Origin of the sequence: Pseudomonas sp. IT-P12 (assembly GCF_949767465.1) — a bacterium.
In the GTDB taxonomy this organism is placed as follows: domain Bacteria; phylum Pseudomonadota; class Gammaproteobacteria; order Pseudomonadales; family Pseudomonadaceae; genus Aquipseudomonas.
Genome location: NZ_CATKPY010000003.1, coordinates 1 through 113,621 on the forward strand (window position 1 = coordinate 1; position 113,621 = coordinate 113,621).

General features: G+C 61.1%; 101 protein-coding genes and 4 tRNA genes (1 of these 105 running past the window's edge). 57 read left to right on the top strand and 48 right to left on the bottom strand.

The window, feature by feature from the left end; genetic code table 11:
• From ACM6IM_RS01710 to ACM6IM_RS01750, 9 genes are all read left to right on the top strand, one after another.
• Positions 1-262 (top strand): FAD-binding protein (locus ACM6IM_RS01710; protein ID WP_414864003.1); only part of this gene is annotated, 262 nt, incomplete at its 5' end.
• Between the two features lie 99 nt (positions 263-361).
• Positions 362-1,189, top strand: coding sequence for a substrate-binding periplasmic protein (locus ACM6IM_RS01715; RefSeq protein WP_414864004.1), 828 nt, complete (start codon positions 362-364; stop codon positions 1,187-1,189).
• Between the two features lie 9 nt (positions 1,190-1,198).
• Positions 1,199-1,555, top strand: coding sequence for a DUF4398 domain-containing protein (locus ACM6IM_RS01720; protein WP_192306091.1), 357 nt, complete (start codon positions 1,199-1,201; stop codon positions 1,553-1,555).
• Positions 1,552-2,364, top strand: coding sequence for an OmpA family protein (locus ACM6IM_RS01725; RefSeq protein WP_414864005.1), 813 nt, complete (start codon positions 1,552-1,554; stop codon positions 2,362-2,364). Before ACM6IM_RS01720 ends, ACM6IM_RS01725 begins: the two co-directional genes overlap by 4 nt.
• 211 nt (positions 2,365-2,575) lie before the next feature.
• Positions 2,576-4,015, top strand: a complete 1,440-nt coding sequence (locus tag ACM6IM_RS01730; RefSeq protein WP_192306095.1) for a PLP-dependent aminotransferase family protein — start codon at positions 2,576-2,578, stop codon at positions 4,013-4,015.
• A 91-nt stretch (positions 4,016-4,106) separates the two neighbouring features.
• The gene (locus ACM6IM_RS01735) at positions 4,107-4,631 is read left to right on the top strand and encodes a translation initiation factor 2 (protein WP_201193083.1); all 525 of its coding nucleotides are present in this window, start codon (positions 4,107-4,109) and stop codon (positions 4,629-4,631) included.
• A 164-nt stretch (positions 4,632-4,795) separates the two neighbouring features.
• Positions 4,796-5,050 (top strand): YkgJ family cysteine cluster protein, encoded by a 255-nt coding sequence (locus tag ACM6IM_RS01740; protein ID WP_192306099.1) that lies wholly within the window; start codon positions 4,796-4,798, stop codon positions 5,048-5,050.
• A gap of 40 nt (positions 5,051-5,090) precedes the next feature.
• The gene (locus ACM6IM_RS01745) at positions 5,091-5,696 is read left to right on the top strand and encodes an START domain-containing protein (RefSeq protein WP_414864006.1); all 606 of its coding nucleotides are present in this window, start codon (positions 5,091-5,093) and stop codon (positions 5,694-5,696) included.
• Positions 5,697-6,020: 324 nt separating this feature from the next.
• Complete coding sequence (locus ACM6IM_RS01750) at positions 6,021-8,114, top strand: LTA synthase family protein (RefSeq protein ID WP_414864007.1); 2,094 nt, start codon at positions 6,021-6,023, stop codon at positions 8,112-8,114.
• Positions 8,115-8,171: 57 nt separating this feature from the next.
• Here the strand turns inward: ACM6IM_RS01750 and ACM6IM_RS01755 are convergent, their stop codons facing one another.
• A complete protein-coding gene (locus ACM6IM_RS01755) occupies positions 8,172-8,330 on the bottom strand; it encodes a DUF3309 family protein (protein ID WP_174602692.1) in 159 nt (52 codons plus the stop codon).
• 278 nt (positions 8,331-8,608) lie between these two features.
• Here ACM6IM_RS01755 and ACM6IM_RS01760 point away from each other — a divergent pair, with 278 nt between their 5' ends.
• The 3 genes from ACM6IM_RS01760 (at position 8,609) to csrA (ending at position 10,154) form a co-directional block, all read left to right on the top strand.
• The gene (locus tag ACM6IM_RS01760) at positions 8,609-9,424 is read left to right on the top strand and encodes an SDR family oxidoreductase (protein ID WP_414864008.1); all 816 of its coding nucleotides are present in this window, start codon (positions 8,609-8,611) and stop codon (positions 9,422-9,424) included.
• Between the two features lie 69 nt (positions 9,425-9,493).
• Positions 9,494-9,826, top strand: a complete 333-nt coding sequence (locus ACM6IM_RS01765; protein ID WP_059406827.1) for a YnfA family protein — start codon at positions 9,494-9,496, stop codon at positions 9,824-9,826.
• A 142-nt stretch (positions 9,827-9,968) separates the two neighbouring features.
• Positions 9,969-10,154 (top strand): carbon storage regulator CsrA, encoded by a 186-nt coding sequence (csrA, locus tag ACM6IM_RS01770; protein ID WP_201193073.1) that lies wholly within the window; start codon positions 9,969-9,971, stop codon positions 10,152-10,154.
• A 5-nt stretch (positions 10,155-10,159) separates the two neighbouring features.
• On the opposite strand, the gene ACM6IM_RS01775 is transcribed toward csrA, so the two are convergent.
• The 4 genes from ACM6IM_RS01775 to ACM6IM_RS01790 form a co-directional block, all read right to left on the bottom strand.
• Positions 10,160-10,387 (bottom strand): YheU family protein, encoded by a 228-nt coding sequence (locus tag ACM6IM_RS01775; protein ID WP_003199186.1) that lies wholly within the window; start codon positions 10,385-10,387, stop codon positions 10,160-10,162.
• A 195-nt stretch (positions 10,388-10,582) separates the two neighbouring features.
• Entirely contained in the window at positions 10,583-11,773 is a 1,191-nt protein-coding gene (locus tag ACM6IM_RS01780; protein WP_192306110.1) for an osmoprotectant NAGGN system M42 family peptidase, read from the bottom strand.
• Between the two features lie 146 nt (positions 11,774-11,919).
• Complete coding sequence (ngg, locus tag ACM6IM_RS01785) at positions 11,920-13,668, bottom strand: N-acetylglutaminylglutamine synthetase (protein WP_414864009.1); 1,749 nt, start codon at positions 13,666-13,668, stop codon at positions 11,920-11,922.
• Positions 13,669-13,671: 3 nt separating this feature from the next.
• A complete protein-coding gene (locus tag ACM6IM_RS01790) occupies positions 13,672-15,444 on the bottom strand; it encodes an N-acetylglutaminylglutamine amidotransferase (RefSeq protein ID WP_414864010.1) in 1,773 nt (590 codons plus the stop codon).
• A 297-nt stretch (positions 15,445-15,741) separates the two neighbouring features.
• On the opposite strand from ACM6IM_RS01790, the gene ACM6IM_RS01795 reads away from it, so the two are divergent.
• On the top strand, positions 15,742-20,562 hold the full coding sequence (locus ACM6IM_RS01795) for an NEL-type E3 ubiquitin ligase domain-containing protein (RefSeq protein WP_414864011.1): 4,821 nt from the start codon (positions 15,742-15,744) through the stop codon (positions 20,560-20,562).
• Between the two features lie 5 nt (positions 20,563-20,567).
• Here the strand turns inward: ACM6IM_RS01795 and mnmC are convergent, their stop codons facing one another.
• Positions 20,568-22,550, bottom strand: a complete 1,983-nt coding sequence (gene mnmC, locus ACM6IM_RS01800; RefSeq protein ID WP_414864012.1) for a bifunctional tRNA (5-methylaminomethyl-2-thiouridine)(34)-methyltransferase MnmD/FAD-dependent 5-carboxymethylaminomethyl-2-thiouridine(34) oxidoreductase MnmC — start codon at positions 22,548-22,550, stop codon at positions 20,568-20,570.
• A gap of 168 nt (positions 22,551-22,718) precedes the next feature.
• On the opposite strand from mnmC, the gene pap reads away from it, so the two are divergent.
• Positions 22,719-24,230 (top strand): polyphosphate:AMP phosphotransferase, encoded by a 1,512-nt coding sequence (gene pap / locus ACM6IM_RS01805; RefSeq protein WP_414864013.1) that lies wholly within the window; start codon positions 22,719-22,721, stop codon positions 24,228-24,230.
• A 113-nt stretch (positions 24,231-24,343) separates the two neighbouring features.
• On the top strand, positions 24,344-25,528 hold the full coding sequence (locus ACM6IM_RS01810; RefSeq protein ID WP_192306122.1) for a thiolase family protein: 1,185 nt from the start codon (positions 24,344-24,346) through the stop codon (positions 25,526-25,528).
• A gap of 126 nt (positions 25,529-25,654) precedes the next feature.
• On the opposite strand, the gene ACM6IM_RS01815 is transcribed toward ACM6IM_RS01810, so the two are convergent.
• A complete protein-coding gene (locus ACM6IM_RS01815; RefSeq protein WP_201193057.1) occupies positions 25,655-25,849 on the bottom strand; it encodes a DUF6316 family protein in 195 nt (64 codons plus the stop codon).
• A gap of 200 nt (positions 25,850-26,049) precedes the next feature.
• Here ACM6IM_RS01815 and ACM6IM_RS01820 point away from each other — a divergent pair, with 200 nt between their 5' ends.
• Positions 26,050-27,009: a DMT family transporter gene (locus ACM6IM_RS01820; protein ID WP_414864014.1), complete on the top strand. Its 960-nt coding sequence runs from the start codon at positions 26,050-26,052 to the stop codon at positions 27,007-27,009.
• Positions 27,010-27,111: 102 nt separating this feature from the next.
• Here the strand turns inward: ACM6IM_RS01820 and ACM6IM_RS01825 are convergent, their stop codons facing one another.
• Positions 27,112-28,506, bottom strand: a complete 1,395-nt coding sequence (locus ACM6IM_RS01825) for a class II fumarate hydratase (RefSeq protein ID WP_192306127.1) — start codon at positions 28,504-28,506, stop codon at positions 27,112-27,114.
• 192 nt (positions 28,507-28,698) lie between these two features.
• Between ACM6IM_RS01825 and ACM6IM_RS01830 the strand changes: the two genes are divergently transcribed.
• From ACM6IM_RS01830 to ACM6IM_RS01850, 5 genes are all read left to right on the top strand, one after another.
• On the top strand, positions 28,699-29,220 hold the full coding sequence (locus tag ACM6IM_RS01830; RefSeq protein WP_192306129.1) for a DUF2059 domain-containing protein: 522 nt from the start codon (positions 28,699-28,701) through the stop codon (positions 29,218-29,220).
• Between the two features lie 13 nt (positions 29,221-29,233).
• Complete coding sequence (locus ACM6IM_RS01835; protein ID WP_192306131.1) at positions 29,234-29,533, top strand: BolA family protein; 300 nt, start codon at positions 29,234-29,236, stop codon at positions 29,531-29,533.
• A gap of 102 nt (positions 29,534-29,635) precedes the next feature.
• Positions 29,636-30,577 (top strand): rhodanese-related sulfurtransferase, encoded by a 942-nt coding sequence (locus ACM6IM_RS01840; protein WP_192306133.1) that lies wholly within the window; start codon positions 29,636-29,638, stop codon positions 30,575-30,577.
• A gap of 3 nt (positions 30,578-30,580) precedes the next feature.
• Positions 30,581-31,219 carry a DsbA family protein gene (locus ACM6IM_RS01845; RefSeq protein WP_192306135.1) on the top strand — a complete coding sequence of 213 codons (639 nt, stop codon included), beginning with the start codon at positions 30,581-30,583 and terminating at the stop codon, positions 31,217-31,219.
• Positions 31,212-33,029 carry an ABC transporter ATP-binding protein gene (locus ACM6IM_RS01850; RefSeq protein ID WP_414864015.1) on the top strand — a complete coding sequence of 606 codons (1,818 nt, stop codon included), beginning with the start codon at positions 31,212-31,214 and terminating at the stop codon, positions 33,027-33,029. Before ACM6IM_RS01845 ends, ACM6IM_RS01850 begins: the two co-directional genes overlap by 8 nt.
• A gap of 1 nt (position 33,030) precedes the next feature.
• Here ACM6IM_RS01850 and ACM6IM_RS01855 read toward each other — a convergent pair whose 3' ends face one another.
• A complete protein-coding gene (locus ACM6IM_RS01855) occupies positions 33,031-37,170 on the bottom strand; it encodes a hypothetical protein (protein ID WP_414864016.1) in 4,140 nt (1,379 codons plus the stop codon).
• A 217-nt stretch (positions 37,171-37,387) separates the two neighbouring features.
• Between ACM6IM_RS01855 and ACM6IM_RS01860 the strand changes: the two genes are divergently transcribed.
• The gene (locus tag ACM6IM_RS01860) at positions 37,388-39,847 is read left to right on the top strand and encodes an EAL domain-containing protein (RefSeq protein WP_192306141.1); all 2,460 of its coding nucleotides are present in this window, start codon (positions 37,388-37,390) and stop codon (positions 39,845-39,847) included.
• A gap of 78 nt (positions 39,848-39,925) precedes the next feature.
• A complete protein-coding gene (locus ACM6IM_RS01865) occupies positions 39,926-40,687 on the top strand; it encodes a TenA family transcriptional regulator (protein ID WP_207195496.1) in 762 nt (253 codons plus the stop codon).
• Between the two features lie 75 nt (positions 40,688-40,762).
• On the opposite strand, the gene sugE is transcribed toward ACM6IM_RS01865, so the two are convergent.
• From sugE to rdgC, 3 genes are all read right to left on the bottom strand, one after another.
• Positions 40,763-41,077, bottom strand: coding sequence for a quaternary ammonium compound efflux SMR transporter SugE (gene sugE, locus ACM6IM_RS01870; protein ID WP_192306145.1), 315 nt, complete (start codon positions 41,075-41,077; stop codon positions 40,763-40,765).
• Between the two features lie 117 nt (positions 41,078-41,194).
• The gene (locus tag ACM6IM_RS01875; protein ID WP_192306147.1) at positions 41,195-42,160 is read right to left on the bottom strand and encodes a bile acid:sodium symporter family protein; all 966 of its coding nucleotides are present in this window, start codon (positions 42,158-42,160) and stop codon (positions 41,195-41,197) included.
• 68 nt (positions 42,161-42,228) lie between these two features.
• On the bottom strand, positions 42,229-43,149 hold the full coding sequence (rdgC, locus tag ACM6IM_RS01880; protein WP_192306149.1) for a recombination-associated protein RdgC: 921 nt from the start codon (positions 43,147-43,149) through the stop codon (positions 42,229-42,231).
• A gap of 160 nt (positions 43,150-43,309) precedes the next feature.
• Between rdgC and ACM6IM_RS01885 the strand changes: the two genes are divergently transcribed.
• The 4 genes from ACM6IM_RS01885 (at position 43,310) to ACM6IM_RS01900 (ending at position 43,841) form a co-directional block, all read left to right on the top strand.
• Positions 43,310-43,385 (top strand) — tRNA-Val (locus tag ACM6IM_RS01885).
• Positions 43,386-43,404: 19 nt separating this feature from the next.
• Positions 43,405-43,481, top strand: a tRNA-Asp gene (locus ACM6IM_RS01890).
• A 188-nt stretch (positions 43,482-43,669) separates the two neighbouring features.
• Positions 43,670-43,745 (top strand) — tRNA-Val (locus ACM6IM_RS01895).
• A gap of 19 nt (positions 43,746-43,764) precedes the next feature.
• Positions 43,765-43,841 (top strand) — tRNA-Asp (locus ACM6IM_RS01900).
• A 112-nt stretch (positions 43,842-43,953) separates the two neighbouring features.
• Here the strand turns inward: ACM6IM_RS01900 and ACM6IM_RS01905 are convergent.
• Positions 43,954-44,358, bottom strand: a complete 405-nt coding sequence (locus tag ACM6IM_RS01905; RefSeq protein ID WP_414864017.1) for a hypothetical protein — start codon at positions 44,356-44,358, stop codon at positions 43,954-43,956.
• A gap of 409 nt (positions 44,359-44,767) precedes the next feature.
• On the opposite strand from ACM6IM_RS01905, the gene ACM6IM_RS01910 reads away from it, so the two are divergent.
• The 6 genes from ACM6IM_RS01910 (at position 44,768) to ACM6IM_RS01935 (ending at position 50,625) form a co-directional block, all read left to right on the top strand.
• Positions 44,768-45,436 carry a GntR family transcriptional regulator gene (locus tag ACM6IM_RS01910; RefSeq protein ID WP_192306153.1) on the top strand — a complete coding sequence of 223 codons (669 nt, stop codon included), beginning with the start codon at positions 44,768-44,770 and terminating at the stop codon, positions 45,434-45,436.
• Positions 45,437-45,516: 80 nt separating this feature from the next.
• A complete protein-coding gene (locus ACM6IM_RS01915; RefSeq protein WP_414864018.1) occupies positions 45,517-46,323 on the top strand; it encodes an ABC transporter substrate-binding protein in 807 nt (268 codons plus the stop codon).
• A 12-nt stretch (positions 46,324-46,335) separates the two neighbouring features.
• Entirely contained in the window at positions 46,336-47,109 is a 774-nt protein-coding gene (locus ACM6IM_RS01920; protein WP_192306158.1) for an amino acid ABC transporter permease, read from the top strand.
• A gap of 2 nt (positions 47,110-47,111) precedes the next feature.
• The gene (locus ACM6IM_RS01925; protein ID WP_192306160.1) at positions 47,112-47,885 is read left to right on the top strand and encodes an amino acid ABC transporter ATP-binding protein; all 774 of its coding nucleotides are present in this window, start codon (positions 47,112-47,114) and stop codon (positions 47,883-47,885) included.
• Between the two features lie 20 nt (positions 47,886-47,905).
• Positions 47,906-48,997, top strand: coding sequence for a polyamine ABC transporter substrate-binding protein (locus tag ACM6IM_RS01930; protein WP_414864019.1), 1,092 nt, complete (start codon positions 47,906-47,908; stop codon positions 48,995-48,997).
• Positions 48,998-49,014: 17 nt separating this feature from the next.
• Positions 49,015-50,625, top strand: coding sequence for a gamma-glutamyltransferase family protein (locus ACM6IM_RS01935; protein WP_192306164.1), 1,611 nt, complete (start codon positions 49,015-49,017; stop codon positions 50,623-50,625).
• A gap of 118 nt (positions 50,626-50,743) precedes the next feature.
• On the opposite strand, the gene ACM6IM_RS01940 is transcribed toward ACM6IM_RS01935, so the two are convergent.
• Positions 50,744-51,910 carry a catalase family protein gene (locus ACM6IM_RS01940; RefSeq protein WP_414864020.1) on the bottom strand — a complete coding sequence of 389 codons (1,167 nt, stop codon included), beginning with the start codon at positions 51,908-51,910 and terminating at the stop codon, positions 50,744-50,746.
• Entirely contained in the window at positions 51,907-53,715 is a 1,809-nt protein-coding gene (locus ACM6IM_RS01945) for a di-heme-cytochrome C peroxidase (RefSeq protein ID WP_414864021.1), read from the bottom strand. Before ACM6IM_RS01945 ends, ACM6IM_RS01940 begins: the two co-directional genes overlap by 4 nt.
• A 267-nt stretch (positions 53,716-53,982) precedes the next feature.
• Between ACM6IM_RS01945 and ACM6IM_RS01950 the strand changes: the two genes are divergently transcribed.
• The 7 genes from ACM6IM_RS01950 to ACM6IM_RS01980 all read left to right on the top strand — a co-directional run bounded on the left by ACM6IM_RS01950 (position 53,983) and on the right by ACM6IM_RS01980 (position 62,127).
• Entirely contained in the window at positions 53,983-54,699 is a 717-nt protein-coding gene (locus tag ACM6IM_RS01950) for an FKBP-type peptidyl-prolyl cis-trans isomerase (RefSeq protein ID WP_017337365.1), read from the top strand.
• A 293-nt stretch (positions 54,700-54,992) separates the two neighbouring features.
• Positions 54,993-55,448, top strand: coding sequence for a YkvA family protein (locus tag ACM6IM_RS01955; RefSeq protein ID WP_192306172.1), 456 nt, complete (start codon positions 54,993-54,995; stop codon positions 55,446-55,448).
• A gap of 112 nt (positions 55,449-55,560) precedes the next feature.
• A complete protein-coding gene (locus ACM6IM_RS01960; RefSeq protein WP_192306174.1) occupies positions 55,561-55,902 on the top strand; it encodes a helix-turn-helix domain-containing protein in 342 nt (113 codons plus the stop codon).
• Positions 55,899-56,270: a hypothetical protein gene (locus ACM6IM_RS01965; RefSeq protein ID WP_003223109.1), complete on the top strand. Its 372-nt coding sequence runs from the start codon at positions 55,899-55,901 to the stop codon at positions 56,268-56,270. Before ACM6IM_RS01960 ends, ACM6IM_RS01965 begins: the two co-directional genes overlap by 4 nt.
• On the top strand, positions 56,271-56,678 hold the full coding sequence (locus tag ACM6IM_RS01970) for a sel1 repeat family protein (protein ID WP_414864022.1): 408 nt from the start codon (positions 56,271-56,273) through the stop codon (positions 56,676-56,678).
• Between the two features lie 233 nt (positions 56,679-56,911).
• Positions 56,912-61,711 carry an RHS repeat-associated core domain-containing protein gene (locus ACM6IM_RS01975; RefSeq protein ID WP_414864023.1) on the top strand — a complete coding sequence of 1,600 codons (4,800 nt, stop codon included), beginning with the start codon at positions 56,912-56,914 and terminating at the stop codon, positions 61,709-61,711.
• Positions 61,711-62,127: a hypothetical protein gene (locus tag ACM6IM_RS01980; RefSeq protein ID WP_414864024.1), complete on the top strand. Its 417-nt coding sequence runs from the start codon at positions 61,711-61,713 to the stop codon at positions 62,125-62,127. Before ACM6IM_RS01975 ends, ACM6IM_RS01980 begins: the two co-directional genes overlap by 1 nt.
• 91 nt (positions 62,128-62,218) lie before the next feature.
• Here the strand turns inward: ACM6IM_RS01980 and ACM6IM_RS01985 are convergent, their stop codons facing one another.
• Together ACM6IM_RS01985 and ACM6IM_RS01990 are read right to left on the bottom strand one after the other, a co-directional pair.
• Positions 62,219-63,994, bottom strand: a complete 1,776-nt coding sequence (locus ACM6IM_RS01985) for a bifunctional diguanylate cyclase/phosphodiesterase (RefSeq protein WP_414864025.1) — start codon at positions 63,992-63,994, stop codon at positions 62,219-62,221.
• A gap of 129 nt (positions 63,995-64,123) precedes the next feature.
• On the bottom strand, positions 64,124-66,205 hold the full coding sequence (locus ACM6IM_RS01990) for a carboxy terminal-processing peptidase (protein ID WP_192306413.1): 2,082 nt from the start codon (positions 66,203-66,205) through the stop codon (positions 64,124-64,126).
• 138 nt (positions 66,206-66,343) lie between these two features.
• Here ACM6IM_RS01990 and ACM6IM_RS01995 point away from each other — a divergent pair, with 138 nt between their 5' ends.
• Positions 66,344-67,306, top strand: coding sequence for a zinc-binding dehydrogenase (locus ACM6IM_RS01995; protein ID WP_414864026.1), 963 nt, complete (start codon positions 66,344-66,346; stop codon positions 67,304-67,306).
• Between the two features lie 43 nt (positions 67,307-67,349).
• On the opposite strand, the gene ACM6IM_RS02000 is transcribed toward ACM6IM_RS01995, so the two are convergent.
• The 6 genes from ACM6IM_RS02000 to ACM6IM_RS02025 form a co-directional block, all read right to left on the bottom strand.
• Positions 67,350-68,003 carry an HAD family hydrolase gene (locus ACM6IM_RS02000; protein ID WP_192306186.1) on the bottom strand — a complete coding sequence of 218 codons (654 nt, stop codon included), beginning with the start codon at positions 68,001-68,003 and terminating at the stop codon, positions 67,350-67,352.
• Between the two features lie 34 nt (positions 68,004-68,037).
• Positions 68,038-69,027: an ABC transporter ATP-binding protein gene (locus tag ACM6IM_RS02005; RefSeq protein ID WP_201193017.1), complete on the bottom strand. Its 990-nt coding sequence runs from the start codon at positions 69,025-69,027 to the stop codon at positions 68,038-68,040.
• Entirely contained in the window at positions 69,024-69,824 is an 801-nt protein-coding gene (locus ACM6IM_RS02010) for an ABC transporter permease (protein WP_201193015.1), read from the bottom strand. The genes ACM6IM_RS02005 and ACM6IM_RS02010 overlap by 4 nt, the downstream gene beginning before the upstream one ends.
• Positions 69,811-70,647, bottom strand: coding sequence for an ABC transporter permease (locus ACM6IM_RS02015; protein WP_192306415.1), 837 nt, complete (start codon positions 70,645-70,647; stop codon positions 69,811-69,813). Before ACM6IM_RS02015 ends, ACM6IM_RS02010 begins: the two co-directional genes overlap by 14 nt.
• A 5-nt stretch (positions 70,648-70,652) precedes the next feature.
• Entirely contained in the window at positions 70,653-71,459 is an 807-nt protein-coding gene (locus ACM6IM_RS02020) for an alkaline phosphatase family protein (RefSeq protein WP_414864027.1), read from the bottom strand.
• Between the two features lie 177 nt (positions 71,460-71,636).
• Positions 71,637-72,701 (bottom strand): ABC transporter substrate-binding protein, encoded by a 1,065-nt coding sequence (locus ACM6IM_RS02025; RefSeq protein ID WP_414864028.1) that lies wholly within the window; start codon positions 72,699-72,701, stop codon positions 71,637-71,639.
• Between the two features lie 350 nt (positions 72,702-73,051).
• Between ACM6IM_RS02025 and ACM6IM_RS02030 the strand changes: the two genes are divergently transcribed.
• A complete protein-coding gene (locus ACM6IM_RS02030) occupies positions 73,052-73,765 on the top strand; it encodes a UTRA domain-containing protein (protein ID WP_192306196.1) in 714 nt (237 codons plus the stop codon).
• A gap of 17 nt (positions 73,766-73,782) precedes the next feature.
• On the opposite strand, the gene ACM6IM_RS02035 is transcribed toward ACM6IM_RS02030, so the two are convergent.
• Positions 73,783-74,550 (bottom strand): DODA-type extradiol aromatic ring-opening family dioxygenase, encoded by a 768-nt coding sequence (locus ACM6IM_RS02035; protein WP_192306198.1) that lies wholly within the window; start codon positions 74,548-74,550, stop codon positions 73,783-73,785.
• Positions 74,551-74,652: 102 nt separating this feature from the next.
• Between ACM6IM_RS02035 and ACM6IM_RS02040 the strand changes: the two genes are divergently transcribed.
• Positions 74,653-75,309, top strand: a complete 657-nt coding sequence (locus tag ACM6IM_RS02040) for a thiopurine S-methyltransferase (RefSeq protein WP_414864029.1) — start codon at positions 74,653-74,655, stop codon at positions 75,307-75,309.
• 155 nt (positions 75,310-75,464) lie between these two features.
• Here ACM6IM_RS02040 and htpX read toward each other — a convergent pair whose 3' ends face one another.
• Complete coding sequence (gene htpX / locus ACM6IM_RS02045) at positions 75,465-76,352, bottom strand: protease HtpX (protein ID WP_192306202.1); 888 nt, start codon at positions 76,350-76,352, stop codon at positions 75,465-75,467.
• Positions 76,353-76,670: 318 nt separating this feature from the next.
• Positions 76,671-77,882 carry a pyridoxal phosphate-dependent aminotransferase gene (locus tag ACM6IM_RS02050; RefSeq protein WP_056856383.1) on the bottom strand — a complete coding sequence of 404 codons (1,212 nt, stop codon included), beginning with the start codon at positions 77,880-77,882 and terminating at the stop codon, positions 76,671-76,673.
• Positions 77,883-78,108: 226 nt separating this feature from the next.
• Between ACM6IM_RS02050 and msrB the strand changes: the two genes are divergently transcribed.
• From msrB to ACM6IM_RS02065, 3 genes are all read left to right on the top strand, one after another.
• Positions 78,109-78,504: a peptide-methionine (R)-S-oxide reductase MsrB gene (gene msrB / locus ACM6IM_RS02055; protein ID WP_192306204.1), complete on the top strand. Its 396-nt coding sequence runs from the start codon at positions 78,109-78,111 to the stop codon at positions 78,502-78,504.
• 104 nt (positions 78,505-78,608) lie between these two features.
• Entirely contained in the window at positions 78,609-79,094 is a 486-nt protein-coding gene (locus ACM6IM_RS02060; protein ID WP_414864030.1) for a glutathione peroxidase, read from the top strand.
• Positions 79,091-79,552 carry a MarR family winged helix-turn-helix transcriptional regulator gene (locus ACM6IM_RS02065; protein ID WP_414864031.1) on the top strand — a complete coding sequence of 154 codons (462 nt, stop codon included), beginning with the start codon at positions 79,091-79,093 and terminating at the stop codon, positions 79,550-79,552. The genes ACM6IM_RS02060 and ACM6IM_RS02065 overlap by 4 nt, the downstream gene beginning before the upstream one ends.
• Here the strand turns inward: ACM6IM_RS02065 and ACM6IM_RS02070 are convergent.
• Positions 79,536-81,857 carry a response regulator gene (locus ACM6IM_RS02070; protein ID WP_414864032.1) on the bottom strand — a complete coding sequence of 774 codons (2,322 nt, stop codon included), beginning with the start codon at positions 81,855-81,857 and terminating at the stop codon, positions 79,536-79,538. The genes ACM6IM_RS02065 and ACM6IM_RS02070 overlap by 17 nt on opposite strands.
• A gap of 166 nt (positions 81,858-82,023) precedes the next feature.
• On the opposite strand from ACM6IM_RS02070, the gene ACM6IM_RS02075 reads away from it, so the two are divergent.
• Entirely contained in the window at positions 82,024-82,914 is an 891-nt protein-coding gene (locus tag ACM6IM_RS02075) for an ATP-binding protein (protein ID WP_192306212.1), read from the top strand.
• Positions 82,911-83,393 carry a GAF domain-containing protein gene (locus ACM6IM_RS02080; protein WP_192306214.1) on the top strand — a complete coding sequence of 161 codons (483 nt, stop codon included), beginning with the start codon at positions 82,911-82,913 and terminating at the stop codon, positions 83,391-83,393. The genes ACM6IM_RS02075 and ACM6IM_RS02080 overlap by 4 nt, the downstream gene beginning before the upstream one ends.
• Here ACM6IM_RS02080 and ACM6IM_RS02085 read toward each other — a convergent pair whose 3' ends face one another.
• The 9 genes from ACM6IM_RS02085 to ACM6IM_RS02125 form a co-directional block, all read right to left on the bottom strand.
• Positions 83,394-86,336, bottom strand: a complete 2,943-nt coding sequence (locus ACM6IM_RS02085) for an HD domain-containing phosphohydrolase (RefSeq protein WP_414864033.1) — start codon at positions 86,334-86,336, stop codon at positions 83,394-83,396. It abuts the gene before it with no gap.
• A gap of 49 nt (positions 86,337-86,385) precedes the next feature.
• Positions 86,386-89,691 (bottom strand): transporter substrate-binding domain-containing protein, encoded by a 3,306-nt coding sequence (locus ACM6IM_RS02090; RefSeq protein WP_414864034.1) that lies wholly within the window; start codon positions 89,689-89,691, stop codon positions 86,386-86,388.
• Between the two features lie 8 nt (positions 89,692-89,699).
• Positions 89,700-90,326 (bottom strand): response regulator transcription factor, encoded by a 627-nt coding sequence (locus ACM6IM_RS02095; protein WP_192306221.1) that lies wholly within the window; start codon positions 90,324-90,326, stop codon positions 89,700-89,702.
• Positions 90,327-90,566: 240 nt separating this feature from the next.
• Complete coding sequence (locus ACM6IM_RS02100) at positions 90,567-90,905, bottom strand: response regulator (protein ID WP_242525509.1); 339 nt, start codon at positions 90,903-90,905, stop codon at positions 90,567-90,569.
• Positions 90,906-91,141: 236 nt separating this feature from the next.
• On the bottom strand, positions 91,142-92,470 hold the full coding sequence (locus ACM6IM_RS02105) for a deoxyguanosinetriphosphate triphosphohydrolase (protein WP_201192993.1): 1,329 nt from the start codon (positions 92,468-92,470) through the stop codon (positions 91,142-91,144).
• Between the two features lie 68 nt (positions 92,471-92,538).
• On the bottom strand, positions 92,539-93,702 hold the full coding sequence (locus tag ACM6IM_RS02110) for an EAL domain-containing protein (RefSeq protein WP_414864035.1): 1,164 nt from the start codon (positions 93,700-93,702) through the stop codon (positions 92,539-92,541).
• A gap of 123 nt (positions 93,703-93,825) precedes the next feature.
• Positions 93,826-94,164, bottom strand: coding sequence for a hypothetical protein (locus ACM6IM_RS02115; protein WP_192306229.1), 339 nt, complete (start codon positions 94,162-94,164; stop codon positions 93,826-93,828).
• Positions 94,161-94,550 (bottom strand): phage holin family protein, encoded by a 390-nt coding sequence (locus ACM6IM_RS02120; protein ID WP_192306248.1) that lies wholly within the window; start codon positions 94,548-94,550, stop codon positions 94,161-94,163. Before ACM6IM_RS02120 ends, ACM6IM_RS02115 begins: the two co-directional genes overlap by 4 nt.
• 2 nt (positions 94,551-94,552) lie before the next feature.
• Positions 94,553-94,867, bottom strand: coding sequence for a DUF883 family protein (locus ACM6IM_RS02125; protein ID WP_192306250.1), 315 nt, complete (start codon positions 94,865-94,867; stop codon positions 94,553-94,555).
• Between the two features lie 304 nt (positions 94,868-95,171).
• Between ACM6IM_RS02125 and ACM6IM_RS02130 the strand changes: the two genes are divergently transcribed.
• Complete coding sequence (locus ACM6IM_RS02130) at positions 95,172-96,380, top strand: ammonium transporter (RefSeq protein ID WP_414864036.1); 1,209 nt, start codon at positions 95,172-95,174, stop codon at positions 96,378-96,380.
• A gap of 1 nt (position 96,381) precedes the next feature.
• On the opposite strand, the gene ACM6IM_RS02135 is transcribed toward ACM6IM_RS02130, so the two are convergent.
• Positions 96,382-98,094: a cation:proton antiporter gene (locus ACM6IM_RS02135; RefSeq protein WP_414864037.1), complete on the bottom strand. Its 1,713-nt coding sequence runs from the start codon at positions 98,092-98,094 to the stop codon at positions 96,382-96,384.
• A gap of 208 nt (positions 98,095-98,302) precedes the next feature.
• Here ACM6IM_RS02135 and ACM6IM_RS02140 point away from each other — a divergent pair, with 208 nt between their 5' ends.
• From ACM6IM_RS02140 to ACM6IM_RS02150, 3 genes are all read left to right on the top strand, one after another.
• A complete protein-coding gene (locus ACM6IM_RS02140) occupies positions 98,303-98,539 on the top strand; it encodes a glutaredoxin family protein (RefSeq protein WP_192306256.1) in 237 nt (78 codons plus the stop codon).
• 144 nt (positions 98,540-98,683) lie between these two features.
• Positions 98,684-98,989 (top strand): transcriptional regulator, encoded by a 306-nt coding sequence (locus tag ACM6IM_RS02145; RefSeq protein ID WP_414864038.1) that lies wholly within the window; start codon positions 98,684-98,686, stop codon positions 98,987-98,989.
• 86 nt (positions 98,990-99,075) lie between these two features.
• Positions 99,076-99,966, top strand: a complete 891-nt coding sequence (locus ACM6IM_RS02150) for a pseudouridine synthase (RefSeq protein ID WP_414864039.1) — start codon at positions 99,076-99,078, stop codon at positions 99,964-99,966.
• 57 nt (positions 99,967-100,023) lie between these two features.
• Here the strand turns inward: ACM6IM_RS02150 and ACM6IM_RS02155 are convergent, their stop codons facing one another.
• Entirely contained in the window at positions 100,024-100,245 is a 222-nt protein-coding gene (locus tag ACM6IM_RS02155) for a YgdI/YgdR family lipoprotein (protein WP_192306261.1), read from the bottom strand.
• A gap of 77 nt (positions 100,246-100,322) precedes the next feature.
• Positions 100,323-100,925 (bottom strand): molybdenum cofactor guanylyltransferase MobA, encoded by a 603-nt coding sequence (gene mobA / locus ACM6IM_RS02160; RefSeq protein WP_414864040.1) that lies wholly within the window; start codon positions 100,923-100,925, stop codon positions 100,323-100,325.
• An 81-nt stretch (positions 100,926-101,006) separates the two neighbouring features.
• Between mobA and moaB the strand changes: the two genes are divergently transcribed.
• A complete protein-coding gene (gene moaB / locus ACM6IM_RS02165; protein WP_157711526.1) occupies positions 101,007-101,546 on the top strand; it encodes a molybdenum cofactor biosynthesis protein B in 540 nt (179 codons plus the stop codon).
• Positions 101,530-102,756 (top strand): gephyrin-like molybdotransferase Glp, encoded by a 1,227-nt coding sequence (gene glp / locus ACM6IM_RS02170; protein ID WP_414864041.1) that lies wholly within the window; start codon positions 101,530-101,532, stop codon positions 102,754-102,756. Before moaB ends, glp begins: the two co-directional genes overlap by 17 nt.
• A 57-nt stretch (positions 102,757-102,813) precedes the next feature.
• Here the strand turns inward: glp and ACM6IM_RS02175 are convergent, their stop codons facing one another.
• Complete coding sequence (locus ACM6IM_RS02175; protein WP_414864042.1) at positions 102,814-103,122, bottom strand: hypothetical protein; 309 nt, start codon at positions 103,120-103,122, stop codon at positions 102,814-102,816.
• Positions 103,123-103,346: 224 nt separating this feature from the next.
• Here ACM6IM_RS02175 and yegS point away from each other — a divergent pair, with 224 nt between their 5' ends.
• Positions 103,347-104,264, top strand: a complete 918-nt coding sequence (gene yegS, locus ACM6IM_RS02180; protein WP_414864043.1) for a lipid kinase YegS — start codon at positions 103,347-103,349, stop codon at positions 104,262-104,264.
• Here the strand turns inward: yegS and ACM6IM_RS02185 are convergent.
• From ACM6IM_RS02185 to ACM6IM_RS02195, 3 genes are all read right to left on the bottom strand, one after another.
• The gene (locus ACM6IM_RS02185; RefSeq protein WP_414864044.1) at positions 104,248-104,907 is read right to left on the bottom strand and encodes a response regulator; all 660 of its coding nucleotides are present in this window, start codon (positions 104,905-104,907) and stop codon (positions 104,248-104,250) included. The genes yegS and ACM6IM_RS02185 overlap by 17 nt on opposite strands.
• The gene (locus ACM6IM_RS02190) at positions 104,904-105,797 is read right to left on the bottom strand and encodes a sensor histidine kinase (protein WP_414864079.1); all 894 of its coding nucleotides are present in this window, start codon (positions 105,795-105,797) and stop codon (positions 104,904-104,906) included. Before ACM6IM_RS02190 ends, ACM6IM_RS02185 begins: the two co-directional genes overlap by 4 nt.
• Before the next feature lie 346 nt (positions 105,798-106,143).
• Positions 106,144-106,602, bottom strand: coding sequence for a hypothetical protein (locus ACM6IM_RS02195; RefSeq protein ID WP_192306273.1), 459 nt, complete (start codon positions 106,600-106,602; stop codon positions 106,144-106,146).
• A gap of 423 nt (positions 106,603-107,025) precedes the next feature.
• Here ACM6IM_RS02195 and ACM6IM_RS02200 point away from each other — a divergent pair, with 423 nt between their 5' ends.
• Positions 107,026-107,961 carry a chemotaxis protein CheV gene (locus tag ACM6IM_RS02200; RefSeq protein WP_192306275.1) on the top strand — a complete coding sequence of 312 codons (936 nt, stop codon included), beginning with the start codon at positions 107,026-107,028 and terminating at the stop codon, positions 107,959-107,961.
• A 149-nt stretch (positions 107,962-108,110) separates the two neighbouring features.
• Positions 108,111-108,917, top strand: a complete 807-nt coding sequence (locus ACM6IM_RS02205; RefSeq protein WP_414864045.1) for an MOSC domain-containing protein — start codon at positions 108,111-108,113, stop codon at positions 108,915-108,917.
• 67 nt (positions 108,918-108,984) lie between these two features.
• Here the strand turns inward: ACM6IM_RS02205 and ACM6IM_RS02210 are convergent, their stop codons facing one another.
• The 5 genes from ACM6IM_RS02210 to atuD all read right to left on the bottom strand — a co-directional run.
• Positions 108,985-109,269, bottom strand: a complete 285-nt coding sequence (locus ACM6IM_RS02210; RefSeq protein WP_192306278.1) for a pyrimidine/purine nucleoside phosphorylase — start codon at positions 109,267-109,269, stop codon at positions 108,985-108,987.
• Positions 109,270-109,338: 69 nt separating this feature from the next.
• Positions 109,339-109,881, bottom strand: coding sequence for an exonuclease domain-containing protein (locus ACM6IM_RS02215; protein WP_192306280.1), 543 nt, complete (start codon positions 109,879-109,881; stop codon positions 109,339-109,341).
• A 70-nt stretch (positions 109,882-109,951) separates the two neighbouring features.
• On the bottom strand, positions 109,952-111,913 hold the full coding sequence (locus ACM6IM_RS02220) for an acetyl/propionyl/methylcrotonyl-CoA carboxylase subunit alpha (RefSeq protein ID WP_414864046.1): 1,962 nt from the start codon (positions 111,911-111,913) through the stop codon (positions 109,952-109,954).
• A gap of 111 nt (positions 111,914-112,024) precedes the next feature.
• Complete coding sequence (locus tag ACM6IM_RS02225; RefSeq protein ID WP_414864047.1) at positions 112,025-112,822, bottom strand: enoyl-CoA hydratase/isomerase family protein; 798 nt, start codon at positions 112,820-112,822, stop codon at positions 112,025-112,027.
• On the bottom strand, positions 112,819-113,621 hold the 3' portion of the coding sequence (atuD, locus tag ACM6IM_RS02230) for a citronellyl-CoA dehydrogenase (RefSeq protein ID WP_192306286.1). The gene runs 355 nt beyond the window's last position; 803 of the gene's 1,158 nt are visible here — the last part of the coding sequence; its start codon lies off the right edge, out of view; the stop codon is at positions 112,819-112,821. Before atuD ends, ACM6IM_RS02225 begins: the two co-directional genes overlap by 4 nt.

Consider the following 113,621-nt stretch of genomic DNA (forward strand, 5'->3'; position numbering starts at 1 on the left):
TGTCGGTGCTTCCCGCGCCGCGGTCGACGCAGGTTTCGTGCCCAACGACATGCAGGTCGGTCAGACCGGCAAGATCGTTGCTCCACAGCTGTACATCGCGGTCGGTATCTCCGGCGCGATCCAGCACCTGGCCGGCATGAAAGACTCCAAGGTGATCGTGGCGATCAACAAGGACGAAGAAGCGCCGATCTTCCAGGTGGCCGATTACGGCCTGGTGGCTGACCTGTTCGAAGCCATCCCGGAGCTCGAGAAGCTGGTCTAATCCAGTCGCTTGACCTATAAGAGAGCCCGACCTTCCGGTCGGGCTTTTTTTTGCTGTTGATTTTGCGTTTGCTTCTGCAGGACCGAACGGGGGATGACCATGGATCTGCGTTTGATATTGAGCGTGCTGGGATTGACGCTGTTACCGGGCCTGTCCGTTGCGGCAGGCAAGTGCGAGCGCCTGGTGGTTACCGGCAGCCCGGATGCGCCGCCGTACCTGTGGCAGGATCCGCAGGACCCCAAGCACCTGATCGGCGCCAGTGCCGACCTGCTGCAGCAGGTGGCAGGGGAGTTGGGGATCAAGGTCGAGTTGCTGTATGCCGGTAAACGCGCCCAGGCCCTGGAAGAGGTGCGCAGCGGGCGCATGGACATGCTGGCGGATGCGCCGTTGACGATCAACGAGTTGCAGAGCCTGGACTACATCCATCCGCCGCTGCTGGAAAACGATTACCTCGTCTGGACCCGAAAGGACTCACCGTTGGTTTACAACGAAGTACAGGACCTTCACGGACATCCCGGTGCACTGTCGGAAAAGTCCCGGATAACCCCGGAATTTGCACTGTTCGCAGAACAGCACCTGGCCCTTGTCCGCACGGCGAACCTGACCCAGGCGTTTCAAAAGCTGCTGCTGGGGGAGGTGGAATACGTGGTTGCCGGACGCTACTCGGGTATGGCGGTTGCGCAGACTTTGAGCATGGCCAATGACCTGGTGGCGCATCCGCAGCCGGTCGACAAACCCGGCCTGTTCCTGGCGGTTTCCCATAACTCGGCCTGCAACGATCCGTGGTTGCGCGGACAGCTGGCCAAAAAGATGACAGAATTGCCCGCGTCCGGACTGACGCAAGCCGCGCTGTTGCGCAACATCGAGCGCTGGAAAACCCAGCTCTCCCAACCGCCGCAGGCCCCCGTCAGTGCCCCAAAACAGTAGGGATTTTTAGTGAGTATTCGACCTCTTTTCGCTGCCCTGGCCGTTCTGGCCCTGGCGGGTTGTGCAGCCGATCCAGCCCCCAATGAACAGTTCCGCCTGACCGAGCAGGCTCTGGCACAGGCCAAGGCCGTGGGCGCCACTGCCGACGACGTGCCGGAAATGAAACTGGCGGAAGACAAGTTCAGTCGCGCCCAGGGCGATATGGCCGATCAATCCTACAAGCATGCGCGGATGCGTTCTGAACAAGCCGAACTGGACGCTCGCCTGGCCGAAGCCAGGGTGCTGACCCTCAAGAGTGAGGAGCAGCTGAAGATGCTCAATGCCCGCATCACTCGACTGCGCAAGCAAGTGGGGGATGCCCAATGAACCTCAACTCCAAGGTTGTAGGGGCCCTGGTCCTCGCCGGTTGCGTCAGTCTCTGCGGCTGCGCCGGTCAGCGCAGTGAAGCCGCATTGCAGGATGCGAGCAACGATTTCCAGAAGGTCAAGGAAGATGCCAACGTGCTGCGCATCGCGCCAAAGGACGTGATCCGTGCCGGCGAGTCCCTGGCGCGCGCCGATCGTTTATCCAGTTACTGGGGCAGCGGTTCGGACGTGGTGCACTATGCCTACCTGAGCAGCCGCTACAGTGAAATCGCCCGGGAGCACACCAACCTGGTGCTCAACGAAGAGCGCGCGGCAAAGCTCGAGCTCGAGCGCCAACGCCTGCAACTGGCGTTGCGTGAGTCCAAGCTGTTCAGCGTACAGCAGCAGGGCAAGTGGCTCGAAGAACAGATTGTCGCGCTCGCCACCACCCAGACCGACCGTGGCCTGGTGATGACCCTGGGCGATGTGCTGTTCGATACCGGCGAAGCGGAACTGAAGAACTCGGCCAACCGTGTGGTGTTGAAAATCGTCCAGTTTCTGCAGCTCAACCCCAAGCGCGTCGTACGCATCGAGGGTTATACCGACAGTACCGGCGGCAAGCAGGAAAACCTCAAGCTGTCCCGTGACCGTGCGCAATCGGTGGCGGATGTGCTGATGGACCTGGGCATCGACGACAAGCGTATTAAGGTCGAAGGTTACGGCGACGAATACCCGGTGGACGTGAACGCATCCGAACGGGGCCGTGCGCAGAACCGTCGGGTGGAAATCGTGTTCTCCGACGAAAAAGGCCAGCTCGGCGCCGCCCGCTGAGGACGGCGTCACTGGAAAACCCGGCCTGCCCGTCAGTGCCGGGTTTTTTTGCGCTTGCCAACCGCCTCACAGGCTTGATGGAAGCAGTACAGATTTTGCTGACACTGCACTGTACTGTCGACTATTGTGGTAACTGTCCCCGTACACTTTTAAACTGTTCCGGTATTGTTTCACACAAGAATAAAATGCCCGTGAAATCGAGTGCTGCGTCATGACCAACCTCTTGCTCTACCAACGTATTGCTCAACAACTGGCCGAAGATATCCGCCGCGGTGTCTATCAACCGGGGGAGCGCGTGCCTTCGGTGCGCAAGATGAGCTCGCAGCTCAACGTCAGCCATGCCACGGTGTTGCAGGCCTATGCCAACCTCGAGGATCAGGGGCTGATCCGTGCCCGGCCGCAGTCGGGTTACTACGTGCATCAGACCCCGGCCCTGACGGCACCGACGCCGGATATCGCGCGGGTCGAGCGCCCGGGGCTGGTCACCCGCAGCAGCATCATCCAGCAGGTCCTGGTCGAGTCGCGCCGCGAAGGGGTGTTCCCGCTGGGCGCGGCGGTGCCCAGCGTTGACTACCTGCCGGTGCGCGCGTTGCACCAGCAACTGGCCAAGGTCACCCGCTTCCACAGCCCGCGGGCGTTCAGCTACATGTTCAGCCCCGGTTTCGAGCCGTTGCGCCGCCAGGTGGCGATTCGCATGCGCGATGCCGGCGTGGTGGTCGATCCGTCCGAAGTGGTGATCACCCACGGTTGCGTCGATGCGCTGCAAATGTCACTGCGCGTGCTGACCCGGCCGGGCGATCTGATCGCCGCCGAGTCGCCGACCTACTACGGGTTGCTGCAACTGGCTGACCTGCTGGGCCTGAAAGTCATCGAGATCCCCAGCGATCCGGCCACCGGCATGAGCCTGGAGGCGTTGCAACTGGCGGCCAACCAATGGTCGATCAAGGCGCTGGTACTGACGACCCGCCTGGGCAATCCGCTGGGGGGCACCATGCCCGAAGAGCGGCAGAAACAATTGCTGCGCCTGGCGTCGGATTTCGATATCCAGGTCGTCGAGGACGACATCTATGGCGAATTGATGTTCGAACAGGGCCGGACCAAGGCGCTGAAGGCCTACGACCGGCTGGATCGGGTGATCTATTGCTCGAGCTTTTCCAAGACTCTGTCTCCGGGTGTACGGATCGGCTGGATGATCGCCGGCAAGTACCAGCAGGAAATCCAGCGTCTGCAGACATTCAGTACGCATTCGGCCTGCAGCGTCACGCAGATGGGGATCGCCGCCTACCTGGAAAACGGCGGTTATGACCGGCATCTACGCTTCATTCGCCAGGAATACCGCAAGAATCTCAGCGCCTTCCAGCTCGCGGTGCAGCAGTATTTCCCGGAAGGCACGCAGATGACCCGGCCGACCGGAGGGTTCATTCTGTGGGTGAGCCTGCCGGGCAGGGTCAACACCCAGGAGCTGCATGTGCGTGCCCTGCAACAAGGCATCAGCATTGCACCGGGGCTGATTTTCAGTAACACCGAGCAATTCAATCACTGCATTCGGCTTAACTGCGGTACGCCGTGGAACCGCGAGGCCGAGCGGGCCTTGATGACCCTTGGCATGCTTGCCACACAACTGTGTCAGGAGACGGCCGGCAACTTTTGAAAAAAAGCCGCGCCCGACCGAGCTTGTCTTGTTGCCTCCAACAAGCGAGCATATGGCCCTCTGCCGATGCGCCGTGAACTCCGTAGGGTCCATGAAACCGATTCTTTTCTCTGTGTGCCTGGCGATCTTTCTGTCACTGACTGTCCAGGCGCAACGCGTGATGGCGGCTGCCGTCCAGGAAAAACCTGCGGCGAGCGCCCCCTCGAAAAAAGTGGCGCCGACCAAGGTCGCCCCGGTCAAGAAGGCCTCTGCAGTGAAGCAAGCGGCGCCGGCCAAACAGGTCACGCCCGCCAAAAAGAGCGCCGCCAAGGTGAAAAAGCGCCCGCCGATTGCCGCCAAGTCCAAACCCGCCAGTGAGATCGTGAAAACCCCGCTGCCTTCGGCGAAACTGGATTTGAGCCTGCCCGAGGACATGGCCGAGGAACTGAAACCGGTGGGTACCGTGCCCTTGCCCAGGCACGATGGCGTGCTGCCGCAGATGTTCGGTGACAAGACCGGCAGCTCGCCATTTCAGCTCAACGGGCGGCTGATCAGCAACGAAATGCAACTGCAACTGCGTAACGAAGAGCGCCGTGAAGTCGAAGGCGCCGCGCTGGAGTTCGAATTCAAGCGCTGATGTCCCGCCTTCTGTGACCCGTGCGCCAGACGCTTTGTCGGAGACTGGTCAGTCACGTTCGATTGAGCGTAAAAACCCGGCGTCAGGTAATTTAAAACGCCTGTTTTAGCCGCTATTCTGTGCCCGTCCATTAATCCATCACCCGTCGCGAGGAGCCCGTCGTCATGAAATGCCGTGAAGGCTGTGGCGCCTGCTGCATTGCCCCATCCATCAGCTCCGCGATTCCCGGCATGCCCAATGGCAAGGCCGCTGGAGAACGTTGCGCGCAGCTGTCTGTCGAAAACCTGTGCAATATCTTCGGCCAACCGGAGCGACCTGCGGTGTGCTCGGGCTTCAAGGCCGATGTCGAGGTCTGCGGCGCCAGCAGCGAAGAAGCGATCAGGCTGCTGGGCTGGTGGGAGCAAATGACGGCGGCATGATGTGTCCAACGACGGAACTTCAACAATAAGGAATAAGACTATGGGTTCGCTGCATCGAATGGCTGTGCTGTGCGGGTTGACGGTGGCGCTGGCAGCCAGCGCCGCCCAGGCGCAAGACTGGAAGGAGGCCCGGAACGAGGATGGTATCAAGGTGTCCTTGAGCGAAGTGGCCGGTTCCGACTACAAGGCGTACCAGGGCGTCACCCTGATGAAAACCACCGTGGCCAAATTGCGCGCCCTGCAGGATGACGTGGCGGGAGCCTGCACCTGGATCTACGAGTGCAAACAGCAGAAATTGCTCAAGCACGAAGGCGACCAGAGCTGGACCTACAGCCAGTTCAACACCCCATGGCCGGTGACACCGCGTGATTCGGTACTGCACGTCACCACCAGCGAAGGCGCCGATGGCAGCTTGACCCGCAAGCTTGAAGGCGTGCCCAAATACATCCCTGAAGAAAAGGGCTTCGTACGGGTCGCCAAGGTCGAGGGTTTCTGGAAATTCGTGCCCAAGGGCGACCAGGTCGAAGTGACCTACCAGGTGCACACCGAACCGGGCGGCAGCGTGCCGTCGATGGTTGCCAACAAGTTTGTGGTGGATGCGCCATTCAATACCTTGAAAGCGCTGAAGGCGAAAGCCGAGAAGTAACACCACCACGGTGGGAGCGAGCCTGCTCGCGATAGCGGTGTATCAGTCGACGCCTCGGTTGCCTGTTCGACCGCTATCGCGAGCAGGCTCGCTCCCACTGTCGTGACTTTATTTTGTTTCCACATATGCGTTGAACGAAATTTTCACAAAGTCTCCAAGACAATTCGCCCGCGTCAACTGTGCCGCTCAGTTATCAATGGCAATGCCACCACTGATCGTGCAACATTTGCGCACCGCGCAAACCCCGGGGCCTGGTACGGGCCAACAGAGGGCAGGGCGCAGCCGCCTTTTTGCAACTTCAACTTCCAAGGGTCCTAAAACGACATGGCAATCCCGGACGCCCTGAGTCAGCAGCGAGCCTCTAGTCGCCTGCTGCAACCGACCGTCAAATCGCATCTGGCCTACACGCTGCTGTGCGCACTGGTCATGATGGTGATGTTCAGCCTGCTGCGCCTGGCGCTGCTGGTCTACAACCGCGAGATGATCCTCGACACCCCGGCCTCGACCTTTGTCGAAGCTTTCGTCAACGGCCTGCGTTTCGACCTGCGCCTGGTGGTTTACCTCAGCATTCCATTGGTGTTGGCCCTGTTCAGTGCCCGGGCCATGGCTGCGCGCGGGTTCTTCCGCCTCTGGCTGACCGTTGCGTCGAGCATCGCGCTGTTCCTCGGCCTGATGGAGATGGACTTCTATCGCGAGTTCCACCAGCGCCTCAACGGCCTGGTTTTCCAGTATGTAAAGGAAGACCCGAAAACCGTGATGAGCATGCTCTGGTACGGTTTCCCGGTGGTTCGCTACGTGCTCGCCTGGGCCGTGGGGACGGTGATTCTGACCCTGGCGTTCAAGGGCGCCGACCGTGCGACCCGTCCTCGCGGGCCGTTCAGTGGTGGCAGCATCGGCGCGCGCCAGGTCGCTCCGTGGTACGCGCGCCTGGCGGTGTTCGTGGTCTGCCTGCTGATCTGCGTGGTCGCGGCTCGCGGTACCCTGCGTCAAGGTCCGCCGCTGCGTTGGGGTGACGTCTACACCACCGATTCGAACTTCGCCAACCAGTTGGGCCTCAACGGTACGCTGTCGCTGATCGCGGCGGCCAAGAGCCGGATGTCCGAGGATCGCGACAACATCTGGAAAGCCACGATTGAACAGCCGGTGGCCCAGCAAACCGTGCGTGACCTGCTGCTGACGCCGAGCGACAAGCTGGTGGATGCCGAGACCGCCGCCGTTCGCCGTACCTACACGCCGAATGCCGACAAGACCCTGCCGATCAAGAACGTTGTGGTGATCCTGATGGAGAGCTTCGCCGGTCACTCGGTCGGTGCGCTGGGGCGTCCGGGCAACGTCACGCCGTACTTCGACAAGCTGTCGAAGGAAGGCCTGTTGTTCGACCGTTTCTTCTCCAATGGCACGCACACCCATCAGGGCATGTTCGCCACCATGGCTTGCTTCCCCAACCTGCCTGGTTTCGAATACCTGATGCAGACCCCGGAAGGCAGTCACAAGCTGTCTGGCCTGCCGCAACTGCTGAGCGCCCGTGACTACGACGACGTGTATGTCTACAACGGCGACTTCGCCTGGGACAATCAGTCGGGCTTCTTCAGCAACCAGGGCATGACCAACTTCATCGGGCGTAACGACTTCGTCAACCCGGTGTTCTCCGATCCGACCTGGGGCGTGTCCGACCAGGACATGTTCAATCGCGGTCTGGAAGAGTTGAAGGCCCGCGACGGCAAGGACAAGAAGCCGTTCTATGCCTTGCTGCAGACCCTGTCCAACCACACGCCGTACGCCTTGCCGACACCGTTGCCAGTGGAGCGTGTGACCGATCGTGGCAGCCTCAACGAGCATTTGACCGCCATGCGTTACTCCGACTGGGCGCTGGGTCAGTTCTTCGAGAAGGCGCGCAAGGAGCCGTACTTCAAGGAAACGCTGTTCGTGATCGTCGGCGACCATGGTTTCGGCAACGAGCAGCAGATCACCGAAATGGACCTGGGCCGCTTCAACGTTCCAATGCTGCTGATCGGGCCGGGCGTCCAGGACAAGTTCGGCCAGGTTGACCACACCGTAGGCACCCAGATCGACATCGTGCCGACCATCATGGGGCGTATCGGTGGGGATGTGCTTCACCAGTGCTGGGGCCGTGACCTGCTGAACCTGCCGGAAGGCGACAAGGGCTTTGGCGTGATCAAGCCGTCGGGCAGTGACCAGACGGTTGCGTTGCTCACCGCCGACCGCGTGTTGGTGCTGCCGAAGGAAATGGAACCCAAGCTGTATCAGTACCAGTTGGGCGCCAATCCCAAAGGTGAGCTGATCCCGGCGTCGGCCGATGAAGCGGTGCTCAGGAAGAAGCTTGAGTCGTTTATCCAGACGGCGACCAAGAGTCTGATCGATAACACCGCCGGTGTGGTTGACGGCAAGCCGGACTAAGTTCCCGGCGCAATAAAAAAGAGGCCCTTCACAGGGCCTCTTTTTTTATCGGTCGTTTTATATCTTGCCGAGCAACAGCAGGATCAACAGCACCACCAATACCACGCCGATGATACCCGATGGGCCGTAACCCCAACTTCTGGAGTGAGGGAAGACCGGCAGGCCGCCTACCAGCAGGAGGATCAGAATAATAATTAGGATTGTGCCCATGTCTATTTCCTTGTTGGAAGTCTTCTGGAGTTACCTGGCGTTTAACACTCAGCTGGAATGCGAAAACCCAAGCTGCTTACAAAGTCCGACTCTCGCGAGTGAAAGAAAATTCCAAGTTTTTTTAATGTTTTTCGAAGACAGGCTTATTTCGTTTTAACAAGACAAGTTATCGCGCACCTGTGTTTGGTTTGTTCGGGCTATTCAGCAATCTGATGGAGCGTGGGTTGGCCAGGGACCTTCGCTACACTCGACGTATCTTCCCCGGAACAACAAGGCTGTTTGCTATGCAAAATCGCATGATGATCACTGGCGCGGGCTCGGGCCTGGGTCGCGAAATCGCACTGCGCTGGGCGCGTGAAGGCTGGCGGCTGGCCTTGTCGGATGTCAGCGAGCCCGGTTTGCAGGAAACCCTGAAACTCGTTCGTGAAGCCGGTGGCGACGGTTTCATTCAGCGTTGCGATGTGCGCGATTACAGTCAACTGACCGCTTTTGCCCAGGCCTGCGAAGTGAAGTTCGGTGGCATCGATGTCATCGTCAACAACGCAGGTGTCGCCTCGGGCGGGTTCTTCAGCGAACTGTCCCTGGAAGACTGGGATTGGCAGATCGCGATCAACCTGATGGGCGTGGTCAAAGGCTGCAAGGCCTTCCTGCCGCTGCTGGAAAAGAGCAAGGGCAAGATCATCAATATCGCGTCGATGGCTGCATTGATGCAGGGCCCGGCCATGAGCAACTACAACGTGGCCAAGGCCGGTGTGGTGGCGCTGTCGGAAAGCCTGCTGGTCGAACTGGCCCAGCATGAAGTCGGCGTGCACGTGGTGTGCCCTTCCTTCTTCCAGACCAACCTGCTGGACTCGTTTCGGGGGCCGACACCGGCGATGAAAGCCCAGGTGGGCAAACTGCTGGAAAGTTCGCCGATCACCGCTGGCGATATCGCCGATTACATCTACCGGCAAGTGGCGGCCGGCGAGTTCATGATTTTGCCCCACGAACAGGGGCGCATGGCGTGGGCGCTCAAGCAGAAGAACCCGCAGTTGCTCTACGATGAAATGACCGCCATGGCCGACAAAATGCGCGCCAAGGCCAAACAGACCGCAGGTTGAGCTTGCCCCCTGCCAGCGTCCTCGTTAGGGTGGCCGCCATCGATCGGTCAACCCTACGAGACGCCAGGCATGCTCAATTACCTGTGGTTCTTTCTCGCCGCGCTGTTTGAAATCGCCGGCTGCTTTGCCTTCTGGATGTGGTTGCGCCAGGGCAAAAGCGTCTGGTGGGTGGTGCCGGCGCTGCTCAGCCTGACCTTGTTCGCCCTGTTGCTGACCCGTGTCGAGGCAACCTACGCCGGGCGCGCCTACGCGGCCTACGGTGGCATCTACATCATTGCCTCGATTGGCTGGCTGGCGGTGGTCGAGCGGATTCGTCCGCTGGGCTCCGACTGGATTGGCGTGGCACTGTGCGTGATCGGTGCAAGCGTCATCCTGTTCGGCCCGCGCTTTTCCGCCTCTTGAAGTTTCGCTCAGCTTTGTCGGACGTTTCCTAGGGAGGTGTCCGTTTAGCGTTGTAGGGCGAGACTGTTTTGCTCCCGTTGCATTGAAGGCCCGCTACACACCGGGCATCTTCAGGGCTCGATAACCCTGGAGGACGAATGCCATGCTTGTACTCAGCCGCGTTGTGGGTGAAATGATTTCCATCGGTGACAACATTTCCCTGCGCATTATGGCCGTCAACGGAAACAATGTGCGCTTCGGCATCGAAGCGCCACAAAGCGTCGCGGTGCACCGGGCCGAGGTTCACCAGCGGATCCAGGCCAAACGGGAGAAAGCCAAGGAGACCTGAAGGCGTCAGTCAAACAGGTGCTTGGGTACGTCGTGCTTGAGCATCAGCTGGCATTGCTCGCTTTCCGGATCGAACACGATCAGCGCCTGGCCCTTGGTCAACGCCTGGCGAACCCGCAGCACACGGGTCTCCAACGGGGTGTCGTCGCCGTTGTCCGTGCCGTCACGGGTCACGAAGTCTTCGATCAGACGGGTCAGGGTGTCGACTTCAAGTTGGTCGTGGGGGATCAGCATAGGCACCTCGGCTAAACAATGACGCGATGCTACGGCGAATGAAGGTCGTCGGCTAGCCTGGGTTCATGTGCAGTCCGGACCACCGCCATCGCGAGCAGGCTCGCTCCCACAGGTTCGACGCTGTGTCTGTGGGAGCGGGCTTGCTCCGGGCGGCGTTCCGACGAAAGTGGCGGATCAGCCAGTAAAAATACTGGATCAGCTCTCTGACCGCTGCCCCACGAGGCTGTCCACCGACGGCACCCGCGTATCGCTTTCCATCTGCGTCTCATGTTCGATCTGATGACTGAACCGGTCCAGCGACCCCTTGGCCGGTTGTGCATCGCTGGCGAACACGGGTGGGCTGAGGATGTAGGCGCCGAGCAGGCGACTGAGGGCGGCCAGGCTGTCGATGTGGGTGCGTTCGTAGCCGTGGGTCGCGTCGCAGCCAAAGGCGAGCAGGGCAGTGCGGATGTCGTGGCCGGCGGTGACTGCCGAGTGCGCGTCGCTGAAGTAGTAGCGGAACAGGTCGCGGCGCACGGGTAACTCGTTATCGCTGGCCAGGCGCAGCAGGTGGCGGGACAGGTGGTAGTCGTAAGGCCCGCCGGAATCCTGCATCGCCACGCTGACGGCATGCTCGCTCGAATGCTGGCCCTGGGCGACCGGCGCGATGTCGATACCGACGAATTCGCTGACGTCCCACGGCAGTGCAGCCGCGGCACCGCTGCCGGTCTCTTCGGTGATGGTGAACAGCGGATGACAGTCGATCATCGGTTCTTCGCCGCTGTCGACTATCGCCTTGAGCGCCGCCAGCAACGCCGCAACGCCGGCCTTGTCGTCCAGGTGACGGGCGCTGATGTGGCCGCTTTCGGTGAACTCCGGCAGCGGATCGAACGCCACGAAGTCGCCGACGCTGATCCCCAGGGAATCGCAATCGGCACGGGTCGCGCAATAGGCGTCCAGGCGCAGTTCGATGTGGTCCCAACTGATCGGCATCTCGTCGATGGCGGTGTTGAAGGCGTGCCCGGAAGCCATCAGCGGCAGCACGCTGCCGCGTATCACGCCGTTGTCGGTGAACAGGCTGACGCGGCTGCCCTCGGCGAAGCGGCTCGACCAGCAGCCGACCGGGGCCAGGGTCAGGCGACCGTTGTCTTTCACGGCGCGCACGGCGGCACCGATGGTGTCGAGGTGAGCGGAGACGGCGCGGTCAGGGCTGTTTTTCTTGCCCTTGACCGTGGCGCGAATGGTGCCGCGACGGGTCATTTCGAAAGGAATGCCCAGTTCTTCAAGACGCTCGGCCACGTAGCGCACGATGGTGTCGGTGAAGCCGGTCGGGCTCGGTATGGCGAGCATTTCCAGCAGGACTTTTTGCAGGTAGTTGAGATCGGGTTCGGGCAGTTTGCTGGTCATGGAAACTCCTGATGAGTGAAGAGCATCGACGGTTTCGATGATGAAGTGGGCGGTGCCTGGCTTGGCGCCTTCGCCCGCCCGCTCCCACAGGGGAAATGCACGGGTGGGAGCGGGCTTGCGAAGACGTCAGTGCCGACATCGCATCATTAACAGGTCACGGGCTGACTGTGCGGAAACAGTAAATCGACGAACCGTTCCGCCGTGGGCTGCGGTTCGTGGTTGGCCAGTCCGGCACGTTCGTTGGCTTCGATGAACACATAGTCGGGCTGATCTGCCGCCGGCACCATCAGGTCGAGGCCGACCATGGGAATGTCCAGCGCCCGCGCGGCGCGTACTGCGGCATCGACCAGGGTGGGGTGCAGAATGGCGGTGACGTCCTCAAGCACCCCACCGGTGTGAAGGTTCGCCGTGCGCCGCACGAACAGATGCTCGCCTGCCGGCAGAACGCTGTCGTAGTCGTAGCCCGCCGCTTGCAGGGTGCGTTCGGTTTCGTGATCCAGCGGGATCCGGCTTTCGCCGCTGGTCGCCGCCTGGCGGCGTCGGCTCTGGGCTTCGATCAGGGCGCGGATGGAATGCTGGCCATCGCCGACCACTTCCGCCGGCCGGCGAATGGCGGCGGCGACCACCTCGAAACCGATGACCAGAATCCGCAGGTCGAGGCCCTGGTGGAAGCTTTCCAGCAACACGCGGCTGTCGAACTGGCGGGCTGATTCGATGGCCTGTTGCACGTCTTCGATGGTGCGCAAATCAACGGCCACGCCCTGGCCTTGTTCGCCGTCCAGCGGCTTGACCACCACACGCTCGTGCTCGTCGAGGAACGCCAGGTTGTCATCGGCATTGGCCGCGAGCTGTTGGGCGGGCAGATTCAGCCCGGCGTTTTTCAGCACTTTGTGGGTCAGGCTCTTGTCCTGGCACAAGCTCATGCTGATGGCGCTGGTCAAGTCGCTCAGGGATTCGCGGCAACGCACGCGCCGGCCGCCATGGACCAGGGTGAACAGACCTGCCTCGGCATCATCCACCTGCACTTCGATGCCACGCCTGTGCGCTTCGTCGACGATGATCCGCGCATAGGGGTTGAATGCCGCTTCAGGCCCGGGACCGAGGAACAGCGACTGATTGATCCCGTTCTTGCGCTTGATGGCAAAGGTCGGGAGGTTGCGGAAACCGAGTTTGGCGTACAGGTTCTTCGCCAGGCGATTGTCATGCAGCACCGACAGGTCGAGGTAGCTCAGCCCCCGGCTCATGAAATGCTCGATCAGGTGGCGTACCAGCACTTCACCGACACCGGGCCGCGAACAGTGAGGGTCGACGGCCAGGCACCAGAGGCTGCTGCCGTGTTCCGGGTCGTTGTACGCCTTGTGGTGATTGAGGCCCATGACGCTGCCGATGACCGCGCCGCTGTCTTCGTCCTCGGCCAGCCAGTACACCGGGCCGCCCTGATGATGCGGCGTCAGCAGGGTGGGGTCGATTGGCAGCATGCCGCGTGCCTGGTACAGCTGGTTGATCGCCTGCCAGTCCGCCTCGCTTTGGGCGCGGCGAATACGGAAGCCGCGAAAGACGCGGGTGGCCTGGCGGTAGTCGCTGAACCACAGGCGCAGGGTGTCGGACGGGTCGAGGAACAACTGCGCAGGCTCAAGCCCCAGTACTTGTTGGGGCGCGGCCACGTACAGCGCTATGTCGCGCTCGCCGGTCTGCTCATTGAGCAATTCCCCGGCGAGGCTCGCCGGGTCGGGGAAGGTGTGGCCAATCAGCAGCCGGCCCCAACCGCAATGCACGGCAATCGGGGTGGCGGCCAACTCGCTGCCGTCTTCGGCCAGGCGCGCCTGCAAACGTTCGTAGGAAGGCGCCTGACCGCGCAACAGGCGTTGGCTGTACGCCGTGGCGTGAGGTTTCATCAGTCAGATTCCTTGTTCGCTGAGCCACAGGTTCAGGGCCGCCAGTTGCCACAGCTTGGAGCCGCGCAATGGGGTCAACTGGCCTTGCGGATCGGTCAGCAGGCGGTCGAGCATCGCCGGGTTGAACAGGCCACGGTCCTGGCTCGGGTCCAGCAGCAGGTCGCGCACCCAGTTCAACGTGTCGCCCTGCAGATGCTTGAGGCCCGGTACCGGGAAGTAACCCTTCTTGCGATCGATCACTTCATTTGGAATCACCAGGCGCGCCGCTTCTTTCAACACTTGCTTGCCGCCGTCGGGCAGCTTGAACTTGCCCGGCACCCGCGCCGACAGTTCCACCAGGCGATAGTCGAGGAACGGCGTGCGCGCCTCCAGGCCCCAGGCCATGGTCATGTTGTCGACACGTTTGACCGGGTCGTCCACCAGCATCACGGTGCTGTCCAGGCGCAAGGCCTTGTCCACCGCCGCGTCGGCGCCGGGTTGTGCGAAATGCTCCTTGACGAAGTCGCCGGCGGCGTCATTCGCCGTCAACCATTTCGGCTGCACGGTGGCGGCGTAATCTTCGTAGCTGCGGTCGAAAAACGCCTCGCGATAGGCCGTGTAAGGATCGGCTGCGCCATCGACCTGCGGATACCAGTGATAACCGGCGAACAACTCGTCCGCACCCTGGCCGCTCTGTACCACCTTGCAATGCTTGGCCACTTCCCGGGACAGCAGGTAGAAGGCGATGCAGTCATGGCTGACCATCGGCTCGCTCATGGCGCGGAATGCCGCGGGCAGTTGCTCGATGATCTCTTTCTCGTCGATGCGCAATTGATGATGCTGCGTGCCGTAGTGTCTGGCGATCAGGTCCGAGTACTGGAACTCGTCACCGCGCTCGCCACCGGCATCCTGGAAACCGATCGAGAAGGTCGAGAGGTTTTCCACGCCGACTTCACGCAACAGCCCGACCAGCAGGCTCGAATCGACGCCGCCGGACAGCAGCACACCGACGTCGACTGCTGCCCGCTGCCGGATGGCCACCGCCTCGCGGGTGCTGTCGAGTACCCGGTCGCGCCAGTCTTCCAGGGTCAGGTGCATCTCATCGGCGCGAGGGCCGTAAGGCAGGGTCCACCAGGTTTTCTGTTCGGTACGGCCATCGGCCTCGATGCGCATCCAGGTCGCTGGTGGCAGTTTTTCGATGCCCGCCAGCAAGGTGCGTGGCGCCGGGACCACGGCGTGGAAGTTCAAGTAATGATTCAGCGCCACCGGATCGAGGATCGGGTTGATGTCGCCGCCCTTGAGCAGGGCCGGCAGGGCTGAAGCAAAGCGCAGGCGCTGGCCGGTGCGCGACAGGTACAACGGCTTCACGCCGAGACGGTCGCGGGCGATGAACAGGCGCTTGGCGTCACGTTCCCAGATGGCGAAGGCGAACATGCCGTTGAGCTTGGGCAGCAGCGCTTCGCCCCAGGCGTGGAAGCCCTTGAGCAGCACTTCGGTGTCGCCGCCGGAATAAAAGGCATAGCCGAGGCTTTCCAGCTCGGCGCGCAGTTCGGGGAAGTTATAGATCGCGCCGTTGAAGGCCAGGGACAGGCCCAGTTGATTGTCGATCATCGGCTGCGCCGAGCCGTCCGACAGGTCCATGATTTTCAGGCGACGATGGCCCAGGGCAATCGGTCCCTGGCTGTGAAAACCCCACGCGTCGGGGCCGCGAGGGGCCAGGTGATGGGTGATTCGTTCAACGGCTGCAAGGTCCGCAGGTTGATGATCAAAGCGTAACTCGCCAGCTAATCCGCACATAAAGTCCTTACCGGTTTTTCCGTTGGGGAGGGTCAATCGGCACCCGGCCAAAACGGCGGGTACTCAGAAACTGACCTGTGTGGATTTCAGGAGTTTTAGATCGATAAGTAATAAGACGTACTGGCCGGACGAATGGTTTACCTGCCATGCAGGCGTTTTTCCATGGCGGTAAATACTGCTGCGATGCATGCGAGTAGTTGTTTCAACCGCCGGCTGTTTGACGCGATATTCGAATTATCATTTGCCGCACAAGGTCCCGTAGGCTGATAGAACCTGAACGCAATAAGGATATTGCTCATGCTGTCACCCACCGAAGCGACGCCTGCCGTTGCCCGTTTTACCGCTGCCCATCGCCTGGAAGCGTTGCTCGAACACACCGCCGATCTGGACAAGGCGCAGACCCTGCACAAGACCATTCCAACATGGCTGGCCGACGCCGAGCTTTCGGTAGTGCAGGCGCTCAAGGCTGCTTTCGAACAGAGCGCCCGGGTTCATCCCAAGGCCGAAAAGGTGCTGTGCACGCTCAAACCGCTGGACCTGTTCTGCAAGGAGCAGCTGACGTGTTTTCTCAAGGATAAATGGAAGCTCGATCTTAATGTCGAGCGCGATACCCTGGAGATCGTCCGAAGGTCGTTGCCGATGACAACGGTACCGCCCGTCATAGGCGTCAATGGTTTTGTCACCACCCTCTCGCGTAGTCTGCTTCATGCCGCCATGGAGAATTTCACCGAGAGCGAGGCGCAAAGTGGAGGCATCCCGGCAAACTCCTCGATAAAAATCAATTCAGAAGCTCAAAAGGGGCCAGAGATCACCCCCACCCAATTCGCCGCACTCTGTCGCGAGCTCGACCTGGGCGGACGCTATCAGCGGCACATCGATGAGGTATTTGCCCTACCCGCAAAACCTGGGACCGCAACTGGCGATGATCGCGCCAGCGCCGCCGATATCCGGCGCCTGAAGTTGCTCGACATGGAAGTGGCCGTTCATGTTGCCTACCTGAAGAAAGACATCAGCGAAGCCGCGTACCGGATGTTGCTGAACGTGATTGCGCAGGACCTGCCTGCCGCTCAAACCAGGAACGCGGCCTTTGATGGGGGAGCGCTGACCTGGCAAGGCTTGATGATCCATGATGCGTGCATCTGTGGGGCGCTGGTGTTCAGCAAGGTGTCCATCGAAACCGAGCCGAAGGCCAGGTGTGTGGTCTACCTGCCGAACGAGCCTCGGCGACCGCTGTATGAATACGCCTCGCTGGATGAATTCAAGGTCTACCTGACGCTCAAGCTGCAGAGCAAAAGCTACCGGGCGTTCTTCGCCGGGCAATACCTGCATGGCCACGACAAGACCGGTTTTTTCGCCGAGTTCGACAAGGACAGGGTCCTGGGGACGCTGGGCGCTGCCCCGGCCACCTGCCTGTCCGATTTCTTATTCAGCGCCCTGGTCAGCAAGGCCCAGGAAGATGCCCGCATCCTGGCGATCCCGACACGCGAGGTCGATGAAGCGCAGCGGGAGAAAACCCTTCAGCAAGTGCTCGATGGCACACTGCTGCTGTTGAACGTGGCGTCTTTTTTCGTGCCGGCGCTGGGGTTGGTCATGACCGCCGCCGCCGTGGTCGAGATGGCCGGTGAGGTCTACGAGGGCGTGGAAGACTGGAGCCATGGTGAGCGAACCAAGGCGCTGTCCCATCTGTTGAATGTCGTTGAAAACGTGGCGCAGATGGCGGCCTTCGCGGTCGGCGGCAAGGTCGTATCGAGCGCGTTGCGCCGTGGCATGCAGGAGCAGGCCGGTTTTTTTGACGGCTTCGAGGCGGTGACCCGTGCCGATGGCGAGCCGCGCCTGTGGAAGCCCGAACTTCGTCATTACCAGCAGGCAACGCCGCTGCCGAAGGGGTCAAAGGCCGATACCAATGGCCTGCACAAGCAGGGCGAACGTACTTCGATTGTCATGGCGGGCGCGGTTTATCAGGTGGCTCGTGACGAGGCGAATCAGGCGTGGCGGCTGAAACACCCGTCACGTCCGGACGCCTATCAGCCGGTGATTGAGCGCAACGTCGAGGGCGGCTGGCGACAGGTCCATGAGTACGGGCATGAATGGCCCGACAGCGCCTATGCACTGAAGCGCGCGGCACCGCGTCTCGGTAGTTTTTCACACAGTGAACTGACACAAATCGCCGACATCACCGGCCTGTCGCCGGCGCAGCTTTACCTCATGCATGAAAGCAATCTCCCCTTGCCGCCACGGGTGAATGACTGTATCGAACGCTTCAGGCTGAACCGCAACATCAGCGCGCTGATCGCGGCCTTCGCCCGAGATGACATCGCCAACAGTGCTTTTTCAGCGGAACAACTGCACACCCTGCCCAGGCTGGCCGGTTGGCCGAAAAAGCGCTTCATTGAAGTGCGCGATGCTCGGGGGCGGGTGATCAACCGCTTCCCGGAGACGGCGCCGCACAATGATGACATCAACAGTGTGCACGTTTCGCAGGCGCAACTGAGCGCCGGCAAACTGCTCGAAACGGTGATCAGTGGGCTTTATCCGCATGAAGTGGAAAACATCATTGGCCCGGTGACGACGCAGTCGAAACCACGCCTGTTGGCGAAGAAGATCGCCGCATCGCTGCAGACCGATCGTCGGCCGCTGCTCGACTTGCTTCATGCAGCCTACGACGGCCGCGCCAGCGCCGAGGTGGCCACGTTGCGCGAGCATGCCCGCGAGCTTCCGGTCAGGGTCGGCCAGGCGTTGCTGGACGGTGCATCCGCCAGGGATCGGACTTTGCTGCGCGAAAGCAGGATGCTTGGCCTGGACCTCGCGCGGGAGGTCGGTGAGGCACGGTTCGCGATCCGCCAGGATCGCGCGCTCACGGGGCTGTATTTGCCGGAACTGGGCAATGCCGACACCGAGACCCTGTTGTTCGGTTTGATGGATCGCGTGCAGGGCTGGGACGACGGCTATCGACTGGAGTTACGCCAGGGATCCGCTACCGGCAGCCTGCTGCAAAGCGTCGGTAAATCCACGGCGCCGGCGTGCGGGGTGATCGTCAAAACGTCTTCCGGTTACGCGTTCAGCCAAACCCGTGGCAACGTCTCCTCGACGCTGGTGAGTGAGACGTTGCTGGGCTCGATAATCGATGCAATGCCCGCCACGCAGCGCAGCCGCATGGGCTTCTCCGACATCGATGCGCTGGATGCCGCAACCTTGCGCTCACGCCTGGCGCGCGCCGGTACGGCTGACCTGGCGCGTACCGCGCAGGTGCTTCGTGGGGAGCGCAGCGAGCTGCCGGAGCACCTTTCCGCCTGTGTCCAGGCCGATCCTCCCGTGACCAGGCCCTATGCCAAAAGCTTGATCCGTCAAGTCAGGAAACTCTATCCGCTGTTCAGCGATGCCCAGGTTTCGACGTTTCTCGACGAAGCCGGCAGTACCCCGATGATGCGGGTGAACCGGCTCAAGGAACTGGGGCAGCAGTTGAAGAAACTGCAAGCGGTGTTGCTGGCCTGGCGTGAGGACGAGGCGGCGATGAAGAAGCTGCCGGGGCAGTTCAACGATATTCGTGTCAGTCGTCGCCAGGTCGCTGCCGTCATCGAGAACTGCTGGCGCCGGGTGACACCACCGCGCTGGCCGCACGACCAGCCTTTCACCACGCTCAAGCTGGAGCGTAACCCGGTGGGGCCGCTGCCGACGCTGACCGAGCAGGACGTCGCCCACGTGCGCAACCTGTCGATCAAGGACATGCAGGCCGGCGATGAGCTGGCGTATTTTCTCAAGCCGTTCAAAGGTCTGGTCACCCTGGAGCTGGACCGCAACCACCTGACCCGCTTGCCCGAAGTGCTGTCGCACATGCCCAACCTTCAGCACCTGAGCCTCAACGACAATCGACTGGTCCTGACCGAGCACACGTTGCGCACGCTCGCGGACCTGCGCGGATTGCGCACGTTGGGACTGAGCGGTAATCGTCTCGGCGCGACGCCGGATGTCAGCAGGATGTTGCATCTGCAATCGCTGTTCCTGGCCAATACCCACGCGACGGAGTTGCCCACCGGGCTGTCACGCCTGGGCTACCTGGACATGGTGGATCTGCGCGGCAACGAGATACGCGATCTGCCGGCCTGGCTGTTCGACCTGCCGCGACGGTTCGCCAGTACGATCAACCTGCGCCATAACCCGTTGTCGGTCTCGAGCCAGGTGTCGCTGGGAAACTATCGCGGGCGCACGGGGGCCGGAATGGGCTACCTGGAAAACGATGACCGGGTGATCAACGAACAGGTGGCGCGTGAACTGTGGATGGGCAAACCGGCTGAAACCACCTATGCCGCGCGCAACCGCACCTGGCTCGCGCTGAAAAACGAACCCGACGCCAGCGGTTTTCTTCAGTTGCTCGCGGAAGTCGGAAGTTCGGCGGACAGTCATTACGTGCGTGAGGACATGACGCGCCGGGTGTGGAGCGTGATCGAGGCGGTTCAATCCGATGCGCGCTTGCGTGATCAAGTGCTTTCGATGGCGGTGAAGGCCAATTGCGCGGATTCGGCGGCGACGATCTTCAGCAACCTGGAAGTGGCGGTGAAGATCGATGCTGTCAGTCGCCAGTCCGGCAATGCCCACGATCATGCGGCGCGCCTGCTGAGCCTCGGACGCCGTCTGTTTCGCCAGGATTATCTGGCAAGGATCGCCCGGGAACGGGTGGCCGCCGATGCCAAGCTGGATCCGGTGGAAGTGGAACTGGCCTACCGTGTCGGTCTGGCGGACAGGCTCGATCTGATCGGGCAACCCCGGCACATGCGTTATTCCTCGGCCAGCGGCGTGACGGCCAGTGACCTGGACGTGGCGTACAACCGGGTAGTCAGCGCCGAAATGTCCACTGAATTGCTCAAATACCTGAGTGAACGCAGCTTTTGGGTCGATTTTTTACGCCAGCATCACGCTAAACGGTTCCTCGATCTCGCCGCACCGTTTCACCAGCGCATGGAGCAGGCGTTCGCCAGCCAGGACACCCTGGGGGACCTGTATCGCGGGCAAGTCGACGGCATTGCCGCTGAGCTGCAACAAGGGGAAACCCGGCTGTTGCAGCGCCTGACCGAAGACGCCATGAAGGCCGAGGAACTCAAGACCTGCTTTGTACTGGATTGAGCGCCTCAGGCCTTGCCGCGAATCAACCGACGCAAGGCAAAACGGTTTGGATGGCACGCCTGCGCCACCGCTGTGGGCAGTGGCAGCGGTTCGTTATCGAGCCAGGCGGCGAGCAACTCGCCGGACAACGGTGCGGTCACCAACCCTCGGGAGCCATGGCCGCTGTTGACGTACAGACCTTCCAGCCACGGGCAAGGGGTGTCCGGTATTTGCCGGGCATCCTTGCTCAAGACGCTGTAGGCGTCGGCAAAGGCCTCGGCATCGGCCAGCGGGCCAACGATCGGCAGGTAATCCGGGCTGGTGCAGCGAAATGCTGCACGGCCTTCGAGCGTCTCCGGCGACAAGGCATCGGCCTTGAGACGGTTCACCAGGTCCGCCGAAATCTCTTCCAGCATCTGCAAATTGCCGGCGTGCTCGGCCGCCGTCGGTTTCAGGTCCTGGCTGTTGAAGTCAAAACTGGCGCCCAGGGTGTGTTCACCCAGGCGTACCGGCGCGACATAACCTTCGGCACAGACCACGGTACTCAGTACCTGGCTTTCAGGCGTCTGCGGAAGGCGGGTGATCTGGCCGCGAATGCGCTTGAGCGGCAGGTGGCGGGTGTACGGGAAACGCTGGATCTCGGCAGCGCCGGCCAGTACCACCACCGGGGCATCGGCCAGCAATTGTTCGCCAGACCAGGCCTGCCAGTGGCCTTGCGAGCGACGCAGTTGCAGCACATCGTGGTGGGTCAACACCTGGATATTCGGATGCGTCGCCTGCCAGCGGCATAACGCAGGCGGATGCGCCCAGCCGCCCTCGGGGAAAAACAGTCCGCCCGAGGCCAGACCGATACCGGCACACGCCTCGGCCTGTTGCTTGTCCAGCGTGTGCAGCAAATCCTGGGGAAACGCTTGCGCCAGCTGCGCCTGGCGCTCGGCTTCCTTGGCGTTGAACGCCAGTTGCAACACGCCGCAACCGTCCCAGTCCAGACCACGATGCAAGTGTTCCAACGTCCGCCGGGTGTAGCCGAAACCGCTGAGGATCAACTGCGACAGCGTGGTGCCGTGGGCCGACAACTTGAGGTACAGCACGCCTTGGGGGTTGCCCGAGGCTTCCTGCGCCAGGCCATCGCGGCGCTCCAGCAGGCTGACCTGCCAACCCCGTGCCGCGAGGCTGGCAGCCGTCGCACAACCGGCCATGCCCCCACCGATCACCAGCGCGCGGCGTTCGCCGGCCGGCGGTTGCAGGCGGGCAAACCAGGGTTTGTCCGCGGCGGGAGGCGGGACGTCCTCTGGCCAGCCAAGGAATGCACCGCGCAGGATTTCCCATTTGTGGCCGATGCCGGGGGTGCGCTTCATCTTGAAACCCGCCGCATTCAGCAGGCGCCGTACCCAGCCGGTGCTGGTGAAGGTGCTGATGGTCGAGCCAGGCGCTGCCAGCCGGGCCAGTTCGACAAACAGTTCGGCGGTCCACATGTCCGGGTTTTTCGCCGGGGCAAAACCGTCGAGAAACCAGGCGTCGATCTGTGCGTCCAGTTGCGCCAGCTGATCCAGCGCATCGCCGATCAACAGGGTCAGGGTCACCCGACCCTCGGCCAGCACCAGGCGCTGGAAGCCCGGATGGATGGCCACGTATTGGGCGAGCAACTGATCGGCGAACGGCTTGAGCTCCGGCCATAGCCTCAGTGCCCGCTGCAGGTCGGCGGCACTCAACGGGTACTTTTCGACGCTGACGAAGTGCAGTCGCGCACCGGCCACCGCCTGTTGTTCGAACAGTTGCCAGGCACAGAGGAAATTCAGGCCGGTGCCGAAACCGGTCTCGCCAATCACCAGTCTTCCGCCTGCCGGCAACGCAGCAAAACGCTCGCGCAAGGCGTTCTGTTCAAGGAACACGTAGCGGGTTTCATCCAGCCCGGACAGGTCGGAAAAATACACATCGTCGAACACCCGCGAACGCGGGAGCCCTTGGTCATCCCAGTCGAGCTGGGCGTGGGGCAGGACAGGTTTCATGGCAGGCTCGGTAACGGCAAGGGCGCCATTCTAGCCGATCGCCGGGGTTGATCCATGACCCAGCGCATGCCCGCCCTTCTTCGTGGGAGCGAGCCCCGACATTGACGGAGGTCCTGATAGGCGTGTGTTTTTCCGCTAGGCTTGTGCAATCTTGAAAGGGAGCGGTCCATGTTCGAATCTGCCGAAATCGGTCACGTCATCGACAAAGACACCTACGACGCTGAAGTCCCCGCGCTACGCGAAGCTTTGCTCGACGCGCAGTTCGAACTGCAACAGCAAAAGCGCTTTCCGGTGATCATCCTGATCAACGGCATCGAAGGCGCGGGCAAGGGCGAGACGGTAAAGCTGCTCAACGAATGGATGGACCCGCGACTGATCGAGGTCCGCACGTTCGACCAGCAGACCGACGAGGAACTGGCCAGACCGCCGGCCTGGCGTTACTGGCGGATGCTGCCGGCCCAGGGGCGCATGGGCATTTTCTTCGGCAACTGGTACAGCCAGATGTTGCAGGGCCGGGTCCACGGCGTGTTCAAGGACCCGCGACTCGACCAGGCCATCAACGGCGCGGAGCGTCTGGAGAAAATGCTTTGCGACGAAGGCGCGCTGATCTTCAAGTTCTGGTTCCACCTGTCCAAGAAGCAGATGAAGGCGCGGCTCAAATCCCTGGCCGACGACCCGCTGCACAGCTGGCGCATCAGCCCGCTGGACTGGCAGCAATCCCGGACCTACGACAAGTTCGTCAAATACGGCGAGCGCATTCTGCGCCGCACCAGCCGCGACTATGCCCCTTGGCACGTGATTGCCGGCATGGACCCGCGTTATCGCAGCCTGGCGGTCGGCAAGATCCTGCTCGAAGGCCTGCAGAGCGCCTTGAAAAGACCTGACATCCACCCGGATAAAGTCAGTGCCGCGCCGTTGGCCAGCAGCGTCGACCGGGTCAGCCTGCTCGACAGCCTGGACCTCACCCAGCGTCTGGAAAAGGAGGATTACGAAGAGCAGTTGATCACCGAACAGGCGCGGCTCTCCGGGCTGATGCGCGACAAACGCATGCGCCGCCATGCCCTGGTTGCGGTGTTCGAAGGCAATGACGCGGCGGGCAAGGGCGGGGCGATCCGTCGGGTGGCGGCGGCGCTCGATCCGCGGCAATACAGCATTGTGCCCATCGCTGCGCCGACCGAGGAGGAGCGGGCGCATCCCTATCTGTGGCGGTTCTGGCGGCATATTCCGGCACGGTCCAAGTTCACCGTGTTCGACCGTTCGTGGTATGGCCGGGTGCTGGTCGAACGTGTCGAAGGCTTTTGCAGTCCTGCCGACTGGCTGCGAGCCTACGGCGAGATCAACGACTTCGAAGAGCAGCTCGCCGATGCCGGCGTGGTGGTGGTCAAGTTCTGGCTGGCCATCGACAAGGACACGCAGATGGAGCGCTTCGAAGAACGCGAACAGACCCCGTTCAAACGCTTCAAGATCACGGAAGACGACTGGCGAAACCGCGAAAAGTGGGACGCCTACCGGGCGGCGGTCGGCGACATGGTCGATCGCACCAGCACCGAGATTTCCACCTGGACGCTGGTGGAAGCCAACGACAAGCGCTGGGCCCGGATCAAGGTGTTGCGCACCCTCAACGAAGCCCTGGAAGCGGCCTTCGAAAAGTCCGACAGGCACGGGAAAAAACACAAGTAGTTCAAGGGGCGGGCCGATGGTGACGCATACGCCGGGTGAATGATTGTCGCGGGCGGTGAGGGCTGGACTTATGCTCGGTCCACTCTCAACCGACAACAACAATGAGGTATGCCATGCGTGAAGTGGTGATCGTCGACAGCGTGCGGACCGGCCTGGCCAAGTCCTTTCGCGGCAAGTTCAACCAGACCCGCCCGGACGACATGGCGGCCCATTGCGTCAATGCACTGCTGGCACGCAGCGGCATCGACCCGGCGAGCGTCGAGGATTGCATCGTCGGCGCCGGCTCCAACGAAGGCGCCCAGGGCTACAACATCGGACGCAACGTCGCGGTGCTGTCGCGCCTGGGCACCGGCACCGCCGGCATGACCCTCAACCGGTTCTGCTCCTCGGGCCTGCAGGCGATTGCCATCGCCGCCAACCAGATCGCCTCGGGGTGCAGCGACATCATCGTCGCCGGTGGGGTCGAGTCCATCAGCCTGACGATGAAAAGCGTCAACACCGACAACCTGATCAACCCGTTGCTGAAGGAACAGGTGCCGGGTATCTACTTCCCCATGGGCCAGACCGCCGAAGTGGTCGCCCGCCGTTATCACGTCAGCCGTGAAGCGCAGGACCTGTACGCCCTGCAAAGTCAGCAGCGCACCGCCCAGGCGCAGGCGGCCGGGTTGTTCGATGACGAAATCGTGCCGATGGCGGTGAAATACCGTGTCGAGGACAAGGCCACCGGCCAGGTGCAGATCCTCGACGGCGTCGTCGATCGCGATGACTGCAACCGCCCGGACACCACCCTGGAAAGCCTGGCCGGGTTGAAACCGGTGTTTGCCGAAGACGGTTCGGTCACGGCGGGCAACTCGTCGCAGCTGTCCGACGGTGCGTCGATGACGCTGGTGATGAGCCTGGACAAAGCGCTGGAGCTGGGCTTGAAACCGAAAGCGTTTTTCCGTGGATTCACCGTCGCCGGTTGTGAACCGGACGAGATGGGCATCGGCCCGGTATTCTCGGTGCCGAAACTGCTCAAGGCCAGGGGATTGCAGGTCGCCGACATCGACCTGTGGGAACTCAACGAGGCGTTCGCCTCGCAATGCCTGTATGCCCGTGATCGGTTGGGCATCGATAACGAGAAGTACAACGTCAACGGCGGTTCGATTTCCATCGGCCACCCCTTCGGCATGACCGGTTCGCGTCAAGTCGGGCATCTGGTTCGCGAGTTGCAGCGACGCCAGTTGCGTTATGGCATCGTCACCATGTGCGTGGGCGGTGGGATGGGGGCTACCGGGTTGTTTGAAGCGGTGCGCTAGTCATTCACCTGTGTAGCGAGCCTTCGAGCACCTCGCGAGCAGGCTCGCTCCCACAAGGATTCGGCAAATGCTGATCCACTGTGGGGGCGGGACCGCTTTGCCGGTGGCGGTCATCGACGTCCGGGTCTAGCGCCCGGCACTCAGACGCTGCATCCGTCCGATGTACGCCTCGATCTCGCGCTCGGCCTGCTCCATGCTGTCAAAAGGCCCCTCCAGGGTGTTCTCCCGGGTGCTGAAGTACAACTCCCCGTTGACTCGACACACCCGGTCACTGCGAAAGTGCGTGGCGGGAGCGTTGTCCTGGGCGCGCATGCCGTACATGGCGGTCTCCTGAAGGTAAATGGCTGCCATCAGCTTATGCATGAACCGCTTGCAGTGCCTGGCGACCCGATCGACGGCAATCGCCAATTTATCGTTGCGACCCGCACAGTTTCATTCGCGTCGGCTCGCCAACTGTCCCTGTGTGCCATCGGCCGCTGCGCCTAGAATGGTGGTTTCTGCCATCTGGCCCTGAGGTACGCATGCACATTTCATCCGGTCGCTGGGTGTACGGACTGTTCCTGGCCCTGTTGACCGCGCTGTTGTGGGGAATCCTGCCGATCAAGCTCAAGCAAGTGCTGCTGGTGATGGACCCGGTGACGGTCACCTGGTTTCGACTGATGGTATCCGGCAGTTGCCTGTTCATTTACCTGGCGGCGACCCGACGCTTGCCCAGCCGCAAAGTGCTCGGGCCGCGCGGTGGCTGGTTGGTGGCGATGGCGGTGTGCGGGCTGGTCGGCAACTACGTGCTGTACCTGATGGGCTTGAACCTGCTCAGCCCCGGCACCGCGCAACTGGTGGTGCAGATGGGGCCGATCATGTTGCTGATCGCCAGTGTGTTCGTGTTCAAGGAGCGGTTCAGCCTGGGGCAGGGCATTGGACTGTTGGTGCTGTTGATCGGCTTCGGACTGTTTTTCAACCAGCGCCTGACCGAGCTGCTCACTTCGCTGAGCGACTACACCGCCGGCGTGCTGCTGGTGTTGCTGGCGTCCACGGTCTGGACGTTCTACGCCCTGGGACAGAAGCAATTACTGACGGTGTGGAATTCGTTGCAGGTGATGATGGTGATCTATCTGTTCTGTGGGCTGCTGTTGACGCCGTGGGTCCATCCGCTCGAAGCACTGCAACTCAACCCTCTGCAAGGCTGGCTGCTGTTGGCGTGCTGCATGAACACGCTGATTGCCTATGGCGCGTTCGCCGAGGCTTTGGCGCATTGGGAAGCCTCACGGGTGAGCGCGACGCTGGCAATCACACCGCTGGTGACCTTCGGGGCAGTGGCCGTTGCCGCCTGGGTATGGCCCGATTTCGTGCAGGCCGAGACGATCAATGGCCTGGGGTATGGCGGGGCGGTGCTGGTGGTGTTGGGGTCGGCGCTGGTGGCCTTGGGCCCGTCGCTGATCACCGGGCTGCGGGCGCGGCGTGCGCGGATGGCGGCCGGCTAGACCGCGTTGCTGCCATCGCGAGCAGGCTCGCTCCCACAGGTGACTTCCCCCACCTGTAGGAGCGGGCTTGCCCGCGATGGCAGTGTGTCAGACGCTGAACAATCAGCCCTTGGCCCCAGCCTCCAGCATATTTTCCGGTCTGACCCAGGCATCGAACTCTTCATCGGTCAGATACCCCAGCTGCAACGCCGCCTCGCGCAAGGTCAGCCCCTCGGCATAGGCCTTCTTGGCGATTTCCGCCGACTTGTCGTAGCCGATATGCGGGTTCAGCGCGGTGACCAGCATCAGCCCGCGTTCCAGGTGTTCAGCCATTTTCCCGGCATCCGGCTCCAGCCCGGCAATGCAATGCTGCTGGAAGTTGCTGCAGCCATCGCCCAGCAGGCGGATCGATTGCAGCAGGTTGTGGATGATCACCGGTTTGAACACGTTCAGTTGCAGGTGCCCCTGACTCGCCGCGAAACCGACGGCGACATCGTTGCCCAAGACCTGGCAGGCCAGCATCGACAGCGCTTCGCACTGGGTCGGGTTGACCTTGCCAGGCATGATCGAACTGCCGGGTTCGTTGGCCGGCAACTTCACCTCGGCGAAACCGGCACGTGGGCCGGAACCCAGCAGGCGCAGGTCGTTGGCGATTTTCATCAGGGTCACGGCGAGGGTTTTCAGCGCGCCCGACAGGGTGGTCAGCGGTTCATGGCCGGCCAGCGCGGCGAACTTGTTCGGGGCGGTGACAAACGGCAGGCCGGAGAGCGCCGCCAGTTCGGCGGCGATGGCTTCGGCGAAACCGTGTGGCGAGTTCAATCCGGTGCCGACCGCCGTGCCGCCCTGGGCCAGTTCACAGACGGCCGGCAGTGCGCTGCGGATCGCCCGTTCGCTGTAATCCAGCTGTGCGATGAACCCCGAGAGTTCCTGGCCGAAGGTGATCGGCGTTGCATCCATCATGTGGGTGCGACCGGTCTTGACCAGCTTCATGTGGCGCGCGGCCAACTCCGCCAGCCCGCCGGAAAGTTCGCTGATCGCCGGCAGCAAATGCTGCTGCACCGCCTGGACGGCCGCAATGTGCATGGCGGTGGGGAAACAGTCGTTGGAGCTCTGGGAGCGGTTGACGTGATCGTTGGGGTGCACCGGCGACTTGCCGCCACGCGGGTTGCCGGCAAGTTCGTTGGCACGCCCGGCGATCACCTCGTTGACGTTCATGTTGCTCTGGGTGCCACTGCCGGTCTGCCAGACCACCAGCGGGAACTGGTCGTCGTGCTGGCCGTCGAGCACTTCGTCGGCGGCCTGTTCGATCAGGCGGGCGATATCGGCAGGCAGGTCGCCGTTGCGATCGTTGACTCGCGCCGCGGCTTTCTTGATCAGCGCCAATGCGTGCAGCACCGCCAGCGGCATGCGTTCGTTGCCGATGGCGAAGTTGATCAGCGAGCGTTGCGTCTGAGCGCCCCAGTAGGCTTCTTCCGGGACTTCAACCTGGCCCAGGCTGTCGGTTTCGATACGGCTCATCGTGCTCACTCCTGAAGGTCCAATTGCGCAGTTTAGGCCGTGCATGCCGGCCGTGGTTCCATCGGTCTGGTTTTCGACCATTCAACCCTTCTAAATCAGGCGCGGCAAGGCTTGGGGTTGAGTGACACACTTTTTTAGGCGCAGAATGGTCGCCCTTGGGGTTTTACCTCGCCTGCTAGAAAAGGAAACTCGATGACTCGTCTTCGTGCCATCTGTACCGCGGTTGCACTGGTTTGCGCCAGCGGCCCTGTTTTTGCCGATACCGCCAGCCACAATGCCAGTGCCGAGGCTTTCCTGACCCTGGCGCACGCTGACAAGCTCGGCACTCCGGTGTACATGCAAGTGCAGCAGATGTTCGCTCAACGCTTTGCCCAGACCAAAGCGCCCGAGTCGAAAAAAGCCTTGCTGGAAACCTACCAGGCCAAGGCCAACGCCGCGCTGGACCAGGCCATTGGCTGGAACAAGCTCAAGCCGGACATGGTCAAGCTCTACACCACCAACTTCAGCGAATCCGAGCTGAAAGACCTGGTCGCGTTCTACCAGTCGCCACTGGGCAAGAAAGTCCTGGAAAAAATGCCACAGCTGACCCAGCAATCGGCCCAGATGACCCAGGCCAAGCTGGAAAGCGCGGTGCCGGTGGTGAACAAGCTGCTGGCCGACATGACGGCCGAGCTGGAGCCGAAGGCTGCCGCTCCTGCCAAGAAAAAGCCTTGAGCGGAGCCCGGGCATGACCATGCAACAACGCATCGAATCGACGTTGGGCCTGCTACAGCCCGACTACCTGCAAGTGCTGGATGAAAGCCACATGCACAGCCGTGGGGTGCAAACCCATTACAAGGCGGTGGTGGTCAGCCAGCAGTTCGAAGGACTCAATCGCGTCAAGCGCCACCAGAAGGTCTACGGCACGCTCGGCGAGCTGATGGGCGAGTTCCATGCGTTGGCGCTGCATACCTATACCCCGCAGGAATGGGCACAGATCGACACGGCTCCGGCCTCGCCGACCTGCGCTGGCGGCAGCAAGCATTGACCCCTGGTTTTTTGCTAGAATCCGCAACGCGCCGCTGACCCGGCGCGTTTTTTTTTGAATCCGGTTCACCCCTTACGAGGGTAGCCACCTGGAGAATCACCCATGACACAACAGATTGTCGTGGCGGCACTGTATAAGTTCGTCACCCTGGAAAACTACGTCGAGCTGCGCGAGCCCTTGCTGCAAGCCATGGTCGACAACGGCATCAAGGGCACGCTGCTGATCGCCGAGGAAGGCATCAACGGCACCGTCTCCGGCAGCCGCGAAGGCATCGATGGCCTGCTGGCCTGGCTCAAGAACGACCCGCGCATGATCGACATCGATCACAAGGAGTCGTACTGCGACGAGCAGCCGTTCTACCGCACCAAGGTCAAGCTGAAAAAAGAAATCGTGACCCTGGGTGTCGACGGTGTAGACCCGAACAAAAAGGTCGGCACCTATGTCGAGCCGCAGGACTGGAACGCGCTGATCAGCGATCCCGAAGTGCTGTTGATCGATACCCGCAACGACTACGAAGTGTCGATTGGCACCTTCGAAGGCGCCATCGATCCGAAGACCACCAGTTTTCGTGAATTTCCCGACTACATCAAAGCCAACTTCGACCCGGCCGTGCACAAGAAGGTCGCGATGTTCTGCACGGGCGGCATTCGCTGCGAGAAGGCTTCCAGCTACATGCTCAGCGAAGGCTTCGACGAGGTCTATCACCTCAAGGGCGGCATTCTGAAGTACCTCGAAGAGGTGCCACAGGAAGAAACCAAATGGCAGGGCGACTGCTTCGTCTTCGACAACCGCGTGACCGTGCGTCATGACCTCAGCGAAGGTGACTACGATCAATGTCACGCCTGCCGCACGCCGGTTAGTGTGCAAGACCGCGCATCCGAGCACTATGTGGCCGGTATCAGTTGCCCGCATTGCTGGGATAACCTGAGCGAGAAGACCCGGCGCAGCGCGATTGACCGGCAGAAGCAGATCGAATTGGCCAAGGCTCGCAACATGCCTCACCCGATCGGCTACAACTACAAGCAAACCCCTTCCGAGGCCTGAACCATGTCTGCACGCCGCCTGCTCTATGTGATGGACCCGATGTGTTCCTGGTGCTGGGGCTTTGCGCCAGTGGCCAAAGCGCTGGTCGAGCAGGCACAGGCGGCCGGTGTGGAAGTACACCTGGTAGTGGGCGGCTTGCGCACCGGTAGCGGCTCGGCGCTGGAACCAACCACCCGTCGCTATATTCTCGAGCATTGGCAAGCGGTCACCGAGGCCACGGGCCAACCGTTCAAGACCGAAGGTGCGTTGCCCGAAGGTTTTGTCTACGACACCGAGCCGGCCTGCCGTGCGCTGGTCACCGCACGCAGCCTGGCACCGGATTGCGCATGGACACTGCTCGGCCTGATCCAGCAGGCGTTCTACGTCGAGGGTCGCGACGTCACCCACGCCAGCGTGCTGGTGGAACTGGCGGAACAGGCGGGCGTGCCGCGCATCGAGTTCGCGGCCGCGTTCGACCGGGCCGACATGCACACGGCGACGGCCGCCGACTTCACCTGGGTCCAGGACCTGGGCATCGCCGGCTTTCCGACCCTGCTGGCCGAACGTGACGGCCAACTGGCCTTGCTGACCAATGGTTACCAGCCCCTGAGCGTCCTGTCACCGTTGCTCGGCCGCTGGCTGGAGCGCGCCGCCTGTGCATGACCGGCACGATGAAACAGCCGCCACCAGGCGTGTCGATCGACTGAGCTGGGCGGAAATACGCCGCCTGGCCCTGCAACACAAGAAAGCCCTGTGGATCGCCAATGGCGTCGCCTTGCTGGCGACGCTGTGCAGTGTGCCCATCCCCTTGCTGCTGCCGTTGCTGGTGGACGAAGTGCTGCTGGGGCACGGCGACTCTGCGCTGAAGGTCATGAACCACCTGCTGCCGCAGGGCTGGCAGAAAGCGGCGGGGTACATCGGCCTGATGCTGCTGGTGACCTTGTTGCTGCGCTGCGCGGCCCTGTTGTTCAACGTGGTGCAGGCCAGGTTGTTCGCGGCCCTGGCCAAGGACATCGTGTACCGCATCCGCACCCGGTTGATCGAGCGGCTCAAACGCATCTCACTGGGCGAATACGAAAGCCTGGGCAGCGGCACCGTGACCACGCACTTGGTGACCGATCTGGATACCCTGGACAAATTCGTCGGCGAAACCCTCAGCCGTTTCCTCGTGGCCATGCTGACCCTGGTCGGCACCGCGAGCATCCTGATCTGGATGCACTGGAAACTGGCGCTGCTGATCATGCTGTTCAACCCGCTGGTGATCTACGCCACGGTGTTGCTGGGCAAGCGGGTCAAACATCTGAAGAAGCTCGAGAACGACAGTACCTCGCGATTCACCCAGGCGCTGACCGAAACCCTCGATGCCATCCAGGAAGTCCGCGCCGGCAACCGCCAGGGCTTCTTCCTCGGACGCCTCGGCCAGCGTGCACGGGAAGTGCGGGACTACGCCGTGACGTCGCAATGGAAAACCGATGCCTCGAACCGGGCCAGCGGTTTGCTGTTCCAGTTCGGCATCGATATCTTCCGTGCCGCCGCCATGCTCACGGTGTTGTTCTCCGACCTGTCCATCGGCCAGATGCTCGCGGTATTCAGCTACCTGTGGTTCATGATCGGTCCGGTGGAGCAATTGCTGAACCTGCAATACGCCTACTACGCGGCCGGTGGTGCGCTGTCGCGGATCAACGAATTGCTGGCCAGGGCCGACGAGCCCGAATACCCGGGCGGTGTCGATCCGTTCGTCGGTCGCGAGACCGTCGGCATCGAAGTCCAGGGGCTGAGTTTTGGCTACGGCGACGAACTGGTGTTGAACCAGATGAACCTGTCGATTGCCCCCGGTGAAAAAGTCGCGATCGTCGGTGCCAGCGGTGGCGGCAAGAGCACGCTGGTGCAATTGTTGCTGGGCCTGTATACGCCACTGGCCGGAACGATCCGCTTCGGCGGATCGACCCAGCAGGAAATCGGCCTGGAAACCGTGCGGGAAAACGTCGCCGTGGTCCTGCAACACCCGGCGCTGTTCAACGATACCGTGCGGGCCAACCTGACCATGGGCCGTGACCGCAGCGACGAAGCCTGTTGGCAGGCCCTGGAAATCGCCCAGTTGCACGCCACCATCCGCGAGCTGCCCAATGGCCTGGACAGCGTCGTCGGCCGTTCCGGCGTGCGTTTGTCCGGCGGCCAACGGCAGCGGCTGGCGATTGCGCGAATGGTGCTGGCGGAGCCCAAGGTGGTGATTCTCGACGAAGCCACCTCGGCCCTGGATGCCGCCACCGAATACAACCTGCACCAGGCGTTGGCGCGGTTCCTGAGCCAGCGCACCACGCTGATCATTGCCCACCGCCTGTCAGCGGTGAAGCAGGCCGACCGGGTCCTGGTGTTCGACGGCGGGCAGATTGCCGAGGATGGCGACCATCAGCAACTGATTGCCGATGGCGGGTTGTACGCCAAGCTCTACGGGCATTTGCAGCAGTTGTAGGTCATTGCCACAGTACCTGCAGGGCGTCGGCGGCGCCGTCATGACCGAACGCCTTGATCACCACCGAGCAGCTGTTGCACGGCGGCATGGTGGTGGCCACGTCGACCGAGGCCAGCAGGTTGTTCTGCGGGTACTTTTCCCGGAGTGTGCTGATCAGCTTGGCTTCGCTGTCCAGGGAGGTCGGGCGGCGGGTCATCTGCGGTGTGTAGGCATCGATGTCCTTGATGGTGTGGGGAATGGCCAGTACCTTTCCATCGCTTGAGAGGTTCAGCGACGTTCGGGGGAAGGTCTGGCCGAAGTCGACATTGAAGTAAGTGGTGCCGTTGACGATCACCCCATCGGGCGGAAAAGGAGCCTTGAACAGCGGCAGCTCTCCGGTGAGTCCCAGTCCTCCCGACACACTGACATAGACCTCGCGTTTGCCCTCAGCGGTGAGCACGTCCGCGAACGCAATGTTCCTCGGATTCTGCGATTGAAAATTGGCCGGGAGCAGCGCCTGGAACCTGTCCATGGCCTTGTTGATCTTCAAGTCACTGTTCCTCTCGACGGTGATGGTCTTTTCGCTGAACAAGGTGTCGAAGATCTCTGCGGTCCGTTGGCGAAAGGTGTCCGAAGCGTTGCGGCTGCGGGACCAGGAGGCCGCGCCGTCCGCCAGCTGGGTCACGATCATTCGCGTTCGATGGTCGAACAGCACCGCTTCGCCCGGACTGGTGTCGACCTTGAGCCACTTGAGCCCGTCCGGCGGGTTGGCGTGACCGCCAATGGGAATCGCAATGTCGTCCATGGTTTTCATCGCACGCTCGACGGCGCTTGCGCCATGAATCCTGGCCATGTTGTTGGCGTTCAGGGAGCCGGTGTAGACGGTCTTCAATTCGTCGGCAAGGTCAGCGGGCAGGGTTTGTGCCGTGTGCAGGGTCAGCGGTGCGAAGACGCCTGTCCCTGCACGGCGCTCGGCGACATAGAAATCTCCCGGGCCCAGGCGGGTGAAGACATAGTGCTTGGGCTCATTGAGGGCGGGGACGACGATGGCGCCTGTCTCCAGGCTATCGAAACGGTTGCCGCGGCGGATCCGCACCTTGATCCGTCCGTAGATGCCTTTCTGGAACAACAGGCGGGCATTGAGCCGCTTGTACGTGCGCAGGGCATTGAGCAGCAATGGCCGCGTTACGAAAGCCGGCGTATAGACCCTGTCGCCGAACCACTCGGCAAAGCCCTTGCCCGGGTCATGGCTGCCAGGGGGCGGCGTCGGTGCCGGGGTGTGGGTGACATAGCGGGTAGTGCAAACGGTGTCGGGGCCGTCCATGCGCCGTGTCCGGCAGGGGAGGTGCTTGTAGATCGACTGATCGTCGATCAGGTCGGCACGGCGCAGTTGATCGCCGTCCAGGCGATAGGGGATGTCATCGATCAGCAGCGTGGTACGGCCATCGACCTCAAGCAGTTCACGGACGTGGGCGTGGCCTGGTACCTCTACCAGGGCGTGGGATTTGGTCGCGGGCAGCATATTGAACGTCGAGCGCCCTTGCCTGAGGTTGTCGGGCTGCCGTGGCCCGTAGGGCAGGGACGTCACCGGGTCGACAAGGTGCAAGCGTCTGCCACCCGATGTGCTGGTGTTGCGCACGAGCACGTCATCGATGCCGTTGATCGTTGCCAGTTGATCGCCATTGGACAGCGGTCTCCAACGCCCCGGGTCGCTGACCTGGTAGAGGTGGTCGGCCAGGCGATAGTGGTCTGCCGAATGTCCGATCAGGTGCTTGACGCCTTTTATGCCCAGTCGACCGAGGGTGAAGAGCGAACGGCCGATACCGCTGAACGTCGATTTCAGCAGTGACGGAATGCCGTCCAGCGGGTTCAGGTTTCGCAGCGAAGCGGTGAAGAGTTTGCGGGTCAGCGTTGAATAGGATGGCAGGGTCGCCTTGACGGCCATGCGCGAAGCCCCGCTGCCGAGCCTGGCCAGGCGCATCGAGCCGGAAATGAATTTGCCGATGGGCAAGAAGAATGACGCCAGGTCGAACACCAGTCCCACCCCGCCGATGACCTTCGTCTCGATGTCGTCCGACATCAGGTCCTCGATGCTGCCCCAGAAGGGCGCGAACGCTTTGACAGTGGCAATGAACGTCTCCCGACGCTGCTTGCCCTCGGCCCTGAGGGTGTCGAAGGCCGTCAGGCCGCGGGCCTGCAGACGCAGATGATGTTCGTCGACGAACAGATACTTCGCTGCAATGCGCTGAGCGATCGCCTGCAGTCTCGGCGTCAGTGCCATGGCTTCACCGATCACAATCGAGTCGGCGGGAACCGTTGCCGGGATGTGCGCCATGCTGTCGAGGCAGCCTACGCAATACGCCCTGGCGGCTGGCACCCTGCCATGAACGTGGGCAGACCAGTCCAGCAGGAGCGTTGTGCTCAGGTTCTGCTCAGGGGCGTAGTTCTGGTTGGGAATCGAGGCGTGCAGGGGAAACTCGGTGCGTACGCCATTGATGGTCGAAAACCTCAAGGTGGTTCGCTGGCATATGAAGCCTGCACTCGGGATCACCTCGTAATAGGTGATGATGTGCGCGTGGGTCACCTTGAGCAGGAAACCTTTCCTGGCCCGGACCACCTCCGATTGACCATTTTTCTTGAGGGTCTGTCGCAACCCCAGCACGTGCACGTCACCCTGTTCCAGCGCCCGGCGTTCCGCCAATGGCAATGAAGCCAGCAGGCTGGCGATCAGGGGCTGATAGGCTACCCGCAGGGTCGAGAGGTGCTGCTCAAAGGCGGTGGAAAACTGCGCGTTGATATCCGGCAGTAGCTTGCCGGAAGCAATGGCAACGTCCCCGTGGAACACCGTTCTGTACTCGCCTTGAGGATCCAGGCGTTCCGAGTGGGTCGTTCGCTGGCTGTCGACCCGGAAGGTCTGCCGGGTGGGCGTGGTCCCGTCGGACTGCGTGACGGTCCATCTTTGTCCATCATCGAACTGGCCGTCCACGTAGACGTCGAGAAAACCGTGGCCCGGCAGTTTCAGGGTTGGCACATCCCTGGCGCCTGCGCGGTCCGCAGGGGGGAGGGCGAGCAGCCGGTGGCCGTCGGTTTCGAAGGCCTTCGCCCCCCACAGTTCATCCTTGATCCGCTTGGCCATTTGCAGTCGATCCGGCGGGCGCTCATCCAGCCGCTGCACGGCGTCGCTCAACTGTTCGCTCTGGGCCTCCAGCGCTTCCAGGGCACGCTGAATGTCCTGCGCGTCGTAGTCGGACTGTGCTTTTGCAGTCACCAGTCCCATGCAGACCGCCCATTGCAGTGCTGGACCGATCCTCAGCCGGGTGATGGTTGCAAGCTCTGGCGGCGATGCGCTGGCACTGTGTTCCAGGGGCAGATTGATCAGCGTCTGGAAGGACAGCGGGGTGGCTCGGTCCAGGCCAAGCTCGTCGGCCAGCAGCACACCGTGCATGAAATTCACCCACACCACCGAACTTCTGTAGCGCAGATCGGGCGGAATGTCCGGCACCGAGAAGTCCTTTGAGAGCCAGGTCTGCAGCACTTGCGCCAGGATGACTGATTCCTGGGGGGTGGTGGCCCATCGAACGCGCAGCAGATGCTGCTCGAAATCCTCGCGCAGCGCGTTGTAGCTTTTGCCCCAATGGCTCGGATCCGACCAGTTGAAGCCGGCGAATGCGTCGCTCCGGTCCACTGACGTCGAGTGCAGATAAAAATAGAGCGCCTTGCACACCAGCAGGTACCTGACGCTGACCGGTGTCTGCTCGCCAGGACGCGCACCGTACCACCTGAGCGCTTTGAGCAGGCGGTCCGCCAGATCCTGAGCGGGCTGCGCATCGAGTATCTGTTTGAGGTAGACCGAAGGGCGGGCGCGCAATGCTTCCTGTGAGACGGATCCCAGGGTGTCGCGCGACAAATACCCGATCAACGAAGGCTTGCCGTCCAGGAAGGTCTTGACGGTCTGGACCAGTCGGGTAAGGGTTTCCGTTGTCAGATCGAGATCGAGTCCGGGTGACGTACGCGCGAGCGCTTTGTGGCGTCTTCGATCCCGGGCTGTGGGGGTGAGGAGCCATGTGTCTATATCCGGGCCGTTGTTCAGGCCCAGGGCTTGCCTGGCGCACATTTCTTCGGTGGTGGGTGAATCAGATGCAGTAAAAGGGCTCGTTGGCATGTCGCACTCCTTATAACGCTTTCCCCTCCTGCATGGGAGGAAAGCCGGGCGTGCAGTACATCGGTTTCGAAATGCGCTCGGGTGGTACATATCTACCTTCCGCGCGTGCAGGGCGTGGGCGCAGATCCGTCGCTTGCCGGAATTGAAAACGCCCCCTAGTCTTGCGGTAGCGATTTCGTCCGGAAGACGATCAAGCAGTGCTTAATAAAGGGACCTCATGAATCAAGCGCGGACTCTCGGAACGCCACGGTTGCTGGGCATCGTATGGCCTTTTATTGCCGTGGTGCTGTTTCAGGCGCTGTTGGGCGGCGTCAGCCTTTATGTTCTGTCGGCGGTGCGCGGTTATGTAGCCGGTGAAAGCCTTTGGTCGAAGGGCCAGAAAGACGCGATCTATTACCTCAATCTCTACGCCGACAGTCGTGACGAGACGATCTTTCATAAATTTCAGAATGCTATCGCTGTGCCTCAGGGTGGCCATGAGTTGCGCGTGGCGCTGGATCGTCAGCCTCCTGACATCGAGGCCGCACGGGTGGCGATTCTCAAGGGCGGCAACCACCCGGATGACGTTTCCAGTCTGATCTGGCTGTACCTCAATTTTCGTCACTTCAGTTACCTGGAAAAGGCCATAGACCGTTGGACTGTGGGGGACGCTTACCTGGTCAAGCTCGATGAAGTTGCCCGGGAGATGCACCAGAACATCACCGCTGCTCAGGCCTCCGACGCTGACATTCAACGCTGGAAGGCGCAGATTTTTGCCATCAACGACGAGGTCACACCGGCGGCGAGAGCGTTCAGCGATGCATTGGGGGAGGGCTCGCGGGTCATTCTTCGCCTGTTGCTGATCACCAACCTTGCCACCGCCCTGGGCCTGATCGTCCTGGCCCTGATGCGCACCCATAAGCTGCTCAAGCAACGCCATGCATTTGCCGACGCCTTGCAGTTGGAGAAAGATCGGGCACAGATCACCCTGCAATCGATCGGTGACGGTGTGATCACCACGGATGTGGCAGGTGCCATCACCTACATGAACCCGGCGGCCGAGGCCCTGACCCACTGGAAAGCCGAACAGGCCAGCGGCCTGCCCCTGGCTGCGTTGTTCAATGTGCTGGACGAAAACGCCCAGGCCGAGGGCTTCACACTGATCGAACGCATCCAGAGCGGCCAGCTCACCGGCGGCAGTGAACACTCCAAGCTGATCCAGCGCCTGGATGGCAGCACGGTGTCGGTCACCCTGGTGGGGGCGCCTATCCGCAATGCCGGCAAAGTCAGCGGCACGGTGCTGGTCCTGCACGACATGACCCAGGAACGGCAGTACATCGCCAACCTGTCCTGGCAGGCGACCCACGATGCCTTGACCGGCCTGGCCAATCGCCGCGAGTTCGAATATCGCCTGGAACAGGTGCTGCACGGTCTGACCCGACTGCCAGCGCGCCATGCGCTGATGTTCCTCGATCTGGATCAATTCAAGCTGGTCAACGACACCTGTGGTCATGCCGCCGGGGACGAGCTGCTGCGGCATATCTGCGCGCTGTTGCAATCGGGTTTGCGCGAGGGCGACACCCTGGCCAGGCTCGGCGGCGACGAGTTCGGCATCCTGCTGGAGAATTGCGCCCCGGAAGCGGCGGAAAAAATTGCCGAGAGCCTGCGTCAGACCGTGCAAAACCTGCATTTCGTCTGGAAAGGCCGACCATTCGTCACCACCGTGAGCATCGGGCTGGTCCACGTCAACCAGCACCCGACCACCCTCGAAACCTCACTGCGCGCGGCTGACATGGCGTGCTACATGGCCAAGGAAAAGGGTCGAAACAGGGTTCAGGTGTATCACGCCGATGACTCGGAACTGTCCCTGCGCTTCGGTGAGATGGCCTGGGTCCAGCGTCTGCACATGGCGCTGGAGGAAGACCGCTTCTGTCTGTACGCCCAGGAAATTGCGGCCCTGGGGCAGGCCGAACAGGGCAGCGGCCATATTGAAATCCTGTTGCGCCTGCATGATGAAGCCGGTCGCATGATTCTCCCTGACAGTTTCATCCCGGCCGCCGAGCGTTATGGCCTGATGAGCTCCCTTGATCGCTGGGTCGTGCAGAACGTATTCAAGATCATTGCCCAGTGCATCGCCGAGCGAAACAAGGGGCCATTGGCCATGTGTGCGATCAATCTGTCAGGCAGCACCATCGGAGACGAGGCGTTCCTCGATTTCCTGCGTGAGCAGTTCGTGGCCTACGCGATACCGCCTGAAATGATTTGTTTTGAAATCACTGAAACCAGCGCAATTTCCAATCTTGGCAGCGCAATCAGATTTATCAACGAGCTCAAAGGCTTAGGTTGTCATTTTTCGCTGGATGACTTTTGTGCCGGAATGTCCTCATTCGCTTACTTGAAACATTTGCCTGTAGACTTCCTGAAGATCGACGGGAGTTTCGTAAAGGATATGCTGGACGACCCGATTAACCGCGCCATGGTCGAGGTGATCAATCACATCGGCCATGTCATGGGTAAGCGTACGATTGCCGAGTTTGTTGAAACGCCCCAGATCGAGCAGGCATTGCTGGAAATCGGGGTGGATTACGCTCAAGGGTATGTCATTGAGCGCCCGCATCTGTTTACCTGCGATAGTCTGCAATGTCGTCCTGCCAGGCCTCAACCTTTGCTGTTCAAGGCGCCTGGCACGTTCCGTTGAAATCTCTCGCTGATCCTTACAATCACAATCAGAAGGAACCCGACAGTGATCGACTCATTCAACCGAACCGGACCCCTCATGGAAGCTGCAAGTTACCCCGCCTGGGCTCAGAAACTGATCCAGGACTGCAGCGAGAGTAAACGCCGGGTCGTCGAGCACGAATTGTACAAGCGCATGCGCGATAACAAGCTCAGCGCCAGGACCATGCGTCACTACCTGATCGGTGGCTGGCCGGTGGTAGAACAATTCGCGCTCTACATGGCCCAGAACCTGACCAAGACCCGCTTCGCCCGCCATCCCGGCGAGGACATGGCGCGTCGCTGGCTGATGCGCAACATTCGTGTGGAACTGAACCACGCCGACTACTGGGTGCACTGGAGTCGCGCACATGGCGTCAGCCTCGAGGACTTGCAGGCGCAGCAGGTTGCGCCTGAACTTCACGCCCTGAGCCACTGGTGCTGGCACACCAGTTCGGCGGACTCGCTGATCGTCGCTATTGCCGCCACCAACTACGCCATTGAAGGCGCGACCGGAGAGTGGTCGGCGCTGGTCTGTTCGACGGGCGTGTATGCGGCGGCGTTTCCCGAGGAGGATCGCAAGCGGGCCATGAAGTGGCTGAAGATGCATGCCCAGTATGACGACGCCCATCCTTGGGAAGCGCTGGAAATCATCTGCACGCTGGCCGGGATGAACCCGAGCAAATCCCTGCAGGGCGAGTTGCGTCAGGCCATCTGCAAAAGCTACGACTACATGTACCTGTTCCTGGAGCGCTGCATGCAACTGGAGCACACGGAAAAGACTTCGGTGACCCGTGAGCGCATGGCACTGGCCGAAGGCTGATCAGCCAACGCCACCCTGAAAAAAGCCCGCCCCTCTATGGACAGAGGGGCGGGCTTTTTCATGAGCGAGCGTTGCTCAGGTACTGATTTTCAAGCCGATCAGCCCGGCCACGATCAACGCCACGCTGGCGAGCCTGAACAGCGCCATGGACTCGCCAAACAGGATGATACCGGCGATGACCGTGCCGACGGCCCCGACGCCGGTCCAGATCGCATAGGCGGTGCCCAGCGGCAACTCCTTCATGGCCAGGCCCAGCAGGCCCAGGCTGATGGCCATGGCGGCCACGGTCAGGGCGGTGGGAAGAGGGCGGCTGAAGCCGTCGGTGTATTTCAGGCCGACCGCCCAGCCCACTTCAAACAGGCCGGCAAAGAATAGAATGATCCAGGACATGACAGACCTCCATCGATGACGGGGTCGTCCCCAGAGTAATGACTCGAATGAGCCGCAAGGTCGTCCTCGCGTTGCGCCATAGAGTGCCCATCATTAAACCGGGGATCAAGCGTGGACTCAGTCCGTGGCCTGTTGCCCTGCGGTGTCGCGATCCTGCTTCTCGCTCATCCGGCGGAAATACGTCGAGAGCAATGCCCCGGAAATATTGTGCCAGACGCTGAACAGCGCACTGGGCACGGCCGCCAGCGGCGAAAAGTGTGCGCTCGCCAGCGCGGCGCCCAGGCCGGAGTTCTGCATGCCGACCTCCAGGGCCAGGGACTTGCGCTGGGCCAGGGGCAGCTTGAACAGGCGCCCGGTGAAATAGCCCAGCAGGTAACCGAAGCTGTTGTGCAGCATCACCACCGCCATGATCAGCAGGCCGGACTCGGCGATTTTCGCCTGGCTGGCCGCGACGACTGCCGCGACGATGATCACGATGCTCACCACCGACACCAGCGGCAGCACGTCCACTGCGTGGCGAACCCGGTCACCGAGCAGACGCTGGGCGACCACGCCGAGCACGATCGGCAGCAGCACCACTTGCAGGATCGACCAGAACAGCTCCATGAACGAGACCGGCAACCAGGCCGAGGCCAGCAGCCAGATCAGCGCCGGCGTCAGCAGCGGGGCGAGGAGAGTGGTGACGGCGGCGATGGCCACCGACAGCGCCAGGTCACCACGCGCCAGCCAGGTCATCACGTTCGACGAGGTGCCGCTTGGGCAGCAACCGACCAGAATCACGCCAACGGCGATTTCCGGTGGCAGGTGGAAAGCCTGGCAGAGCAACCACGCCACGCCGGGCATGATCACGAAATGAGCGACAACCCCCAGAGCCACGCGCCAGGGATGGCGGGCGACTTCGGCGAAGTCTTCGAGTTTCAGGGTCAGGCCCATGCCGAACATCACCAGCCCCAGCAGCGGCACAATGGCGCCTTTCAGGTTGATGAACCACCCGGGTTGCAGGAACGCCACCACGGCGAAAATCAGGACCCAGTAAGCGAAGGTGTTGCCGACGAAGCGACTCAATGCAGCCAGTGCACGCATGGCCTGTTCCTTATTCAGTAAGCATCAAAACCTAGTGGGAGCGGGTTTGCCCACTCCCACAGCAAGCGCTAGATCCCCTGCGGCATCTCTTCCCCACCCAGCGCTTCCACCAGTGCCGGCAGGAAGTCGCCGAAGGTCAGCATCATCAGGGTGAAGCTGGCGTCCAGCTGGCCGAGGGCTTCGTCGCCACCGTCCTGTTCCGCCTGGTCCTGCAGCAGGTCTTCGAACTTCAGGCGCTTGACCACCATCTTGTCGTCGAGGACGAAAGACAGTTTGTCCTGCCAGGCCAGCGACAACTGAGTGACCACCTTTCCGGTGCTCAGGTGCAGCTGGATTTCTTCGCTGGTCAGGTCCTGGCGCTTGCAGCGCACGATGCCGCCGTCTTCGTGGGTGTCGCGCAGTTCGCATTCGTCCAGCACGAAGAAGTCGTCTGCGGCTTTCTGAGTGGTGACCCACTCGGTCATGATGGCGGTCGGGGCCATCTTCACGGTCAGCGGACGTACCGGCAGGGTGCCGATGACTTCACGCAAGGTCGACAGCAGGTCTTCGGCGCGTTTCGGGCTGGCCGAGTTGACCAGGATCAGGCCCTGTTTCGGCGCGATGGCGGCGAAGGTCGACGAGCGACGGATAAAGGCGCGAGGCAGGAAGGCCTGGATGATTTCATCCTTGATCTGGTCGCGTTCCTTTTTGTAGACCTTGCGCATTTGCTCGGCTTCGATCTCTTCAACCTTTTCCTTCACCGCGTCACGCACGACGCTGCCCGGAAGAATGCGTTCTTCCTTGCGCGCGGAAATCAACAGGAAGTCGCCGCTGACGTGCACCAGAGGCGCATCCTCACCCTTGCCGAAGGGCGCGGTGAAACCGTAGGTGGTCAACTCCTGGCTTGCACAGGGACGCGCCAGTTTGGTGGCCAGTGCAGTTTCCAACGCCTCGGCATCAAAAGGCAGATCTTGGGTCAGGCGATAGATAAGCAGGTTTTTGAACCACATGGGGCGAGTCTCTCCTTTATACAAAGTGGGGCATTATTCTCTTCGTGGCGCCATAGGCCAACCCTTCTCTAAGCCTTTGGAAGGCCTGAAAAAATTATTTAAAAAAGTGCTTGCCAGAGGTGGGGCTGCTCCGTAGAATGCGCGCCACACCGAAAGTGAAGGGTGATTAGCTCAGCCGGGAGAGCGTCTGCCTTACAAGCAGAATGTCGGCGGTTCGATCCCGTCATCACCCACCATTCGCTTCCAGTGTTACGCGCAGCGGTAGTTCAGTCGGTTAGAATACCGGCCTGTCACGCCGGGGGTCGCGGGTTCGAGTCCCGTCCGCTGCGCCATATTCGGTTACCTGGAACACTGAACGCCAGGTCACCAACGAAAAGCCCGCTGATGCGGGCTTTTTTTCGCCTGTTGTTTCTGCAGGTCGTATCGGATCACGGGTTTTCAGATTTTTTTGAGATATTTATCAATTAAATCAACACATTATGAAAATCTGTGGCACAATGCGCCCCGCAACGAAGGTACAGGGTGATTAGCTCAGCCGGGAGAGCGTCTGCCTTACAAGCAGAATGTCGGCGGTTCGATCCCGTCATCACCCACCACTTGCTTTCAACGCTACGCGCAGCGGTAGTTCAGTCGGTTAGAATACCGGCCTGTCACGCCGGGGGTCGCGGGTTCGAGTCCCGTCCGCTGCGCCATATTCGGTCACCTGGAGCACTGAACGCCAGGTCACCACGGAAAAAGCCCGCTTTTTAGCGGGCTTTTTGCTGTCTGGCGTTTGGCGTTTTTCGCGTCGCCGCGCCGCCTGTTTCAGAGCGTGATCGACGTGGCCGGATAAAACAGCACGTTGAGCACGAACAGGATCATCCAGAAGCCGATTTCCAGCGTCTCGGTGATGGGTTGGATGCGTTTGATCGCGCCGTAGACATGCACCACGAACATCAGGCTGAACACCACGAAAAGCAAATCGAAGGCATAGCTGAAGTACGTACCGGTGCTGGCCGAGCGCAGCATCGCCACTTCGATGACCAGGATGAACGCGCCCAGGCAGCGGCCGAAATAGATCGCCAGATGCGGGTGCTCGGGAATCGTCCAGCGCATTGCACGGGCCCAGGCAAGGGGCGCGATGAAAATCGGCAGGGCGAAGAACAGCGTCGTACAGGCCATCAAGAGGGTGATGTAATAGTGACTGTACTGGGCGTAGTAACCAAGCATGTGGGAACTCCTTTTCGTTGAGGCTGCCGATCCGGCGCACCGGCGCAGGATTGCAGCCGCACAGCGCAGCGTCCAACGCAAGATGGCTACTTGAGACCAAAAGACAACGGGCTCGGGTACACCGAGTTAATACGGAAGTCGCGGTACGCCTGACATGCTTTTCGCCACGCTAAATCCTTACCTCCAGGTGTTACTTCGATACCGTTCTGCACCCTTTTGGAACCTCGTTTTGAGCCATTAGGTAGCAATCGTCACCTGTTCGGGGCGGGCGCACCCGTTCACCTTCGCGCCAAGATTGTTCATATAAATCATTTAAATCAATTGTTTGGGCCGCTCGGTCGACGCCTGGCACGCATTGTGCTTTTTGCATCCGTGGATAATTGGATACAAAAATTCAAAAGGTGCCGCCATGCAATTCGCTCCCGCTTTCGTTGAACGTCAGCCCCTGACCGCCGAGGAAGAGGCCTACAACTTTCTCCTCGAAGCGATCTGTTGCGGCCGTTACCGCAAGGGCGACCGGCTGATTGCCGAGGACATCGCCGGTGAAATCGGGATGAGCCGCATGCCGGTGCGCGAAGCGTTTCGCCGCCTCGATGCACAGGGTCTGGTCACGCTGCGGCCCAACCGTGGGGCGATCGTCAGTGGCCTGGATATCGACGAATTGCACGAAGTGTTCGAGATGCGCAGCGCTCTCGAAGGCCTGGCCGTGCGGGTGGCCGTGGCCCATATCGGCGAGCGCCAGCTGGCGGCGTTGGAACGCCTGCTCGACGAAATGGATGACTACCGCGACGAAAGCGCCGAATGGGTCAGCCGCCACCGCAAGTTCCATGAATACCTGTGCAGCCTCAGCGGCCGGCCCCGGCTGCTGAAGCAGATTTCGGCCCTGTATTCGCTGATCGAGGCGCCCATGCGCCTGTGGTTGCAGCACGTCGACAAACCCCTGAGTGCGCGCCAGGAGCACGCCGTGATCCTCGATGCAATTCGCGCTGGCAATGCCGAACAGGCCGAGGCGGTGGTGCGCGAGCACATCGAAGGCACAGTCCCGGAGCTGATCAAATTCCTGCAAACAGAAAAATAAGCCTCGAAGCGGGCCTGAGCCCGACCCTGTTGTGACTTTGAGTACTGCCCCCGTTACTAACCGAACTGGAGTGTCTGGTCATGCACAAAACAAGCGCCTTGCTTGCCGCGGTATCCCTTGGACTTTGCGCACAGTGGGCGCTTGCTGCCCCCGTGGTGCCGGAGCGATTACAGACGGTCGACAAGCTCACGTACTGCTCGGGCATGGATTCGCCGCCTCTGGTGTCGTTCGACGAGGCGCAGAAGCCCAAGGGCCTGACGGTCGACCTCGGCGAGGAAATTGCCAGGCGCCTGGGCAACAAGCAGGTGACGTGGCGGGTGATTCCGTTCTCCGGGTTGCTGCCGGCGCTGCTTGCCCGGCAATGCGACATGATCGTCGACCAGTTGTTTGACAAGCCCGAGCGCCGCGAGGTGATCGACATCGTCAATTACATGTATTCGAGTCAGGCGGTGGTGGTGCCCAAGGGCAACCCGAAACACATCAGGACGCTGGACGATTTGTCCACGCACAAGGTGGCCGTGCTGAACGGCTCGACCATCAAGACCCTGCTCGACGCACAGAACGACACCCTGGCCAAGGCGGGCAAGGCACCGATGAAACTGGTGGTCTACAACACGGACACCGACGCCTTCCAGGCCTTGCGCATCAACCAGGTCGACGCCTACGGCACCACGGTGGAAACCGCCGGTTACTACGCGGCCATGGCCCCGGATCTGTTCGAGGAAGGGGTGCCGGCGTTCAGCCGGATTCTCACCGGCCTGGGTATTCGCAAGGACGACCCGCAACTGACGGCGGCGGTGCAGCAGATCATCGGCGACATGCGCAGTGACGGCAGCTACACCCGACTGCTCGCCAAATGGCATGTGGACAGCGACAAACTCGACTGAGGCGTGCCCCTGATGAATTTCAATTGGGATGTGTTCTGGCAGTACCTGTTGCAACCCAGCGGGGTCTACCTCACCGGGCTCTGGCTGACGTGCCTGATCAGTGTGCTGGCGATGTTGATGGGCTGTGCGCTGGGGCTGGTGGCGGCGCTGATGCGCTTGTCACGCAACCCCTTGCTGCACCTGCCGGTGCGCTTTTACGTGTGGCTGATGCGGGGGACGCCGCTGCTGGTGCAGATTGTCTTTCTCTACACCGCGCTGGCTGCGGGGGGGATTTTCCGCTTCGAGGACCTGGAGCTGTTCGGGCTGGTGGTGCCGGGCAACATCCAGGCGGCAATCATCGCCCTGGGCCTGAATGAAGGCGCCTACATGTCGGAGATCATCCGTGCCGGGATCGGTGCCGTGGACAAGGGCCAGTACGAGGCCGGGCGCTCGCTGGGCATGACCTTCGGCAAGCTGATGCGGCGGATCGTACTGCCGCAGGCGTTCCGGGTGATCGTTCCACCGCTGGGCAACGAATTCAATGTGATGCTCAAGAACACCACCCTGGTCAGCGTGATTGGTGTGCAGGAGTTGCTGCTGAGCACGCAGATGGTGACCTCGGCGACCTTCCGCGTGTTTGAGCTGTACCTGGTGGTGGCGATCTATTTCCTGATGCTGACCACGCTCTGGGGCTTCTTCCAGCGATGGCTGGAAACTCGCTTCGGCCAGTCGGACCGGCCCTCGCCGCCGCCTGCCAGCAGCCGCATGTTCGGCCGCCAGACCCTGAAACTGCTGCGGGGACGCTAAGCATGGCACACGAAGACGTGATCATCGATGCCCAGGACATTCACAAGTCCTTTGGCGATCTGGAGATTCTCAAGGGCGTTTCCCTGCAAGTGCGGCGCGGGGAAGTGGTGGTGCTGATCGGCGCCTCGGGTTCGGGCAAGACCACCTTTATTCGCTGCATCAACCTGCTGGAGGACATCCAGGGCGGACGGATCCGCGTCAATGGCCGGGCCATGGGCTACCGCGAACGCGCGGATGGCAGCCTGGTACGTGATTCGGAGCGCGAAATCGCCCGTCAGCGCCGGGACATCGGCATGGTGTTCCAGCGTTTCAACCTGTTCCCGCACATGACTGCCCTGGAAAACATCATCGAAGCGCCGATCCACGTGCTCGGCGTGCCTCGGGCCCAGGCGCTGGAACACGCCCGCAGCTTGCTGGCGCGGGTTGGCCTGGCGGACAAGGCCGCGCATTACCCGTCGATGCTCTCCGGCGGTCAGCAGCAGCGCGTAGCGATCGCCCGTGCGCTGGCGATGAAACCCCAGGCCATGCTGTTCGACGAGCCCACCAGTGCCCTGGACCCGGAAACCGTGGGCGAGGTGTTGCAAGTGATGAAGGAATTGGCCGAGGAAGGCATGACCATGGTCGTGGTCACCCATGAAATGGGCTTTGCCCGGGAAGTGGCGGACCGTGTGGTGGTGCTCGACCAGGGCGAGTTGATTGAACAAGGGCCGCCGGAACAGATTTTCAGCCGCCCCACCCATCCCCGTACGCAAGCCTTTCTCAGCCGTGTGCTGTGATTTTTTCCAAGGAGTTGTCGATGCGTTTATCCCGTCTTGCCGCAGCCTTGTGCCTGGCCGCCGTTTTGCCCCAGGTGCACGCCGCCGAACCGGTGGTGAAGATGTACAACTGGTCCGACTACATTGCACCGGATACCTTGAAAAATTTCGAGCAGACCAGCGCGATCAAGGTTCAGTACGACATTTTCGACACCAACGAAATGCTCGAGGCCAAGCTGTTGTCCGGTCATTCGGGGTATGACCTGGTCGTGCCTTCGAGCCAGTTCTTGTCCAAGCAGATCCGTGCCGGCGCCTACCAGCCGTTGCAGCGCAACCTGCTGGGTAACTGGAAACACCTCGATCCGCGTTTGATGCAGCGCCTGGAAGCCGCCGACCCTGGCAATCGATACGCTGTGCCTTATATGTGGGGCACGGTGGGCATCGGCTACAACGAGGAAAAAGTCCGCGCTGTCCTGGGCAAGGACGTGGTGCTGGACTCCTGGTCCATGGTCTTCGATCCGGTCAACCTCGCCAAGCTCAAGCGCTGCGGCGTTGCCTTTCTCGATGCGCCGGTGAAGATCATTCCCCAGGCCTTGCTGTACCTGGGCCTGGACCCCAACAGCACCCGCCCCGAAGACTACAAGAAAGCCTCGGCACTGCTGATGAAGCTCAAGCCGTCGGTGACCTATTTCAACTCGTCGAAATACACCGCGGACCTGGCCAACGGCGATATCTGCGTGGCCATCGGCTATTCCGGCGACGTGATGCAGGCCCAGACCCGTGCGAAAGAGGCGGGGAAACAGGCTGACATCCGCTACCTGCTGCCCAAGGAAGGGGTCAACCTGTGGTTCGACATGCTGGCCATTCCCAAGGACGCGGGCAATGCCGCCGGCGCCCATCAGTTGATCGATTACCTGTTGCGCCCCGAGGTGATCGCGCCGGTCAGCGATTACGTGGGCTACGCCAATCCGAACAAGGACGCCACCGCGCTGATGGACCCTAAGGTCAGTAGCAATGCCGGCATCTACCCCGGCGATGAGGTGATCAGCCACGCCTTCGTTTCCGCCGACCTGCCGGATGCGATCCAGCGCCTGATCACCCGCGAGTGGAACCGGATCAAGTCCGGCCAATGAATTGACGAGTGTTTGCCATGTTGAAATTTTCTGCCCATGAGTACCCCTATCCCTCCCAGCGCCAGAGCGTGTTTGCCCGCCGAGGGATGGTCGCCGCCTCGCAGCCCCTGGCCGCCGAGGCCGGCATTGAAATCATGCGTCAGGGCGGCAACGCCATCGATGCGGCCATCGCCACGGCGGCGGCCCTGACCGTGGTCGAACCCACCGGCTGCGGCCTCGGCGGTGACGCGTTTGCGCTGGTCTGGACCCAGGGCCAGTTGCATGGGTTGAACGCCAACGGCCACGCGCCGGCGGCGCTCGACATCGAGGCGGTCAAGGCGGCGGGGCACTCACAGATGCCGTTGTACGGCTGGACCCCGGTCACCGTGCCCGGATGCCCTTCGGCCTGGGCCGAACTGTCCCGGCGTTTTGGCAAGCTGCCGTTTGCCGACCTGCTGCAACCGGCCATCAGCCTGGCGCGCGAGGGCTTTCCCTTGTCGCCGGTGGTCGCCCATCAATGGCAGGTCGCCCTGGATGAATTCAGCCCGCATCGCGACGCGTTGCTTGAGCCCTGGTTCGAGACGTTCCTGATCGACGGTCGAGCGCCCAGGGCCGGCGAATTGTTCCGCAACCCGGCTCAGGCCCGGACGCTGGAAGAACTGGCGGCCACCACCTGTGAAAGCCTGTATCGCGGCGCGCTGGCGCAACGCCTGGATGCCCATTCCCGGGCCACCGGCGGTTACCTGCGTGCCACGGACCTGGCCGATTACCGGGCGCAATGGGTCGAGCCGATCCACATCAACTACCGGGGCGTCGACGTCTGGGAAATCCCGCCGAGTGGCCAGGGCCTAGTGGCCCTGATGACCTTGAAAATCCTCGAAGGCTTCGACTTCGACCACCGTGACAGCCAGCAGACCTGGCACCGACAATTGGAGGCCATGAAGCTGGCCTACAGCGACGGCCTGCACTACATCACCGATCCGCAGCACATGCGTGTGGCGGTGGCTGACCTGCTCAGCGATGCCTACAGTGCCCGGCGCCGCGCGCAGATCGGCGAACAGGCCCAGCCGCCCGCGCCCGGCGATCCCCATGCCAGCGGCACGGTGTACCTGGCCTGCGCCGATGCGCAGGGCAACATGGTGTCGTTCATCCAGAGCAACTACCACGGCTTCGGCTCCGGGGTGGTACTGCCCGACAGTGGCATCGCCTTGCAGAATCGCGGCCAGGAATTCAGTCTCGATCCAGCCCACGCCAACTGCCTGGCACCGGGCAAGAAGACGTTTCACACCATCATTCCCGGGTTCCTTAGCCAGGGCGGCGAAGCGCTCGGTCCGTTCGGGGTGATGGGCGGCTACATGCAACCCCAGGGGCATGTGCAGATGGTCATGAACCTGGTGGACTTCGGCCTCAACCCACAAGCGGCGCTGGACGCTCCGCGCTGGCAATGGCTGGGCGAAATGAAGGTCGGCATCGAGCAGGGCGCCTCCCGCGACCTGGCCAACGCCCTGGCCCGGCGCGGGCATCAGGTGCAGATCGCCAATGACCTGACCGACTATGGTCGCGGCCAGATCATTCTGCGTGACCCGGTGAGCGGTGTGTTGTGCGGCGGCACCGAACCGCGGGCCGACTCCCACATCGCCGTGTGGTAACGACCCTTTTCCCTGTTGGAGCGAGCGCGCTCGCGATGGAAGTCAAGGATGCTGCGGGGCGTCTGCCCCCAGGTCGTTCTTGGGTCCATCGCGAGCCTTACAGCTTGACCGGCTGCGCCTACGGGGCGTTTCGGCTGTGCCGATAGTCGCTGACCGATTCGTACACCGCCTTGCGCAGTCGGTTGATCCCGCCGATCGGCCGATGCGCCTCGAGGCCGAACCACGGGTTGAACGACAGGTTGTCGCATTGCAGGTTCTGCGCCGGGGTATCGAAGTCCTGGGCGGGCAGGGTGATGCGGGCCACGGTTTCGAAAGGTGCATCCTGCTCGCGCCACTCGATGCTGGTGTCTTCGATCGGCATGAACCGGTTCGCGTCCTGGCGCTGGATCTGCAAGACAAAACACGCCGGTATCCGGTCGGTGGACAGTTGCTGGATCAGGGCGCTGCGCAGGAAGTTCGGCAGGTCCTGATTCTGCCTGGGCAAGGTGTAGGCCGGGCAGTTATCCGGATCCGGCATGACCCTGAACTTGGCATTGGCCTCGCCGAACTTGTAGGGCGACACGGAAAAGTAGGTGGTCAGGGTCGGGCTTTGCGGCGGCGCAGACAGCGTTGCCAGGGCAATGAACAAATGGCGGATTTGCCAGCTGCGCGGATCCCAACCGGGGAAAAACGCCATGACCTTTTTGCCGTCGGCTTGTGCTGCGACATTCTGACGGTATTCGGCGACGTTGCTGACAAAGAAGTTCGGGTGGCTGAACATCACGAAATCCTGCTCGTGCAGGTCTTGTCGGTTGGCCAGCAGTTGTTTGCCTGGAACATCGTGCAGTTTGATCGCCATGCCCCGGGCATCGCGGATGCTGTCGAACTGCGGATAGGCGTTGCCGTTGGACAGGCGCAGGGTGGCTTGCCAGCGTTTGCCCGGTTCGCTGAAAACGCCGCGCCGAAGCTCCTGCGCCAGTTCCGGCAACACCTGGACTTCTGCCTTCACGCAGCCATGGGCCTTGGCGTGGGCGTCACGCAGGTAACGGGTGCCTTCGCGGTGCTGATCGACAATGCGCACGGCGGTCTGGATCACGTCCTGGGTCATGGCGGCTTCGCCGTCCGGGATCTGCTCCAGCGCCGACACCGGCCCGCGGTGCTGCCAGGCAAACCAGGCGCTGGCCAGTGCCCAGCCGAGCAGGCCGATGCCCAGTGCAATCAGCAGAATCTTGCCGAGCAGGCGCCCCAACCACAGCCAGAGCCTGGCCAGCAGCGGCAGTTCCTTTTTGAAGGTGGTCATGATCATGGCAATTGTTTCTCCAGCGGGCCGCCCAGCACTTTCAGGTACTCCAGCAGCGCCCAGCGTTCTTCGGGTTGCAGCAGCCGGCCAATGACGCCATTGCGACGTTCGCCGGCGCGGAATTCATGGCCGCTGTTGCGGTTGCCGGTGATCCGCGTATCGAACAGGAAACCGTTGGTGAAGGCTTCGGTGCGATAGCCCAGGTGGCGCGGGTCATACTCGAACGTGCCTCGATAGAACGTGGTGGCGCGTTCATCCTGGGGCGACAGCAATTGATAAATACTCGGCACCGAGCCGTTGTGCAGGAATGGCGCCGTGGCCCAGACGCCCGCCAGGGGCCGGGCCTTGTAGGCGACTTTTTCCCGCACGCCGATCGGCAGGCCGAAGCCGTCGAACTGCGGCTTCTCCTGCGGGGTGATGTTGGCTTCGCGGTAGGCGCGGTTCTCGACGAATGCCGTCACGTAGGCCAGACCCTTGGCCACCGACAGCTGGCTGAGATCCAGCGGCTCCGTGGGTTTGGGGTGCAGTTTGACCTCCATGTTCTCCAGTTCGGCCGGGTCCCATTGCAGCGCGGTCAGGTCGAAACGGTGGTTGGCGATGTTGTTGGCGGCCGTCGCATCGGTGCCGATGATCTCGACGGGCAGCATGTGCAAATGCTGGACCCAGCGCTCGCCCTCTAGGGTCACCTTCGGCACATGGCAACCGGCGCAGTTTTCGGCGAACAGCCCCCGGCCCCTGGCGGCCAACGGTTTGTCGATGGCACCGAGCAGGTCTTCCGGCCAGGCCGGTGGCTTGAGTCGTTGCAGGGTTTCCTCGATCAGGTGCAGGTCGCGCACCCGCACGCTGGAGGGGTATCGGTCCTCGCCCCTGAGCGGCTGCCGGTTCTCATCGAAGAAATTCAGGGTCGCGCCTACACCCAGGGCTTCGCCGATATTGCGCGCCATGGGCTGTTGCGCCGAACCATTCCACTGCACCCAGTCGAAGGTCCACATGTCCCACAGCTGGGGGTAGTCGACCGGCGCGTTGGCGACCCGGTAATTGCTCGGGGAAATCGCATCGCCGAAACTGGCATTGGCGATGCGCCCGAACGCGTCGGTGCGGCCAGGGCCTTCTTGCGTCGGATAGAGCCCGCGGTGGGTATCGTTCCAGGCGACCTTGAGGAACGTGTCCAGGGACTTTTTGAAGTCCTGGCGCAGTTGCTGATGTCGGGCGTCGTAGTCCGGGCCCAGCACGTTGCGGGCGAAACGTTCGAACTTCCAGGGGTTGTAGTAAGTCGAGGCCAGGCTGGCGACCAGGGCCTGTCCGAAACTGCCACCGCGTAGTGTAGGAACACTGGAGGGCAAGACGTGTTGCGCCGAGCCACCGTCGATGCGGATCGCCTGGCCGTTGAAACGCAACTCGCCGGTGTGGCAGGCGGCACAGGTAATGTCGAGAAACTGATCCGGGCTGCCGGGGTTCTGATGACGGGCAAAGCCGACGGGCAGGTTACCCGGATTGTTCGGCGTGGCTTTCTGGTCGGGATCGATCAAGAAGCCAAAACGTGCCAGGTACTCCGGCGCGGTGAAGCGTTGCTGCGAGAAGGGGAGTTCGAGCGCGGTAAACCAGTCATAGCGCAGGCCTTTGACTTGCGTGCCCTGGGGGGTGAAATAGTAAGTCTGGCGGTCGTTCGCGCTCCACTGCTCCAGGTAGTGCACCTGTTGCGCGGGTGTCCCGCTCGGCAGTTTCGGGTTGGCGACGTAATACAGGACCACCGCCAGGCCCAGGCCCAGCAGTGCCACGATCAGAATCAGCAATCGGTAGAAGAGGCGCAAGTTAACAATCCTTGTCGATTTATCGCTTCCTTATGCCTGAGCTGATAATTTGCGGCAAGTGGCCATTACGCCAGAGATGACGCAGGTCAGTTTGCGCCCGTGAGGTGCGGATGACAGAAGCTTCATCATTGGAATGCGTAAATGCGTTAAAACACCTGAACTTATCGGTAACATCCTGTTCTCATCCCGGTAGCCATTGGTCGTGGCCGCCTGATAAGCTCGCGGCTTTACTCGATTGCCCTTTTGGCGCATGAACAAGGAAATAGCATGAAACAGCATCGGTTGGCGGCGGCGGTGGCCCTGGTTAGCCTGGTACTTGCGGGTTGTGATTCGCAGACCAGCGTAGAGCTGAAAACCCCGGCGCAAAAAGCTTCCTACGGGATTGGCCTGAACATGGGCAAGAGCCTGGCTCAGGAAGGCATGGACGATCTGGACTCCAAAGCCGTTGCCCAGGGCATCGAAGATGCCGTCGGCAAGAAAGAGCAGAAGCTGAAAGACGAAGAACTGGTCGAAGCCTTTGCCGCCCTGCAAAAGCGTGCCGAAGAGCGCATGGCCAAGATGAGCGAAGAGTCGGCTGCCGCCGGCAAGAAATTCCTCGAGGACAACGCCAAGAAAGCCGGTGTCACCACGACGGCTTCGGGCCTGCAGTACGAAGTGATCAAGAAAGCCGACGGCCCGCAGCCGAAGCCGACTGACGTCGTGACCGTGCACTACACCGGCACCCTGACCAACGGCACCGTGTTCGACAGCTCCGTCGAGCGTGGCAGCCCGATCGATCTGCCGGTCAGCGGCGTGATCCCGGGTTGGGTCGAAGGCCTGCAACTGATGCACGTCGGCGAGAAGTACAAGCTGTACATTCCTAGCGAACTGGCCTACGGCGCGCAAAGCCCTAGCCCGGCGATTCCAGCCAACTCGGTGCTGGTGTTCGATCTGGAACTGCTGGCCATCAAGGACCCTGCCAAGCAAGACGACGCTGCGAAGTAATCAGCGCCTGCTCTGCCAGCAACGCCTCGCTCATGCGGGGCGTTGTTGCATCTGGCGCCAGGGGAAGGTAAACAAAGCGAACGGATATGGCAGGACGCAGTCAGAGCCATTGAGGCACCTGCGCTAACCGCGCTGGGGGTGCCAAGTCAATGAAATATTGGGTTTTTTTATGTGAGTAAAAAACGCCCGATCTAAGCGAGGCCCTTGTGAAACGGGCCTTTCAGCCGTGAATTGCCGGTCTGTTCACAAGGTTATCCACAATTTGTGTGGATAACCCTGCAGTGGGAGGAATGATGAAAGCTCCGTGGAATTTCGCTCGTTTCCTGCCGCTGGCCGGACGCCTGCTGGCCCGTGGCAGATTGCCGACGCTGCTGTTTGCCGTGGCCAGCAAAAGCGCCAGCCAGGGCAACCGCCTGGGCAAGCTCAAGGAAGATCTGCGCTTGTTGCAGTCGTTGTGTCTGGCGTACTGGCGAGGCGAATACCGTGCCATCAGCCCGAAAGCGCTGCTCTCGGTCGTGGCCGGTCTGATGTATTTCCTCAGCCCCGTGGACGCGATTCCGGATTTCATCCCGGTGTTCGGCATGCTCGATGACATCGCCGTGCTCGCCTGGCTGATGAAGGTGCTCGACGACGAGCTCAACGCCTTTCGTGCCTGGCGCAACCGCCAGGTGCCGGAGAAACTGGTGGTGGTCGAGCGGCTGCCCGATACCCCGGAGCAACTTCAGCTTCAGGGCCCGAAAAAAGCCTGATTTTGTTAGGGATCGTCCCTCAAGTCATACCCCGCGACCTTGGCCGCTGTTAGGATTACACTTCCAAGGAAAAGCACCGACTCGTTTAGTGTCGTTGTCCTACGGGGAAGTCATGGATATTCAGATAATCACACGCGAAGGCGAGCCCGAATACGCGGTTCTGCCGTGGGCTCAGTATCAGGCTTTACTGAAAGCAGCAGGCATTGACCAGCAACCGCCGCAGGCCGCCCCAGGGCGTCAGCCGGCCACACCGGACCCGATTCTCCCGGGCCTGGATCAACTACGCAGTTTGCGCGAAGCAAAGGGCATCGCCATCGAGGCGCTCGCCCGCACGGTAGGCATCAGCCCGTCTTATCTGGCCATGATCGAAAGTGGCGAGCGTCAGCCCGACGCCGCGATTCGCCGCAGTCTGGCCTGGGAACTGACGGTGCCAGGGTGGAGGGACGAATCGTGAGCGTACGCATCAGTCGTCAACATTGGGACGGGTTGCTGGGCGAGCTTGATCAGGCTCGCCGTCAGCGACACCTGCTGACCTACCGCGCGTTGCTGGAGCGATTGCAACTGCCGACGCCGGCCATGCAAACCTTGACGGCGGCACTGGAGCATCTGGCCGCGCTGGACGCCAAGGCCGAACAGCCCCTGCGCAGTTCGCTGGTGATCAGCCAGGGCGCCAGCCGCCTGCCGCGCACCGGTTTTTTCGAATGTGTCGAACGCCTGGGGCGTTTCTCCGGGCCGTCCGATGGCGTCGCGGCGGCGTCCTGGCATGCGTCGGAAGTGGTGCGCGTCTTCGAGTACGAATACCCGGAATCGGCGGAGGCCTGAATGTTGTTACGTATCAAGGCGCGGGCGGGGTACTGGCTGGCCCGTCGGCTTTTCCACTGGACATGGGCCGTTCGCCAGCCGAAGGTGTGGAGTTGGATGGAAAGCCAGTTCTCGCGCATGGCCAACCTGGGCGATGTCGGCGCGCAGAGCTTCTACGGCCACATTCTGACCTTCCGGGGTGTGGGCATCGGCGCCCGTGAAGAAGGCGTGCGCTTGCTGCGCCTGGCGGCGCTGGCGGGCGATGGCAAGGCGGCGTATCAAGTCGGCGTGATCAGCCTGGCCGGAAGTGCGAGCAAAGCACCGGACCCGGTGGAAGCCGCCCGGTTCTGGAACCTGGCAGTGAAAGCGGGGCACCCGTTGGCCGAGATCAAGCTGGCGCAATTGGCCGATCGCGACACCGCCCAGTAACCTCTTCGATAGACACCCACTGACGTGGCGACAGGGCAACCTGGCGCCACGTTGGCGTTTTTGTCTGCTTGATTCTGAAAAGCGCTAATTAGGGATTTACCCTACATCCGCCTCTTACTTTCCTGACTTCTTTCTCTTTTGAACCTCCGCATTGTCTCGCGTGCTCATTTTCGCGAGGGATTGCCCATGATCGACCGGTTTTCTGACTTCACTGCCCGCGTAGCGGTGCGCTGATGGCGCACATTGCTCGCATCGAGCAGGAGCTCGACGGTTTCGCCGACACACTCAGTCTTTATCGCCAGCAATTGCAGGGTTTTTTAACCCGTACGGCAGACAACGTCAGCCGCGCAACGGACATGCCATCGCTCCTGGGCATGGAGCGGCAGATCAAGCTGGGCAATACCACCACGTCGGTCAGCAGTGGCGATAACGACTTTTTCTCCAGCGTGGCGCAATGCCCGCGCAACGGGTTGCTGCAGATCGAAAGCCGGTTCGAATCGGTTCATGACATTCCATTGGGGAACCTTCAGGTCGATGTGATCGCGGTTGAGGGGGGGCAAAAGACCCCGCTCACCCTTGATCGGCATGGCAGGGGAACGTTCAAGGGCATGGCCGGCCAGTTCTACCGTGTGCATGTCCACAGCGAGGTGACGCCGGACCAGATTGATCAACTGTTCGCTTCCTACAATAGCCTCGCCGGGCAGCTGGAAAGCTGGCTGCGCGGACAGTGGCAAGGCTTCAAGCCGCAGTGGTCGCCGCCATCCGCGTCGGTGACGGCTGTGGGTAACGGCCTGCTCGCCGGCAGCTGGGCGGCGATTCAGGCGGTCTGGGATGGAATTGGCGAAGTTTCCGAGATTCTGAAAGACCCGCTGGCCTTCGCCGAAAAACTCGGTGAAAGCGCCGGGGAGCTGGCCGGGCTCGCCAAAAGCGCGCCCGAGCAGATGGAAAAAGCCATGCTGCTGGCCAGTGACGAGGCCGCCCTGTGTTTGCTGATGCGCACCGCCACCTTGTGGCTGGAGATGCTGCCCCCGGCGCAACTGGCCGGGGCATCGGCCGAGGCCATTGCCAAGGTTGTCGTCGGGTTGGTCATCGACCTGTTGATCGGCCTGGTGTTGAGTGTGGTCGGGGTGGGCGTTGCCTGGTTGACCGCGCGCCTGGCCAGGTACGGCGCGCAGCTGTTCAACGCCGCCATGGCTTTCGTGAAGTCGATGGTCGCGATCGTCGACACCTTCATGGGCTACGTCGGTCGTTATAAACCGGTCGCTGCGAGAGGCGCGACGGCAGGGGTGAAAAACGGCGGAGTGCAGTTGCGCTGGGACGCCAGGCGCAACACCACGCTCAAACAGAACGAACACCACGACGACGTTCCGAAGCAGGCCACCAACCCCAATGGCGACAGCGCCGATACTGTCGACAGGACCGCCACTCACCAATGCCCGGTGTCGATGGTCACTGGCGAAGAGCTGCTGACCCTCACCGACGGCGCGCTGGACGGCATCCTGGGGTTCGAATTCATCCGACTTTATCGCACCAGTGCGGTTGAGATCGATAGCGGCCTCGGCCACGGCTGGAGTCACAGCCTGGCCCATCGACTGCAGATCGAAGGCGCCGGCGTTCTCTGGATCGACCATGAGAATCGCCGGACTGCCTTTGCGCTGCCCACGATCGAACGTCCGGCGATCCACAACAGCCTGTCGCGTGCGGCCATTTACCTGGGCGATGAGCCTGAAGAACTGATTCTCGCCCAGGCCGGCGATGAGGTGCGTTTCTATCACTTCATCAACGGCCAGTTGACCGCCATCAGCGACGGTTACGGTAATCGCCTGCGAATCACCCGTGACCCCCAGGGGCGCCTCAAACGCCTCGACAATGGCGTCGGGCGGGCCCTGCAACTGCGTCATGACCGCCGCCATCTGGTGGCGGTCGACTACCAGCGGTTTGTCCCGGCGGACACGTTGGAGCAGTCCTGGGTGACCGAGCAGACGCTGGTCAGCTATCGCTACAACGAACGCGGACAACTGATCGAGGCCAGCAACGCGGCCGGTGAAAGCGAACGCTACGACTACGATGACCAGCACGTCATCCTCCAGCGGCAACTGGCCGGTGGTGCGAGTTTCTACTGGGAATGGGAAAGGGCCGGCAGGGCGGCGCGATGCATCCGGCATTGGGCATCGTTTACCCAGATGGACGCGCGCTATGTCTGGGATGACCCGGGCCTTGTCACTGTTCACAACCTCGATGGTAGCCAGGAAATCTACCAGCACGACGACCGCGCGCGGCTGGTGCGCCAGGTCGGGCTCGACGGCGGCGAACACCTCAAGGCTTATGACGACCAGGGCCGGCTGATCGCCGAACAGGATCCGCTGGGCGCCATCACCGAGTACCACTACGACGAAGTGGGACGGTTGGTGGCGTTGATCCCACCGCAGGATGAGCCGACTGCCTACGAGTACCGCAACGGTTTCCTGCATGCCCGCTCTCGCGGCAAGGCCGTGTGGCGCTATGAGCGCAATGCTCAGGGCGACATCACCGCCGCCACCGATCCTGATGGGCAGGTCACTCACTATTTCTACGATCAACAGGGGCAACTGCTGTCGATCCGCTACCCGGACAACAGCCGGCATGTCTTTGTCAGCAATGCTCTGGGCCAGTTGGTCGAAGAAACCTTGCCGGACGGGGGACATCGACAGTTTTCCTACGATGCGCTGGGGCGGCAGATTACCCGTCAGGACGAAAACGGCAACGTCACCCGGTACGCGTGGGACGCCGTTGGACGACTGGTCCAGACGACGCTGCCGACAGGCGCCACCCGGACCTGGCGCTACAACGCCTACGGGAAACCCACCACCGAATGCAATGAGCTTGGCCACGTCACGCGCTACGAGTACTTCGAAGACTTGCACCTGGTCAGCCGGCGGATCAATCCCGACGGCACCCAACGAAGATATCGCTACGACAACGCGCAGCTGTTACTCACGGAAATCGAAAACGAATCCGGCGAAAAATACCGGCTGGCCTACACGCCCGGTGGTCTGATCCGCGAGGAGCAGGGGTTCGATGGGCAACGTACGGCCTATGCCTATGACCTCAATGGGCATCTGCTGGAGAAAACCGAATTCGGCAAGGACGGCTCGCAGCAGGTCACGGCCTATGAGCGTGATTCGGCGGGGCGGCTGTTGCTCAAGACGCTGCCCGATGACTGCAAGGTCGAGTACCGCTACGACAGCCTGGGGCGGCTGATCTGCGTCAACGATGGCCACGACCATCCGCTGGAGTTCGAGTACGACCCGCAGGACCGGTTGATCGCCGAGCATCAGGGCTGGGGCACCTTGCGTTATGGCTACGATGCCTGTGGCCAGCTCAACCGTATGCGCCTGCCGGACGGCAGCCAGCTGGATTACCACCACGAAAAGGGCGGCACCCTGAGCGCCATCGACCTCAACGGCGCACGCCTCACCACCCACCAGTTTGCCTTTGGCCGCGAGCTGCAACGGCAGCAGGGTCAACTCACCAGCCACTACCACCACGACGAGCAGGGCCGCCTGCAAGTACACGCGATCAACCGGCAAAACCGAGCGTTGTACATGCGCCACTACAGCTATGCGGTCAACGGCAACCTCGCCACCCTCGCCGACAGCCGCCACGGCCAGCGCAGCTACTACTACGATGCCCTCAACCGCCTGAGCCGCGTACGCCACACCCGCGACGATCCCGCCGAGAGCTTCGCCCATGACCCGGCCGGCAACCTGCTGATGCAGGACCGCCCGGGCGTGGCAAAAGTCGCCGGCAATCGCCTGCTGATGCAGGGTGACCGGCATTACGACTACGACGCCTTCGGCAACCTCATGCGCGAACGTCGCGGCACCGGGCAAACACTCGTCACCGAATACCGCTACGACTGTCAGCACCGCCTGATTGGCGTCACCTCGCCCGATGGCCGCGTCACCAGCTACCGCTACGACGCCTTCGGCCGCCGCATCGCCAAAACCGTCGACGGCCACACCACCGAGTTCTTCTGGCAGGGCGACCACCTCGTTGCCGAAAGCAGTCGCGCCCACTACCGCAGCTACCTCTACGAACCCGGCACTTTCCGCCCCCTGGCCCTGCTCGACGGCAAAGGCCCAAGCCAGGCCTGCCCGTTCTACTACCAACTCGACCACCTCGGCACACCGCAGGAACTGACCGACTACAGCGGCGAAATCGTCTGGTCAGCGAAGTACAACGCCTACGGTAAAGTCACACAGCTGGCCCATGGCGGCGGGGAGCACATCGATCAACCCCTGCGGTTCCAGGGCCAATACTTCGACACCGAGAGCGGTCTGCACTACAACCGGCATCGCTACTATGATCCGGATACAGGCCGCTACCTCACGCCGGACCCGGTGAAATTGGCGGGGGGGCTGAATCAGTATCGGTATGCGCTGAACCCGACGGGGTGGGTTGATCCGTTGGGGTTGAGCGGGAGTTGTCCGGGGGCGGGGAGGCCTGGGTGTGATGTGCCGGATGGTATTTCTGGTGCGAATGTAGATGAGGGCGGGCCTCAACTGCCGACGATATCAGCGGAGCAGAGGCAAGAGAGAATTGATGAGTTGGCGGAGGCGAATGCCAAACGGCGGGTTCTTGAGTTTGAGAAGAAGTACAAAATGCATACTGTCAAAAAGCACAGCTCGGAAATACCTGATGCTGCGCTTAAACAGCGGGCGATTGATGGAACGGACCCACACACCGGCAGAAGACCTAGGGATGCAAAAGGGAGTCCTAGCTCCCAGTTCAATAACTGGAAGGTTCACCTTAGTGCTTTGAACAAAGCGTTAAGTAGGGAAGCCTTGGGTTTAAAGCCTCATACGGGAAAAGACCACAACAAGGATCCAATTGTTAGAATGGAACTCCCAGGAGCTGGTCGTGGTTATAAGCCAAATAAAAAGAATCAAACATCTCCTAAACTAAATGAAAACATGAATTGGTCTGAAGTTAAGTTTGATCAGGGCGATGTGAAGCGTCCATATACAGGTTTTCCATCGGAGAAGAAATAATGTTGCGTGATCCGTTTTTAGACGAAGAGTTTGATCCTGATCTAATGTGGTTTATCGGGGTTTTCAATGTTTATGATCGCGAAGAAACACTGGGTGAGGAGCTCGAAATATTTGATCCAAACGATGAGAATGATAGGTCTGTGCTGATAAGAAAATACAGTTTGGATAAAAGCTACATGTCTTATCGGCATAAGTTTGTCTTGGTGCAGTCTTTGGCTAGCAAGCTGAGTGACCAGAACTATAATTTTCAGAGTTTATTCGAAATCGATGAGAGCGAAACTTCCAGTTGGCCGCGTGGAGAGTGGTACGAGTTGGCTGATCCCCGTGGTTTCTTCGAACATGTCTATGTCTTGGCACAAGAAGTCTGGAAAGAGGATTTGAGTAAAGCAAGCTTTGAAGATCAGTCAACGTGGTAGGCCATTCTAACTCTTGGCTTGATAGATTTTGTGACCGTTTCGCGCTCAATCGCGGGCAAGCCACGCTCCCACAGGTGTTGTGTGGGAGCGATCAGCATTGCACTTCAGGCTCTGCCGTCGCCAGGCTATCGATCACGTGCACGCTGTACCCCGGCATGTTCTTCGCGTGGTGCTTGGCTTGGGACGCCATTTCCGCCAATTGGCTCGCGTCGAGGTGGGCGCAGGCTTGCGCATGCAAATGCACCACACCGATCGACAGCGACAGCAGCGCGAACTCCTGGCGCACGCCCTGACGGTTGGGGGCGATGAAGCAGCCGGCTTCCAGGTGTTCGGCGCGATAGAAGCGTCGGCACTGGCTCTGGAAGTCGTCCAGCAACTGGTTCAGGCGTTTGCGCCAGTCGTCCGGCCCGAGCACCAGCAGGAAGTCGTCGCCGCCGATATGGCCGACGAAGTCACGGGAGGGGTCGACGCGATCGTTCAGGCATTGCGCCAGGCACAGCAGGACCTCGTCGCCACGACCGTAGCCGTAGATGTCGTTGAAGGGTTTGAAGCTGTCGATGTCGACGTAGCAGATGATCGACTCCCGTTGCTGTTGCAGCAATCGCGTCAGGCATTGCTGAATCGGCACGTTGCCCGGCAGCAGGGTCAGCGGGTTGGCGTAGCGGGCTTGCTGGATCTTCAGTTCGGTAATCAGCTTCAGCACATCGATGACCCGGCCCAAACCCAGGTAGCCGCCGTTCAAGGTAATGATGAAGTCTTCTTCGATGCGTTGCCGGGCGCGGCTGGTGATCAGGCGGCTGACCTGTTGCAGCGACTGGCTCATTTCCACGGCGAGGAAATCGTCACTCATCAGCCGGCTGATGGGTTTGCGGGCGAACAGGTCGGTGGCGAACGGCTTGAGCAGGGCGTCCGACAGCGAATGCCGGTGCACGATGCCGCAAGGACGTCCTTGTTCGTCGAGCACCGCCAGCGAGTTCAGGTTGGCCTGGCGCCGGAAGGCTTCCAGCACCGTTGCCGTCGGTGTATCCCGGGCGACCGCGGGCTGATCGTTGAGCAAGGCGCTGAGGTCGCTGCCCTCGTCGTTCAACGCCACGGCGGCGCTATCCTGTTTGGGCATCAGGTTTCGCGCATCCCTCGGCGGCTGTTCCTGTGGCCGGCAGAGCAGATAACCCTGGACCAGGTCGACGCCCATGTCGGTCAGCACCGCGAGCTCTTCCGGCAACTCGATCCCCTCGGCAATCACCCGGGCCCGGGAGGCCTTGGCGATTTGCATGATCGAGCCGACAAACTCACGCTTGAGCGCGTCCTGATGGATGCCGTCGATGAAGTGCCGATCGATCTTCACATAGTCGGGTCGCAACTCGGACCACAGACGCAGGCTTGAATAGCCGGCGCCCAGATCATCCAGCGCAATGGAGAACCCCATCGCCCGGTAGTGATTGAGTGCATTTTGCAGCAGTTGAAAGTCGTCAATCGGCGTCTGTTCGGTCAGCTCGATGACCACCTGGCTGGGCGGAATACCGAAATCCTTCAGCAGTTGCAGGGTCCGGCCCGGTTGGTGGGCGGCTTCAAGCAGGGATTCCGGCGACACGTTGAGGAACAGTTTGCCGGGCAGTTGTTGTTCGTGGAAGCGTCGGCAAGCGCTCTCGCGGCACGCGATTTCCAGTTCGTTCAAGCGGCCGGCCTGACGGGCGACGGCGAACAGGGCGATGGGCGAGTGCAGCGGGCTGTTGGAGGGGCCGCGACTGAGGGCTTCAAAACCCACAATTCGCCGTTCGGAAAGCGAAATGATGGGCTGGAACAGGCTGTGTAAACCGCTTTGAGTCAGGATTGAACTCAACGCACTCAGCTGTTCGGTCGTGGTCATGGCGATCTCGGGCTAAAAAAAAGGACCGGGAGCGCTCTTGTTCAAGAGAAGTCCCAGTCCTGTATTTCACGACAGATTGATGACTGTTTGATGACGCCTCGAGGGCGTCAGCATTAAAAAGCCATCATCTTAGTGCTTGGCCACCGCCGTGTTGAGTTTCAGGTAGTCCAACAGGATGCGCCCGGTCTCGCTCAGGTAGGCATCGTCTTCCGGTTTGACCTTGTCCGGCTCGGCCGCTGCGGCGTCTTCGTCTTCTTTCTTCAGCTCTTTGAGCGGCTCTTCACCCTTGGCCTTGCGACGGATGTTTTCCATCGCCAGTTGCTGGGCTTCGATATCGGCATGTTGGGCACGACGATCGGCTTCATTGAGGCTGACGGTTTTTTCCGCCATCAGTTTTTGCGCCAGGGCCAGCTTGTCGCGAATGAACACGAACTCCGCATCCTTGGCCGTGCGCACGTCATGCTCGGATTTGAGCTGGGTGAGGTACGGCTTGAACGGATCGACCGCAGGCTTGATGGCTGCACGGATGGTGTCCCATGGCATGGCTTCCGGGAGGGCGCTTTCGCCGATTTCCTTGGTGTCGATGATCGATGGGTAATCGATATCTGGCAGAACGCCCTGATGCTGGGTGCTCTGGCCGGAAACCCGGTAGAACTTGGCCAGGGTCAGTTTCAGCTCGCCATGGTTCAGCGGCTGAATGGTCTGCACGGTGCCTTTGCCGAAGGTCTGGCCACCAATGATCAGTGCGCGGTGATAGTCCTGCATGGCGCCGGCGAAAATCTCCGAAGCCGAGGCAGACAGGCGGTTGACCAGCAGCGCCATCGGGCCTTTGTAGAAGGCGCCCGGGTTTTCATCTTCCAGTACGTCGACGCGGCCATCGGCGTTACGCACGAGCACGGTCGGCCCCTTGTCGATGAACAGGCTGGTCAGCTCGGTGGCTTCCTGCAAGGAGCCGCCGCCGTTGTTGCGCAGGTCGATGACCACGCCGTCGACTTTCTCTTTCTGCAACTCGGTCAGCAGTTTCTTGACGTCGCGAGTGGTGCTCTTGTAGTCCGGATCACCGGCACGGAAGGCCTTGAAGTCCAGGTAGAAGGCCGGGATCTCGATGATGCCGAGCTTGTAGTCCTTGCCGTCCTGTTTCAGGTTGAGGACCGACTTTTTCACCGCCTGGTCTTCAAGCTTCACCGCCTCGCGGGTGATCGGCACGATCTTGCTGGTCTGGTCATTCGGCGCGTTGCTGGCCGGGATGACTTCCAGGCGCACCACGGTGCCCTTCGGACCACGGATCAGCTTGACCACTTCGTCCAGGCGCCAGCCAACGACGTCGACCATTTCCTTGTTGCCCTGGGCAACGCCGATGATCTTGTCGGCCGGAGCGACCTGTTTGGTCTTGTCCGCCGGGCCGGCTGGCACCAGGCGGACGACTTTCACCTGATCGTTGTCGCTCTGCAACACGGCGCCAATGCCCTCCAGGGACAGGCTCATGTTGATGTCGAAGTTCTCCGCGTTATCCGGTGACAGATAATTGGTGTGCGGGTCGTAGGACATGGCGAAGGTGTTGATGTACGCCTGGAAGATGTCCTCGGCGCGGGTCTGGTCCAGGCGCGCCAGTTGATTCTTGTAGCGCTTGGTCAGGGTTTCCTGAATCTGCTTGGGGTCCTTGCCCGCGATCTTCTGGCGCAGCACTTCGTCCTTGACGCGCTTGCGCCACAGGTCGTCCAGTTCGGCGGTGGACTTGAGCCAAGGGGCATCCTTGCGGTCGATCAGCAAGGTTTCCTTGGTGTTGAAGTCGATCTTGTCGACGCCTTTGTTCAACTCGGCAAGGGCGAAGTCCAGGCGCGCCTTGACGCGGTCCAGATAGCGCTTGTAGATGGTGAACCCGGCGTTCAGGTCGCCGCTCTTGAGGAAGTCGTCGAACTGCGTCTTCCATTTGTCGAATTCGGCGATGTCGCTGGCCATGAAGTAGCTGCGCGACGGATCCAGCAGCTTGATGTAGCTGTCGTAGATGATCACCGAGCGCGCATCATCGAGCGGCGGCTTGCTGTAGTGGTGGCGCTTGAGCAACTCGACGACATTCAGGCTGGCGATCACTTCGTCACGATCAGGCTGAAGCTTGTCCCAGCTATTGGCTGCGAACGTATTGCTCGACATCGGCATCAGGCCGATACCAATAAACAGGGCGAGGGCGGTGCTGGGGAACAGGTGCTTCATGCCGATTCGACGCAGGGACAATTGATAACGCATATTAGGCCGTCTTTGAAGTCGCCGGTTCCACGAGGGCCGGTCGCATAATGCAAAAAGCCCGGCGATACAGCTTCGGGCTCAGTCCAGACTCACTATGGAGGCACTGTGAAAGCATTGCAAGGCGTGGAAGGTCAAGTGGCATGGGTTGAAGAGCCCAGTCCTACATGTGATGTAGGGCAAGTTCGCATTCGTGTGTCGGCTGCGGGTCTTAATCGCGCCGATTTATTACAAAAAGCGGGCCTTTATCCGCCGCCGCCAGGGGCCAGTCAGGTGCTCGGTCTAGAGTGTTCCGGAGTGATCAGCGAGGTCGGCCCGGGCTCGTCCTGGCAGGTCGGTGACCGGGTCTGCGCCTTGCTGGCCGGGGGCGGAATGGCCGAAGAGGTGGTTGTCGACGGACGGCATGTGCTGCCGGTGCCGCAAGGATTGTCCCTGATCGAGGCGGCAGCGCTCCCCGAAGTCTATGCCACGGTCTGGCTGAATTTGTTTCAATTGGCTGCGCTCAAACCCGGTGAGAAAGTTCTCCTGCACGCCGGCGCAAGTGGAATCGGTTCAGCTGCCATTCAGCTGTGCAAGGCGTTCGGCAACCCGTGCTGGGTCAGTGTCGGTTCCGCCGAGCGCCTGGCGTACTGCGAAGCGCTGGGCGCCCAGGGCGGCGTGGTTCGAAGCGATGACCTGGACAGCCTGAGGGACCTGGGGCCGTTCGACGTCATCCTTGACCCGGTCGGCGGTCACTACGCCGCCCTGAACCTGAAACTGCTGGCCAGTGATGGCCGTTGGGTGCTGATTGGCTTGATGGGTGGCCGCGAGGCGCAGCTGGATCTGGCACAGGTGCTGGCCAAGCGCGTGCAACTGCTGGGCTCGACCCTGCGCAGTCGCGACGATCAGTTCAAGGCAGATCTGTTCAGCGATCTCAGCCAGCACGTGTGGCCGCTGTTCGCCGAAGGACGCCTGAACCCGCAACTGGCCAGGACCTTCCCGATCAAGGATGCCGAAGCGGCGTTTACGGAGCTGGCGAGCAACAAGGTGGCTGGGAAGGTGGTGCTGGTGATCGACGAGAGTTTGAGCTGACAGCAGCATAACTGTGGGAGCGAGCAAGCCCGCTCCCGCAGGGTCACTTCCAGAGATGAATCGGCCAGCCGGCTTTCTCCGCGTGTTCACGCAGGACCGGATCCGGGTTGACCACGTGTGGGAAATCGACCTTGAGCAGCAGCGGCAAGTCGTTGCGTGAGTCCGAGTAGAAACTTGCGCCTTCGAGGTTTTCCTCTTCCGCATCCAGCCATTCCAGCAAGCGCGTAATCTTGCCCTCCCGGTACGTCAGGGTGCCGGTGGTGTTGCCGCTGTACACCCCATGCAGCACCTCCAGCTCGATGCCGAGAATCTCGTCGATGCCCAGGCGTTCGGCAATCGGCCGAACCAGGTGGGTGCCCGACGCCGAGATCACCAGAATCCGGTCCTCGGCCTTGCGGTGGGCGGCGATGGCTCGGGTGGCATCGCTGAAGATGATTGGTTCGATGAAGTCCTCGACCCACGGGCCGACCAGGTGATCGATCTCGGCGGGTGTGCGCCCGATCATCGGCTCCAGGCTGAAGGTCATGTAGTCCTCCATGCGCAGCTTGCCATGGCTGTAGGCGTCCATCAGCTCGTTGTTGCGGCGCATGAACGACTCGGGATCGACCCAGCCCAGGCGTCCCATTTGCTCGGCCCACAGGGTGGCGCAGTCGCCGTGGATCAGGGTTTCGTCCAGATCAAAAATTGCCAGGGCCATCAGTGCAGTTCTCTCTTGAGCATCAACAAAGGCATCAGGCTACCTCACACAGGGCCGTCGGATCGATGGAAAGTGCCAGGCGCTGACCGTCGGGATGCAGATCGCTCGCCGAACGGTTGAGCACATCCACCACCAATTCCACGCCTCGCGCTTCGATCCGGTAGCGAATCACGTTGCCCAACAGGCTGTGGCTGCGCACCTGTGCATCCAGCTCGCCTTCCAGGCTCAGTTCGATGGCTTCCGGGCGAATGGCAATGCGATGGCTGATCGGCCGTTGCAGCAGTTTGCTCGCGCTGTCGGCATCCAGCAGGTTGTAGTTGCCGATGAAACCGGCGGCGAACACGTCCACCGGTGCGGTGTACAGGGTTTCGGCGTCGCCGCTCTGTACGATTTTTCCCTGGTTCATCAGGAAAATCCGGTCAGACATGGTCAGCGCTTCTTCCTGATCGTGGGTCACGAAGATGGTTGTCAGGCCGAGTTCGCGCTGGATCTGACGGATCTGTTCGCGCAAGTGTTTGCGAATTCGCGCATCGAGGGCCGAGAGTGGCTCGTCCAGCAACAACAACCGTGGCCGCGTCACCAGTGACCGGGCCAGAGCGACACGCTGGCATTGGCCGCCGGACAACTGGTGCGGATAACGCGAGGCGAAGTCGCTGAGCTCCACCAGTTTCAGCACCTCGGCGACGCGCGTCCGGCTGTCGTCGCTGTTGACCTTTTGCATGCGCAAGCCGAACGCGACGTTCTGTTCGACGGTCATGTTCGGGAACAACGCATAGCTCTGGAACACCATGCCGATCCCGCGTTTTTGCGGGCTCAGCGGCACGATGTCGACACCGTCGAGCAGGATCTTTCCGCCATCGACCGGGGTCAGTCCGGCGATGCAGCGCAGCAAGGTGGATTTACCGCAACCGGACGGACCGAGCAGGGTGACGAACTCACCCTTGTGGATTTCGCAGTTGATGTCGCTGAACACCGTGGTGCCGGCGTAATTTTTCTGAAGGTGTTGGACGCTGACATAGCTCATTCGCTTTTGTCCCTGTTCAAAATGTTGGCCGCCCAGGTCAGAACCAGTACGAAGAAGAAGTAGGAAATCACCAGCGCACTGGTGAAGTGGCCGCTGCTGTTACGCATGTTGTTGAGGTAGACCTGCAGGGTTTCGTAGCGGGTGCCGACGAGGATGTTGGCGAAGACGAACTCGCCGAACAGGAACGAGAACGACAGCAGCAATGCCACCATCAGACCCTTGCGCAGGTTGGGCAGCACCACCAGGAAGGCCGCTTGCCAGGTGCTGGCGCCGAGCAATTGCGCGGCGTCCATCAGGTCGCGCAGGTTGATCGCTTGCAGGTTGTTGGTGATCGCCCGGTACATGAACGGCAGCGCGACCGTGAAGTAGCAGCCGATCAGGATCCACGGCGTACCCACCATCGCAAACGGCCCGGAACCGTACAGTTGCAGCAGGCCCACGGACGACACCACCGGCGGCACCGCGAAGGGCAGCAGGATCAGGATGTTCATCAGCGCATCGAGTTTCGGGAAGTGGTAATGCACCACGAACAGCAGCGGCAGGATCAGCACCACCGACAGGATCAACGCACCGACACAGACCAGCAGCGATTGGCCGAAGGCGTGGAGAAAACGCGGGTCGCTCCACAGCGCGATGTACCATTTGAGCGTGAAACCGCTGGGCAGGACGGTCGCCGACCAACTGCTGGCGATGGAGTACACCAGTGTCCCGGCCAGCGGCAGCAGCAGTATGGCGAACAGCAGATACACCACGACCCGGTGATAGATACCGACGGGGCCCAGTTCAGCGCGAGACATGGTAGCTCCTCTTCAACAGCAACTGATGCACGACCGTCACCAGGGTCATCAACGCCACCAGCACCACGGCCAGCGCACTGGCCAGGTTCGGATCGAGGGAAATGTCGCCGGACACCATTGCCGCAATGCGGATCGGCAGCACGTTGAAGTTGCCGGTGGTCAGGGCATACACCGTGGCGTAGGCGCCGAGGGCGTTGGCCAGCAGGATCACGAAGGTGCCGAGCAGCGCCGGGGTCAGCACCGGCAAGCCGATGTGGCGCCAGAACTGCCAGCCACTGGCACCCAGCAGTTCGGCGGACTCGCGCCAGTCTTCACGCAATGCATCGAAGGCCGGGTAGAGCAGCAGCACGCCGAGGGGGATCTGGAAGTAGGTGTAGAGGATGATCAGGCCGGTTTTCGAGTACAGGTTGAAATCCTGGATGATGCCGGCCTGCTTGAGCATGATCGTGAAGCTGCCGTTGAACCCCAGCAGGATGATGAACGCGAAGGCCAGGGGCACGCCGGCGAAGTTGCTGGTCATGTTGGCGAAGGCGTTGACGAAGTTGCGCAGCTTCGAATCGACCCGGCGCAGGGAGTAGGCGCCGAGGACGGCAATGATGATGCCGAACACGCTCGACCAGAAGCTGATCTCGAGGCTGTACTGGATCGCCTGGCGGTAGAACTTCGAACCGAAGATCTTGCTGAAGTTGGCCAGTCCCCAGCCGGACTCTTCCGATTGCAGGCTGTTGATCATTACCCAGACGAGCGGGGCGATCTCGAACACGATAAAGAACAGGGTGAACGGCACCAGGCACAAGGCCGCCAACCATTTGCCGCGAGTCATGGCATTCACTTGAGCAACTCCCGGCAGACGGGTTTGTTGTGGGCCACGCCCAGCAGTTCGCAGACCGTGCCGCAGATGTCGGTCTGTTTCGGTGCGGCGCCGGTGTTGAGGCTGAACGCGTCGCCCAGGACGAACAGGGGCACTTCGCGCTCCTCCGGCAGCAGGCCGTTGTGGGAGCGATCGTTGTTCATGCCGTGGTCGGCGGTCACCAGCACCTGGTAGCCGGCGTCGAGCCAGCCTTGCAGGTAGTCGGCCAGGATGATGTCGGCCGAGCGGGCGCTGTTGCGGTATTGCGCCGTGTCGAGGCCGTGCTTGTGCCCGGCGTCGTCGATGTTCATGGGGTGCACCAGCAGGAAGTTCGGCATGTGGCGCAGGCGCAGGTGTTCCGCGTCGGCGAACAGGTGCGAATCCGGGTAGTGGTCGTTCCAGTAGAAATGCCCGTGCTGGATCGGCAGTTGCGGGTCGTCGGTATGACGATCCCGGGCCGCGACGAAAGGCGAACGGTTATACAGCTCGCTGACCCAGTGATAGGCCGCCGCCGCGGTGGTGAGCCCGGCCTCCCTGGCGTAGTGATAGATGCTGCGCTGGTTGGACAGGCGCGAGACGTTGTTGTGCACGATGCCGCTGTCGATCGGCGTCACGCCGGTCAGGATGCATTCGTACAACGGACGGGACAGGGCGGGCAGTTCGCACTCCAGCTTGTAGAGTTCCGCGCGTCCTGCGCCGACATACGCCTGCAGGTGCCCCATGGCGTGACGCGCAACCTCGTAGTTGAGACCGTCGAGCACGACCAGGATGACGTTGTGTTTCATAGGGGCGAAAACTCCGCGAGCACGAATTCGGAAATTGACTCAGCCCCCCTGTGGGAGCGGGCTTGCTCGCGAAAGCGGTGTATCAGACAAGGATGCATTGGCTGACACACCGCTTTCGCGAGCAAGCCCGCTCCCACATTGGGATCTTCGACAGATCCCAATGTGGGGGAAAGCGCCTTACTTCATCTCGACAATGACTTCTTCGTTCCACTTCTGCGGCAACGCCTTCGAGGTCTTTTCCCACGCGTCCGCGTCCTTGATCGGTGTCACGCCTTTGTACTGCTCGTTCGGCAGCAGCTTGGACTTGACGTCAGCCGGCAGGGTGATGTGCTCGGCACGGATCGGACGGGCGTTGCCCTTGGCCAGGTTGATCTGGCCGGCGTCGCTGAAGATGTACTCGCGGGTCAGCTTGGCGGCGTTGGGATTCTTGGCGTACTTGTTGATGATGGTGGTGTAGCCGGAAATCACCGAACCGTCGGATGGAATCAGCACGGTGTAGTCATCCGGGTTGGCCATCTTGGCCTTGTAGCTCAGGCCGTTGAAATCCCAGACCACGCCGACTTCGATTTCACCCTTTTCCATCGTGGCGATGGTCGGATTGGCCATGGACAGGCGACCCTGCTTGGCGATGTCCGCGAACAGCAGCAGCGCCGGTTGCAGGTTTTTCTCGTCGCCACCGTTGGCCAGTGCGGCGGCCAGTACACCGTTGGCGGCCTGGGCGGCGGTGCTTACGTCGCCAATCGAGACCTTGTACTTGCCGTTCTTGAGGTCCGCCCATTTGGTCGGCGCCGGCGAGCCGTGCAGCAACTTGTTGTTGATGATGAAGGCGATGGTCCCGGTGTAGGCCAAGGCCCAGTTGCCGTCCTTGTCCTTGGCCCAGTCAGGGATCTGCTCCCAGGTGCTTGGCTTGTACGGTTGCACCACGCCTTGCTTGACCGCGATCGGGCCGAACGCTGCGCCGACGTCGCCAATATCGGCGCTGGCATTGTCTTTTTCCGCCGCGAACTTGGCGATTTCCTGCGCCGAGCTCATGTCGGTGTCGATGTGTTTCAGGCCGTATTGCTTGGCCAGGTCTTCCCAGGTGCCTTTCCAGTTGGCCCAGTCATCGGGCATGCCGACACTGTTGACCGCGCCTTCCGCTTTCGCAGCGGCTTCCAGGGTTTTCAGATCATCAGCGGCCATGGCGGCGGTACACAGGGCAATGGTCGAGCCTAACAGTGATGCCAGGAAAAGCTTTTTCATTCCGAAGCTCCTTTGGGCGTTTTCAACGCTGCGATTGCGGTGGTGTTGGTCTAGGTCAGCAATACCTGAGCCAATCTAGGGGGGCTGGATGACATTTTGATGTCGTCCATGGCCCGGCCTGTTTTTTTCATGGCGCAATGCTCAGGGTTGTGGATAAGCGTAGACCATGGCCAACGCACCGAAACTGCTGGGCTTGGCCACTAAATTGCAGAGAAACGACGCGACCGTTCGGTGCTTTTGTCATCTACCAGTCATCAGCAGTGCCTAGGCTTGCAGGAAGTTGATGGAGCCGAATCAAACCCGGGCTCTGCCCCGAAACAGTGCTGGTCTAGTCCAGATAGGTAACGTTGATGCGTATTGAGGCAACCAAAGCGGTGACAGCCATCGGGCAGGTTCTTCAGGAACAGCTCGATCACGGGTTGTTGGCGCCGGGCAGCAAGTTACCGGCCGAGCGCAAGCTCAGCGAGTTGTTCGGCACCACGCGTATCACCGTACGTGAAGCGTTATTGCAGTTGGAGGCGCAAGGGCAGATTTATCGCGAGGAGCGCAGGGGATGGTTCGTGTCGCCACCGCGCCTGGCCTACAACCTGATGCAGCGCAGTCACTTTCACGCGATGGTCAGCGCCCAGGGCCGGGTGCCGTCCACCGAAGTGATTTCGGCGCGCTTGCAGCCGGCGTCGGCAGCGGTGTGTGCCTGGTTGCAGTTACCGGCGCTGTCGAGTGTGATTCAGATCTGTCGGGCGCGCAGGATCGATGAACGGCTGGTGCTGTACGTGGAGCACTACCTTAATCCGCAGTATTTCCCGGGGATCCTGGCGTTCGATCTGAATCAGTCGATGACCGAGCTGTATGCACGGCACTACGACCTGCATTACGGCCGGGTGCGTTTTGAAATCGTCCCGACCGCGTTGTCGGTCGACGCCGCAGCGGCGCTGCGGGTGTCGGTCGGGAGTCCGGGGTTGCGCATCGCCCGGGTCAACTACGATCAGCACGAGCGATTGATCGACTGCGACCTGGAATTCTGGCGACACGATGCGATTCACGTGGGCGTAGACGTCGTGTGAGCCTGGCCCGGGGTTCATCAGCCGAACCGGTAAATGTCCATGCCCAGCGCGCCCATGGTGAACCCCTGGTGGCTGATGCTGAACCTGCCCCCGGCGCCGCGTGCAAAGTACAGCGGCAACAAGTGCTCATCGCTTGGGTGGTTGCGTATGGCGTTTGGCGCCTGCCGGCGGTAGTCGTGCAGTGCGGCTTCGTCGTCGGCCTCAAGCTTCTCGATCATCCAGTCGCGAAACACCTTCGCCCACGGCTCCACGCTTTCCGGGCCGGCGTGCCAGTCCAGCTCGCGCAGGTTATGGGTGATGCTGCCGGAACCGATCAACAGCACGCCCTGCTGGCGCAGGCTGTTCAATGCATGCCCGACGCGGGTCTGCAGGGCAGGGCCGTGGCGTGTGGGCAGCGAAACCTGCACCACCGGAATATCGGCCTGTGGGTACATCAACGACAGCGGCACCCAGACGCCATGGTCGAAGGGCCGTGTGGTGTCGATGCGCGAAGGCAAACCGCTGCTCGCCAGTAACTCGACCACCGTCGCCGCCAGTTGTGGCTCGCCGGGCGCCGGGTATTGCACCTCGAACAGCGCCTTGGGAAAACCGCCGAAGTCATGCCAGGTTTCCGGATGGGGGTTGGCGTTGACCAGCAGCTCATCGCTCTCCCAGTGGGCGGAAACAATCGCGATCGCCCTGGGTTTCGGCAGTTCGGCTGCAATTCGCGCCAGCGCAGTGCCACTGGCGCCGGGATCCAGGGCCAGCATCGGAGAGCCGTGAGATATGTACAGGCTGGGGAACATGAAGCAGCTCCAGAGAGTAAGATGACCCATCTTCAATCAGATCATTGATCTAAATCTAATATAAGTTTTAGGGTGTTTTGATCGAATTTTTCGGAGATGTATATGCAGCCGGAGTTTTGGCACAAGCGCTGGCAGTCGAACCAGATCGGCTTCCACCTGCCGCAAGTCAACCCTTATCTGCAGCGATTCTGGCCGCAACTGGGGCTGGAGGAGGGCGCACGGGTACTGGTGCCGCTGTGTGGGAAGAGCCTGGATTTGTTGTGGCTGGCGCAGGAGGGACATGAAGTCCTGGGAATCGAGCTGTCGGAAAAGGCCATCGAGGATTTCTTCGAGGAGCATCAGTTTGACCCTGATGTCAGCGTGCAGGGGCCCTTCAAGGTCTACCGGGCCGGGTCCATCGAGTTGTGGTGTGGCGATTTTTTCGATGTGACGGCCGGCGATGTGGCCGATTGCGCGGGGTTGTACGACCGTGCAGCGCTGATCGCACTGCCGCCCGCGATGCGTGAGCAATACGCTGCTCACCTCAAGCGTATTCTGTCCAAGGACGCACTGGGGCTTTTGATCACCCTGGATTACGACCAGGCGCAAAAGGACGGGCCGCCATTCGCCGTGCTCGATGAGGAAGTGCAACGGTTGTTAGGATCGGTGTGGTCGCTGAAGATTCTCGAGGACCAGGATGTCCTGGAGGAAAATGGCAAGTTCGTCGAGCAGGGCGTCACGCGGCTGGAGGAGCGGGTTTATCGGGTTTGCACTCGGTAGATCAGTGGGTTGCACCGGCCTCATCGCGAGCACGCTCGACCCCACATTGACGGCGTTCGACCCGTGGGCGCGAGCCTGCTCGCGACGCGCCACGACAAATGCCAGACGGAAAAAAGGCCCGCATCTCTGCGGGCCTTTCTTTGCTGCCGAGTCGATCAACCGCGACGATGCAAGGCGTTGATACGCTCTTCCAGCGGTGGGTGGCTCATGAACATACGGGCGAAGCCCTGTTTGATGCCACCGTTGATGCCGAATGCGTTCAGGGTGTCCGGCATGTGCACGGGCAACCCTTGTTCGGCCCGCAGGCGTTGCAAGGCGCCAATCATCGCGCTGGTGCCGGCCAGGCGTGCACCGGCTTCGTCGGCGCGGAACTCGCGTTTACGCGAGAACCACATGACGATGGCGCTGGCCAGGATGCCCAGGACCAGTTCAGCGAAGATGGTCGCCACGTAATAGGCGATGCCCTGGCCTTCTTCGTTCTTGAAGATCACCTTGTCGACAAAGTTGCCGATGATCCGCGCGAAGAACATGACGAAGGTGTTCACCACGCCCTGGATCAGGGCCAGGGTGACCATGTCGCCATTGGCCACGTGCCCGATTTCGTGGGCCAGCACGGCCTTCACTTCGTCCGGCGAGAACCGCTCGAGCAAGCCCTGGCTGACCGCGACCAGTGCATCGTTCTTGTTCCAGCCGGTGGCGAAGGCGTTCGCCTCGTAGGCCGGGAAAATCCCCACTTCGGGCATCTTGATCCCGGCTTCGCGGGACAGTTGCTCGACCGTTTGCAGCAGCCATTGCTCATGGCGGGTGCGCGGCTGGGTGATGATCTGGGTGCTGGTGCTCATCTTCGCCATCCACTTGGAGATGAACAGCGAGAACAGCGAGCCGGCGAAACCAAAGACCGCACAGAAAATCAGCAGCTGATTGAGGTTGAGATCAACCCCGTTGGCCGCCATGAACCCGTTGAAGCCGAAAAGGCTCAGGGTGATGCTGGCAATCAGCACGACCGCAAGGTTAGTGGCCAAAAACAGCAGGATGCGCATCATGGTTGTAGAAATCTCCTTATGCTAAAGATGTAGCGTACTGCGGGGTATATAAGGTGCTGCACCCGGCTATTCAACTGGGTGACTATTTCAAACTGTGTCCTACAGCCAGAGTCTAGTCGGTTGCAGGGTATTTCCGACGGCAGCGAGGGAAGTGATTGTCAGGCAAATGCCGTCGCAGCCCCCCGTCAACGTTGGACCCGAGCACTCGGCGTGCTATCGGACAGCCAGAAAGGTCGCAACCAGGGGCCGGTCGCAAAGATGTGTTGCTGAATTAATCCTGGTGCGGCTTTCCCGGGAAAGCCGCACCCGCTCAGACCGTCACTGGCGATAGGACTTGAGGAAGTTGCCGATACGGCCGATGGCCATGTCCAGGTCATCGACACGCGGCAGGGTCACGACGCGGAAGTGGTCCGGCCATGGCCAGTTGAAGGCCGTGCCTTGCACCACCAGCAGCTTCTCCGACAGCAGCAGGTCGAGGACGAACTTCTCATCGTTATGGATCGGGCAGACTTTCGGGTCGATGCGCGGGAATGCATACAACGCACCCATCGGCTTGACGCAGCTGACGCCGGGAATGTCGTTGAGCAGTTCCCAGGTGCGGTTGCGTTGTTCCAGCAGGCGGCCTGGCGGCAGTACCAGGTCATTGATGCTCTGATAGCCGCCCAGTGCGGTCTGGATTGCGTGCTGGCTCGGAACGTTGGCGCACAGGCGCATGTTGGCCAGCATGTCGATGCCTTCGATATAGCTTTGCGCGTGGTGCTTCGGACCGGAAATGGCAATCCAGCCGGAGCGGAAGCCGGCCACCCGATAGGACTTGGACAGGCCGTTGAACGTCAGGCAGAGCAAGTCTGGCGCCAGCGAGGCGGTGCAGATGTGCACAGCATCGTCGTACAGAATCTTGTCGTAGATCTCGTCGGAAAAAACCACGAGGTTGTGCTGGCGGGCCAGTTCCAGCATGCCCAGCAGCACTTCCCTGGAGTACACGGCGCCGGTCGGGTTGTTCGGGTTGATGATCACCAGCGCTTTGGTATTGGGGGTGATCTTGGCCTTGATGTCGGCCAGGTCTGGCCACCAGTTGGCCTGCTCGTCGCACAGGTAGTGCACCGGATTGCCGCCCGACAGGCTCACCGCGGCGGTCCACAGCGGATAGTCGGGCGCCGGCACCAGCACTTCGTCGCCGTTGTTGAGCAGCGCCTGCATCGACATCACGATCAGCTCGGAGACGCCGTTGCCCAGGTAGATGTCCTCAATGCCGACACCTTCCACCTGCTTTTGCTGGTAGTACTGCATGACCGCCTTGCGGGCGCTGAACAGGCCTTTGGAGTCGCTGTAGCCCTGGGCCGTTGGCAGGTTGCGGATGACGTCCTGGAGGATTTCGTCCGGCGCTTCGAAACCAAAGGGCGCCGGGTTGCCGATGTTCAGCTTGAGGATGCGATGGCCTTCCTCTTCCAGGCGTTTGGCGTGCTTGAGCACTGGGCCGCGAATGTCGTAGCAGACGTTGGCGAGCTTGTTCGATTTGCTGACCTGCATGGCGATGTGTTCCCGAAAATGAACGATCCAGGCGGCATTTGACCTACCGTACTGGGAATCCTGCGTAAACACACAGACCTGGCGCCTTGAGAGGCGGCACCCACAAATCCGTTTGAATGCGCGTGGACTGGCTGCCAGACTGGCGTTTGACGAGGCGCAATCATACGTGCCGCCCGATCCGTGGAAAAGGTACAGATCGGGCTTTTTCAGCTGCTGAGGTGTGATGATGGAAAAGTTGGAAAAAACCCTGGAAGAATGGCGGGCGATGCTCGATCCGGAGCAGTACAACGTTTGCCGCCTCAAGGGCACCGAACGGCCGTTTTCCGGCAAGTACAACGACAGCAAGGTCGACGGCGTCTACCACTGCATCTGCTGCAATGAGCCGCTGTTCGACTCGAAAACCAAATTCGACTCCGGCTGTGGCTGGCCCAGCTTCTACGAACCGATCGCCGACAGCGCCATGGTCGAAATCCGTGACGTCAGCCACGGCATGATCCGCACGGAAGTGGTCTGCGCCAAGTGCGATGCGCACCTGGGTCACGTTTTCCCGGACGGTCCGCCGCCGACCGGCCTGCGCTATTGCATCAACTCGGTGTGCCTGGACCTGGTGCCGCGCGGCTGAGCCTGGGGAAGCGGTCGACGGATCGCTTCTTCGATATTTAAATTGCACACAATTCAATTGCTCGCTATTTTTACCTCGTCCAACTCCCTACAAGAGCGCATACCATGAGCGACAATTTGCTGAGCATTCCTTGCACCACCATCAAGGGAGAGCAAAAGACCCTGGCGGATTTCGCCGGCAAAGCGGTGCTGGTGGTCAACACCGCGAGCAAATGCGGTTTTACTCCCCAATACAAAGGTCTGGAGGCGTTGTGGCAGACCTACAAGGACCAGGGGCTGGTGGTGCTCGGTTTCCCCTGCAATCAGTTCGGCAAGCAGGAGCCGGGTAACGAGGGGGCGATTTCCGAGTTCTGCGAGGTGAACTACGGCGTCAGCTTCCCGCTGTTCAAGAAGATCGAGGTCAACGGTGCCGGTGCCCATCCGCTGTTCGTGCAGTTGAAAAAGCGCGCGCCGGGTGTGCTGGGCTCCCAGGGCATCAAGTGGAACTTCACCAAGTTCCTGATCGGCAAGGACGGCCAGTTGGTCAAGCGCTTCGCGCCGGCCACCAAGCCACAGGATTTGAGCCGCGAGATCGAAGCCCTGCTCAAATGAACGACTTGTCCGTCGATTCCCTGAAACTCGATAACCAGCTCTGCTTCAAGCTATACGCGGCCTCGCGGGCGGTGATCCGCGCCTACAAGCCGATGCTCGATCAACTGGGCCTGACCTATCCGCAGTACCTGGCGATGCTGGTGCTGTGGGAATGGCAGGACGTGGCGCCCGAGCAACCGACGGTCAAGGCCCTGGGTGAGCGCCTGTCCCTGGATTCCGGGACCTTGACACCGTTGCTCAAGCGTCTTGAGCAACTGCAGTTGGTCCAGCGCCAGCGTTCGGTGCGGGACGAGCGGGAGGTGCACTTGAGCCTGTCGCCTGCCGGGCAGACCTTGCGCGAGCAGGTCGGGCCGCTCAAGGCCCGCCTGTTGTGCGACAGCGGTGTCGATCTGGATCAGCTCAATGACCTGCGCACCGGCCTGGATCACCTGTTGGGGCAAATCAAGGCGCTGTCGTAGTGGGCATCCACATATCCAGCAGCGTGGCCAGTTCTTCGCGTCGAAACGGTTTGGCCAGGTAATCGCTCATGCCGGCGGCGCGACAACGTTCGCGTTCTTCGGACATGGCGTTGGCGGTCAGGGCGACGATGGGTAACTGCGGCCAGCGCCCGCTGCGGCGGATTTGCCGGCTGGCTTCATAGCCGTCCATCACGGGCATGTTGCAGTCCATCAGCACCAGGTCGAATTCGCTGTGCTCCAGTTGATCCAGCGCCTCGCCACCATGGGCAGCGACGATCACCTCGCAGCCGAGTTTTCCCAGCATGCCCTTGGCCACCAGTTGATTGACCGGGTTGTCCTCGACCAGCAGCACCCGTCCGCGTCGCTGGGGTGAAAGGGCTTCGAGTCGGGCATCGTTGAGGGTGTTGATTTCCGGTTGCAGGATGCGGCGCAATGTCTGGTACAGCGCATTGCGCGCGAGCGGACGCGCCTGTTGTTGCAGGGGCGAGAGGGCGCTGGCCTCCTCACTGGGCAGGAAACTGCCGTAGGCCGTGACCAACAGGATCGGTGCCGTGCAATGGGGGCGGATACTGAACAGGCACTGCGGGCAGTCGGTGATGACCATGTCGGGTGACAGGTTCGTCATCGGATCGTCGATCGCGCGTTGCTGATAATCGAGCCCCCAACCCGGCAGCAGACTCTGTAACAGTTCGGCCAGGCCGCTGCTGGCCGCCGTGATCGCAATGACGTTGCCGCGCAAGGAGGCCGGGGGCAGGGCGCGAGTGTGGCAAGGCAGCGGCAGGTCGGCGCAGAACTGGCTGCCAAAGCCCGCTTCGGAACTGATGGTGAGCCGTCCCTGCATGGCTTCGCAGAGGTTGTAGGTCAGCGCCAGCCCCAGGCCGGTGCCGCCGAATTGCCGGGTGATGCCGGCACCGGCCTGGGTGAAGGGCTGGAAGATCTTGACCTGGGCGTCCTGGGCAATGCCGATGCCGGTGTCGCAGACTTCGATCCTGACGCCTTCTTCGTAGGTCGACAGGCGCACATCGACGCGACCGAAACGGGTGAATTTGAGGGCGTTGGACAGCAGATTGCTGACGATCTGCCGCACACGCGTCGGGTCGCCGAGCACCAGGGCCGGAAACGCCGGTTCAATCAGACAGGTCAGTTCGACGCTGGGCGCGGCGTTCTGCGACAGCAGGTTGGCGGTGTCCTCGATCAATGCGCCAAGGTCGAAGGGAATGTGTTCGAGTTCCAGCTGGCCGGCATCGAATTTCGACAGGTCGAGAATATCGTTGAGCAATTCCACCAGCACTTTGCCCGAGTCATGGGCAATGGACAGCTGTTGTTGCTGTTCGGCGTTGAGCGGGCCGTCCAGCGACAGCGCGATCATTCCCAGCAAGCCATTGAGGGGCGTGCGGATCTCGTGGCTCATGTTGGCGAGGAAGACCGAGCGCGCTTCGGCCATGTCCAGGGCGGTGCTGCGGGCGATTTCCAGTTCCTGATTGGACTGGCTGAGCCGGGAGTTGATCGCCTTGAGTTCCGTCGTGCGTGCCGACACGATGTTTTCCAGTTGTCCGAGGTAATCGGTCAGGCGGTTTTCAGCATTGCGCCGCTGCTGGATTTCGGTCGCGATGTTTTCGAACTGCTGGTTCGCCACCTTGACCAGCACCCCGATCTCGTCGTTCTCATGGCCGCTCGGGCACTCCAGCCAGGTGGGTTTGATGCTGCGCGAATCGCGGCTGCTGAGTTCGCGAATGACCCGCACCAGGGGTTTGGTCAACATTACGTAGAACAACGCCAACAGGATGCAGGTCAGCAACAGGCTGCGGGCGAAACCATTGAGCAGGGTCACCTCGGCCCGCTTCAGGAACCGGCTGCCGAAAGCATAGGTGTCGACGTCCAGGCGCAGGGTGCCGAGGGATTCGCTCGGCAGGTGGTCCAGGTACAGGCGGTCTTCAAACGCACGATCGGCGCCGAACAGGAAGTCGCTGATGACACGGTAGCCACTCTGCGCGCCGGGGCGCCTGACGTTGGCCAGCACCGAGCCGTTGTTGTCGGTCAGTTGTGCGCCGATGATCGCCGGTGAGCGTAACAGGCCCAGGGTCAGCTCCTGGGCCAGTTCGGCATCGATGTTGTAGGCAATGCGCGAGGCGGGGTTGTGGCTGATTTCCAGCAGGGATTGTATTTCCCGGTTGATGGAGGCGTCTTCGCTGGCATAATCGATGCCTATTTGCAGCAGGCTGAGCAGCGTGCCCAGAATAAAACCGACCAGCACGGTAAGCCGGGCCTGTTTATAGGACAGCCGGTTGGTGAACTTGATATCCATGGGGTGTCGAACCACTTCCGTTTCCCTTCGCTGCTCAAGCATAGTCGATCATGCATTGCTACCGATGTTCTCGCGAGCCCTTGTGCAACAAGGGGGACCCCGGCACCGAAAGCTGTGTTTGCCGCTGCAGTGCCATCATTACTGTGAACGTGCCCGAGGAGAAGACGTGGATTCCCGACTGAATGCTTTTCTTGAACGCGCCGATGCCGTCCTGGCCCGTATCGAACCCCTGCTGCCTGCGCCCCGTCAAGCCATCGACTGGACGCAATGCCTGGCAGCACGCTGGCAACGCGAGGGGCGCAGCGGTTTTCTGTTGCCGCTGCAGGTCAGCCTCGACATGCGCCTGTCCGACTTGATCGGAGTCGAGCGTCAGCTGGAGCAACTGGGGCGCAATACCCAGCAGTTCATCGACGGCATGCCGGCCAACCACGCGTTGCTCTGGGGCTCGCGTGGCACCGGCAAGTCCTCGCTGGTGCGCGCATTGCTGGCCGAACACGCCAAGGCCGGCCTGCGGTTGATCGAGATCGAGCGCGATCACCTGGCGGACTTGCCGCGGGTGGTCGAACAGATCGCCAAGTTGCCCCAGCGTTTCATACTGTTTTGCGATGACTTGTCGTTCGAGGCGGGCGAAGGCGATTATCGCGTGCTCAAGAGCGTGCTCGACGGTTCCCTCGAGCAGGCCCCGGACAACGTTTTGCTGTACGCCACGTCCAACCGCCGCCACCTGGTGCCGGAAAAGGAGAGCGACAACGAAAACTGGAAGCGGGTCGACGGGGAACTGCATCCCAGCGAAGCCGTGGAAGACAAGATCGCGCTGTCGGACCGTTTCGGCCTGTGGCTGTCGTTCTACCCGTTTACCCAGGAACATTTTCTCAACGTGGTCGAGCATTGGATCGGCCAACTGGCCGACAAGGCCGGGCTGCCGTGGCAGCGAGACGAGGAACTGGACATCCTGGCGGTGCGCTGGGCCACCGGACGGGGTAATCGCAATGGACGTTGCGCCTATCAATTTGCCCGCTACTGGGTGGGGCTGAAGCTGTTGGAGCACAAGGCATGATCGATTTACAACAAAGTGGCCAAGGGCTGGAGGGCTACGGCATGCTCCATGCTCAGTTGGAGTCCCTGCTGGCGGACGAGCGTGATTTCATTGCCAACGCCGCACAATTCTCGGCGTTCCTGTTCAACCAGCTCGATGACCTGAACTGGGCCGGGTTCTACCTCAATCGCAACGACGAGCTGGTGCTGGGCCCGTTTCAGGGGCAGATCGCCTGTGTGCGAATTCCCTTCGGGCGCGGGGTGTGCGGGACGGCGGCCGCGACCTTGCAGACCCAGTTGGTCGAAGACGTCCATGCGTTTCCCGGGCATATCGCCTGCGACAGCGCTTCGAACAGCGAGCTGGTGGTGCCGTTGGTCAAGGACGGTCGCCTGATCGGCGTGCTGGACCTCGACAGCCCGAAACTCGCGCGGTTCAGCGCAGAGGACCAGGCCGGCATCGAACAGCTGGCGGCCATTTTCCTGCGCCTGACCGATTGCTGATCATGCCAGGCCAGCCTTGCCCAGCAGGGTTGGCGGGTCCACTGCATCGATCTGCTGAGGATCGAGGAATTGATCGGCGTACTGCCGATAGATGCCGGCATTGATGAACAGGCCGAACAACTGCGGATCGATGTGGGCGTCACGGCACATGGTGGCCATGATGCCCAGCGCTTCGCTCAATGACTTGGCTTTCTTGTAGGGGCGGTCGGCCGCCGTCAGCGCTTCGAAAATATCGGCAATCGCCATCATTCGTGCCGGCAGGCTCATGTCCTCGCGTTTCAGCCGTTTCGGATAACCGGTGCCGTCCATTTTTTCGTGATGGCCGCCGGCAATTTCCGCGATGTTACCCAGGTGATCCGGGAACGGCAGGTGGCTGAGCATCCGGATCGTCTGCACCATGTGGTGGTTGATGATGTAACGTTCTTCGCGCGTCAGCGTGCCCCGGGCAATGCTCAGGTTGTAGAGCTCGCCACGGTTGTATTTGTAGTGGGGCACGTCGAGTTTGAAGCCCCAGGGGTTGTCTTGCGGTATCAGTTCGGCTTCGGCGCGTTCGAACAGGTGTTCGGGTTTGTCCGCCAGCAGCGCTTCGCTGACAGGCAGCACCGGTGCCGGGGTCAGCGCCTGGCGCCGGTTCTCTTCCCATGACACCCCCAGGCGATCGTCCAGGGTGCGGGTCCAGGTGCGTTGGGCCAGGCTGCGCAGGCGTTGCAGATCGGACTCGGCCATTGCCTCGCCACCGAGATTGCAGCGGGCCACGAAGGCGAAGTCATCGTCCAGCGCCGCGAGACTGGCATCGCGCCGCTCAGCCAGCTGCTGCTCGTTGCCTCCCTGGGCCAGTGCCTGCCAGTAGCTGATCCAGGCGTCGCGCTTGAGAACCTCGAAACGGGTGCGGATTTCGTGGATTCGGTCGTTCAGGGTTTCGAGCTTCGTGGCCTTATCGACAACGTACTCGGGGGTGGTGACTTTGCCGCAATCGTGCAGCCACGCCGCGATATGCAGCGCCTCCCACTCGTCTTCGGTGGGATGGTAGTCATTGAAGGGTGGTTCCTGGCTGGCCGCGGCAGCCTGGGCGAGCATCAGGGTGAGTGCCGGCACCCGCTGGCAGTGGCCACCGGTGTAGGGGCTCTTGGCATCGATCGCCCCGGCCAGCAATTGAATGAACGCGTCCAGCAACTGTTTCTGCCTGGCTTGCAGCCGCTGGCTTTCGATGCTCACGGCTGCGGCCCCGGAGACTGCCTGGAGGAACGCGATACGATCCGGACGAAGCTTTTCCAGATCACTTTGATCGCCGCTGTCCGCCAGCAGCAGGATCAGCAGGCCCACTGTTTCGTTGTGGCGATTGTGCAGACGGATACCGATCAGGTGCACCCTCGGGCTGTCCATTGCCAGCAGCACCTTCTGCAAATCTCCCGCCTGTTCGAAACCGAGGCTGGTGACCACATTGTTGGCACTCGACAACTGCTGCAGCCATGACGGGCTGTGCGTGTCCTGGCTGTCGTGGCCGCGAATGCCGAACGCTGGCAATGCCTCCGAGCGACCGTCGATGACCAGTCCCTGGGGCTCCATGCGATCGCCGTCGTTTTCCCTCAGGTAGATCAGGCCTGCCTGGGCCTGGCCGATTTTCACGGTTTCGAACAACACCCGTTCGAGCAAAGGAGCGAACCGGGTTTCGGCGCTCAGGCTGTCGGTGATCTGGAAAAAGCTGGCCAGGGTGTCCTTCATGCGGGCCATCGACACGCTGAGTTGATCGACTTCAAGGACCAGAGAACGGCGGGATATGGGGAAGTGGAAATTGAAACTGCGGATGGCATCGGCTTCCTGCACCAGCGTGCTCAAGGGCTTGACCAGAATCCTCGAGGTCAGCCATCCCAGCGGCAGGCACAAAAGCAGCGTGGCCAGTGTGATCAACGCGCCTTGCCAGCGCATGCGATAGGCATCGGCGAGCAATTCGTCTTCCGGCACCAGCAGCGCCAGTTGCAACCCTTGAGGTCCGCCTTCCTCCATGTGACTGCGAGCAACGATCCATTGACGGCCAGCGGCGATCAGCCGTTGGCCGCTGGCAGGGCTGCCGAGCAATGCAGCGAGCCCGGGGCTCAGGTCGGCGGCCTTGTTCAGGCGGGCAGTCTGGTCGTCAACGATCAGCTTGCTGCTGTCGGGGTAGGCGATGGCGTTGCCCTCGGCATCCAGCAGCACGATCTCGGTGCCAGGGGTGACGACATGCTTGGCCAGGGTTGCGGACAGTTCGGCCAACGTCAGGTCGGCCCCCATGACGGCGTGTGCGCCGCTGCGACGGGCCAGGGTGGTGCCGACGTTATGGGTGGAGAAAAACACGTAGGGTTCGGTGGTGATCTGGTCGCTGCCACGGCGGGCACTGGAAAACCAGGCGCGGGTGCGAGGATCGAAGTGGTCATCGGGGTTGTCCTGACGGCTGATGGGGTTCAGGTCCTGATCGAAAAACAGGGTTTGCGAGTGCTCCCGTTCGCCGTCGAGGCGTTCGATGCTCCAGACCTGATAGGCCGCTGCCGGCGGAGCCTTGAGCAGGGTTTTCAGGGCGGGTGTTCGCAGGGGCCGGACCATGAAGAAATCGCCGCTGTCGTAACCCACGTACAACGACGCCAGGTCGGGGTTGTCCTTGAGCGACTGGCTGAAAGGCAGGAGCAATGCCAGGCGTTGTTCCAGGCTGGAAGCCTGTGTCGCCGGGTCGAGTACCAGCAGGCTCAGCAGGTGGCGGATAGGTTCATAGGTGGCGTGCAGGTCCAGACGGACGTCCTGCTCGATGCGCTGGAAGAGTTTTTCACTACTGGACAGAATGATCTGCGTGGTTTGCTGATAGTTGAAAAGCCCCAGTACCACGCCGGTCAGTAACAGCAGCAGGGTGAACATCACGCTGATGTGCACGTGCAGGGGAAGCCGCCGTTGATCCGGACGCAGTGGGTTGGGCATTGCGGAGTCTCTCCATGGGGGGAACACACTGCTCAGCGATCAAGCATAGTTAAGGCTCCGTCATTCTGCTTTTGTCGATTTGCGCAATTTGTTGCTGCAAGGCTTGCTCCAGCTCGAGCATCGCGTGCACCAGTGCTTCGCAGCACCGGTCCACTTCGTCTGCTTGAAAGGTGCTGCGACAAGCGCGTTCGAGCGTTTCGCAACATTCGATCAGGCGACGGGCCTGGACGATCCGCGCGGCCCCCTTGATCTTGTGCGCGATATCGAGGAACGGCTGCGGCTCGTCGGACCCGGACAAGGCCAGCAGGGCTTGTCGGTCCGCAGCGTTGCTGGTGAGCAATTCGCGCAGTAGACGCAGGTCCATGGCCGGGTTGCCGCCGGTCAACGAGTGCAACCCGCTCACGCTGAAGGCCGGATCGCGGTCGGTCGGCACGATCCCGGCGACCCATTGGCTCAGGGCGGCCAGCGTCAATGGCTTGAACAGGCAGTCGTCCATCCCGGCCTGTCTGCAGCGCTGCAGTTCTTCCGGCTGGGCATTGGCGGTAAACCCCAGGAGGGTGCAGCGTGGGCGGCGCGACAGCTGTTCATCGTCACGAATGGCGCGCGCGAGCTCGTACCCATTCATGATCGGCATGTTGCAATCGACGATCACCAGATCGAATCGCTCGGCTTTCCATGCCTGCAGGCCCGCCTCACCTTCCTCGGCAACACTGAACCGGTGGCCCAGGAACTCCAGTTGCTGGCACATCAACAAGCGATTGGCCGGATGATCGTCGACCACGAGAATATTCAAGGGGGCGGTGCTCGTGTGGATCGGCGGGGCCGAGGATGGAGACACCTGCTCCATGGGCAGCGTGGGCAACAGCAGCGAAACCTGTACCTGGGTACCCACGCCTGGCTGGCTGTCCAGCTTGAGCGTACCGCCCATCATTTCGCACAGGCTCCGGCTGATCACCAGGCCCAGTCCTGCGCCGCCTCGGCCTGACTGCCCGGTAGCGTCGGCCTGGGCAAACGGTTCGAACAAGCGGCGCTGGTCGCGTTCGCTGATGCCAATGCCGCTGTCCTCGACCTGCAACAGCATCCGCACATGCTCGGGTTGCGCCGTGGCCAGCAACTCGACGGTGATACGGACATGGCCCTGCTCGGTGAATTTGATCGCGTTGCTCACCAGGTTCGACAAGACCTGCTTGAAACGCATCGGATCCAGCAGAACATCGGTCGCCGGATTGGCCGGATGGAGCTCCACCAGCAACTCGAGATTTTTCTGACGGGCCAGCCCCTCGAAGATTCGCACCACCGACCCGACGATTTCGCTCGGATTGACCCGCTCCGGACTAAGGCTCAGGCGCCCGGATTCGATGCGCGCAATGTCGAGAATATCGCCGATCAGCTCCAGCAGGTCCTTGGCCGAGTTGTACGCCACGTCGATGGCCGGGCGGTCGGCGTGGTTGCTATCGATACGCTTGAGCGTCAGCTCGAGCATGCCGATGACCGCATTCATCGGTGTGCGGATCTCATGGCTCATGGTCGCCAGAAAGGTGCTCTTGGCACGGTTGGCTTCGTCGGCCCGCTCCTTTGCATGGCGCAGCTGCTCGACCAGTTGGCGACGCTCGGTCAATTGATCGTTCAGTGCACGTTCGGCCGCCTGGCGTTGCTTGATCTGGCGACGCATGTAGGCATTCCAGGCCGCGGAGAGCAGCAGCAACGCGCCGGCGCCGATAACGATCTGATAGAACAGTCGCTGGTAGTTGCGCCAGGTACTTTGCGAGGAGGCCGAATAGCCACGCCAACGACTGTTGATGATGCCCAGTTCCTCCGGGGCGATGCTCAGCAGTGCCTTGTCGAGAATGGCATTGAGCTCCCTGGCATCGCGTCCGGTCGCCAGGGAAAACGCGGCCTGTCGGGTACCGATGGTGGTGCGGATCTGCAACGTACGTTCAAAATAACGAGACGAAATGAAATAGTTGGCGATGACCAGTGAGTTCACCGCGCCTTCTGCCTTGTCTTCGGCGAGCAACTCCACGGCACTGAACGAATCCGGCGTTTGCACCAGCCTGATGCGCGGGAATTCGCGGCGCAGGTAATCCAGCAGCGGATGGCCCTGGGGGATGGCCAGGCGTTTGCCCTCCAACTGTTGAAGGTTGGCCGGGCTGTCGGCGGCCTTGCGGGTCAGCAGCACGAAGGAATTCTGCAGGTAGGGCCGAGTGAAATTCAGCTGTGTTTCACGATCGGCGCTGGGGAGCAGGGCGGCGATCATGTCGGCCTTGTCGTGTTTGATCTGCTCGATCATCTCGTCATCGCTGCGGCTGCGATGGATGTCGAAGCGCAGCCCGGTGCGCAACCTGATCAGTTCGAGCAGGTCGGCGGTGACCCCGCGAAAATTGCCGTCACTGTCGAAAAAGGTCAGGGGGGCAAAGGCTTCGTTGACCACCACGCGCACCACCGGGTGTTGCGTCAGCCACTGTTCTTCGGCATGGGTGAGTTGCAGTTTCTGGTCGGTGAGAAGGATGTCGCTGCCGGCACTCCAGCGCTCGGCGATGTTCTGTCGTTCGTTGGCGGGGATGGCCGTGAGCATCGTGTTGATGATCCCGAGCAGTTCAGGGTTGTCCTTGTGCACGGCGAAACTGAACCCATGGGCTTCGTGCTTGCCGAAGTTGGCCATGCGGATATTGTTCAGGTAACCCTTGTTGATCATGTAGTGGGTCGAGATGGTGTCGCCGAGGAAGACGTCGGCCTGATCGAAGGCCACCGCATTGATTGCATTCTGGTATGACGGATAGGACGTGATGATTGCCTTGGGATACAGGCTCCTGACTTCCTCCAGGGGCAGGTAGTGATACACCATGCTCAGGCGCAACCCGGCAAGGCCATCGGTCAGGGAGCGGGTTTCGCCTTCGCGGGTGACCAGAACCGGCTGGTCCACGGCGTACGGTGCGGATAGCACGATGTCGGCATTGTGCGCCTCGAATCCATTGGCCGTACCGAGCAGATCCACTTCGCCTTTTTCAAGTGCCCTGATGGCCGCGCCACGGGAAGCAAAGCGCTGGACCTTGACCGGCAAGCCAAGGGTCTTGCCAAGGATGCCCGCATAATCGGCAGTGAAACCTTCGTAATCCTTGCCGCTGATGGTCAGGTCGAAAGGAGGGTAGTCCGGGGCCGATGTGCCGAGAACCAGTTCGCGCTTGCCGGCAATCCATTGTCGTTGTGTGGAATCCAGCTGGACGTCCAGGGGCCTGACCGTCGAGCGGCTGAGCAGCGTGAAGTCTTCGCTTGCGATATGCGCCGCATTCACCGCAGTGCTCAGGCATACACCTGCGACCATGAGTGTCAGATAATCCTTTATACGACGGGTCATCCTGCGGCTCACACTAACGCGTTACGTTTTGCCATCTCGATGAGTTCAACCAGGGATTTGGCCTTGAGTTTTTGCATGAGTCGTTTTTTATAGGTGCTGACGGTCTTGTTGCTCAGGAACATGCCTTTGGCGATTTCCTTGTTGGTACGGCCCTGTGCAAAAAGTTGCAAGACCATCAGTTCCCTGTCGTTGACTGACTTGAACAGTTCCAGTTCGGCGTATCGAATGTCATCGCCGCGAACCGGGTTCAAGGCCTGGCTGGGGAAATAGTTGTAACCTGACAATACCGCTTTAATGGCGCTGACCAGTTCACTCAGGTCTTCCTGTTTACAGACATAACCCGATGCACCGGATTGCATGCAGCGGATACCGAACAGCGTCGGGCATTGTGCGGTCAATACCAGTGTCTTCAGCGGGGTGCTCATGGCGTTAAAGCGGGCAAGGACTTCGAGGCCGTCCAGTTTGGGAATACTGATATCGAGAATGACAAGGTCAGGCATGCATTCGCGGACCATTTGCATGGCATCGACCCCGTTATCGGATTCGCCCACCACTTTATAACCTTCGTGTTCCAATAACATTCTGACGGCAAGTCGGATGACAGGGTGATCGTCGACAATAAAAACGGAGTTCATAATCAAATCCCATGCGAGCTCAGATAAAGCGCGCACCTTAGCTCAGATAATTGACGGGACGCATGAACTGACGGGCTGGAAGCTGTAATATAGGAAACTTCCTACAATAGAAAAAGAATAGTACTACGGAACAAATAGGTTTTGAATGAGGAAGGGCGTTAAGTGACGATCAATCGGTTTGAGAAGGGGAAGTTTGTAAGTGTATATATAACTTTGGGTGGGGTTTGGCGGAGGTCGGTTTTATATTTTAATCGAGTTCAACAGTTTTCTGAATTCTGATTGTTTCAATGGTTTGATCAAATAACCCAGCAACGGTAATCCATGGGCGTTCGCAGTTTTCTCAAGGCCGTCAAGTTCTGTACACGTGAGGCTGCTTAACAGTATCGCCTGCCTGATCATCCCTTGATGACTGGCGAGTTCGACCAGGTCAAGTCCGGGAAGATCGGGAAGACATTGATCGCACAACAGAATGTCAAACGGTTGCCCCGCCGTCAGCATTTGTTGCAGAGCCCCCTGGGCACTGTCGCAAGTTGTCAATTGGGTGAAGCCGTAACTTTCAAGCAGGTACTGAGTCGCCATGAGTTGGAAGGGATGATCTTCCACCAGCAGGATGCGTAAATCGTCTTTTGACCCGGGATTACTCACGCTTCATCTCTCACACAGCGGGGCGCCTCATTGTTTCGCAAGAATGACTGGCATTCGATCAGTTTGCTCGGCACGAGGTGTAGGGCGATTCGCAGATCGCTGAGTGCACTTGGACAGGAAGGGGTCGATGGCCATTTTCTGTAACTTGATGACCCATCGACCGTTTTGCATCAGTGGCTTGAACGGCCGGTCATCTCCAGTGCCATTTCGCTGGCATAGCTGTCAGTCATCCCGGCGATGAAGTCGATCATACGCAGGAACGAAGTGTGCAGCGGTCCATCGGGGTTGGGCGCGCTGTTGCCCAGCAGGTCGAGAATGCGGCGGCTCTTGAAAGAGGGCGTACGACCATTGTGCTGCTCCAGCGCTGCGCCGCAGAAGGCGTTGAGGAGGATTTCCAGCGTGGTGTAGGCACCGATTTCGTGCAAGGTCTTGCGCTTGTCCTGGAAGATTTTTTTGCGCGCCATGTCTTTTGCATTCAAGACACAGCGTTTGGCGGGACCGTGCATGTGCTCCACCAGGTCGCCGGGCAGTCGGCCGGCCAGCAAGGCGTCCTGCTGCTCGACAAAGGCACGGGCCGCGGCATTGGTCAGGTGTTCGATGGCCTTGCCCCGCAGGATTGCCAGTTTGCGTCGACGCGAATCCAGCGGACCGAGCTGGCGATAGGTTTCCGGTAGATCGTCGCCGACCAGGTCGAGCAGCAGGGACTCGACTTCGGCGTACTCCAGCAATTCCATTTCCAGGCCATCTTCGAGGTCGATCAGCGCGTAGCAGATGTCATCCGCGGCCTCCATCAGGTACACCAGCGGATGGCGTGCCCAGCGTTGGTCCTCAAGTTGCGGCAGCCCGAGCTTATGGGCGATCTGTTCCAGCAGCGGCAGCTCGCTCTGATAACAGCCGAACTTGTGTTTCTTGTAGCCCAGAGAGTCCGCATGCTTGGCCGTCCAGGGGTATTTCAGGTAGGCGCCGAGCGTGGCGTAGGTCAGCCGGGTGCCGCCATCGAACTGGTGATATTCCAGCTGGGTGAGCACTCGGAAACCCTGGGCATTGCCCTCGAAGTTGAGGAAGTCATGGCGTTCCACTTCGCTCATCGCGTCCAGCCAGCCCCGACCTGCGGCTTGTTGAAACCAGTGGCGGATCGCATCTTCACCGGAATGACCGAAGGGCGGGTTGCCGATGTCGTGAGCCAGGCAAGCCGATTGCACGACCATGCCCAGATCGCTCGGTTCGCACCAGTCGGGCAGGGCGCCGCGGATGGTTTCACCGACCTGCATGCCCAGCGAGCGGCCGACGCAACTGACTTCCAGCGAGTGGGTCAGGCGCGTGTGGATGTGATCGTTGCTGGTGACCGGGTGGACCTGGGTCTTGCGCCCGAGGCGGCGAAAGGCACCCGAGAAAATGATGCGGTCGTGGTCTTTGTGGAAAGGACTGCGCCCGAGTTCTTCCGAGCTGTGCAGAGGTTTCCCGAGGCGTTCGCGGGTAAGCAGGGTTTGCCAATCCAAGGCTGGTTCTCTCCGTCAGGTGACTGAGCGCCTAGCTTCCCGTTTCGCGCCAGTGCCTGCAAGCGGAACTAGAGGCCGGCCGCATCGATATCGATGAGCAGCAAGCGCTCGCCGTTGTTGAAGAACTGTCCGGCCGTGAGGCAGTACTGATTGCTGGTGGCGTCGCGGTAAGTGCTGGAAAGCGTCAGCCGGCGCTCCTCCCAGCCTTCGGCCAGCAGTTGATAGAAGTACGGGCGCCATGACCAGTTGTGCCCCAGGTAGCGATCGTCCGCTTCCCAGCGTTGGTTGCGCCACTCCATGTTCGGCGTCAATTGCGTGCCATGGCGGTCGCATTGATAAAACCGCAACAACCAGGGAAAGGCATCCAGTTGTGGCAGGGCGCTGAGCGGAGCACGGGCCTGGGCCCAGGTCTGCAGGATGGCCATCAGTTCGCAGAGTTGCTGGCGCATGAGCATCAACCGGCCGCGTTCCGCCAGCTTTTGCTGGACATAGCGCTGACGCAACTGGGCGAAGCGCTCGACGAAGGCGTCCGTGGCGAAGAAGTCCGTTTGCGCCCCGGCGAACAGGTAGCCCTGCACGTAGCGCGAGCCGCATTCCAGGGCGAAATTCAGTTGCGCTTCGGTTTCCACTCCTTCGGCAATGATCCAGCAGCCGGTCTTCTCCGCCATCTGCGCAAGCGCCTTGACCACGTCGCTGCTCGGGCCACCCAGAGCGGCAGCCTGGAACAGTCGCATATCCAGCTTGAGAATGTCCGGTTGCAGCGCCAGCACGCGATCGAGCTGCGAGTAGCCGGCACCGAAATCATCGATGGCGATGCGTGCACCTGCCTGGCGATATCGCGTCACCACGTCGGCCAGGCGCTGGATGTCGCCACCCAGTTCGGTAATCTCGAAAACGATCCGACGGGGATCGACGTCATGCCGGCTCAATTGCTTGAGACTCGGCAGCGCCTGACCCGCACGCAAGCGATTGATCCAGCGCGGCGACATGTTCAGGCTGAGAAACCAGTCATTGGGTGCTTCGTGCAGGCGACTCAAGGCGTTATCGCGGATCTGGCGATCGAGCCGGCGAAGGGCGATGGCCGGTGTTCGCGGGTCGGCAAACAATGCTCCTACAGACGCCAGTCGACCATCAGTCTGGCGCAGCCTCCCCAGGGCTTCGACGCCTGCGATACGGCCGGTAGCGGTATCGATGAATGGTTGAAAGCAGGCGAGCGGTTGCCCGTCGATCACGAAGCCTCCTTAGTCGATCTTGTTTTTGGATACCACCTGTCAGCCATCGGGCACGCAGGCTTGAACCTCTCGTTGAAGAGGTTCATCGCGCAGACGTTGCAAGAATGCAGCCAGATAGTGGCTTCAGTGTTTGGGAGGGGCGGTCACGACCAGTTTGATCAATGGCCCCAGGGTGGTGGCCAGGCGTACCAGTCGCGTCAGGCCGCTGGCGCCACCGCTTTTGGCACCCTTGCCGGTCAGGAACCCCAGCAGGGTGACGGCCGCCATGCCCCAGAGCGGGGCATGCTTGATGCCCAGACCGCTGTGCAGGTTTTGCGTCATCCCGCGTACCCGCTGCAGGGGTTGCAGCAGTTGCGAGGACTCCTGGCGTATTTCCTGTCGATGCATTTCCATGCGCAGGCGGATCAGCGCCTTGCGCATCTCCGTGCGTGAGCTGTTGCGAGGCAGTTCAGGCAGGTTCATGGCAACAGTCGCTCCCGATCATTGGCCAGTTCTTCCAGCGTGCCGTGGAAGGGCGAGGACTCATCGAAGATTGCGGCTCTCAGGCGTAGTCCGCAAAAGATGCAGGCCAGGGTGTAGAACACACAGAGCCCGATGATGGCGGGCAGGCGATAGGTGTCCCAGAACAGGATCAGGACCAGCGTCGACAGGCCCACCAGCAACAGCAAGGCAAACACCAGCGCCAGGCCGGCGAACAGCAACAGGCTGACGGTGCGAGCTTTCTGTTCCTGCAATTCGATGCCGAACAGTTCGACATGGCTGTGCAGCAATCCAAGGAATGCGGCGCCCAGGCGCCGCGATGAGGAGCCTGGGCCCGTTGCGGACGAGCCGGATTCACCGATCGCCATAATCAGCGCCGCGTTGCCAGCAGACCGATCAGGAAACCCACGCCGGCGGCGATGCCGACCGATTGCCATGGGTTGGCCTGGACGTAGTCTTCGGTAGCGGTGACAGCGGCCTGGCCGCGTTCGCGCAAGGAGTCTTCGGTCAGTTTCAAGGTTTCGCGTGCGCGCAGCAGACTGTCGTGGATTTGCTCGCGCAACTCGTCAGCCTGATCGCCCGCCAGGGTGGCCGTGTGTTCCAGCAAACGTTCGGTGTCGCTGACGAGCGTCTGAAAGTCGTTCATCAGGATTTCTTGAGCAGTCTTTGCCTTGAGGCTGGCCATGGTGAATCTCCGTAAGTGGCTTCTGTTGCGTTCGAGTATGAGCCTTGCGCGAAGGTTCAGTACAAATCAGTGGTACGTCTTTTGCTTTGTCGTGGTGCGTCAGCCCGCATGCCTGCGCTGTTGCTGGGCGTGAATCGAGCAAAACCTTATCTCAATAACGAAAACCCGCGCGAAGGTTTCCCTTTCTTGCGCCAAAGCGGTTCATCTGGATCGGCCTGCCGACTCCAGGTGGGTTCAACTTGGTGCATGAGCGTCCTGCGCGAACTGCTTTGGTGCTTTTTCTAGCCTTCAGGTCTGCCCATCCATGGAAAATCTGCAAAGCGCTGTGGAGAGTCTGGTCCACAGCTCCAATACCCTGTTCATCCTGATCGGTGCGGTCATGGTCCTGGCCATGCACGCCGGTTTTGCCTTTCTCGAAGTCGGTACGGTTCGCCAGAAGAACCAGGTCAATGCCCTGTCGAAGATTCTCAGCGACTTCGCGATTTCGACCCTGGCCTACTTCTTTATAGGCTACTGGATTTCCTACGGCGTGACATTCCTGCAACCGGCAGCCGTGATCAATGCCGATCATGGTTACGGCCTGGTGAAATTTTTCTTCCTGCTGACGTTTGCGGCCGCGATACCCGCCATCATTTCCGGCGGCATCGCCGAGCGCGCCAGGTTCGTGCCGCAGTTGTGCGCCACAGCGTTGATCGTGGCGTTCATCTATCCCTTCTTCGAGGGCATGATCTGGAAAGGTAACTATGGCTTGCAAGCCTGGTTGTTGGAGCGTTTCGGCGCTGGCTTCCATGATTTCGCCGGCTCTGTGGTGGTCCACGCCATGGGCGGCTGGCTGGCACTGGCAGCGGTGTTGCTGCTCGGCCCCAGGCAGGGACGTTATCGCGAGGGAAGACTGGTGGCATTCGCGCCGTCGAGCATCCCGTTCCTGGCACTGGGCTCGTGGATCCTGATCGTTGGCTGGTTCGGCTTCAACGTGATGAGCGCGCAAACCTTGCAGGGGGTCAGTGGCCTGGTGGCGGTCAACTCGCTGATGGCGATGGTCGGTGGCACCGTGGCGGCGTTGATCGTCGGGCGCAATGACCCGGGCTTTCTGCATAACGGCCCGCTGGCCGGGCTGGTGGCGATTTGTGCCGGTTCCGATCTGATGCACCCGGTGGGTGCGCTGGTGACGGGCGCCATTGCCGGAGCCCTGTTCGTCTGGTGCTTTACCGCTGCCCAAGGCAGATGGCACATCGACGATGTGCTGGGTGTCTGGCCGTTGCATGGCCTGTGCGGTGTCTGGGGCGGGATCGCCTGTGGCATCTTCGGCCAGAGCGCATTGGGAGGCCTGGGCGGTGTAAGCCTGATCAGTCAGTTGATCGGCACGACGCTGGGCGTGGTGGTTGCGCTGGCCGGTGGCTTCGCGGTGTACGGGGTGATCAAGGCGCTGCACGGCCTGCGCCTGAGCCAGGAAGAAGAGTATTACGGTGCCGACCTGTCGGTGCACAAGATCGGCGCCGTCAGCCAGGATTGAATCAATTCTCCACGTCCTCGGCGCCGGGGTAAAAGTCGTGCAACAGGCGATAACGATCGCGCCGCACCTGATCGACCCGATCCTGGACCTGCTGGCCGGGCAGGCCCAGCATGATCAGCGCGTGAGAAGCGAGCATCAGGCTGGACTCGAGCAGTTCGGGCACCACCTCGCTGGCGCCCGCCGCTTTCAACTCGGTCAACTGGCTGTCGTCCCGGGTGCGCACCAGGATCGGCACCGCCGGATTGAACCGGCGGGCCTCCTTGAGTATCAGCAGGGCTATGTCGGCCTGGTCGACGGCGATCACCAGCAGCCGCGCACGCTCCAGCCCGACGGCGACCAGCAGCTCACCACGACGGGAGTCTCCATAATGCACGCAGGTTTCGCTCACGCCAGCTTCCTGGACACGCACCGGGTCGTTGTCCAGTGCGATGTAGGGTTGCTGGGCGTGCCGCAGAAAGCGGCCAATGGACTGACCGACCCGACCGTAGCCACAAATCACCACATGGCTGTGCAACCCGGCATTGAGCGCGCTGATTTCCTCGAGCTTGGCTTCCTCATTGGGCTTGCGATGCAGGCGCAAGGCGATGCGCGGTGCGGCCCGTAGCAACAGGGGCGTCAGTAGCATCGAACAGAAGGTCGCGGCCAGCAGCAACCCACCGATCTCGGCCGGCATCAGTTCGTTCTGTTGCATCAGGGCCATCAGCGCAAAGCAGAACTCGCCGCCCTGGGCCAGGGCCAGGCCGCTGCGCCAGGCAGTCTCGGCGTCACTGCCACGCCATCTGACCAGCAGCGCGACCACGCAGCCCTTGATCACCAGCAATCCCAGGGTCAGGCCAAGGATCAGCAGACCGTGGCTGGCGAACAGCTGCAAGTCGATGAGCATGCCGATACTGACGAAGAACACGCCGAGCAGGATGTCGCGGAACGGGCGGATGTCGGCTTCGATCTGATGGCGATAGTGGCTTTCCCCCAGCAACATGCCAGCGAGAAACGCGCCCAGCGCCGGCGAGAGTCCGAGCAGATGAGTCAACCAGGCCGTCAGCAACACAATCACCAAGGCCAGCAACACAAACAGCTCCGGGGAGCGGGCAGCCGCCACTTCATGGAACAGGCGCGGCAATAACCAGCGACTGGCCAGCAGCAGGCCGAAGAACAGCACCACGGTCTTGCCCAGTGTCACCGGCAATGCCCAGTACCAGGCCTGATCGCTGCTGCCGGCGAACACCGGTACCAGGGTCAGCAACAACACGGCCACCACGTCCTGGAACAGCAGCACGGCAATGGCATTCTGCCCGTGGCTGCTGAAAATCTCGCCGAGACTGCCCAGCTCCTTGCTGACAATGGCGGTGGACGATAACGATAGGCCGGCACCCAGCAGCAGCGCAGGCGTTGCCGACAGGCCCAACAGCATCAGCAGCCCGCCCAGCAGTAGCACGGTGAGCAGCACTTGCTGGCTGCCCAGCCTGAACACCACCTTGCGCAACGCGAGCATTTTCGACAGGGAAAATTCCAACCCCAGGGAAAACAGCAGGAACACCACCCCGAGTTCGGCGAGATCGGGCAATTCTTCACTCTCGTTGACCCAGTTGAACGCCGTCGGCCCGATCATCAGCCCGACACACAGATAGCCCAGTACCGGCGGCAGGCGCAGACGCTGGAACAAGGCAATCACCACCAGTGAGGAGGCGAGAATGATCAGCAGATTGGCAAACACGGGACACTCCGGAAACGAACGCTGGCCACTCCAGCGTAGAGGCAAAAAGCGGCGAGGATTACGCAATTGTTACCAGGGGCGGATGATGTGTGTCAGCCGTTGCCCGAATCTTTCCGAGTTTCGCCTGTGCCAGCGGGCCTGGGCAGTGACTCGACTGCTTCTGATCCCCGGCCTAGAATAAGTGCCTATTTTGCCGGATCCTTCACTCATGCCTCCTGAATGTCAGCTGTTCGGCACCCTGGGGTGTCACCTTTGCGAGCTTGCCGAAGAAGAACTGATGCCGCTGGTCGAGCACGGTTTGCTGGTGGAACTGGTCGATATTGCGGAAAACGAAGACTGGGTCGAAGACTACGGTTTGCGTATTCCGGTCCTGCGGCGCCTGGATACGGGGGCTGAACTCGACTGGCCGTTCGACGCCGAGCAGGTGGTCGCGTTTCTGCGCTGACCGACCATTGCTTTTGAATGTGCTCCAGCATTGGCGAAGCTGGGTTTATTCGGTTACTGTATGTTCATACAGTTAACTGGGTTGCCTGTCCTGTCGTTATCTTTCGGTTCCGCACAGGCAATCGCGCCAGTCAGAGGATGCACCTTGGTCAATGTCGAACAATTGAAGAGCAGCGTTAACCTGATGTCGGCGGACGTCGTGCGGGAGGCTGTCAGTGAGTTGCGCCTGGACGGCCTGGTCACGGAAGGCAAGACACCGTTCAACAAATTGCATTTCAACACCTGTTTTGCCGAGATCGAAGCGCTGTTCCAGCGCGCGGGTTATCACCGCCAGCTGGACGTCGTGGGCTATCAGGGGTTGTTGTATGCACTCTATGATCCGATGCGCTGGGAAGCGGTGGATGTGCTGCGTTGGCTCAAGGAGTACACCGAAGCGGCCGCCAGCGCATAGTCGATCCGAGCCTGAGGATTCTTTTCTAGGCTCGATGAGGGCGCTGCTGGATAATGCGGGCCTGCATCGAGGGTCCGAGCGTCTGTATGTCCACTTCATCATTTTCCGCTGCGCACAACCAGGCCAGTACACTTTACCTGCCTCCGGGGTCGTGGCAGACCGTACTCGATTGCCTGTGTGAACACTTCAGCGCCATTGGCCGCGAGCAATGGCTGGACAGGATTGCCCGGGGGCGCGTCCTTGACGGCAATGGCGTGCCCATTCCCCTGGATCTGGCCTACAGGGAAGGTTTGCGGATTCATTATTTTCGCGAGGTCCCGGACGAGAAGCCCATCCCGGTGATCGAGTCGATTCTGTATGCCGACGAGCATCTGGTGGTCGCCGACAAACCGCATTTCCTGCCGGTGACCCCGGCGGGCGAGTACGTGGAGCAGACCCTGCTGCGGCGGTTGATCCGGCGCCTGGATAACCCGCACCTCGTGCCTTTGCATCGCATTGACCGGCATACGGCGGGGTTGGTGTTGTTTTCCGCCAACCCTCTGAGCCGTTCCGCCTATCAATCGTTGTTTCCCACGCGACAGATCGAAAAACGCTACGAGGCCATTGCCCGAGCGTTACCGGAGTTGACCTTTCCCCTGACTCACAAAAGCCGGTTGATCGATGGCGAACCGTTTTTCCGCATGCAGGAAGGCCCCGGTGCCTGTAACAGCGAGACGGCTGTCGAAGTCCGGGAGAAGAATGGTGATCTCTGGCGTTACGGCCTTTACCCGGTGACGGGCAAGAAGCATCAATTGCGTGTGCACATGACGGCGCTGGGAGCCAGTATCTGCAATGACCCGTTCTACCCGCACGTGGTCAAGGACGCCCCGGACGATTATGCCAACCCCCTGAAGCTGCTCGCCCAGGGCTTGCGGTTCATCGATCCGGTCACCGGTGAGCAACGAGATTTTGCAAGCACGCTGACCTTGTCATGGTGACTGCGTTTTTCAGGCGTAAAAAAGCCCGCATGAAGCGGGCTTTTTCGCATCTGGCTCTTACAGCTCTTTAACGGTACGAACCTGATCCTTGTTGACGCGGGTTTGCTTGCCGTCCAGTTGTTCGAACTCGTAGAAACCGGCTTCGTCGTCATACTTCGGGGTGTCGACGGCCTGGATTTCGCGACCGTCATTCAGGGTGATCACAGTAGGCGATGCGCAACCGGCCAGGGTCGCGAGGCCCAGTGCGAGCATGCAAGTGGCGAGGGTCCGTTGAGTCATGAGTGTATCTCCGATGGGAATTCTTTTGGTCACTGTGGGTGAGACGTATACAACGCGCGCAAGTTCCTTGGCTAGTGTCACTCTGACGCGTTGATGGGGACATTGAGCAATTGCGGCGTATTGAGGTTGGCCAGGCGCGGATCGTTGTCGGGGCATTGCAGCGCGGTGGCACCCAGTTTGCGCATGATGCGACCCGGGCTGCGCTCGCCGTCATGCCAGGCACTTTCGAACGTATCGCGCAGTGCGACGGGAATCACGCTGAGCAAGGGTTCCCAGTGGTCACCGTGTCGCAGCATCAAAGGGTGGTCCGGATGCTGGCTGGCGGTTTCAAGCATGCTGTGCAACAGCGCGGTGTCGATGCGTGGCACGTCGCAGGGCAAGACCATCAGGAAGCGATGGTGAGCGACCTGCAAGCCCGCACGAATACCGGCCAGGGGGCCGGGAAACTCACCTTCGTCATCATGGACCAACCGGTCGGCGTAGGGCGCGTATTTATCCAGATTCCTGTTGCAGGAGATGATCAGGTCGTCGGTCAGCGGGCGGGTCTTGCGTTGAAGATGTGCGATCAGGGGTTCGCCTTGCCACTCGATCAAGCCCTTGTCGCGACCGCCCATGCGTTGGCCGCGTCCACCGGCCAGGAGCAGAATGGAGCAGGGTGGCAGCGGTGTGTTCGAGCTCATGGCAGGTCTCCATGGGAGCGGCAAAAAAAGAGGGCGCTGTGATATAACACCGGGCTGTTTCTCCTACAACTGGATGAGCCTATGAAAGCCAAGGCTGATGTACCTTTTGCACCGCTCAATATCGCGGTGTTGACGGTCAGCGACACTCGTACCCTGGAAACCGATACCTCGGGCCAGGTCTTCGTCGATCGCTTGAGCGCTGCCGGTCATAATCTGGCCGCCCGGGTTCTGCTCAAAGATGATCTCTACAAAATTCGTGCGCAAGTTGCCAACTGGATTGCCGACGATGTCGTACAGGTGGTGCTGATCACCGGCGGCACCGGCTTCACCGGACGCGACAGTACGCCTGAAGCCGTCAGCTGCCTGCTGGACAAGCAGGTTGACGGCTTTGGCGAGCTGTTCCGCCAGATATCGGTAGCGGATATCGGTACCTCCACGGTTCAATCCCGGGCCCTGGCCGGCCTCGCCAACGGCACGCTGGTGTGCTGCCTGCCGGGCTCGACCAATGCCGTGCGCACCGGTTGGGACGGCATTCTTGCCGAGCAACTGGATTCTCGACACCGCCCGTGCAATTTCGTGCCTCATCTGAAACAGGCGGCGCCTTGTGAATCCCGCGGGTAAGCCAGGGAAGACCGGCAGCTTGATGGCGCTCGAAGTGGCGCAGGCGCGCTTGCTGGAAATGGCTGCGCTCTCCCCGATCGTCGAGCGTGAACGCCTGCCGCTGGCACAGGTGCAGGGCCGCGTACTGGCCGATGACCTGGTCTCGACGCTGGATCTGCCACCGTGGCCCAACAGTGCAATGGACGGTTACGCCTTGCGCGCGGCCGATTGGACGGGAGAGCCGTTGCCGGTCAGCCAGAAGGTTTTCGCGGGTAACGCTGCGCAGCCTTTGACGCCAGGGACGTGTGCACGAATCTTCACTGGCGCACCGGTCCCGGCAGGCGCCGACTGCGTCGAGATGCAGGAAAACGCCGAGGTGCTGGCCGATGACCGTGTCCGATTCACCGAGGCGTTGGCGTCTGGGCAAAATATTCGTCCACAGGGCCAGGAAGCCACCGCCGGTGAGCTGATCCTGGCTGCGGGCACGCGACTGGGCTCGATCGAGCAGGGTTTGGCGGCGTCCCTGGGCTGTGCGGAGCTGGACGTGGTCCGCAAGGTTCGTGTCGCTGTACTGTCCACGGGCGATGAACTGGTCGAACCGGGGCAGGCGTTGGGGCCGGGCCAGATCTACAACAGCAATCGAGTGCTGCTGTGCAGCTGGTTGCAACGTCTGGGTTGTGAAGTGATCGACGCCGGCATTCTTCCCGACAACCTTGAGACGACGCGTGCCCGCCTGGGTGAGCTGAAGGATGTCGACCTGATTATGTCGACCGGCGGCGTTTCGGTGGGGGAGGCGGATTTCCTGGGTATCGTCCTGCGGGAAGAGGGCGAGCTGACCTTGTGGAAACTCGCGATCAAGCCGGGCAAGCCGCTGACGTTCGGGCATTTCCGTGGTGTTCCTGTGATCGGTTTGCCCGGAAATCCGGCGTCCACTCTGGTGACCTTTGCGTTGTTGGCGAAGCCCTACCTCCTGCGCCGCCAGGGCGTCACGGAGCTTGAACCCCTGAAGTTCCAGGTGCCCGCCGGATTTGCCTGGCCCAAGGCCGGTCAGCGACGTGAGTATTTGCGCGGACGCCTCGAGAACGGCCGGGCAATCATCTACAGAAACCAGAGTTCGGGCGTCTTGCGCAGCGCTGCGTGGGCTGATGGCCTGGTGGAGGTGCTGGAAGGACGCACCTTGGTCGAAGGTGACAGCGTTGGCTTCATTCCGCTGAGTGAAGTGCTGGGCTGAGGCCTGTCGTGCGCAAACCCGGTTCATTGAGCCGGGTTTAGCCTGTGTGATTGCCGCTTAATGAACCACCAGGGCCACCAGTTGATCGAAGCGGCTGTTGGCGATCCATCCGAGCAGGCCGAGCACCACGGCTGTTCCGCCGGCGGAATAGGCGAGCCTGTGCTTGATGGACCTGACGTCGCACCGGACTTCCTCCATGTCTCTGCGGATGTATTTAAGGTGCGTTTCCAGCTCGACGACACGAGGTTCCATATCAACTTCTCCAGTGGATTGTGCTGTGGTTTTCCGTTCGGTTTGATCAATGGCCCGCCTTTCTGCGAGCGGTGACACCGGAGCGACCGGTGCATGGGTGTCAAGGCTTTGCATGGTACGTCCCTGTAGTGCGGGTGATGACGGGTCAACCTGATCGCCAAGTTGTACCAATCACCCTCGCGGGTCAATTGAGCCGATTCCTCACGTTTTGTAAGAAAAAATCCCGCTTTGTAGGACCTCGCCAGCGTTCAGCTTGAAATAATTCATATTTTTGCGACTTTTATGCGGTGCGCAGGGGTCACATTTCCATACGTATTTCACACACGGGAGTGACCACGATGGGCGAACGCAAGGCACTGTTGATTCTGCACGGTAAACAGGCGCTCAACGAAGAGGTCCGGGCGGCTGTTCAGGATCGGCGTGCACAAGGTTGGGAGCTGGCTGTGCGCCTCACCTGGGAGGCCGGCGACGCCCAACGATGGGTGGACGAAGCGCTGGCGGCGGGATACGAGCGAATCATTGCCGGCGGGGGGGACGGGACATTGCGCGACATTGCCGAGGCCATGGCCGCGCATTCGACGCAGGCCAGTCTGGTGCTGATGCCGCTGGGAACCGCCAACGACTTTGCCCGCGCCGCCGGGGTGCCCCTTGAGCCAGCCCAGGCCCTGGACCTTCTGGATACCGAGCCGCGTGCCATCGATCTCGGCGAGGTGGGTGGGCAGGTGTTCCTGAATATGGCCACGGGTGGCTTTGGCAGTCAGGTCACCGCTAACACCTCCGAGGATTTGAAAAAAGTGCTCGGTGGCGCGGCTTACCTGTTCACCGGACTGTCACGCTTCAGTGAGTTGCATGCGGCTTATGGTGAACTCAATGGCCCGGATTTCCAGTGGAGCGGCGAGTTGCTGGCGCTGGGCATTGGCAATGGTCGCCAGGCGGGGGGTGGGCATGAGTTATGCCCGCAGGCTTTGGCTGACGATGGTCTGCTGGATATCAGCATTCTGCCGGCCCCGCAGGAAGTAGTCGGTACGTTGAAAAGCCTGCTCTCCGATGGCTTCGGGATGGACAGCCTGTTCGTTCGGGCTCGCCTGCCGTGGGTTGAAATCAAGGTTGCGGAAGGCCTCTGCATCAACCTTGATGGCGAGCCTCTGGAAGGCGACAGTCTGCGTTTCTCGGCGCGCCCGGCGGCACTGCGGGTGCATTTGCCGCCTGACTCGCCGTTACTGAGTCATCCGACGGCAATCAGTCATCCAGGCTGATGATCTGCTCGCGCACGGCGAACAGCACCAGCCCGGCCACGTCGTAGATCTGCAGGCGTTTCATGATTTGCGAGCGATGGGTTTCAACAGTCTTGATGCTCAGGCCCAGGCCGTTGGCGATTTCCCGGGTGGATTTGCCGCGAACGATCAGCCGCAGGATTTCCAGCTGGCGCGCCGTCAGGTTGTGCGAGTCGGCGGGGTCGGGCTGCAGTTTCTGGTTTCGGGTCAGCGCCTGGTTGATGACGGTGTGGGCGATGGCCGGGCTGAGGTAGCGTTCGTTATTGCTCAAGGCCATCAGGGCATGCTCGAGCTCGGTGGCCGTGGTGTCCTTGAGCAGATAACCATGGGCGCCGGATTCCAGTGCCTGCATGATCAATGCCGGGTCGGTGTGCATCGACAGGATCAACACCTTGCTGTGCGGATGCAGCCGCTTGAGCCGCTGCAAGGCTTCCAGGCCGCCGGTCTGCTTCATGGAAATGTCCAGCAGGACAATGTCCGGCGTTAACTGCTCGAACATCTCCAGCAACTGCGAGCCGTCGTTGGCTTCACCGATTACCGCATAGCCGGGGATATCCAGCACCAGGGCGCGCACGCCCGCCCTGATCAGCGAGTGGTCATCCACCAGTAGTAAATTACAAGTCAATGCATAACCTTATGGGTACTGGCCCGTTCCAGCGCACGCGGCGCCCAGGGGAAGAGAGCTTCGATTTGAGTGCCTTTGCCGGGCTCGCTGGTCACACGCAGCGTGCCTCCCAACTGGTCGATCCGTTCCGACATCCCGGCCATTCCGCGTTGGCCCTCGCGGCCCGGGTCTGATGCCGGGGCGAATCCCTGGCCATCATCGCTGATCGATAACGTCAGGCCCTCGGGCTGGCGTTGCAGGCGAACCAGCAGGTTGTTCGCATCGGCATGGCGCAGGATGTTGGTGACGGCTTCCTGGGTGATCCTGAAGGCAGCCAGGGCCATTTCTTCGGGGATGCCAGTCAGGCGCGAGTGGCATTCCAGGCTCCAGTTCACCGGTGTATTGGCCAGGGTCTTGAGCAGGTGCGCACGCAGGCTGGCTTCCAGTCCCAGGCTCGTCAACTGCCTGGGGTTGAGAATGGCCGATACATCCCGGACTTTGGTCAGGGTTTCTTCCAGCGTGTCGCAAAGCACGGCGCATTGCTCCTGCAGTTCTTCTGGCATTCGGCGCTTGAGCCATTGCCCTTGAAGTTTGGCGGCTGTGAGCAATTGGCCGATATCGTCATGCAGTTCGCGACTGAGTCGGTGACGTTCATTTTCCTGAACCTTCAACAGTCGGTCAGCCAACTCCTGGGGCTCGAATTTTATCGACTTTCGCGAAAGACCATACTGCACCAGGAGTGCAGCCAGGGTCGCCATATTGAGCAAGAGCAGAATGAGGGGCAGGCGGGTGGACAGGCAAAAGACCGCCAGGTTTCCAAGTGTCGAGCAGGCACACAGCAACAGCGTGAACCGGCGTGCGTTTTCTCCGGAGGGTGGCCACGAGATAATTGACTTGAGGCTGGCGTACATAACGGATGGAGCCAATGGATGTTCGCTGCGGGCAGACCGGTCGAGTTGCCGACGAGTCTCTGTCTGGGTCACTGTTTGCCAATAATTGACTTCAATTAATGGCCGGCATAATACCACTTAAGATACCGTTGGTCGCGTTTGGCAAATATGTCCGAGTCGTCAGGAATTAAAGGTGTAGGACGTTAGTTCCACAATGGGAAAGTTTTCAGAGAGAAGGTTTTTTTGTATCGAATTGTCGTAGGCGCAATATTCAATCGCGTCGCGCAAGTGTATTCAAGTTACCGATTGGTCTCATGGTAAATAAGAATACGAACCACTGCATAGTTGGCAGGAACCCACGACGGGGTTATGGAAAAGAGATAAGCCTGAGCGGTTTTGCGTGAGCCGGTGGATGAAACTGGCTTTGCCCGACCTGGAAGGCAAAGGCTTCGATCAGCGATGTCTGTTCGCTGTCATCCAGGCACAGTTGCCCGGTTGTCTGATCGATCAATTCGAGTTGCCACGCCATCAGGGTGAAGCAGTCTTTCAGTGCTCCCAGTGCCTGGGCATGCAGGTCCATGTGTTGCTGGGCATGATTGAGCAGGCCATGAATGTGCAGCGAGAACTCCGAAACCGCGACCAGCGCGAGGGCGTCTGCCTTGCTGGCCAGTTTCAGCAGGGTGCTCATCATGCACTCGATGGCGTCCTTGTCATTGCTGATCAATTGCAGATGACTCAGGCACTCCTCGGATTTGGCCAGGAGCGTTTCTGCCTCGACGAGAAATTCCGGGAGCCGTTGGGCCCACTCTTTACGGTCGTTCGGCATGCTTATCTCCACAACTTCATGTCAAGTGAGGGCGTGTCGTATGTATTGATGAGGACGGTCTGGAGCCGACGTGGAGGCAGGCAGGGGAGCTCGAGAAGGTGGAAGGCCACTGATCTGCGATCGCACACAAAAGCCTGACTCCATTCATGCAGTGAGAATGGCGTCACATTAATGGCTATTGGATATTGCGAATATCAGGTTGGGCCTGATTGTTGCTCAGGGATTCCCTTACGCACGGGAACCTAACGTGCGAATTGTGGTCGCGCCGCAGGGATTGAAGCAGATGAATTGAGGACGCTAGTAAAGCATGATGTTAATGTGACATCAATGCTGTGCTGGCATTTTGTGCGGGGGTCAAGCTCCGGCCAAAACAGCCGATAACCCTCTTTAGTGAATTCATCAGAACAAGCCCAGGAGTCATTGATGGCCGGCATTCTCGACACGGTAGACCAACGCACGCAACTGGTGGGTGAGAATCGCCTGGAAATTCTCATGTTCCGACTGGCGGGGCGGCAATTGTTCGCAATCAACGTGTTCAAGGTCCAGGAAGTGTTGCAACTGCCGAAGCTGACCCTGATGCCCCAGCGTCACCCGTTTGTCTGCGGTGTGGTCAACCTGCGTGGCCAGACCCTGCCGGTGATTGACTTGTCCCAGGCCATCGGCATGCGTCCGCTGGTGCCCAGTCCGACCAGTACGATCATCGTCACCGAGTACAACCGTTCGGTGCAGGCCTTCCTGGTCGGTGGCGTGGACCGCATCGTCAACATGAACTGGGAAGCCATTTTGCCGCCACCTAGCAGCGCTGGCCGCCAGCATTACCTGACCGCGATCAGCAAGGTCGACGATCAACTGGTGGAAATCATCGACGTCGAAAAAGTACTGGCTGAAATCGTCCCGTACAACGCCAAGGTGTCCCGCGACAAACTTGACGATCCGGTCCTGGAGCGTGCCCGTGGCCGCGAAGTGTTGCTGGTGGACGATTCCAACGTGGCCCTTTCGCAATTGCGCGACACCCTGGGCCAGTTGGGCGTGAAGATGCACATTGCCAGCGATGGTTTGAAAGCGTTGAACATGCTCAAGGGCTGGGCGGACACCGGCGTCAACATGACCGACAAGCTGCTGATGGTCTTTACCGACGCGGAGATGCCGGAAATGGACGGTTATCGCCTGACCACCGAGATCCGCAATGACCCGCGCCTGCGCGGCCTCTACGTGGTGCTGCACACGTCGCTGTCGGGCAGCTTCAACGACTCGATGGTGAAGAAGGTCGGCTGCGACAATTTCCTCTCCAAATTCCAGCCGGACAAGCTGGTCGACGTGGTGCGCCAGCGCCTGATGCTCGACGCTGTGCCCGCCTGACGCCCTACTGTGGGAGCGAGACTGCTATTCGACATTCAGGCTGAATGTGGAATCGCCTTCGTGAGCAGGCTCGCTTCCACGATTTGCGCTTTGATTCGGCGCTGAAGCTCGTATAGGGTGGCGTTTTTTGACCATCTGGGGAGCTGGACATGCTGCGTCTGAGCGCGCTTTATCGTTTTCCGTTGAAATCCGGCAAGGGCGAAGCCTTGAATCAGGTCAGCCTCGACAAGCTCGGGCTGGACGGGGATCGACGCTGGATGTTGGTGGACGAGTCCAGCGGGCGTTTCCTGACCCAGCGTGCAGTGGCGCAGATGAGTCAGTTGTCGGCGTTGTGGAATGCCCGTGGCGGTTTGACCCTCAGCGCGCCGGGCCACCCGGCGATCGATGTCGCCCTGCCGGCAAATGATGCAGAGCTGCGCGGTGTGACCATCTGGCGCGACACCTTGCGCGTGCCCGATGCCGGTGACGAGGCGGCCGCCTGGGTCAGTGGCTTCATCGGCAAACCGACTCGCCTTGTGCAGATACCGCTGGACCGCGCGCGCACTACGCAGGCGGGCTACGGCAAGGACGACGATCAGGTGGCTTTCGCCGATGGTTTCCCCTTGTTGCTGATCGGCCAGGCCTCACTCGAGGATCTGTCGCACAAGGTCGGGCGCCCGCTGGAAATGCTGCGCTTTCGGCCGAACCTGGTGATCGAGGGCGTCGAGGCCTTCGCCGAGGACAACTGGAAGCGAATCCGCATTGGCGAGGTCGAGTTCCGCGTGGTCAAACCGTGTTCACGCTGCATCCTGACCACCATCGATCCGCAGACCGGCGTGCGCAGCGACGACCGTGAACCGTTCGCGACCTTGCAGAAATACCGTGCCCGGGAAGAGGGGGCGATGTTCGGCCAGAACCTGGTCAACGACGGTAACGGTCAACTTGAAGTGGGTATGCCGGTGACCGTGCTGGAATAGACGAGCCTGAATGAAAAATGCCCGTGTCCTGGGACACGGGCATTTTTTTGCGCTTGAAATCGCAGGGTTAGCCGCGGTATTCGCACAGGTAAGCGGTGTCGACGGCCACTTTCAGCTGGAACTTGCTGTTGGCGGGCACGTTGAACTGGCTGCCGGCGTCGAAGGTTTCCCAGTCGCTGCTGTCTGGCAGCTTGACGGTGAGGGCACCGCTGACCACGTGCATGATTTCCCGTTGACTGGTGCCGAATTCGTATTCGCCCGGAGCCATGACGCCGATGGTCGCCGGACCTTCAGCGGTGCCGAACGCGATCGACTTGACGGTGCCGTCGAAGTACTCGTTGACTTTGAACATGGGCGATTCCTCGAAAAGGGCTGAAAAAGGCCGGCCAGTATGCACAAGGCCCCGGGCCGCGTCACCTCTCTAGAGGGGCAGAATCAGCGGTAACAGACGTGCTGTATTGCGCGCATCCTCCAGCGCCCGGTGCTGCTGTCCGTTGAACTGCAGTCCCGCCAGTTGCAGTGCGCCGTTGAGGCCCAGCGGGCGATCCAGCCTCCTGGCCTTGGCAAAGCGCTGCTTGAGGTTCATGTGCGGTACGCGGCTCAGCTGGCTGTCGAGTTGCAGGCGCTGCCATTCCTGAACCAGTTGCTTGCGGTCGTAGTCGCCCCAACTGGCCCAGCCTTCCAGGCGCGAGTGATGCTGGCCCAGCCAGCGTTCGAAAGATGGCCAGACTTCGGTCAAGGGTTGTGCGCTGTCGATGTTGGCCTGGGTGATGTGGGTCAGCTCCCGGCAAAACGCCGTGAGCAGCGGCCGCCGCAGCGGGCGCACGAATCGCTGGAAATGGTCCTGCTCGCGCCCCTGGCGATCCACCAGCGTGGCGCCGATTTCGATGATTTCCATTTCCGTGACCGGCCAACCGCCTTCATCGGTGGTGGCTTCCAGGTCAATGACCAGCCAATGAGGCATTGCAGGGTTCCTGATATCCGCGTGCTGATGCGCTTGAGCGTAGCCAAAGCCGACGCATCCGCCTAGCGGGTTATTCGACCTCCAGTAAAATCTGCCGGTTTTTCACCTGGTCGCCCACCTTGACCTGCAAGCGCTTGAGCACGCCATCAATGCCGGATTTCAGCGGATGCTCCATCTTCATGGCTTCGAGCACCACCAGCAATTGGCCTTTGCTCACCGGACTGCCTTCTGTCACCAGCACATCGACGATCGCTCCGTCCATCGGCGCCTTGAGCGTGCCGGAGCTGGCGCTGGCCTGACGGCTGACCTGCGCCTGTGTGCGGTCCACCAGGCGCAGGCTGCCGGGGCGGGAAAACAGCCAGAGTTGTCCGGCTTCGAGGCGATAGGCATGGCGCTGGCGCAGGCCATCGATTTCCAGGGTGGCCCAGTGCCCGTCGCAGTGAATCACACTCAGGGCGAGCACCCGCGTGCCGACCTCGACGCGATAAGGTTCGCCCTCGACCACGTCGATCTGCACCGGCCAGTCCTGATCCTCGACACCGATGCGGTACTGCAGCGGCACGCTGGCGTTGTTGCGCCATCCGGCCCGTGCGCCGGAATGAGCCTGGGCCGAGGTGTGATGGAACAGCGCCGCCGCCGTCGCCAGTTCTTCGGCGCCGGGAACATGAGGGTGCAGGCACGGATGGTCGGCGAAAAATGTCGGAATGAAGCCGGTGCTGAACGTCCCGCTGATGAACTGCGGGTGGTCCAGCAGGCTGGCGAGCAGGCGCTGATTGCTCGGCAGGCCCAGCAGCACGCTGTCCTGCACCGCCCGCAGCAACTTGCGCCGGGCCTCTTCCCGGGTCGCGCCATGGGCAATGAGCTTGCCCAGCATCGGGTCATAGAACGGGCTGACAGTCTGTCCTTCGACCAGGCCATGGTCGATGCGCACGCCGTTTTGCAGGGCCGGCTGCCAGGCGACGACGCGTCCGGTTTGCGGCAGGAATCCCTGGGTCGGGTCTTCGGCATACAGGCGCACTTCCATGGCGTGGCCGCTGAGTTGCACCTGCTCCTGGCGCAACGGCAGCGGCTGCCCCTGAGCGATGTGCAGTTGCCAGGCCACCAGGTCCAGGCCGGTGATCAGTTCGGTGACCGGATGCTCCACCTGCAACCGGGTGTTCATCTCCAGAAAGTAGAACTGCCCGCGCGCGTCCAGCAGAAACTCCACGGTGCCGGCGCCCACGTAGTTCACCGCCCGACCGGCCTTGAGCGCCGCTTCGCCCATGGCCTGGCGCAGTTCGGCGGTCATGACCGGGCAGGGCGCTTCCTCGATGACTTTCTGGTGACGACGCTGGATCGAACAGTCGCGCTCACCGAGGTAGATCAGGTTGCCGTGCTGATCGCCGAACAGCTGGACTTCGACGTGGCGCGGATCGATCAGGGCTTGTTCGAGGATCAGTTCATCGCTGCCGAACCCATTCAAGGCTTCCGAGCGCGCGGTGCGAACCTGTGCCAGCAGGTCCGCGGCATCGTGCACCAGGCGCATGCCGCGCCCGCCACCGCCGGCGCTGGCCTTGATCATCAGCGGAAAGCCGATGCGTTCGGCTTCGCGGCTCAGCGTCGCGTCGTCCTGCTCGGCGCCCTGATAGCCCTTGATGCAGGGGACACCGGCGTCGAGCATGGCCAGTTTCGACAGGCGTTTGCTGCCCATCAGCTCGATGGCGTCGGGGCTCGGGCCGATGAAGGTGAGGCCGGCCTGCTGGCAGGCGCGCGCGAAGCCGGCGTTTTCCGAGAGAAAACCGTAACCGGGGTGGATCGCGTCGGCGCCGCTGCGGCGGGCGGCCTCGAGGATGGCCACCGTGTTCAGATAGGATTGCTGCACTGGGGGCGGGCCGATGTTGACGGCTTCGTCGGCGATTCGTACGTGCAGGGCATCGGCATCGGCGTCGCTGAACACTGCGACGGTGCGATAGCCGAGGGCCTGGGCGGTGCGCTGGATGCGGCAGGCAATTTCACCGCGATTGGCGATGAGGATTTTGGTGAATCCGGGCATTGGGCTGTTCCTCGAGTGTTGATGTTGCCGGTCAGGCCGTCATCGCGAGCAGGCTCGCTCCCACAGTGGCAACGCATTCAAGTGTGGGAGCGAGCCTGCTCGCGATGCCTTTCAACAGGTCCACCCCGGTTTGCGTTTCTGCACGAAGGCGATGGTGCCCTCGGTTCCTTCCGCGCCAGTCACCGCTTCGCTGAACCACTCGGCCGCCTGATCCAGCAGTTCATCCGAAGGCTGCAGCGCACTGGCCAGCAGCAACTGCTTGGTGGCCGCATTCGCCCCCGGCGCGCAGCACAGCACATGGGCCAACACTTCATCGAGGCGTTCGGCCAGGGCCTGCGGGTCCTGTTCGACAAAGTGCACCAGGCCCATGCGTCGTGCCTGGATGCCATCGAAGCGTGCGGCGGTCAGGGCCAGCCGACGGGCCTGGGTCAAGCCGATACGCTGGACCACGAAAGGCGCGATCTGCGCGGGCAGCAGGCCGAGGCTGGTTTCCGGCAGGCCGAACTGCGCCTGATGATCGGCGATGGCGATGTCACTGACGCAAGCCAGGCCAAAACCACCGCCGAGCACCGCCCCTTGCAGCACCGTGACCACCACTTGCGGCGCGTGTTGCACCGCTTGCAGTAGCGAGCCGAACGCGCGGTTCAGGTCGCGATACGCCCCCGGTCCCTGGGCACGGGCAGCGGCCATGTCCTTGATGTCGCCGCCGGCGCAGAAATGCCCGTCGGCCCCGCCAATCACCAGGGCGCGGATCGCCCGGTCATCACGGGTGGCCGCCAGCACGGAACGCAGTTCGGCGACCATTTGCAGGCTCATGGCATTGCGGCTTTGCGGGCGGTTGAGGGTGATGTGCAGCACGCCGTTATGCCGTTCGAGCAACAACGTCTGACAATCCGGCAGGGTGCTCATTTCTTTTTCCCCGGCAGGATGCCCATGAGTTTGCAGATGATCCCCAGCATGATTTCGTCGGCCCCGCCGCCGATGGAGACCAGCCGCACATCGCGGTAGGCGCGGGCCACCGGGTTGTCCCACATGAAGCCCATGCCGCCCCAATACTGCAGACAGCTGTCGGTGACTTCCCGGCCCAATCGTCCGGCCTTGAGCTTGGCCATCGAGGCCAGACGCGTGACGTCCTGGCCTCTGACGTATTGCTCGGTGGCCTGGTAGACCAGCGCGCGCAGGCATTCGATTTCCGTTTGCAGTTCGGCCAGGCGGAAGTGAATGACCTGGTTGTCGATCAGCGCGCTGCCGAACGTCCTGCGCTCCTTGCAGTACTCGATGGTGCTGTCGACGCAGTACTCCAGGCCCTTGATCATGTTGGCCGCGCCGAACAGGCGTTCTTCCTGGAATTGCAGCATCTGCATCATGAACCCCGCGCCTTCATGACCGATGCGGTTGCGTTGCGGGACGCGCACATTATCGAAAAACACCTGGGCAGTTTCCGAACTGCGCATGCCGAGCTTGTCCAGATGCGAGCTGAGGCTGATGCCCGGGGTGTTCATCGGCACCATGATCAGCGACTTGTTGACGTGCGGCTTGTCATCCGAGGTGTTGGCCAGCAGGCAGATGAAATCGGCGCTTGGCGAGTTGGTGATCCACATTTTGCTGCCGTTGATCACGTAGTCGTCGCCGTCCTTGCGGGCGCTGGTCTTCAAACCGGCAACGTCGGAACCGGCACCGACCTCGGACACCCCGATGCAACCGACCT

What these genes read in the sequence shown, in the direction of transcription:
- ACM6IM_RS01715 (WP_414864004.1), top strand. Translation starts at nt 362, where the DNA reads ATGGATCTGCGTTTGATATTGAGCGTGCTGGGATTGACGCTGTTACCG.
- ACM6IM_RS01725 (WP_414864005.1), top strand. Translation starts at nt 1,552, where the DNA reads ATGAACCTCAACTCCAAGGTTGTAGGGGCCCTGGTCCTCGCCGGTTGC.
- ACM6IM_RS01730 (WP_192306095.1), top strand. Translation starts at nt 2,576, where the DNA reads ATGACCAACCTCTTGCTCTACCAACGTATTGCTCAACAACTGGCCGAA.
- ACM6IM_RS01735 (WP_201193083.1), top strand. Translation starts at nt 4,107, where the DNA reads ATGAAACCGATTCTTTTCTCTGTGTGCCTGGCGATCTTTCTGTCACTG.
- ACM6IM_RS01740 (WP_192306099.1), top strand. Translation starts at nt 4,796, where the DNA reads ATGAAATGCCGTGAAGGCTGTGGCGCCTGCTGCATTGCCCCATCCATC.
- ACM6IM_RS01745 (WP_414864006.1), top strand. Translation starts at nt 5,091, where the DNA reads ATGGGTTCGCTGCATCGAATGGCTGTGCTGTGCGGGTTGACGGTGGCG.
- ACM6IM_RS01750 (WP_414864007.1), top strand. Translation starts at nt 6,021, where the DNA reads ATGGCAATCCCGGACGCCCTGAGTCAGCAGCGAGCCTCTAGTCGCCTG.
- ACM6IM_RS01760 (WP_414864008.1), top strand. Translation starts at nt 8,609, where the DNA reads ATGCAAAATCGCATGATGATCACTGGCGCGGGCTCGGGCCTGGGTCGC.
- ACM6IM_RS01765 (WP_059406827.1), top strand. Translation starts at nt 9,494, where the DNA reads ATGCTCAATTACCTGTGGTTCTTTCTCGCCGCGCTGTTTGAAATCGCC.
- csrA (WP_201193073.1), top strand. Translation starts at nt 9,969, where the DNA reads ATGCTTGTACTCAGCCGCGTTGTGGGTGAAATGATTTCCATCGGTGAC.
- ACM6IM_RS01775 (WP_003199186.1), bottom strand. Translation starts at nt 10,387, where the DNA reads ATGCTGATCCCCCACGACCAACTTGAAGTCGACACCCTGACCCGTCTG.
- ACM6IM_RS01780 (WP_192306110.1), bottom strand. Translation starts at nt 11,773, where the DNA reads ATGACCAGCAAACTGCCCGAACCCGATCTCAACTACCTGCAAAAAGTC.
- ngg (WP_414864009.1), bottom strand. Translation starts at nt 13,668, where the DNA reads ATGAAACCTCACGCCACGGCGTACAGCCAACGCCTGTTGCGCGGTCAG.
- ACM6IM_RS01790 (WP_414864010.1), bottom strand. Translation starts at nt 15,444, where the DNA reads ATGTGCGGATTAGCTGGCGAGTTACGCTTTGATCATCAACCTGCGGAC.
- ACM6IM_RS01795 (WP_414864011.1), top strand. Translation starts at nt 15,742, where the DNA reads ATGCTGTCACCCACCGAAGCGACGCCTGCCGTTGCCCGTTTTACCGCT.
- mnmC (WP_414864012.1), bottom strand. Translation starts at nt 22,550, where the DNA reads ATGAAACCTGTCCTGCCCCACGCCCAGCTCGACTGGGATGACCAAGGG.
- pap (WP_414864013.1), top strand. Translation starts at nt 22,719, where the DNA reads ATGTTCGAATCTGCCGAAATCGGTCACGTCATCGACAAAGACACCTAC.
- ACM6IM_RS01810 (WP_192306122.1), top strand. Translation starts at nt 24,344, where the DNA reads ATGCGTGAAGTGGTGATCGTCGACAGCGTGCGGACCGGCCTGGCCAAG.
- ACM6IM_RS01815 (WP_201193057.1), bottom strand. Translation starts at nt 25,849, where the DNA reads ATGTACGGCATGCGCGCCCAGGACAACGCTCCCGCCACGCACTTTCGC.
- ACM6IM_RS01820 (WP_414864014.1), top strand. Translation starts at nt 26,050, where the DNA reads ATGCACATTTCATCCGGTCGCTGGGTGTACGGACTGTTCCTGGCCCTG.
- ACM6IM_RS01825 (WP_192306127.1), bottom strand. Translation starts at nt 28,506, where the DNA reads ATGAGCCGTATCGAAACCGACAGCCTGGGCCAGGTTGAAGTCCCGGAA.
- ACM6IM_RS01830 (WP_192306129.1), top strand. Translation starts at nt 28,699, where the DNA reads ATGACTCGTCTTCGTGCCATCTGTACCGCGGTTGCACTGGTTTGCGCC.
- ACM6IM_RS01835 (WP_192306131.1), top strand. Translation starts at nt 29,234, where the DNA reads ATGACCATGCAACAACGCATCGAATCGACGTTGGGCCTGCTACAGCCC.
- ACM6IM_RS01840 (WP_192306133.1), top strand. Translation starts at nt 29,636, where the DNA reads ATGACACAACAGATTGTCGTGGCGGCACTGTATAAGTTCGTCACCCTG.
- ACM6IM_RS01845 (WP_192306135.1), top strand. Translation starts at nt 30,581, where the DNA reads ATGTCTGCACGCCGCCTGCTCTATGTGATGGACCCGATGTGTTCCTGG.
- ACM6IM_RS01855 (WP_414864016.1), bottom strand. Translation starts at nt 37,170, where the DNA reads ATGCCAACGAGCCCTTTTACTGCATCTGATTCACCCACCACCGAAGAA.
- ACM6IM_RS01860 (WP_192306141.1), top strand. Translation starts at nt 37,388, where the DNA reads ATGAATCAAGCGCGGACTCTCGGAACGCCACGGTTGCTGGGCATCGTA.
- ACM6IM_RS01865 (WP_207195496.1), top strand. Translation starts at nt 39,926, where the DNA reads ATGGAAGCTGCAAGTTACCCCGCCTGGGCTCAGAAACTGATCCAGGAC.
- sugE (WP_192306145.1), bottom strand. Translation starts at nt 41,077, where the DNA reads ATGTCCTGGATCATTCTATTCTTTGCCGGCCTGTTTGAAGTGGGCTGG.
- ACM6IM_RS01875 (WP_192306147.1), bottom strand. Translation starts at nt 42,160, where the DNA reads ATGCGTGCACTGGCTGCATTGAGTCGCTTCGTCGGCAACACCTTCGCT.
- rdgC (WP_192306149.1), bottom strand. Translation starts at nt 43,149, where the DNA reads ATGTGGTTCAAAAACCTGCTTATCTATCGCCTGACCCAAGATCTGCCT.
- ACM6IM_RS01905 (WP_414864017.1), bottom strand. Translation starts at nt 44,358, where the DNA reads ATGCTTGGTTACTACGCCCAGTACAGTCACTATTACATCACCCTCTTG.
- ACM6IM_RS01910 (WP_192306153.1), top strand. Translation starts at nt 44,768, where the DNA reads ATGCAATTCGCTCCCGCTTTCGTTGAACGTCAGCCCCTGACCGCCGAG.
- ACM6IM_RS01915 (WP_414864018.1), top strand. Translation starts at nt 45,517, where the DNA reads ATGCACAAAACAAGCGCCTTGCTTGCCGCGGTATCCCTTGGACTTTGC.
- ACM6IM_RS01920 (WP_192306158.1), top strand. Translation starts at nt 46,336, where the DNA reads ATGAATTTCAATTGGGATGTGTTCTGGCAGTACCTGTTGCAACCCAGC.
- ACM6IM_RS01925 (WP_192306160.1), top strand. Translation starts at nt 47,112, where the DNA reads ATGGCACACGAAGACGTGATCATCGATGCCCAGGACATTCACAAGTCC.
- ACM6IM_RS01930 (WP_414864019.1), top strand. Translation starts at nt 47,906, where the DNA reads ATGCGTTTATCCCGTCTTGCCGCAGCCTTGTGCCTGGCCGCCGTTTTG.
- ACM6IM_RS01935 (WP_192306164.1), top strand. Translation starts at nt 49,015, where the DNA reads ATGTTGAAATTTTCTGCCCATGAGTACCCCTATCCCTCCCAGCGCCAG.
- ACM6IM_RS01940 (WP_414864020.1), bottom strand. Translation starts at nt 51,910, where the DNA reads ATGATCATGACCACCTTCAAAAAGGAACTGCCGCTGCTGGCCAGGCTC.
- ACM6IM_RS01950 (WP_017337365.1), top strand. Translation starts at nt 53,983, where the DNA reads ATGAAACAGCATCGGTTGGCGGCGGCGGTGGCCCTGGTTAGCCTGGTA.
- ACM6IM_RS01955 (WP_192306172.1), top strand. Translation starts at nt 54,993, where the DNA reads ATGAAAGCTCCGTGGAATTTCGCTCGTTTCCTGCCGCTGGCCGGACGC.
- ACM6IM_RS01960 (WP_192306174.1), top strand. Translation starts at nt 55,561, where the DNA reads ATGGATATTCAGATAATCACACGCGAAGGCGAGCCCGAATACGCGGTT.
- ACM6IM_RS01970 (WP_414864022.1), top strand. Translation starts at nt 56,271, where the DNA reads ATGTTGTTACGTATCAAGGCGCGGGCGGGGTACTGGCTGGCCCGTCGG.
- ACM6IM_RS01975 (WP_414864023.1), top strand. Translation starts at nt 56,912, where the DNA reads ATGGCGCACATTGCTCGCATCGAGCAGGAGCTCGACGGTTTCGCCGAC.
- ACM6IM_RS01980 (WP_414864024.1), top strand. Translation starts at nt 61,711, where the DNA reads ATGTTGCGTGATCCGTTTTTAGACGAAGAGTTTGATCCTGATCTAATG.
- ACM6IM_RS01985 (WP_414864025.1), bottom strand. Translation starts at nt 63,994, where the DNA reads ATGACCACGACCGAACAGCTGAGTGCGTTGAGTTCAATCCTGACTCAA.
- ACM6IM_RS01990 (WP_192306413.1), bottom strand. Translation starts at nt 66,205, where the DNA reads ATGAAGCACCTGTTCCCCAGCACCGCCCTCGCCCTGTTTATTGGTATC.
- ACM6IM_RS02000 (WP_192306186.1), bottom strand. Translation starts at nt 68,003, where the DNA reads ATGGCCCTGGCAATTTTTGATCTGGACGAAACCCTGATCCACGGCGAC.
- ACM6IM_RS02005 (WP_201193017.1), bottom strand. Translation starts at nt 69,027, where the DNA reads ATGAGCTATGTCAGCGTCCAACACCTTCAGAAAAATTACGCCGGCACC.
- ACM6IM_RS02010 (WP_201193015.1), bottom strand. Translation starts at nt 69,824, where the DNA reads ATGTCTCGCGCTGAACTGGGCCCCGTCGGTATCTATCACCGGGTCGTG.
- ACM6IM_RS02015 (WP_192306415.1), bottom strand. Translation starts at nt 70,647, where the DNA reads ATGACTCGCGGCAAATGGTTGGCGGCCTTGTGCCTGGTGCCGTTCACC.
- ACM6IM_RS02020 (WP_414864027.1), bottom strand. Translation starts at nt 71,459, where the DNA reads ATGAAACACAACGTCATCCTGGTCGTGCTCGACGGTCTCAACTACGAG.
- ACM6IM_RS02025 (WP_414864028.1), bottom strand. Translation starts at nt 72,701, where the DNA reads ATGAAAAAGCTTTTCCTGGCATCACTGTTAGGCTCGACCATTGCCCTG.
- ACM6IM_RS02030 (WP_192306196.1), top strand. Translation starts at nt 73,052, where the DNA reads ATGCGTATTGAGGCAACCAAAGCGGTGACAGCCATCGGGCAGGTTCTT.
- ACM6IM_RS02035 (WP_192306198.1), bottom strand. Translation starts at nt 74,550, where the DNA reads ATGTTCCCCAGCCTGTACATATCTCACGGCTCTCCGATGCTGGCCCTG.
- ACM6IM_RS02040 (WP_414864029.1), top strand. Translation starts at nt 74,653, where the DNA reads ATGCAGCCGGAGTTTTGGCACAAGCGCTGGCAGTCGAACCAGATCGGC.
- htpX (WP_192306202.1), bottom strand. Translation starts at nt 76,352, where the DNA reads ATGATGCGCATCCTGCTGTTTTTGGCCACTAACCTTGCGGTCGTGCTG.
- ACM6IM_RS02050 (WP_056856383.1), bottom strand. Translation starts at nt 77,882, where the DNA reads ATGCAGGTCAGCAAATCGAACAAGCTCGCCAACGTCTGCTACGACATT.
- msrB (WP_192306204.1), top strand. Translation starts at nt 78,109, where the DNA reads ATGGAAAAGTTGGAAAAAACCCTGGAAGAATGGCGGGCGATGCTCGAT.
- ACM6IM_RS02060 (WP_414864030.1), top strand. Translation starts at nt 78,609, where the DNA reads ATGAGCGACAATTTGCTGAGCATTCCTTGCACCACCATCAAGGGAGAG.
- ACM6IM_RS02065 (WP_414864031.1), top strand. Translation starts at nt 79,091, where the DNA reads ATGAACGACTTGTCCGTCGATTCCCTGAAACTCGATAACCAGCTCTGC.
- ACM6IM_RS02070 (WP_414864032.1), bottom strand. Translation starts at nt 81,857, where the DNA reads ATGGATATCAAGTTCACCAACCGGCTGTCCTATAAACAGGCCCGGCTT.
- ACM6IM_RS02080 (WP_192306214.1), top strand. Translation starts at nt 82,911, where the DNA reads ATGATCGATTTACAACAAAGTGGCCAAGGGCTGGAGGGCTACGGCATG.
- ACM6IM_RS02085 (WP_414864033.1), bottom strand. Translation starts at nt 86,336, where the DNA reads ATGCCCAACCCACTGCGTCCGGATCAACGGCGGCTTCCCCTGCACGTG.
- ACM6IM_RS02090 (WP_414864034.1), bottom strand. Translation starts at nt 89,691, where the DNA reads ATGACCCGTCGTATAAAGGATTATCTGACACTCATGGTCGCAGGTGTA.
- ACM6IM_RS02095 (WP_192306221.1), bottom strand. Translation starts at nt 90,326, where the DNA reads ATGAACTCCGTTTTTATTGTCGACGATCACCCTGTCATCCGACTTGCC.
- ACM6IM_RS02100 (WP_242525509.1), bottom strand. Translation starts at nt 90,905, where the DNA reads ATGGCGACTCAGTACCTGCTTGAAAGTTACGGCTTCACCCAATTGACA.
- ACM6IM_RS02115 (WP_192306229.1), bottom strand. Translation starts at nt 94,164, where the DNA reads ATGAACCTGCCTGAACTGCCTCGCAACAGCTCACGCACGGAGATGCGC.
- ACM6IM_RS02120 (WP_192306248.1), bottom strand. Translation starts at nt 94,550, where the DNA reads ATGGCGATCGGTGAATCCGGCTCGTCCGCAACGGGCCCAGGCTCCTCA.
- ACM6IM_RS02125 (WP_192306250.1), bottom strand. Translation starts at nt 94,867, where the DNA reads ATGGCCAGCCTCAAGGCAAAGACTGCTCAAGAAATCCTGATGAACGAC.
- ACM6IM_RS02130 (WP_414864036.1), top strand. Translation starts at nt 95,172, where the DNA reads ATGGAAAATCTGCAAAGCGCTGTGGAGAGTCTGGTCCACAGCTCCAAT.
- ACM6IM_RS02140 (WP_192306256.1), top strand. Translation starts at nt 98,303, where the DNA reads ATGCCTCCTGAATGTCAGCTGTTCGGCACCCTGGGGTGTCACCTTTGC.
- ACM6IM_RS02150 (WP_414864039.1), top strand. Translation starts at nt 99,076, where the DNA reads ATGTCCACTTCATCATTTTCCGCTGCGCACAACCAGGCCAGTACACTT.
- ACM6IM_RS02155 (WP_192306261.1), bottom strand. Translation starts at nt 100,245, where the DNA reads ATGACTCAACGGACCCTCGCCACTTGCATGCTCGCACTGGGCCTCGCG.
- mobA (WP_414864040.1), bottom strand. Translation starts at nt 100,925, where the DNA reads ATGAGCTCGAACACACCGCTGCCACCCTGCTCCATTCTGCTCCTGGCC.
- moaB (WP_157711526.1), top strand. Translation starts at nt 101,007, where the DNA reads ATGAAAGCCAAGGCTGATGTACCTTTTGCACCGCTCAATATCGCGGTG.
- ACM6IM_RS02175 (WP_414864042.1), bottom strand. Translation starts at nt 103,122, where the DNA reads ATGCAAAGCCTTGACACCCATGCACCGGTCGCTCCGGTGTCACCGCTC.
- yegS (WP_414864043.1), top strand. Translation starts at nt 103,347, where the DNA reads ATGGGCGAACGCAAGGCACTGTTGATTCTGCACGGTAAACAGGCGCTC.
- ACM6IM_RS02190 (WP_414864079.1), bottom strand. Translation starts at nt 105,797, where the DNA reads ATGTACGCCAGCCTCAAGTCAATTATCTCGTGGCCACCCTCCGGAGAA.
- ACM6IM_RS02195 (WP_192306273.1), bottom strand. Translation starts at nt 106,602, where the DNA reads ATGCCGAACGACCGTAAAGAGTGGGCCCAACGGCTCCCGGAATTTCTC.
- ACM6IM_RS02200 (WP_192306275.1), top strand. Translation starts at nt 107,026, where the DNA reads ATGGCCGGCATTCTCGACACGGTAGACCAACGCACGCAACTGGTGGGT.
- ACM6IM_RS02205 (WP_414864045.1), top strand. Translation starts at nt 108,111, where the DNA reads ATGCTGCGTCTGAGCGCGCTTTATCGTTTTCCGTTGAAATCCGGCAAG.
- ACM6IM_RS02210 (WP_192306278.1), bottom strand. Translation starts at nt 109,269, where the DNA reads ATGTTCAAAGTCAACGAGTACTTCGACGGCACCGTCAAGTCGATCGCG.
- ACM6IM_RS02215 (WP_192306280.1), bottom strand. Translation starts at nt 109,881, where the DNA reads ATGCCTCATTGGCTGGTCATTGACCTGGAAGCCACCACCGATGAAGGC.
- ACM6IM_RS02220 (WP_414864046.1), bottom strand. Translation starts at nt 111,913, where the DNA reads ATGCCCGGATTCACCAAAATCCTCATCGCCAATCGCGGTGAAATTGCC.
- ACM6IM_RS02225 (WP_414864047.1), bottom strand. Translation starts at nt 112,822, where the DNA reads ATGAGCACCCTGCCGGATTGTCAGACGTTGTTGCTCGAACGGCATAAC.